At 72.2% G+C, this 111572-nt stretch carries 108 protein-coding genes and 1 pseudogene (2 of these 109 cut by a window edge); 59 read left to right on the top strand and 50 right to left on the bottom strand.

Annotated features, from left to right (window positions below):
* Positions 1–335: the final stretch of a lactonase family protein gene (locus tag ABZ915_RS15105; protein WP_361801637.1), read on the top strand. Its footprint begins 700 nt before the window's first position; only the last 335 of its 1035 coding nucleotides appear in the window; the start codon falls outside the window, past its left edge; the stop codon is at positions 333–335.
* 94 nt (positions 336–429) lie between these two features.
* Here the strand turns inward: ABZ915_RS15105 and ABZ915_RS15100 are convergent, their stop codons facing one another.
* The 4 genes from ABZ915_RS15100 to ABZ915_RS15085 all read right to left on the bottom strand — a co-directional run bounded on the left by ABZ915_RS15100 (position 430) and on the right by ABZ915_RS15085 (position 4350).
* Positions 430–1353 (bottom strand): hypothetical protein, encoded by a 924-nt coding sequence (locus tag ABZ915_RS15100; RefSeq protein WP_361801634.1) that lies wholly within the window; start codon positions 1351–1353, stop codon positions 430–432.
* A gap of 153 nt (positions 1354–1506) precedes the next feature.
* Positions 1507–2493, bottom strand: coding sequence for a BadF/BadG/BcrA/BcrD ATPase family protein (locus tag ABZ915_RS15095; protein ID WP_361801631.1), 987 nt, complete (start codon positions 2491–2493; stop codon positions 1507–1509).
* A complete protein-coding gene (locus tag ABZ915_RS15090; RefSeq protein ID WP_361801628.1) occupies positions 2490–3167 on the bottom strand; it encodes a uracil-DNA glycosylase in 678 nt (225 codons plus the stop codon). Before ABZ915_RS15090 ends, ABZ915_RS15095 begins: the two co-directional genes overlap by 4 nt.
* A gap of 97 nt (positions 3168–3264) precedes the next feature.
* The gene (locus ABZ915_RS15085; protein ID WP_361801625.1) at positions 3265–4350 is read right to left on the bottom strand and encodes an exo-alpha-sialidase; all 1086 of its coding nucleotides are present in this window, start codon (positions 4348–4350) and stop codon (positions 3265–3267) included.
* A 284-nt stretch (positions 4351–4634) separates the two neighbouring features.
* Here ABZ915_RS15085 and ABZ915_RS15080 point away from each other — a divergent pair, with 284 nt between their 5' ends.
* Positions 4635–5210, top strand: a complete 576-nt coding sequence (locus ABZ915_RS15080) for a hypothetical protein (protein WP_361801622.1) — start codon at positions 4635–4637, stop codon at positions 5208–5210.
* Between the two features lie 56 nt (positions 5211–5266).
* On the opposite strand, the gene ABZ915_RS15075 is transcribed toward ABZ915_RS15080, so the two are convergent.
* Together ABZ915_RS15075 and ABZ915_RS15070 are read right to left on the bottom strand one after the other, a co-directional pair.
* Complete coding sequence (locus ABZ915_RS15075; RefSeq protein WP_361801619.1) at positions 5267–7246, bottom strand: HEAT repeat domain-containing protein; 1980 nt, start codon at positions 7244–7246, stop codon at positions 5267–5269.
* A 230-nt stretch (positions 7247–7476) separates the two neighbouring features.
* Positions 7477–9168 carry an acyl-CoA dehydrogenase family protein gene (locus ABZ915_RS15070; protein WP_361801616.1) on the bottom strand — a complete coding sequence of 564 codons (1692 nt, stop codon included), beginning with the start codon at positions 9166–9168 and terminating at the stop codon, positions 7477–7479.
* Positions 9169–9240: 72 nt separating this feature from the next.
* Between ABZ915_RS15070 and ABZ915_RS15065 the strand changes: the two genes are divergently transcribed.
* Positions 9241–10005: a PaaX family transcriptional regulator C-terminal domain-containing protein gene (locus tag ABZ915_RS15065; RefSeq protein WP_361801613.1), complete on the top strand. Its 765-nt coding sequence runs from the start codon at positions 9241–9243 to the stop codon at positions 10003–10005.
* 72 nt (positions 10006–10077) lie between these two features.
* Here ABZ915_RS15065 and ABZ915_RS15060 read toward each other — a convergent pair whose 3' ends face one another.
* Positions 10078–10884 carry a pectate lyase gene (locus tag ABZ915_RS15060; protein WP_361801610.1) on the bottom strand — a complete coding sequence of 269 codons (807 nt, stop codon included), beginning with the start codon at positions 10882–10884 and terminating at the stop codon, positions 10078–10080.
* Positions 10885–11211: 327 nt separating this feature from the next.
* Here ABZ915_RS15060 and ABZ915_RS15055 point away from each other — a divergent pair, with 327 nt between their 5' ends.
* Both ABZ915_RS15055 and ABZ915_RS15050 read left to right on the top strand, forming a co-directional pair.
* Positions 11212–12519, top strand: a complete 1308-nt coding sequence (locus tag ABZ915_RS15055) for a PHB depolymerase family esterase (protein WP_361801607.1) — start codon at positions 11212–11214, stop codon at positions 12517–12519.
* 71 nt (positions 12520–12590) lie between these two features.
* Positions 12591–13925 carry an SGNH/GDSL hydrolase family protein gene (locus ABZ915_RS15050; protein WP_361801604.1) on the top strand — a complete coding sequence of 445 codons (1335 nt, stop codon included), beginning with the start codon at positions 12591–12593 and terminating at the stop codon, positions 13923–13925.
* Between the two features lie 37 nt (positions 13926–13962).
* On the opposite strand, the gene ABZ915_RS15045 is transcribed toward ABZ915_RS15050, so the two are convergent.
* Both ABZ915_RS15045 and ABZ915_RS15040 read right to left on the bottom strand, forming a co-directional pair.
* A complete protein-coding gene (locus ABZ915_RS15045) occupies positions 13963–15306 on the bottom strand; it encodes an FAD-dependent oxidoreductase (protein ID WP_361801601.1) in 1344 nt (447 codons plus the stop codon).
* A 99-nt stretch (positions 15307–15405) separates the two neighbouring features.
* Positions 15406–16086 carry a helix-turn-helix domain-containing protein gene (locus ABZ915_RS15040; RefSeq protein ID WP_361801598.1) on the bottom strand — a complete coding sequence of 227 codons (681 nt, stop codon included), beginning with the start codon at positions 16084–16086 and terminating at the stop codon, positions 15406–15408.
* 147 nt (positions 16087–16233) lie between these two features.
* Between ABZ915_RS15040 and ABZ915_RS15035 the strand changes: the two genes are divergently transcribed.
* Positions 16234–16482: a DUF2630 family protein gene (locus ABZ915_RS15035; RefSeq protein WP_361801595.1), complete on the top strand. Its 249-nt coding sequence runs from the start codon at positions 16234–16236 to the stop codon at positions 16480–16482.
* Positions 16483–16501: 19 nt separating this feature from the next.
* Here the strand turns inward: ABZ915_RS15035 and ABZ915_RS15030 are convergent, their stop codons facing one another.
* Positions 16502–17191, bottom strand: a complete 690-nt coding sequence (locus tag ABZ915_RS15030; protein ID WP_361801592.1) for an HAD-IA family hydrolase — start codon at positions 17189–17191, stop codon at positions 16502–16504.
* A gap of 342 nt (positions 17192–17533) precedes the next feature.
* Between ABZ915_RS15030 and ABZ915_RS15025 the strand changes: the two genes are divergently transcribed.
* The 7 genes from ABZ915_RS15025 (at position 17534) to ABZ915_RS14995 (ending at position 27714) form a co-directional block, all read left to right on the top strand.
* Positions 17534–18643, top strand: coding sequence for an NDMA-dependent alcohol dehydrogenase (locus tag ABZ915_RS15025; protein WP_361801589.1), 1110 nt, complete (start codon positions 17534–17536; stop codon positions 18641–18643).
* A 59-nt stretch (positions 18644–18702) separates the two neighbouring features.
* Complete coding sequence (locus tag ABZ915_RS15020) at positions 18703–19323, top strand: Type 1 glutamine amidotransferase-like domain-containing protein (RefSeq protein ID WP_361801586.1); 621 nt, start codon at positions 18703–18705, stop codon at positions 19321–19323.
* Positions 19324–19388: 65 nt separating this feature from the next.
* The gene (locus ABZ915_RS15015) at positions 19389–21908 is read left to right on the top strand and encodes a tetratricopeptide repeat protein (RefSeq protein ID WP_361801583.1); all 2520 of its coding nucleotides are present in this window, start codon (positions 19389–19391) and stop codon (positions 21906–21908) included.
* A 26-nt stretch (positions 21909–21934) separates the two neighbouring features.
* Positions 21935–23296: a CHAT domain-containing protein gene (locus ABZ915_RS15010; protein WP_361801580.1), complete on the top strand. Its 1362-nt coding sequence runs from the start codon at positions 21935–21937 to the stop codon at positions 23294–23296.
* Complete coding sequence (locus ABZ915_RS15005) at positions 23289–24623, top strand: aminotransferase class III-fold pyridoxal phosphate-dependent enzyme (RefSeq protein WP_361801577.1); 1335 nt, start codon at positions 23289–23291, stop codon at positions 24621–24623. Before ABZ915_RS15010 ends, ABZ915_RS15005 begins: the two co-directional genes overlap by 8 nt.
* A 42-nt stretch (positions 24624–24665) precedes the next feature.
* Positions 24666–26345, top strand: a complete 1680-nt coding sequence (locus ABZ915_RS15000) for a carbamoyltransferase C-terminal domain-containing protein (protein ID WP_361801574.1) — start codon at positions 24666–24668, stop codon at positions 26343–26345.
* Complete coding sequence (locus ABZ915_RS14995; RefSeq protein WP_361801571.1) at positions 26329–27714, top strand: hypothetical protein; 1386 nt, start codon at positions 26329–26331, stop codon at positions 27712–27714. The genes ABZ915_RS15000 and ABZ915_RS14995 overlap by 17 nt, the downstream gene beginning before the upstream one ends.
* Positions 27715–27728: 14 nt before the next feature.
* On the opposite strand, the gene ABZ915_RS14990 is transcribed toward ABZ915_RS14995, so the two are convergent.
* The 4 genes from ABZ915_RS14990 to ABZ915_RS14975 all read right to left on the bottom strand — a co-directional run bounded on the left by ABZ915_RS14990 (position 27729) and on the right by ABZ915_RS14975 (position 30798).
* Positions 27729–28376: an HAD family hydrolase gene (locus tag ABZ915_RS14990; protein WP_361801568.1), complete on the bottom strand. Its 648-nt coding sequence runs from the start codon at positions 28374–28376 to the stop codon at positions 27729–27731.
* A gap of 40 nt (positions 28377–28416) precedes the next feature.
* Complete coding sequence (locus tag ABZ915_RS14985) at positions 28417–29103, bottom strand: phosphatase PAP2 family protein (RefSeq protein WP_361801565.1); 687 nt, start codon at positions 29101–29103, stop codon at positions 28417–28419.
* Positions 29104–29201: 98 nt separating this feature from the next.
* Positions 29202–30137, bottom strand: coding sequence for a M56 family metallopeptidase (locus tag ABZ915_RS14980; RefSeq protein WP_361801562.1), 936 nt, complete (start codon positions 30135–30137; stop codon positions 29202–29204).
* Between the two features lie 115 nt (positions 30138–30252).
* Positions 30253–30798, bottom strand: coding sequence for a DUF5134 domain-containing protein (locus ABZ915_RS14975; protein ID WP_361801559.1), 546 nt, complete (start codon positions 30796–30798; stop codon positions 30253–30255).
* A gap of 166 nt (positions 30799–30964) precedes the next feature.
* Between ABZ915_RS14975 and ABZ915_RS14970 the strand changes: the two genes are divergently transcribed.
* The 3 genes from ABZ915_RS14970 (at position 30965) to ABZ915_RS14960 (ending at position 35851) form a co-directional block, all read left to right on the top strand.
* On the top strand, positions 30965–32626 hold the full coding sequence (locus ABZ915_RS14970) for an FUSC family protein (protein ID WP_361801556.1): 1662 nt from the start codon (positions 30965–30967) through the stop codon (positions 32624–32626).
* A complete protein-coding gene (locus ABZ915_RS14965) occupies positions 32623–33171 on the top strand; it encodes a MarR family transcriptional regulator (protein ID WP_361801553.1) in 549 nt (182 codons plus the stop codon). The genes ABZ915_RS14970 and ABZ915_RS14965 overlap by 4 nt, the downstream gene beginning before the upstream one ends.
* A gap of 103 nt (positions 33172–33274) precedes the next feature.
* Entirely contained in the window at positions 33275–35851 is a 2577-nt protein-coding gene (locus tag ABZ915_RS14960; RefSeq protein WP_361801550.1) for a cellulosome protein, read from the top strand.
* A 25-nt stretch (positions 35852–35876) separates the two neighbouring features.
* Here ABZ915_RS14960 and ABZ915_RS14955 read toward each other — a convergent pair whose 3' ends face one another.
* Complete coding sequence (locus ABZ915_RS14955) at positions 35877–36641, bottom strand: VOC family protein (protein ID WP_361801548.1); 765 nt, start codon at positions 36639–36641, stop codon at positions 35877–35879.
* 158 nt (positions 36642–36799) lie between these two features.
* On the opposite strand from ABZ915_RS14955, the gene ABZ915_RS14950 reads away from it, so the two are divergent.
* Positions 36800–37723 (top strand): GNAT family N-acetyltransferase, encoded by a 924-nt coding sequence (locus ABZ915_RS14950; protein ID WP_361801545.1) that lies wholly within the window; start codon positions 36800–36802, stop codon positions 37721–37723.
* Positions 37724–37731: 8 nt separating this feature from the next.
* On the opposite strand, the gene ABZ915_RS14945 is transcribed toward ABZ915_RS14950, so the two are convergent.
* Positions 37732–38124 carry a VOC family protein gene (locus ABZ915_RS14945; protein ID WP_361801542.1) on the bottom strand — a complete coding sequence of 131 codons (393 nt, stop codon included), beginning with the start codon at positions 38122–38124 and terminating at the stop codon, positions 37732–37734.
* Between the two features lie 70 nt (positions 38125–38194).
* Between ABZ915_RS14945 and ABZ915_RS14940 the strand changes: the two genes are divergently transcribed.
* Positions 38195–38734: a GNAT family N-acetyltransferase gene (locus ABZ915_RS14940; protein ID WP_361801539.1), complete on the top strand. Its 540-nt coding sequence runs from the start codon at positions 38195–38197 to the stop codon at positions 38732–38734.
* Positions 38735–38793: 59 nt separating this feature from the next.
* Here the strand turns inward: ABZ915_RS14940 and ABZ915_RS14935 are convergent, their stop codons facing one another.
* Positions 38794–39477, bottom strand: a complete 684-nt coding sequence (locus ABZ915_RS14935) for a glycerophosphodiester phosphodiesterase family protein (RefSeq protein ID WP_361801536.1) — start codon at positions 39475–39477, stop codon at positions 38794–38796.
* A gap of 368 nt (positions 39478–39845) precedes the next feature.
* On the opposite strand from ABZ915_RS14935, the gene ABZ915_RS14930 reads away from it, so the two are divergent.
* The 4 genes from ABZ915_RS14930 to ABZ915_RS14915 all read left to right on the top strand — a co-directional run bounded on the left by ABZ915_RS14930 (position 39846) and on the right by ABZ915_RS14915 (position 43774).
* A complete protein-coding gene (locus ABZ915_RS14930) occupies positions 39846–41243 on the top strand; it encodes a DUF6421 family protein (RefSeq protein WP_361801533.1) in 1398 nt (465 codons plus the stop codon).
* 35 nt (positions 41244–41278) lie between these two features.
* Positions 41279–42025, top strand: a complete 747-nt coding sequence (locus tag ABZ915_RS14925) for an SDR family oxidoreductase (protein ID WP_361802458.1) — start codon at positions 41279–41281, stop codon at positions 42023–42025.
* Entirely contained in the window at positions 42022–43092 is a 1071-nt protein-coding gene (locus ABZ915_RS14920) for a low specificity L-threonine aldolase (protein WP_361801530.1), read from the top strand. The genes ABZ915_RS14925 and ABZ915_RS14920 overlap by 4 nt, the downstream gene beginning before the upstream one ends.
* Before the next feature lie 88 nt (positions 43093–43180).
* Entirely contained in the window at positions 43181–43774 is a 594-nt protein-coding gene (locus ABZ915_RS14915; RefSeq protein ID WP_361801527.1) for a transglutaminase domain-containing protein, read from the top strand.
* Here the strand turns inward: ABZ915_RS14915 and ABZ915_RS14910 are convergent.
* Positions 43752–44480, bottom strand: a complete 729-nt coding sequence (locus ABZ915_RS14910) for a lysophospholipid acyltransferase family protein (protein ID WP_361801524.1) — start codon at positions 44478–44480, stop codon at positions 43752–43754. The two genes, ABZ915_RS14915 and ABZ915_RS14910, sit on opposite strands and share 23 nt — an antisense overlap.
* A gap of 198 nt (positions 44481–44678) precedes the next feature.
* Positions 44679–45095, bottom strand: coding sequence for a DUF4395 domain-containing protein (locus ABZ915_RS14905; RefSeq protein ID WP_361801521.1), 417 nt, complete (start codon positions 45093–45095; stop codon positions 44679–44681).
* Between the two features lie 75 nt (positions 45096–45170).
* Here ABZ915_RS14905 and ABZ915_RS14900 point away from each other — a divergent pair, with 75 nt between their 5' ends.
* From ABZ915_RS14900 to ABZ915_RS14885, 4 genes are all read left to right on the top strand, one after another.
* The gene (locus ABZ915_RS14900; protein ID WP_361802455.1) at positions 45171–45584 is read left to right on the top strand and encodes a thioredoxin family protein; all 414 of its coding nucleotides are present in this window, start codon (positions 45171–45173) and stop codon (positions 45582–45584) included.
* A gap of 208 nt (positions 45585–45792) precedes the next feature.
* Complete coding sequence (locus ABZ915_RS14895; protein ID WP_361801518.1) at positions 45793–46302, top strand: flavin reductase family protein; 510 nt, start codon at positions 45793–45795, stop codon at positions 46300–46302.
* 218 nt (positions 46303–46520) lie between these two features.
* Positions 46521–47306 (top strand): electron transfer flavoprotein subunit beta/FixA family protein, encoded by a 786-nt coding sequence (locus ABZ915_RS14890; protein WP_361801515.1) that lies wholly within the window; start codon positions 46521–46523, stop codon positions 47304–47306.
* Between the two features lie 52 nt (positions 47307–47358).
* Positions 47359–48333 carry an electron transfer flavoprotein subunit alpha/FixB family protein gene (locus ABZ915_RS14885; RefSeq protein WP_361801512.1) on the top strand — a complete coding sequence of 325 codons (975 nt, stop codon included), beginning with the start codon at positions 47359–47361 and terminating at the stop codon, positions 48331–48333.
* A 55-nt stretch (positions 48334–48388) separates the two neighbouring features.
* Here ABZ915_RS14885 and ABZ915_RS14880 read toward each other — a convergent pair whose 3' ends face one another.
* Complete coding sequence (locus ABZ915_RS14880) at positions 48389–49312, bottom strand: endonuclease/exonuclease/phosphatase family protein (protein WP_361801509.1); 924 nt, start codon at positions 49310–49312, stop codon at positions 48389–48391.
* 194 nt (positions 49313–49506) lie between these two features.
* Here ABZ915_RS14880 and ABZ915_RS14875 point away from each other — a divergent pair, with 194 nt between their 5' ends.
* Positions 49507–50811: an aldolase/citrate lyase family protein gene (locus ABZ915_RS14875; RefSeq protein ID WP_361801506.1), complete on the top strand. Its 1305-nt coding sequence runs from the start codon at positions 49507–49509 to the stop codon at positions 50809–50811.
* Between the two features lie 20 nt (positions 50812–50831).
* On the opposite strand, the gene ABZ915_RS14870 is transcribed toward ABZ915_RS14875, so the two are convergent.
* Both ABZ915_RS14870 and ABZ915_RS14865 read right to left on the bottom strand, forming a co-directional pair.
* Positions 50832–51569: a hypothetical protein gene (locus ABZ915_RS14870; RefSeq protein ID WP_361801503.1), complete on the bottom strand. Its 738-nt coding sequence runs from the start codon at positions 51567–51569 to the stop codon at positions 50832–50834.
* A 7-nt stretch (positions 51570–51576) separates the two neighbouring features.
* Entirely contained in the window at positions 51577–52683 is a 1107-nt protein-coding gene (locus ABZ915_RS14865; RefSeq protein WP_361801500.1) for a LacI family DNA-binding transcriptional regulator, read from the bottom strand.
* Between the two features lie 166 nt (positions 52684–52849).
* Between ABZ915_RS14865 and ABZ915_RS14860 the strand changes: the two genes are divergently transcribed.
* Complete coding sequence (locus tag ABZ915_RS14860) at positions 52850–53803, top strand: ROK family protein (RefSeq protein WP_361801497.1); 954 nt, start codon at positions 52850–52852, stop codon at positions 53801–53803.
* A 96-nt stretch (positions 53804–53899) separates the two neighbouring features.
* Here the strand turns inward: ABZ915_RS14860 and ABZ915_RS14855 are convergent, their stop codons facing one another.
* Complete coding sequence (locus ABZ915_RS14855; RefSeq protein WP_361801494.1) at positions 53900–54253, bottom strand: hypothetical protein; 354 nt, start codon at positions 54251–54253, stop codon at positions 53900–53902.
* A gap of 137 nt (positions 54254–54390) precedes the next feature.
* Between ABZ915_RS14855 and ABZ915_RS14850 the strand changes: the two genes are divergently transcribed.
* From ABZ915_RS14850 to ABZ915_RS14840, 3 genes and pseudogenes are all read left to right on the top strand, one after another.
* On the top strand, positions 54391–54582 hold the full coding sequence (locus ABZ915_RS14850) for a hypothetical protein (protein ID WP_361801491.1): 192 nt from the start codon (positions 54391–54393) through the stop codon (positions 54580–54582).
* Positions 54583–54723: 141 nt separating this feature from the next.
* Complete coding sequence (locus ABZ915_RS14845) at positions 54724–55767, top strand: NUDIX domain-containing protein (protein ID WP_361801488.1); 1044 nt, start codon at positions 54724–54726, stop codon at positions 55765–55767.
* A 58-nt stretch (positions 55768–55825) separates the two neighbouring features.
* Positions 55826–55945, top strand: a pseudogene (locus ABZ915_RS14840) (ABC transporter ATP-binding protein); the annotation flags it as partial.
* A gap of 111 nt (positions 55946–56056) precedes the next feature.
* Here the strand turns inward: ABZ915_RS14840 and ABZ915_RS14835 are convergent.
* The 3 genes from ABZ915_RS14835 to ABZ915_RS14825 form a co-directional block, all read right to left on the bottom strand.
* On the bottom strand, positions 56057–57118 hold the full coding sequence (locus tag ABZ915_RS14835) for a protein kinase family protein (protein ID WP_361801485.1): 1062 nt from the start codon (positions 57116–57118) through the stop codon (positions 56057–56059).
* Between the two features lie 10 nt (positions 57119–57128).
* Positions 57129–57845 (bottom strand): MBL fold metallo-hydrolase, encoded by a 717-nt coding sequence (locus tag ABZ915_RS14830; protein ID WP_361801482.1) that lies wholly within the window; start codon positions 57843–57845, stop codon positions 57129–57131.
* A gap of 254 nt (positions 57846–58099) precedes the next feature.
* The gene (locus tag ABZ915_RS14825) at positions 58100–59455 is read right to left on the bottom strand and encodes a dipeptidase (RefSeq protein ID WP_361801479.1); all 1356 of its coding nucleotides are present in this window, start codon (positions 59453–59455) and stop codon (positions 58100–58102) included.
* 132 nt (positions 59456–59587) lie between these two features.
* On the opposite strand from ABZ915_RS14825, the gene ABZ915_RS14820 reads away from it, so the two are divergent.
* On the top strand, positions 59588–60826 hold the full coding sequence (locus ABZ915_RS14820; protein ID WP_361801476.1) for a geranylgeranyl reductase family protein: 1239 nt from the start codon (positions 59588–59590) through the stop codon (positions 60824–60826).
* On the opposite strand, the gene ABZ915_RS14815 is transcribed toward ABZ915_RS14820, so the two are convergent.
* Positions 60816–61265 carry a nitroreductase family deazaflavin-dependent oxidoreductase gene (locus ABZ915_RS14815; protein WP_361801473.1) on the bottom strand — a complete coding sequence of 150 codons (450 nt, stop codon included), beginning with the start codon at positions 61263–61265 and terminating at the stop codon, positions 60816–60818. The genes ABZ915_RS14820 and ABZ915_RS14815 overlap by 11 nt on opposite strands.
* A 151-nt stretch (positions 61266–61416) precedes the next feature.
* Here ABZ915_RS14815 and ABZ915_RS14810 point away from each other — a divergent pair, with 151 nt between their 5' ends.
* Genes ABZ915_RS14810 through ABZ915_RS14800 form a run of 3 tightly spaced genes read left to right on the top strand, consistent with a single transcriptional unit; the run spans position 61417 to position 64117 of the window.
* Positions 61417–62103: a TetR/AcrR family transcriptional regulator gene (locus ABZ915_RS14810; RefSeq protein WP_361801470.1), complete on the top strand. Its 687-nt coding sequence runs from the start codon at positions 61417–61419 to the stop codon at positions 62101–62103.
* 41 nt (positions 62104–62144) lie between these two features.
* Entirely contained in the window at positions 62145–63455 is a 1311-nt protein-coding gene (locus ABZ915_RS14805; protein ID WP_361801467.1) for a sensor histidine kinase, read from the top strand.
* Positions 63452–64117 carry a response regulator transcription factor gene (locus ABZ915_RS14800; RefSeq protein WP_361801464.1) on the top strand — a complete coding sequence of 222 codons (666 nt, stop codon included), beginning with the start codon at positions 63452–63454 and terminating at the stop codon, positions 64115–64117. Before ABZ915_RS14805 ends, ABZ915_RS14800 begins: the two co-directional genes overlap by 4 nt.
* Here the strand turns inward: ABZ915_RS14800 and ABZ915_RS14795 are convergent.
* Both ABZ915_RS14795 and ABZ915_RS14790 read right to left on the bottom strand, forming a co-directional pair.
* Positions 64078–64362, bottom strand: coding sequence for a DUF6332 family protein (locus tag ABZ915_RS14795; protein ID WP_361801461.1), 285 nt, complete (start codon positions 64360–64362; stop codon positions 64078–64080). The two genes, ABZ915_RS14800 and ABZ915_RS14795, sit on opposite strands and share 40 nt — an antisense overlap.
* Positions 64363–64435: 73 nt before the next feature.
* A complete protein-coding gene (locus ABZ915_RS14790; RefSeq protein ID WP_361801458.1) occupies positions 64436–65932 on the bottom strand; it encodes an MFS transporter in 1497 nt (498 codons plus the stop codon).
* Positions 65933–66017: 85 nt separating this feature from the next.
* On the opposite strand from ABZ915_RS14790, the gene ABZ915_RS14785 reads away from it, so the two are divergent.
* A complete protein-coding gene (locus ABZ915_RS14785) occupies positions 66018–66422 on the top strand; it encodes a MarR family transcriptional regulator (protein WP_361801455.1) in 405 nt (134 codons plus the stop codon).
* Here ABZ915_RS14785 and ABZ915_RS14780 read toward each other — a convergent pair.
* A complete protein-coding gene (locus ABZ915_RS14780; RefSeq protein ID WP_361801453.1) occupies positions 66408–67145 on the bottom strand; it encodes a maleylpyruvate isomerase family mycothiol-dependent enzyme in 738 nt (245 codons plus the stop codon). The genes ABZ915_RS14785 and ABZ915_RS14780 overlap by 15 nt on opposite strands.
* A gap of 186 nt (positions 67146–67331) precedes the next feature.
* Between ABZ915_RS14780 and ABZ915_RS14775 the strand changes: the two genes are divergently transcribed.
* Entirely contained in the window at positions 67332–68276 is a 945-nt protein-coding gene (locus ABZ915_RS14775; RefSeq protein ID WP_361801450.1) for an SDR family NAD(P)-dependent oxidoreductase, read from the top strand.
* An 80-nt stretch (positions 68277–68356) separates the two neighbouring features.
* Here ABZ915_RS14775 and ABZ915_RS14770 read toward each other — a convergent pair whose 3' ends face one another.
* Complete coding sequence (locus tag ABZ915_RS14770; RefSeq protein WP_361801447.1) at positions 68357–69580, bottom strand: MFS transporter; 1224 nt, start codon at positions 69578–69580, stop codon at positions 68357–68359.
* A 251-nt stretch (positions 69581–69831) separates the two neighbouring features.
* Between ABZ915_RS14770 and ABZ915_RS14765 the strand changes: the two genes are divergently transcribed.
* Entirely contained in the window at positions 69832–70434 is a 603-nt protein-coding gene (locus tag ABZ915_RS14765) for an ALF repeat-containing protein (RefSeq protein WP_361801444.1), read from the top strand.
* A gap of 164 nt (positions 70435–70598) precedes the next feature.
* Complete coding sequence (locus tag ABZ915_RS14760) at positions 70599–71444, top strand: LLM class flavin-dependent oxidoreductase (RefSeq protein WP_361801441.1); 846 nt, start codon at positions 70599–70601, stop codon at positions 71442–71444.
* Positions 71445–71500: 56 nt separating this feature from the next.
* On the opposite strand, the gene ABZ915_RS14755 is transcribed toward ABZ915_RS14760, so the two are convergent.
* Positions 71501–72550, bottom strand: a complete 1050-nt coding sequence (locus ABZ915_RS14755; protein ID WP_361801438.1) for a LacI family DNA-binding transcriptional regulator — start codon at positions 72548–72550, stop codon at positions 71501–71503.
* Between the two features lie 197 nt (positions 72551–72747).
* Between ABZ915_RS14755 and ABZ915_RS14750 the strand changes: the two genes are divergently transcribed.
* Complete coding sequence (locus ABZ915_RS14750) at positions 72748–73803, top strand: cellulase family glycosylhydrolase (protein ID WP_361801435.1); 1056 nt, start codon at positions 72748–72750, stop codon at positions 73801–73803.
* A gap of 71 nt (positions 73804–73874) precedes the next feature.
* On the opposite strand, the gene ABZ915_RS14745 is transcribed toward ABZ915_RS14750, so the two are convergent.
* Positions 73875–74336, bottom strand: coding sequence for a hypothetical protein (locus ABZ915_RS14745; protein WP_361801432.1), 462 nt, complete (start codon positions 74334–74336; stop codon positions 73875–73877).
* Between the two features lie 306 nt (positions 74337–74642).
* On the opposite strand from ABZ915_RS14745, the gene ABZ915_RS14740 reads away from it, so the two are divergent.
* Entirely contained in the window at positions 74643–75038 is a 396-nt protein-coding gene (locus ABZ915_RS14740) for a luciferase family protein (protein ID WP_361801429.1), read from the top strand.
* Positions 75039–75075: 37 nt separating this feature from the next.
* Here the strand turns inward: ABZ915_RS14740 and ABZ915_RS14735 are convergent, their stop codons facing one another.
* Positions 75076–75855: a DeoR/GlpR family DNA-binding transcription regulator gene (locus tag ABZ915_RS14735; RefSeq protein WP_361801426.1), complete on the bottom strand. Its 780-nt coding sequence runs from the start codon at positions 75853–75855 to the stop codon at positions 75076–75078.
* A gap of 220 nt (positions 75856–76075) precedes the next feature.
* On the bottom strand, positions 76076–77212 hold the full coding sequence (locus ABZ915_RS14730) for a methyltransferase (protein ID WP_361802452.1): 1137 nt from the start codon (positions 77210–77212) through the stop codon (positions 76076–76078).
* Between the two features lie 67 nt (positions 77213–77279).
* Here ABZ915_RS14730 and ABZ915_RS14725 point away from each other — a divergent pair, with 67 nt between their 5' ends.
* The 3 genes from ABZ915_RS14725 (at position 77280) to ABZ915_RS14715 (ending at position 80087) form a co-directional block, all read left to right on the top strand.
* Positions 77280–77930, top strand: coding sequence for an alpha-ketoglutarate-dependent dioxygenase AlkB (locus ABZ915_RS14725; RefSeq protein ID WP_361801423.1), 651 nt, complete (start codon positions 77280–77282; stop codon positions 77928–77930).
* Between the two features lie 184 nt (positions 77931–78114).
* Positions 78115–79353, top strand: a complete 1239-nt coding sequence (locus ABZ915_RS14720; RefSeq protein WP_361801420.1) for an ROK family protein — start codon at positions 78115–78117, stop codon at positions 79351–79353.
* Positions 79350–80087 carry an NUDIX domain-containing protein gene (locus ABZ915_RS14715; RefSeq protein WP_361801417.1) on the top strand — a complete coding sequence of 246 codons (738 nt, stop codon included), beginning with the start codon at positions 79350–79352 and terminating at the stop codon, positions 80085–80087. The genes ABZ915_RS14720 and ABZ915_RS14715 overlap by 4 nt, the downstream gene beginning before the upstream one ends.
* An 18-nt stretch (positions 80088–80105) precedes the next feature.
* Here the strand turns inward: ABZ915_RS14715 and ABZ915_RS14710 are convergent, their stop codons facing one another.
* From ABZ915_RS14710 to ABZ915_RS14695, 4 genes are read right to left on the bottom strand one after another with little or no spacing between them, the layout of a single operon-like run.
* A complete protein-coding gene (locus ABZ915_RS14710) occupies positions 80106–81029 on the bottom strand; it encodes a phosphotriesterase (RefSeq protein WP_361801414.1) in 924 nt (307 codons plus the stop codon).
* Positions 81026–81610 (bottom strand): DUF4865 family protein, encoded by a 585-nt coding sequence (locus ABZ915_RS14705; RefSeq protein WP_361801411.1) that lies wholly within the window; start codon positions 81608–81610, stop codon positions 81026–81028. Before ABZ915_RS14705 ends, ABZ915_RS14710 begins: the two co-directional genes overlap by 4 nt.
* A gap of 14 nt (positions 81611–81624) precedes the next feature.
* The gene (locus tag ABZ915_RS14700) at positions 81625–82020 is read right to left on the bottom strand and encodes a cupin domain-containing protein (RefSeq protein WP_361801408.1); all 396 of its coding nucleotides are present in this window, start codon (positions 82018–82020) and stop codon (positions 81625–81627) included.
* Between the two features lie 11 nt (positions 82021–82031).
* Positions 82032–82604 carry a TetR/AcrR family transcriptional regulator gene (locus ABZ915_RS14695; protein ID WP_361801405.1) on the bottom strand — a complete coding sequence of 191 codons (573 nt, stop codon included), beginning with the start codon at positions 82602–82604 and terminating at the stop codon, positions 82032–82034.
* A 161-nt stretch (positions 82605–82765) separates the two neighbouring features.
* Between ABZ915_RS14695 and ABZ915_RS14690 the strand changes: the two genes are divergently transcribed.
* The 4 genes from ABZ915_RS14690 to ABZ915_RS14675 all read left to right on the top strand — a co-directional run bounded on the left by ABZ915_RS14690 (position 82766) and on the right by ABZ915_RS14675 (position 86961).
* Positions 82766–83050, top strand: a complete 285-nt coding sequence (locus ABZ915_RS14690; protein ID WP_361801402.1) for an SHOCT domain-containing protein — start codon at positions 82766–82768, stop codon at positions 83048–83050.
* Positions 83047–83796 (top strand): ABC transporter ATP-binding protein, encoded by a 750-nt coding sequence (locus ABZ915_RS14685; protein WP_361801399.1) that lies wholly within the window; start codon positions 83047–83049, stop codon positions 83794–83796. Before ABZ915_RS14690 ends, ABZ915_RS14685 begins: the two co-directional genes overlap by 4 nt.
* On the top strand, positions 83793–86354 hold the full coding sequence (locus ABZ915_RS14680) for an FtsX-like permease family protein (RefSeq protein WP_361801396.1): 2562 nt from the start codon (positions 83793–83795) through the stop codon (positions 86352–86354). Before ABZ915_RS14685 ends, ABZ915_RS14680 begins: the two co-directional genes overlap by 4 nt.
* A gap of 82 nt (positions 86355–86436) precedes the next feature.
* On the top strand, positions 86437–86961 hold the full coding sequence (locus ABZ915_RS14675; RefSeq protein ID WP_361801393.1) for a DinB family protein: 525 nt from the start codon (positions 86437–86439) through the stop codon (positions 86959–86961).
* 58 nt (positions 86962–87019) lie between these two features.
* Here ABZ915_RS14675 and ABZ915_RS14670 read toward each other — a convergent pair whose 3' ends face one another.
* Together ABZ915_RS14670 and ABZ915_RS14665 are read right to left on the bottom strand one after the other, a co-directional pair.
* Positions 87020–87589: an ATP-binding protein gene (locus tag ABZ915_RS14670; protein WP_361801390.1), complete on the bottom strand. Its 570-nt coding sequence runs from the start codon at positions 87587–87589 to the stop codon at positions 87020–87022.
* 208 nt (positions 87590–87797) lie between these two features.
* On the bottom strand, positions 87798–88121 hold the full coding sequence (locus ABZ915_RS14665; RefSeq protein ID WP_361801387.1) for a hypothetical protein: 324 nt from the start codon (positions 88119–88121) through the stop codon (positions 87798–87800).
* A gap of 354 nt (positions 88122–88475) precedes the next feature.
* Between ABZ915_RS14665 and ABZ915_RS14660 the strand changes: the two genes are divergently transcribed.
* Positions 88476–89600 carry a PLP-dependent cysteine synthase family protein gene (locus ABZ915_RS14660; RefSeq protein WP_361801384.1) on the top strand — a complete coding sequence of 375 codons (1125 nt, stop codon included), beginning with the start codon at positions 88476–88478 and terminating at the stop codon, positions 89598–89600.
* 50 nt (positions 89601–89650) lie between these two features.
* Entirely contained in the window at positions 89651–90049 is a 399-nt protein-coding gene (locus ABZ915_RS14655) for an Imm7 family immunity protein (RefSeq protein WP_361801381.1), read from the top strand.
* Here ABZ915_RS14655 and ABZ915_RS14650 read toward each other — a convergent pair.
* Together ABZ915_RS14650 and ABZ915_RS14645 are read right to left on the bottom strand one after the other, a co-directional pair.
* Positions 90046–90507: an SRPBCC family protein gene (locus tag ABZ915_RS14650; RefSeq protein WP_361801378.1), complete on the bottom strand. Its 462-nt coding sequence runs from the start codon at positions 90505–90507 to the stop codon at positions 90046–90048. The genes ABZ915_RS14655 and ABZ915_RS14650 overlap by 4 nt on opposite strands.
* Before the next feature lie 71 nt (positions 90508–90578).
* The gene (locus ABZ915_RS14645; RefSeq protein WP_361801375.1) at positions 90579–91409 is read right to left on the bottom strand and encodes a DeoR/GlpR family DNA-binding transcription regulator; all 831 of its coding nucleotides are present in this window, start codon (positions 91407–91409) and stop codon (positions 90579–90581) included.
* 288 nt (positions 91410–91697) lie between these two features.
* Here ABZ915_RS14645 and ABZ915_RS14640 point away from each other — a divergent pair, with 288 nt between their 5' ends.
* Complete coding sequence (locus ABZ915_RS14640; protein WP_361801372.1) at positions 91698–94085, top strand: hypothetical protein; 2388 nt, start codon at positions 91698–91700, stop codon at positions 94083–94085.
* Here the strand turns inward: ABZ915_RS14640 and ABZ915_RS14635 are convergent.
* The 4 genes from ABZ915_RS14635 to ABZ915_RS14620 form a co-directional block, all read right to left on the bottom strand.
* Positions 94055–96496 (bottom strand): right-handed parallel beta-helix repeat-containing protein, encoded by a 2442-nt coding sequence (locus ABZ915_RS14635; protein ID WP_361801369.1) that lies wholly within the window; start codon positions 96494–96496, stop codon positions 94055–94057. The two genes, ABZ915_RS14640 and ABZ915_RS14635, sit on opposite strands and share 31 nt — an antisense overlap.
* 154 nt (positions 96497–96650) lie before the next feature.
* Positions 96651–97253 carry a hypothetical protein gene (locus ABZ915_RS14630; RefSeq protein WP_361801366.1) on the bottom strand — a complete coding sequence of 201 codons (603 nt, stop codon included), beginning with the start codon at positions 97251–97253 and terminating at the stop codon, positions 96651–96653.
* A gap of 182 nt (positions 97254–97435) precedes the next feature.
* Complete coding sequence (locus tag ABZ915_RS14625) at positions 97436–98260, bottom strand: MOSC N-terminal beta barrel domain-containing protein (RefSeq protein ID WP_361801363.1); 825 nt, start codon at positions 98258–98260, stop codon at positions 97436–97438.
* Positions 98261–98302: 42 nt separating this feature from the next.
* Positions 98303–98737: a DUF6643 family protein gene (locus ABZ915_RS14620; protein WP_361801360.1), complete on the bottom strand. Its 435-nt coding sequence runs from the start codon at positions 98735–98737 to the stop codon at positions 98303–98305.
* 316 nt (positions 98738–99053) lie between these two features.
* Between ABZ915_RS14620 and ABZ915_RS14615 the strand changes: the two genes are divergently transcribed.
* The gene (locus ABZ915_RS14615; RefSeq protein ID WP_361802449.1) at positions 99054–100376 is read left to right on the top strand and encodes a TerD family protein; all 1323 of its coding nucleotides are present in this window, start codon (positions 99054–99056) and stop codon (positions 100374–100376) included.
* A 34-nt stretch (positions 100377–100410) separates the two neighbouring features.
* Here ABZ915_RS14615 and ABZ915_RS14610 read toward each other — a convergent pair whose 3' ends face one another.
* Entirely contained in the window at positions 100411–101586 is a 1176-nt protein-coding gene (locus ABZ915_RS14610; protein WP_361801358.1) for a glycosyltransferase, read from the bottom strand.
* A 57-nt stretch (positions 101587–101643) separates the two neighbouring features.
* On the opposite strand from ABZ915_RS14610, the gene ABZ915_RS14605 reads away from it, so the two are divergent.
* Together ABZ915_RS14605 and ABZ915_RS14600 are read left to right on the top strand one after the other, a co-directional pair.
* Positions 101644–102429, top strand: a complete 786-nt coding sequence (locus tag ABZ915_RS14605; protein ID WP_361801356.1) for an aspartate/glutamate racemase family protein — start codon at positions 101644–101646, stop codon at positions 102427–102429.
* Positions 102430–102510: 81 nt separating this feature from the next.
* Positions 102511–103056, top strand: coding sequence for a hypothetical protein (locus tag ABZ915_RS14600; protein ID WP_361801353.1), 546 nt, complete (start codon positions 102511–102513; stop codon positions 103054–103056).
* Positions 103057–103066: 10 nt separating this feature from the next.
* Here ABZ915_RS14600 and ABZ915_RS14595 read toward each other — a convergent pair whose 3' ends face one another.
* Positions 103067–104074, bottom strand: coding sequence for an O-antigen ligase family protein (locus ABZ915_RS14595; RefSeq protein ID WP_361802446.1), 1008 nt, complete (start codon positions 104072–104074; stop codon positions 103067–103069).
* A 301-nt stretch (positions 104075–104375) separates the two neighbouring features.
* Here ABZ915_RS14595 and lnt point away from each other — a divergent pair, with 301 nt between their 5' ends.
* From lnt to ABZ915_RS14575, 4 genes are all read left to right on the top strand, one after another.
* Entirely contained in the window at positions 104376–105986 is a 1611-nt protein-coding gene (gene lnt, locus ABZ915_RS14590; RefSeq protein WP_361801350.1) for an apolipoprotein N-acyltransferase, read from the top strand.
* Positions 105987–106053: 67 nt separating this feature from the next.
* Positions 106054–106548 (top strand): NUDIX domain-containing protein, encoded by a 495-nt coding sequence (locus ABZ915_RS14585; protein WP_361801347.1) that lies wholly within the window; start codon positions 106054–106056, stop codon positions 106546–106548.
* 55 nt (positions 106549–106603) lie between these two features.
* The gene (locus ABZ915_RS14580; RefSeq protein ID WP_361801344.1) at positions 106604–107404 is read left to right on the top strand and encodes a 3-hydroxybutyrate dehydrogenase; all 801 of its coding nucleotides are present in this window, start codon (positions 106604–106606) and stop codon (positions 107402–107404) included.
* Positions 107405–107480: 76 nt separating this feature from the next.
* On the top strand, positions 107481–109445 hold the full coding sequence (locus ABZ915_RS14575; RefSeq protein WP_361801341.1) for a GAF domain-containing protein: 1965 nt from the start codon (positions 107481–107483) through the stop codon (positions 109443–109445).
* A gap of 51 nt (positions 109446–109496) precedes the next feature.
* Here ABZ915_RS14575 and ABZ915_RS14570 read toward each other — a convergent pair whose 3' ends face one another.
* Positions 109497–110885, bottom strand: a complete 1389-nt coding sequence (locus ABZ915_RS14570; RefSeq protein WP_361801338.1) for an MFS transporter — start codon at positions 110883–110885, stop codon at positions 109497–109499.
* Positions 110886–111173: 288 nt separating this feature from the next.
* On the opposite strand from ABZ915_RS14570, the gene ABZ915_RS14565 reads away from it, so the two are divergent.
* Positions 111174–111572 carry the 5' end (the start) of a hypothetical protein gene (locus ABZ915_RS14565; protein ID WP_361801335.1) on the top strand. It continues 558 nt past the right edge of the window, so 399 of the gene's 957 nt are visible here — the first part of the coding sequence; the start codon lies at positions 111174–111176; its stop codon lies beyond the right edge, outside the window.

The following is a 111572-nucleotide window of genomic DNA, read 5'->3' as shown; positions in this document are numbered from 1 at the left end:
TGGCCGAGATCCCCGTCCTGCCGGGCGCCCCGGCCGGGGACGCCTACCCCTCCGGCATCGTCGTCTCGCCCGACGGCCGCCACGTGTGGATCGCCACGCGAGGCGAGGACGTACTGACCGCGTTCGCCGTCGACGGCGAGGTCCTGCGGCTGATCGGCACGGTCCCGTGCGGCGGTCACTGGCCGCGCGCGCTCGCCGAGTCCCGGGGCGTCCTCTACGCGGCCAACGAACGCTCCGGGAACGTCACCTGGTTCGCGGTCGACCCGGCGACCGGGCTGCCGCGCTACGAGGGCTCGGTCGAGGTGCCCGCGGCCTCCTGCGTGGTCCTCGACTGACGCGGCTCCGCCCGGACAAGGCCAAGGGCCCGCACCTCGGGGGAGGAGCATGCCCCTGGCCGTACCGGTGTCTGTCGTGGCGGACGCCGGCGCCTCAGCGGACCGGCGTGCCCTGCGCCTGCTGCGGGGCGATCCCGAGCGCCGTCGTGTACTTGGCCAGCGCCAGCTTGCCGATCGCGGGGTAGGGGCCGAGCGGCTCCGCGATGGCGCAGTCCGCCTCCGTGGCGGCCGCCTCCAGCAGGCCGGCGTCGATCTCGGGGCCGATCAGATACGGCGCGAGCGCCAGCTGCTGCGAGCCCGAGTTGCGCAGCTGGTCGGCGACGGACGCGATCGAGCCCTCCTGGTCCAGGGCCGCCGCCATCACCGGCACGGCGAGGCGCGCGGCGAGCAGCATGCCGGTGATCCCGGCCGCCTGCACGGCCTCGTCGCCGCCGACGGAGGCCAGGATGATGCCGTCCGCCGCGGTCGCCACGGTGAACAGCCGGGCCCGGTCGGCGCGGGCCAGGCCCGCCTCGGACAGGCGCACGTGCAGCGCCTCGGCGAGCAGCGGGTGCGGGCCGAGGACGTCGGTCAGCTCGGCGGCGATCCGGCTGTCCATGAGGGCCTGCCGGACGCGGCGCAGCAGCGCGCTGTCGGGGCCGGCCAGCAGCGGAACGACGACGGCCACCGGGCCGTCGGGCTCCTTGACGTCGATGCCCGCGGCGCGCGCCTGCTCGTAGCGGGCCGTGCGCTCCTCGGCGGTGTAGGCGAGCACGGACTTCAGCGTCGGGAACTCCGCGTCGTCCCCGTCCAGGTAGCCGATCCGGGCATCCAGGCCGGGCAGCTCGGAGCGGGCGATGCTCACGACCTCCTCGGCGAGGCCGCGCGTGGCGGCGCTGGGCGTGCCGGGCACCGCGAGGACGAGCGCGGGCGCGCCCTCGGGAGCCACCAGCGGTTCGGGGCGGCGGTGCCGTCCGGGCTGGCGGGGTCGCGGCATTCGTACTGGCAGGCCGGACGCGGGCCCAGTGGGGGAGCTCATGGCGCCGCATGTTACTGGTTTCCTGGGCTTCTCTGTTCGGGGAGGGTGCAGGTGAGCGGTATCCGTCCGGTTTTGTCTGATGAGTTACGGACACATGAGAAGTGATCCCTTCACGTTTCGGACACTCCCTGGACACTTCCTTCACCGACGGGATCAATCCCGTTTTGTGGGCACCACGTACAACATCGCCTCATCACCCGGGAGAGTGAGCCGCCCGGCCGCCAACTCGGCCGCCAGCCGCACCGCGCCGTGCAGCGGATCCCCCTCGGCCGGGACATGACGGGCGTGCGGCAGCCGCCGCGCCAACTCCTCGGCCAGCGGTACGAGAAGCGGCGCGCCCAGCTTGACCAGACCCCCGGTGACAGCCACGTGGGGCTCCCCTCCGGGCGGGCAGACCGCTGCGGCGGATTCGGCCATGTGCCGGGCCGCGGCGTGCAGGATGCCGGCCGCGACGGGATCACTCGCGGCCGAGGCGGCCACCTGGGGCGCGAAGGAGGCGAGGACGGCGGGGCGGTCCGCGCGCGGGTAGAGCGTGCCGGGCAGCCCCGAAACCGGCCCGAACCGCTCCTCGGCGCACGTCAGCAGCGGGGCGGAGCCGCCGTCGCGTCCGTCATGGGCACGCAGCGCCGCCTCGAGCCCGGCCCGCCCGATCCAGGCGCCGCTGCCGCAGTCGCCCAGCAGATGGCCCCAGCCGTCCGCCCGCCGCCAGCTCGTCAGATCGGTGCCGAGCGCGATCAGTCCCGTGCCCGCGGCGACCACGGCCCCGGTTCGTGGACCCAGCGCACCCACGTACGCGGTGACGGCGTCGGCGGCGAGTGCCACGGCCCGCACCCCGAGTTCCCGGGCCAGGGCGCCCGGCAGCTCGGCACGCAGCGCCCCGCCCAGGGACGCGAACCCGGCGGCACCGACCACGGCCGTGTCCAGCTCGCCGACCTCGGTCTCCGCCATCAACGCCCGGACCATCGGCAGGAGTTGTCCCATCAGGTGCGCGGGGTCGATCCCCCGGGCACCGGTGCGCACCGGTGCCCGTGACTGCCCCTGCGCGGACGGACCGCGCCCGGCCACCCCGACGACGACCCGCAGGCCGGAGCCTCCCGAGTCGACGGCCAGGAAGCCGGGTTCGGCCCCCGCGCCGGTCATGGCAGGCGCCAGTCCACGGGTTGTCCCCCCTGCCGGATCAGCAGGTCGTTGGCCCGGCTGAAGGGACGGGAGCCGAAGAAGCCGCGGTCGGCCGACATCGGTGACGGGTGCGCCGACTCCACCGACGGCAGATCGCCCAGCAGCGGACGCAGGTTGCGGGCGTCGCGGCCCCACAGGACGGACACCAGCGGCTTGCCGCGCGCGGCCAGCGCGCGGATCGCCTGCTCGGTGACCTCCTCCCAGCCCTTGCCGCGGTGCGCGGCGGGGCTGCGCGGGGCCGTGGTGAGCGCCCTGTTGAGCAGCAGCACGCCCTGCTGCGTCCACGGGGTGAGGTCGCCGGTCGACGGCTGGGGCAGCCCCAGGTCGGCGCCCAGCTCGCGGAAGATGTTGATCAGACTGGGCGGCAGCGGCCGTACGTCCGGCGCGACCGAGAACGACAGCCCCACCGCGTGTCCGGGGGTGGGGTACGGGTCCTGGCCGACGATCAGGACGCGGACGTCGTCGAAGGGCTGCTGGAAGGCGCGCAGGACGTTCGGCCCGGCCGGGAGGTAGGTGCGTCCCGCCGCGATCTCCGCGCGCAGGAAGTCGCCCATCGCGGCGATCTGTCCGGCCACGGGTTCCAGGGCCTTCGCCCAGCCCGGTTCGACGATTTCATGCAAGGGTCGTGGTGCCACGGGCGTCACCCTACTGCCGCACGCGGTGCCTTGATCAAGCGTTGGCCGCCGGCCGACCGAGGATGACCGAACCGTCGTGACTTCCTTTCGCGCCGCCTCAACCCACGACCGCCGCCCGCACGCACAGCACGTCCGGCAGATGGGAGGCGAGCAGCTGCCAGCTGTCGCCGTCGTCGCCCGAGGCGTACACCTCGCCGTTGCGATTGCCGAAGTAGACGCCCGCCGGGTCCGCGTCGTCCGTGCGGAGCGCGTCGCGCAGCACCGTGCCGTAGTGGTCCTCCTGGGGCAGCCCGGCGGTCAGGGACTCCCAGGTCTTGCCCGCGTCCTGGGTGCGGAAGACCCGGCAGCGACGGTCGGCGGGCACCCGGTCGGCGTCGGCGTTGATCGGGAAGACGTAGGCCGTGTCACCCCGGTGCGGGTGGGCGGCCACCGCGAAGCCGAAGGTGGACGGCAGGTCCGCGCCGATGTCCGTCCAGTGCGCGCCCGTGTCGTCGCTGCGGTACACCCCCCAGTGGTTCTGGAGGTAGAGCCGGTCCGGATTGGCCGAATCCTGCGCGATCTTGTGCACGCACTGGCCGAACTCCGGGTTCGGGTCCGGCAGGAACACCGCGGACACACCGGAGTTGGACGGCGCCCAGCTCGCGCCGCCATCCGTGGTGCGGAACACCCCGGCCGTCGAGACCGCGACGGTCACCGCCCGCGGGTCGCGGTGGTCGGTCACCACGGTGTGCAGGCCCTCACCGCCGCCGCCCGGCACCCACCGCGAGCGGGTGGGGTGCTCCCACAGCGGGCGCACCAGCTCGAAGCTCTCCCCGCGGTCCTCCGAGCGGTACAGCGCGGCCGGTTCCGTGCCCGCGTACACCACGTCCGGCTCGGCGGCGGCCGGGTGCAGCTGCCAGACCCGCTCCAGGGAGGCGCCCGTGTCCTGGGGGAACTTCACGGCCGGCCGGGCCGGTTCGGTCCAGGTGCGGCCCAGGTCGTCGGAGTGGAACACCGACGGACCCCAGTGCGTGCTGTCGCCTCCGGCCAGCAGCCGCGGGGTGCCGCCGCGGGTGTCCAGGGCGACCGAGTAGACCGCCTGGGCGTTGAAACAGGGACTCTCGTCGAACTCCCAGTCGCCACCTCGCCGCCGCCCGATGAACAGACCCTTTCGGGTGCCCACGGCGAGCAGTACCTCGGTCATGCCGATCACCTCCGGGACGTCTTTGTCACGCGAGTTTTCAGACATCGGCCAGTCTGCACCCCGGCACTGACAGTCAGCTATGGAAGTGGCGTTGTCGCAGGTCGGACGGGTTGTGTCGGCCTGTCGCGGAGATCGATGGGGCGTCTTCCCGTCAGACGCCTGCGCGAACCGGCGCTCTCGTGCGACCGTCGAGTCGGGGGCTCGCCCTGAGCAGGACGGGGACATCCCCCGTATGGGAAGGCGGTCGGGAAGGCGGCCGGTCTGTCCGTGCGCTCGTGAGGAGGATGCCTTTGAAGGCGTTCCGTGGTCCGAAGGTCTGGCTGTGGCGCTGGCGGCGCAACCCGCTCAAACGCCGTGCCGACACGATGGAGGCCTGGCTGGTGCTCGGCGTCTGGCTGCTCACCGTACTGACCGGGGTCCTGTCGGGACTCGCGGCGGCCGGCTCCGTCGAGCACGGGCTGGCCCGGGAGCGCGTCGAGTGGCGCCCGGCCGTGGCCCAGGTCACCAAGAAGGCCCCGGGGACGGAGAACTCCGGCGAGCGGGTGTGGGCCGAGGTCCGCTGGACCGTGCCGGACGGCTCCACGCACACCGGCCAGGCCCGCGTCGAGCCCGGCAGCGAGGCGGGCAGCCCGGTCACCGTGTGGACCGACCCGCAGGGCCGCCTGGTCAGCCGTCCCGCTTCGGTCTCCCAGGCCCATCTGCGCGCCGGCCTGATCGGCGCCCTCGTCGGCGTCAGCGCCGCCGCCGTCCCCCTCGTCTCCGGCCTTGCCCTGCGCGGCCGGCTGGAACGCCGCCGCATGGCGGTCTGGGACGCCGAGTGGGCCCGACTGGGCCCGCAGTGGGGGCGCATGACCGGCTGACGCGACCGGCTGCGGAGCGCGGGGCCGTCGTCACCGGGACGTGGCCGGGCGGCCCCTCACCCTCCCGAAAGTACCTTCCGGCACACCCGGAGCAGTTCCTCGTCCTTCTGTATGTCATGGCTCCCGTACCCGCCCAGCCGCGCCGTGTGGCGCCGAGGACCGGTCACCTCGGCCCGCAGGAGGTCCCTCAGCGGGTCGCCCGCCGGTCCCATGCGGGCCAGGCAGGCGGCGATCGTGCCGCGGGTGTGGGGATTCCCGGCCCAGGCCGCGCGGAACACCGGGAGGACGTCTTCCGGGTCCTGGCCGATCCACCACAGCGCGGCCGCGGCCGAGACCCGTTCCGACACCTTGCTCGCCCCGGTCATACGGCGCAGGGCGGGGAGCGCGGGGCGGGCCACGGGCCCCAGCCGGGCCAGCTCCCCGGCGGCCGGACGGCGGCGCCCGGACCGTTCGTGCGTCAACTCCCGCAGCAGTACGGGAAGTACGACGGACACGTCCTCGCCCGTCGACCACAGTGCCCCCGCGGCCGCCGCCGCGTACTCGGTGTCCAGGAGCGCCCACAGCACCGGTGCCGCCTCCCGGGCGGCGGGGCCGAAGGTGTCCAGGGCGCGGATCGCGCGCCCGACGGCGGTGTCGCGCGGCCCGGCGGCACCCGGCGCGGCACTCAACACGCGTAGGACCTCCGGCAGGGCCGCCACGTCGGACAGGGCCGTGAGCGCCGACAGCAGCGGCACGGCGCGGTCGGCGGCACCGGGCGAGTCGAGGGACATCTGCCCGAGGCGGCGCCGCAGCGCCGGGGCGAGCGGAGCCGCGGCGAACCCGAGGTGCGCGACCGCGTGCCCCAGGTCGTCCGGAGGAAGCGGGCCGGCCAGCAGCTGGGCGAGGACGGGCACCGCCCTGGCGTCCCCGCTGCGGGCGAGGGCCTTGAGCGGGCCGCCCAGCGTCGGCGCCCCGCGCTCCCAGCGGCGCACCCACAGGTCGGGCCGTACGGTCACCAGGGCGTGGACGTGCTCGACGGCGGGGGTCGCCAGGTCGAACAGCTCGGCCAGCACCGACACCGCCGCGTCCCGTAACGGATCCTGCTCCGCGCCGACTTGGAGGCCGAGCAGCGCCACGAGCTCCGCGTAGTCGGCGCGCCACTCGCGCAGCAGCCCCGCCGCCATCCACACCGCGTTGCGCCGGTCCACCGGGGCCGGGCTGGTCAACTGCCCGGTGAGCAGGGCCATCCGGTCCGTGACCCGGTCGTCCAGGGCGGTGTGCAGGGTACGCAGCAGGTACGCGCCCTCCTCGTCCGAGGGGCGCAGCCGGCGTATCCGGCCGACCAGGGTGTCCGTGCCGGTTCGGTCCGGCTCGTCCGGCCGCCCGCCGGCCCGCTGTTCCGACCTGTCCCGGAGCAGCCGGACCGCCGTCGGCACCAGATCGGCCGGGAGCCGGTCGGGGGCCCCGAGCGCGAGCTGGCCGAGGGCCGCGAGCCGCAGCCCGGGTCCGTACGGCGGCGCGCTCTGCGCGGCCAGGAGGTCCAGCGCCGCGGCTGCGTGCGCCGGGTGCCGCCGTATGAAGAGGCCCAGGCCCTCGGTGAGGGCCAACAGGACCCGGTCGTCCCGCTCGACCATGATCCGATCCCGCAACAGGCCCAGCACACGCGCCGGATCGTCGAGGAACCGCACCAGCGCCGCCGGTGCCGCGCGCCGCACCCAGGGATCCGGGTCCGCGGCCAGGGAGACGAACACCTCGGCACCCGAGCGGACCGCGTCGCCCTCGCCCTCCGTACCGATGCTCACCAGCAGCTCGACTATGCCGCCCCGGTCCGCGACCTCCGCGCGGCCCGCGAGGGCGAACAGGAACGGAACGCAGGCCAGCGTCGAGTCGTACACGTTCCCCTGGTGGTGCACCGAGCCGTACATCCCGTCCAGGGCGCCCTCCCGCTCGTCCCGGTCCGCGGAGGCCAGCCCCCGCAGCAGTCCCGGCACGTCCTCGGCGCTGCCGTACGCATGCCGCAGCGAGGCCCAGTCGACGTCGTCGATCCCCGTGAACACGTAGTCCTCCCCAGGCGATTGCCACCTGATCGCGAGTCTGCACCACGGCACTGACAACGAAGCGGAATCGCGTGGCGACTGTGTGCGATCCGTCGGCTGGGACCGGCCACGAACCGCGCCCACGGTCCGGAGGGATCAATTCCCCTCGGACAACAGGTGCATGCCATGACAACGAAACCGGTTCCCGCCGGTATGGGGGGCGGAGCGGCGCGGGGGACGGCGACCGGAGGTCAGTTCGCGGCGGGCACCGCCCGCGCCAGGATCCCGTCCATGTCCGCCGAACCCGGCAACGTGCCGAACGCGTACCCCCAGTCCCCGCCGAGCCGGGTCGCGCAGAAGGCGTCGGCGATCGCCGACGGGGCGTGCCGGACGAGAAGGGAGGCCTGTAGCACCAGAGCCATCTCCTCCACCAGGCGTCGGGCACCCGCCGGCCCGGCCTCGGGCAGGCGGTCCTTCAGCCGGCCCACGGCCGCGTCCAGCCGCGCGTCCGCACCACGGGCCAGGGCGAGTTCGGCGAACAGGGCCTCGGCCGTCTCGGGTTCCCGCCCCAGCGCCCGCAGCACATCGAGCGCGTTGACGTTCCCCGAGCCCTCCCAGATCGACAGCAGGGGCGCCTCCCGGTAGTGGCGGGGCATCCCCGACTCCTCCACGTAACCGTTGCCGCCGAGGCACTCCAGGGCCTCCGCCGTGAAGGCCGGCCCCCGCTTGGTCACCCAGTACTTGCCGACGGCGGTCGCGATCCGCCGGAAGGCCTGCTCCCCGGCGTCACCGCGCACCGCACGGTCCGCCGCCCCCGCCAGCCGCAGCGTCAGCGTCGTCGCGGCCTCCGACTCCAGCGCGAGATCGGCCAGCACGTTGCGCATCAGCGGCTGGTCGACGAGCCGCGCGCCGAACGCGCTGCGGTGCCGCGCATGGTGCCCGGCCTCGACGAGCGACTTGCGCATCAGCGCCGCCGACATCATCACGCAGTCCAGCCGGGTGCAGTTGACCATCTCGATGATCGTCTTCACGCCCCGCCCCTCCGCCCCGACCAGCCAGGCCACGGTGCCGTCGAACTCCGGCTCGGAGGAGGCGTTGGACCGGTTGCCCAGCTTGTCCTTCAGCCGCTGGATGCGGAAGGTGTTGCGGGTGCCGTCGGGCAGCACACGGGGGACGAGGAAGCAGGACAGGCCGCCTTCTCCTCCGAGAGGGGATGTCTGGGCCAGCACCAGGAACACGTCGCACATCGGCGCCGACGTGAACCACTTGTGCCCGCGCAGCGTGTACACGCCCGGTTCGGCGGTGGGCGTGGCCGCGGTCGTGTTCGTCCGGACGTCGGAGCCGCCCTGCTTCTCGGTCATGCCCATCCCGGCCAGCAGCCCGGGCTTGTCGGTGGGGACGCGCAACTCCGGGTCGTACTCCCTGCCGGTCAGCAGTGGCTCGTAGACCTTCGCCAGCTCCGGCTGGGCACGCAGCGCGGGGACGGCCGCGTACGTCATCGACGTGGGGCAGCCGTGCCCGGCCTCCGTGTGCCCCCACACCAGCCCGCCCGCACTGCGCGCGACGTGCGCGCCCGGCCGGTCGTCGGCCCAGGGCGCGCCCGCCAGCCCCTCGGCGACCGCGACCCGCATCAGATGGTGCCAGGCGGGGTGGAACTCGACCTCGTCGATCCGGTTGCCGTACCGGTCGTGCGTACGCAGCTCCGGCTCGTGCCGGTTGGCCAGTTCGGCCCACTCCTGCGCCTCCGCGCTGCCCGCCCGCGCGCCCAGCCGCCGGATGTCCTCCTCGGCCCAGCCCGCGCCCTCCCGGCGCAGCCCCTCCAGCAGGGCCACGTCCTCGGACGCGTCGTAGGGGGCCAGGGGAGGGGGCTGGTTCGTGACGTCGTGCGTGGTGTGCCGTGACGGCTGGGGGTGCGGCTGCGGGTGCGCGATGGTGTCGGCCATACCAGCAGTGTTGCATTATTTCTACGGTCGCAGCAATGATGCAATACCACCGGCCCCGTACAGTACGTCTCCATGCACGAGAACGTGGCCGGGAACGCGGCGGCCGGCCTCCCGGAGCTCGAGCTGCGCCCCCTGTCCGCCCGGTCGGTGGTCCTCAGCCTGCTGCTGGGCGCGCATCCGCCCGAGCTGCCCGTGAAGGACCTGGTACGCGCGGTCGAGCCGCTCGGCGTCGGCGGATCCACCCTGCGGGCCGCGCTCAGCCGGATGGTGGCCGCCGGTGACCTGCGGCGCACGGACGCCGTCTACCGGCTCAGCGACCGCCTGCTCAGCCGCCAGGGGCGGCAGGACGAGGCCGTGCATCCGGAGACCCTCCCCTGGGACGGCGACTGGGAGACGGTGGTCGTCATCGCGACCGGCCGCGGCCCCGCCGAACGCGCCGACCTCCGCGCCCGGCTGGCCGCCCGCAGACTCGCCGAACTCCGCGAGGGCGTCTGGCTGCGGCCCGCCAATCTGCGCCGTGCGGAACCCGACGGCCTCGGCGACGTGGTCCGGCGCTTCACCGCCCGGCCCGAGGAACCCGCCCGTGACCTGGCCGCGGGGCTGTGGCCGCTGGACGCCTGGGCGGACACCGCCAGGGCGCTGCTCGCCCACGTCGCCGCGACCGACCGCCCGGCCGACCGCTTCACCGCCCTCGCGGCCGTCGTGCGCCACCTCCTGGCCGACCCCGTCCTGCCCACCGGACTCCTGCCCGCCGGCTGGCCGGGCCCGGACCTGCGCGCCGCGTACACCGGCTACCAGCGGGAGCTGACGGACGCGATGCTCGGTCGCACCCGGTAGGCGGTGGCAGGCGGCCGTACGAAGCGCCGTCAGGTGCGCCTCGTACGACCGCCGTCGTGGGGGAGCCGTGTCCTACCTGTAGGTGATGTCGGAGGACGCGTACTTGCAGTTCGTCCCGTCAGGGCCGCTGCCGTTCTTGGGCGGCTCCGCGCCCGTGTTGTTGCCGATGTACTTCTGGCAGGGCACGATCTTCTTGCTGCTGTCCCCGACGATCGTGATCTTCTTCAGCGTCGCGCTGTCGCCGTAGTTGGTGTTGATCCCGACGAGCGCGCTGCCCTTGTAGGTCGCCTCGATGGTGTTGAGGTTGATGGTCCGCTTGTACTGCGTCCGGCAGTTGCCGCAGGAACGGACCAGCTTGCCGAAGTTCTGCACCGCGAAGTTCGAGACGTTGAGCGTGCCGGCGCCGTTGAACTGGAACACCTTGTCGCTGGCCTCCTTCGCGCCACCGCCGGAGACGGTGTACACGTTGGACGACGAGGAGCCGAGGAACGTCGCCGCGTCCTCGCCCACGTCCTCCCACCAGACGTTCTGAAGCGTGCAGCTGCCCAGGCAGTGGATGCCGTCCGCGGCGGGCGCGCCGATGATCACGTTCTTCAGAACGGTGCCGGGGGCCAGTTCGAGGATCGGGTCCTGGTCCTCGCTCTGTCCGCCGGTGCCGAGGTCTCCGCTGCCGTACAGGCGCTTCATCCCGTAGTCCTTGGTGCCGGAGACGGAGATGGTGGAGGTGACCGCCTGGCTGCCGTTGGCGGAGGGCCAGGTGGCGGCGCTCGCCGGCGTCAGGGCTCCGTCAGTCATGATCATGACAGCCGAGAGTCCGACAGCGGCCAGTGCGCCGGTCAGGGCGCGCCTGCGGGCGCGCGGTCGTGCCGAAGAAGTCATGTCCCGATTCCTTCTTCCTTGTTGGGGACGGTCAGGGGCGTAGGGCGGCGTGGCGAAGGTGCCGAGCTGCCGGACCCGACCGGTGTGGGGGGCCACGCACGAGGTCATGTGGATGAACTTCATGCGTGATGTGGAACGCCGTACGCGAACAGATGGTCAGATCGGGGGCAATATCCGCCCCCCGGGTCATGTCACTGAACGGGACCGTAGGATGCAAGCGCTTTCTAGTCAACGCTTTGCGCAGAAGGCGGCAGGGCTTGTTCCGGCCGCGGGGAAGTCGCGTGGGAGCGCTTCCATGACGGCCATGTCCATGCCACGATGCCGCACATGCCCCCCACAGTGCCTTTACGACGCATCCTGACCGCACTCCTCGCGGCGCTGCTCCCGCTGCTCGCGGCGGCGTTCCTCACCGCGCCGCCGGCCGCCGCCCGCACCGACGCCCCCGCCGCCCTGCCCACGGCCACGCTCACCGAGGTCACCGGCTTCGGCGACAACCCCAGCAACCTCCAGATGTACATGTACGTGCCGAGCGGCGTCACCGCGCACCCGGCGGTCGTGGTGGCCGTGCACTGGTGCGGCGGCTCCGCCTCCGCCATGTACTCCGGCACCGAGTGGGCCCAACTGGCCGACCAGTACGGGTTCGTCGTCGTGTACCCGTCGGTGACCCGGGCCAGCAAGTGCTTCGACGTCTCCTCCCCGCAGGCCCTGCGCCACGGCGGCGGCAGCGACCCGGTCGGCATCAGGTCGATGGTGGACTGGGCGACCCGCACCTACTCGGCCGACACCGGCAAGGTGTTCGTCACCGGCATCTCCTCCGGCGCGATGATGACGAACGTCCTGCTCGGCGACTACCCGGACGTGTTCGCCGCGGGCGCCGCGTTCTCCGGTGTGCCCTTCGGGTGCTTCGCCACCACCGACGGCTCCGAGTGGAACAGCACCTGCTCCTCGGGCGCCCTCACCCACACCCCGCAGGAATGGGGCGACCTGGTCCGTGGCGCCTACCCCGGCTACAGCGGCCCCCGGCCGCGGATGCAGCTGTGGCACGGCACCGAGGACGACGTGCTGCGCTACCCCAACTTCGGGGAGGCGATCAAGCAGTGGACCAATGTCCTCGGCGTGAGCCAGACACCCGCCGCCACCGACTCGCCCCAGTCCGGGTGGACCCGCACCCGCTACGGCTCCACCGGTGATCAGGCACCCGTCGAGGCCATCAGCCTCCAGGGCGTCGGCCACAACCTGTACACCTACGGCATGGCGGCCCGCGCGCTGCACTTCTTCGGCCTCGACAGCGGCGGCAGCGTGCCCCCGACACCGGCCGGGGCCTGCAAGGTGACGGTCACCACCAACGCCTGGAGCACCGGCCTGACCGCCTCCGTGACCATCACCAACACCGGGACGACAGCGGTCACCGGCTGGAAACTGGGCTTCACCCTGCCCTCCGGCCAGACCATCACCAATGGCTGGAACGCCACCTACAGCCCGTCCTCCGGAGCGGTGACGGCCACCAACGCCTCCTACAACGGCACCATCGCGCCGAACGCCGGCGTCAGCATCGGCTACCAGGCCACGCACACCGGCAACAGCGCCGCTCCCACCGCCTACACCCTCAACGGAACCGCCTGCACGGTCGGTTGACGAACCCGGGTGCGCGCCGCACGGGAGTTCGGGGCGCACCCGCCACCCATCCCCTTGTCAGGAAGGGCCACGTGAAGCCGCCCAGACGAATCCCGCTCGCCACCCTGATCAGCACCTGTGTCCTCGTCCTCGCACTCGTCGTGACGTCGTCGGCACTCACCGCCCTGGTCGGCGGCTCCGACGCCGCGTCACCGCAGGCCACCTCGCACCCGGCCACCGGCAGGCACTGGGTCAACACCTGGACCGCGATGCCGCAGCTCACCGAACCCGCCAACCTGCCGCCCGCGCCCTTCACCGGCACCAAATCCGTCCTGGCCGACACCACCCTGCGGCAGACCCTGCGCGTGTCCACCGGCGGCCACCGCATCCGGCTGCGTTTCTCCAACGCCTACGGCGACACCCCGCTGCCGCTCACGGCGGTGACGGTGGCGCTGCCGCAGGGCGGACAGGCGGGAGCCGCCGCGGTCGAGCCCGGCAGCACCCAGCGGGTGACCTTCTCGGGGCGCGCCTTCGCGACCGTCCCGGTCGGCGCCGAGGTGGTCTCCGATCCCCTGGACTTCGACCTGGCGACGGGATCCGCCCTGACCGTCACGGCGTACCTCGCACAGGGCCAGCCGTCGCTCGCGCTCACCTCGCACCCGGGCTCGCGCACGACCTCGTACCTGATCAGCGGAGACCACACCCAGGACCAGGACCTTCCGGGCGCGACCCCGGTCAACCACTGGTACCTGCTGAGCGACGTCGAGGTCCTGTCACCGGGGGCCACCGAGGCACTGGCGATCCTGGGCGACTCGCTGACCGACGGCCGCGGCTCCACCACCAACGGCAACGACCGCTGGCCCGACCAGCTCTTCGACCGCCTCCGGACCCGGCCGGCCACCTCCGGCATCGCCGTCCTCAACCAGGCGGCGGGCGGCAACCGCGTCCTCGATGACGGGCTCGGCCCCAACGTCCTCGCCCGCCTCGACCGCGACGTCCTCTCCCGCAGCGGCGTCTCCCGGCTGATCGTCTTCGAGGGCGTCAACGACATCGGCACCGCCGACGCCACCCCCGACGCCCAGCGCCGGCTCACCGACGACCTGATCGCCGCCTACCGGCAGATCGTCGTCCGCGCCCACGCCCAGGGCATCCGCGTCTACGGCGCCACCCTGACACCCTTCGGCGGCAGCACCCTCTACGACGACCCCGCAGGCGAACGCGAGGCCTCCCGGCAGCGCGTCAACGCCTGGATCCGCACCCCCGGCCACTTCGACGCGGTCATCGACTTCGACCGCGCGGTACGGGACCCGGACAACCCCCGCCGCCTCCGCCCGGACCTGCACGACGGGGACTGGCTGCACCTGAACCCGACGGGGTACGGGAAGCTGGCCGCGGCGGTGCCCACGGGGCTGTTCCGCAGGAACTGAACCCCCGAGGGCGGCCGGGACCAGACGGCCGCCGCCCCTAAGGGGCCGCCGTCCGCGCCGCCGCCAGCAGCGAGTCCCAGTCGGCCAGTTTGACCACGCTCCGCCCGAGCGAGGCGCCGAGTTCCGCCTCGGCACGCTCGATCGCCTGCCAGCCCGCCCACGGCACCGGATCGATCCCGATGGCCCGCAGCGCCGCGACGGGATCGTCCGGGGCGGGCCGGCGGGCGAGCACCGGGGCGTCGGCGAGCAGGGAGGTCGCCGTCTCCTTGGCGCACGGGCGGTTGGTGCCGATGACACCCGTCGGGCCGCGCTTGATCCAGCCGGCCACGTACTCGCCCGCCGACACTGCGCAGCCGCGCACCACCCGGCCGTCGACGTTCGGCACCGTGCCGCTCTCCGCGTCGAACGGCAGCCCCTCCAGCGGCACTCCGCGATAGCCGACCGAGCGCAGCACCAACTGCGCCTCGACGTCCTCGAACCGGCCGGTGCCCGTGACGCCGCCCTGCCCGTCCGGCACGGTCCGTTCGAAGCGCACCGCGCCCACGCGCCCGCCTCGGGCGAGGAGTTCGACGGGGCGCAGGAAGAAGCGCAGCCGGATGTGGTGCGACGCCTCCGGGGACGGCAGCGCCGCCCAGCCGCGCAGCACCTCCACATTGCGCCGCCGCGGCGCGGGCAGCCCGGACGGGTCGACGTACTCCGGGTCGAGCGCCAGTTCGTCCGGGTCCACGGTGACCTCGGTGCCGGGCAGTGCGCCCAGCTCGCGCAGCTCCTTGGTGGTGAAACGGGCCTGCGAGGGGCCGCGCCGGCCCACCATCCTCACCTCCCGCACCCCGCTCGCCGCCAGCGTGGTGAGCGCCGCCTGCGGCATGTCGGTGGGGCTCAGCTCCGTCGCGCCGCGGGCCAGCATCCGGGTGACGTCCACGGCGACATTGCCGACGCCGATGACCACGGCCGACCGGGCGCCGGTCAGGAAACCGGCCTCGACCGCGTCGGGATGCGCGCTGTACCAGGACACGAACTCGGTCGCCGACCAGCTGCCCGGCAGTTCCTCGCCCGGAATGCCGAGGTGGCGGTCGGTCGCGGCGCCCACGCAGTACACGACCGCGTGGTACAGCTTCTTCAGCCGCTCGACGGACACCCCGCCTGGGCCGCCGACCCGCACGCCCCCGAGGAACCGCACCCGGTCGTGCTCCAGCACCGTGCGCAGGCTGCCCTGAAGCGACTTGATCTTCTCGTGGTCCGGGGCCACGCCGTAACGCACCAGGCCGTACGGGCACGGCAGTCGGTCCAGTACGTCGACGAACACCTCGGAATCCAGCTGGACCAGGCTCTGGGCGGTGTAACACCCGCTCGGCCCGGAGCCGACGACGGCGACACGCATGGCTCCAGCATCGCACCGCGGCGGCTCCGCTGACAGGGGCCGGAGGAGTGATGCGCCGTGGAGCCGGTGACGTCACCCCACCGGCTCCAGGGACCGTCCCTAGCGGGCGCCCCGCTGGTCCCCCGGCCGCTCCTCCGTTGCGAAGAACCGCGACAGGTCCTTCTCGCACGGCTCGTCCGCCGCTTCCGTCCCGGGCGGGACGCCCAGCTCCCAGTCGAGGCCGTAACGCTGGAACAGCTCGTCCCGCAGCTTCGGGACCGGCATCGGCACGCCCGGCACCAGCGCCGCGTACACCGCCCCCATCAGCACGGCGCGCAGCAGGGGATAGTCGGCCCGGACGTCCTGCGAGCCGTACCTGGCGACCGTGTCGCCGAGCAGCTCGGACAGGCGGCGCTGCTCCGGGCACTGGACGAGGCCCTCGGCCTGGAGCAGCCCGGCCATGTGCTGGCGCATCAGCACGGGCCGGTCCCGGGCCAGGCCCAGGATCGCGTCGATGGCCCGCGCCAGCCGCTCCCGCCCGTCGTCGGTGCGCGGCTCGCGCTCCAGCGCCTCCTCCAGCGTGCGGTGCATCAGCCGGTGCACGGCGGACTGCACGAGCTGGCGTTTGCCGGGGAAGTAGTACGACACCAGACCGCGCGCCGAGCCCGCCCGGTCCGCGATGTCACCCAGGGTCGTGGCCTCGTACCCGTGCTCGCCGACCAGCTCCACCGCGGCCTGGAGGAGCCGCTCCCGGGAACGCCGCCGCAACTCTTCATTGACCGAGGCGCTGCGCGGGGACATGCTGTGACTCCTGCGTTGACTGGCTGCCAGCCAACTATAATCGACGCACCAGGCGCCGCTTCGGCCGGGGCCTGTTCAGAGCTGCCGTCCGTCTGGGACGACACGGGGGATCGTCTCAGGCGGGCGGCTCTGAGGAGCGTGGCGGACATGGAACAGGACCGGCAGATCCTGGCCCGGATCACGGAGATGGTCGAGGACGAGCACAGGCTGCGGGCCGCGCTCGCGGCCGGCGAGATCGACAGCGCCACCGAGCAACAGCGGCTCGGCAGCCTGGAACGCCGGCTCGACCAGTGCTGGGACCTGCTGCGCCGACGCCGTGCCAAGGCCGAGTTCGGGGACGACCCCGACGAGGTCCGGGTGCGCTCCGAGTCACAGGTCGAGGGACACCAGGGCTGAACCGGCCGGGCCGGCCGGTTCAGCCCACCAGGTCCAGCACCGGCAGCAGCGCGTCCGGCCGCTCGGTCACCGGCAGGTGGTCCACGAAGTGCACCCGGCACCCCAGAGCCGCCGCACCACCGTCCGCCGGCCGGCTGTCGCCGACCATCAGCGCGTCCCGCGGTTCGACGCCGAGCGCCGCGCAGGCCGTGGCGAACAGACGCGGGTCCGGCTTCTGGATGCCGTGCTCGTACGACAGCACGTACGCGTCCACGTACCCGTCGAGCCCGTGCTCGCGGAAGACCGGGCGCAGGTCCCAGCCGATGTTGCTGACCACGCCCACGCCGATCCCGCGCTCGCGCAGGGTGCCGAGCACCTCGGCGGCGTCGGGGTACGGGGACCAGGCCCGCGGGGACATGTGCCGGTCGTACAGCGCCTCGTGCAGCCCCGGATCGGGCAGCGCAACCCGGCGGGACAGACCGGTGTACGCGGCCCGGTGCAGCGCGGCGCTCTCGTCCCGGACCGCCCACACCTCCGCCAACTCCGCGGGCAGCTCGACCGGAGCCGCCCCGCCGGGCAGCGCCCCCGCGGCCTCCAACGCGCTTGCCGCCTCGGTCAGTTCACGCTCGGACAGCTCCAACGCCGACGCGGCCAGCACGGCACGCAGCCAGGACTCGGTGGACTCGACGCGGAACAGGGTCCCGGAGAAGTCGAAGAGGACGGCAGCCATGCGGTGGACTGTATTGGACCATGGCCGACGGCGGGCGGTCGTCCCGAAGGACGGATGCCTGTGACTGTCGGACTTCCGACGTCCTGGGTGCGCGGCATTACGCTATGCTTCCGGCGTGTAACTGGGGGGAATCTCTTTGAGCCCGGGTTCCGAGCCGGCATGTCAGCGGTCTCCCTGTGCCCCGGTTGCCGACGATCGGTCGCCAGACCAAGCAGGAGAGTTCGAGTCGTCGCGACGACGGTACGGGGCGCGATCCCCCTTGCTTCGACGGATCGCCGCCTGAGCAGTCCTCGTGATGTGTACCCAGCAGACCCCGAGCGGCGTATCCAACGGAGGCGGACGGTGCGGACGAGGGCAGCTGTTCTGGCGGGACCTGGTCAGGACTGGGACGTTGTCGACCTGGAGCTGGACGATCCAAGGGAAGGCGAGGTTCTCCTTCGCGTCGAGGTCGCCGGCCTCTGTCACTCGGACGAGCACCTCAAACACAGCGATGACGCACGCTTTCCCGTCGTGGGCGGCCATGAGGGCGCCGGAGTCGTCGAGATGGTGGGCCCCGGTGTGACCCAGGTGCGTCCCGGTGATCACGTGGTGTGTTCGTTCATCCCGGTGTGCGGCCGCTGCCGGTGGTGTTCCACGGGGCGCACGTTCCTCTGCGACGAATCCCCGGATCTCGTGGGTGCGATGCGGGACGGGTCCTTCCGGTTCCACCGCGGCGCACGCGACTTCGGCGCGATGGACAGCCTGGGAACGTTCTCCCGGCGTGCCGTGATCTCCGCGAACAACTGCGTCCCCATCGACAAGAGCGTGCCGTTCGGCGTCGCGTCACTGCTGAGTTGCTGTGTACCGACGGGCTGGGGGGCGGCGGTCCGGGTGGCCGAGGTGCGTCCGGGGGATGTCGTCGTCGTCTTCGGCTGCGGTGGAGTGGGCTGCAACGCAGTGCAAGGCGCGGCAACGGCGGGAGCCGGAGAACTGGTGGTCATCGACCCGGTGCAGGCCAAACGGGACTTCGCGCTGAAGATGGGAGCGACGGCCGTCCATGCCGACGCCGGCTCGGCCGCGGACGAGATCGCGCGGTCGACCCGCGGGGTCGGGGCCGACGTCGTGATCGTCACGGCGGGCGTGGTCGACGCCGAGATCATCACTTCGGCGTTCGACATCACTCGAAAAGGCGGAACCGTCGTATTGATCGGCGCGCACGACCGATCCAGCGAAGTGACGGTCAAGCTGCCCGGAACCCTGCTCACGGTCGAAAGCAAGCGCGTCGTCGGCTCCCTCTACGGCAACTGCAATCCGCGGAGTGACATACCGCTGCTGCTCCGGATGTATCAGGAGGGAAAGCTGATGCTGGATGAAATCATATCGGCCCAGTATCAGCTCGACGATGTCCGGCAAGGGTATGCCGACATGCATGCGGGGAAGAATGTCCGCGGCGTTATAGTGCATGGCGATTAGCGTTGCGTGTCCGGTGTGGAAATTAGTACAGCTATCTGTAATGGAACGGAGTGTGCCGCATGGCTTCGCGTGATCTGCTTCTTGTCTCTCTGGGGCTGGGTGCCGTCACTGAATTCGTCGGCGGAGACCCCAGGGGAAAAAGGCTGGCTTTCGTCCCCGACGCGGGCGACCCCTACGCGGACCGCTCGTTCGTCGAGCGGGACCGGTCGCTTCTGGGTCGACTGGGGTTCGACCTGCTGGAAGTGACGCTGGGAGGCAAGACGGCAGCGGAACTGCGTGCCGAGCTGGTGGGCGTGGACGTGGTCTTCGTCGCGGGCGGGAATTCGTTCTACCTGCTGGAGAAAGCTCTGGCGAGCGGCTTCGGTGAAGTGCTCGGGGAGTTGCTCGACCATGGTGTCAAGTACATCGGTGCCAGTGCCGGTGCCATTTTGCTCGGACCCGATCTCCGGCCCGTAGCCACCCTTGATGATCCCCAGGAGGCGCCGGGCCTCGAAGATCACCGCGGACTGGGTCTCGTCGACTTCGTCGTCCTGCCGCACTATGGGAACGAAAAGTATCTGCCGGAATACGAAGCCATCATTCGCCGGTACGAGGACGAACTGACGCTCGTGCCACTGCGCAACGACCAGGCGGTACGTGTCCGGGGCGACAAGTACGAAGTCATCGACTCCGCGGAGTAGCTGACCACTGTCCGCAGGCGCCTGCCGTCCGCGGACGTACGGGTCATGGTCGAAAGGGTTCGTGGGTGCCGGACGGTAGTGAAGCATTAATAGTCCCTATCCAGTCCAACCTTCCTTTGCGGCGCTACCGCAAGTTGGTGGGACGCGAAGAAATGGTCCGGCACGTCATCGATGTACTGGCCGCGGAATCGCCGGCGCAGAACGTCCTGGTCTACGGTCCGGCCGGCTCGGGCAAGACATCGGTCGTCATCGAAGCTGTCCACCGCATCGCGGCCGCGGAGACGCAAGACCGGCTCCCGCGTTACGAGGTGCTTGTCTGGCTTTCCGCCCGGCCGGCCATTCTGACCGCCGACGGGGTGCTGCGGTCGCCACTGGTCTGCGGCACACTGAGCGACTTCATCACCAATATCTCCGCAGTGCTGGAACGTCCGGATGTGATGCGGGCGCTGCCCGAAGAACAGCCCGCGTTGCTTCGTGCCGCACTGTCGCGGAAATCGACCCTGATCGTCGCCGATGACCTCGACGAGGTCGAGGACGAACGGGTGCTCTCCTTCCTGGACTCGCTTCCGGGTGCCTGCCGTGTCATCGCGACTGCCAGAAGGCAACTGGACTTCGGGCGGCCCGTGCGGCTCGGGCCGCTCTCGTTCCCTGAGGTCCGGGAGTTGCTCCAGGAGATTCAGGACGGGAAGGACATCCGGCTGTCGGACTCCGAGGCGAGACGACTGCACGATCTCTGCGGTGGCATACCCCTGGCGATCGTCTGGGCCGTGAACCTGGTGCGGTTGGGCTACGACGTCTCACACATACTCGACAATTTCGGGGAGACGACCAGCGACCTCCTCGAGTTCTGCTTCTTCAAGGCGTGGGACTCCGTCCAGGGGACACCGGTCGGCGAACTCCTGGTTTCCATCGCCCTCTTCTCGGGCGGAGCGTCGATCGACCTTGCCCGCCGGGCATCCGGTCTGTCCCAGCAGCGGCTGGACTTCGACAGAGCTCTGGTCAAACTGCGGCGACTCGGCGTGCTGGAGGCAACCGCCACGCGATTGAACCTCCTACCGATGACAAGGACGTACATCATGGGAAGCATCCTGCCCACGCCGTCCGGTTCCGACGGGGACGATGTCCGCACTCGTTGGGTGGACGCGATCGCCGACTACGTCGCGCGGAGCCTTGCCCAGCCGCGGTGGCAGGACTGCTTCGAACTGCTGGAGGCCGAGCGCGCCAACCTTGAAGGCCTGTTCGAGTGGGCGCGCACACGCCAGAACGAGACGGTGTACGCGCGGGCTTCGGTGATCTACTCGGACGTCAGCTACTTCCTCTTCTGCCGCGGGTACTGGCGTCAGCTGGAGGAGCACGGCAGCTGGGCATTACCCGCGCTTCGGGAGCAGGACCTGGGCGAGGAGTACCTGACCGTACTGCTGACATGGGTTTCCAGGGTGCACCTGTTGCACGGGGACGAGGAACGTCTACGTGGCTGCTTCGACGAGGCGACGGACTTCATCGCGGCGGCGCCACCGGAAACCCGGCCGCTGTACGAGGCGATCACCGACTACAACCGGGTGACCCACCTCAACCCGCAGGCCGGCGACCACGATGGACCCGCGGGCGTGCAGAGTCTCCGCAGAGTCGCAGGGATCTTCAGCGAACTCGGCCGGGACGAGTGGTTCGCCCGGGTCGTCAACCGACTCGGCAACATGCTCTCCGCATCCCATGACTTCGATGCCGCCACCGAGGCCTTCACCCAGGTCATCGGCGCGTCCGAGCAGCATCTCGCCACGGCGTGGGGAAAGGACATGACCGGCATCGGCAAGGGCAACCTCGGGATCCTCGCCAATCGACAGGGCAGGTACCAGGAGGCGATTCCCCTGCTGCGTGAATCGCAGGAACTCGTCGCCCAAGCCATGGACGGCTCCGTCGCGCTGATGGAGCAGGCCATCGCGCACTACCACCTGGGGCAGCAGGACGAAGCCGTCGAACTGGCCCTCCAGGCACGGTCCGCGGCCGCGGAGCTCGATCTGGCCATCAGCATCGCGGAGTCCGACCCGTCCTGGGAGAAGGAGGTACTGCCTCAGTTGTTCGCGGAGGTGACGGCCACACCCGGTCTTCCGGCACCCGCCGACACCAAGGCCGGCGATGTCGACCCGGAAGCAGTCGAACAGATCGAGCTGCTGCTTCTGCAAGCCACCGAAGGCGGTATCGCGGATCTGAGTGCCGACGGCATCGAAGAGCAACTCGGAATCCAGCTTCAGGAACTCGTGCTGGAGACCGCCGCGGCAGCGGGGCGGCCTCCAGCCTGGGCATCCGGTGACTACGGGCCACTCAGCCTGGGCAGACGCTTCATCGAATACCACAAGGAATCCATTCGGCAGCAGGTGTGCCAGCCCAACTGCCAGGGCCTCAAGCCGGAATACGCTCGGTCACTGTCGTTCGGCGGCGGCGAATCGGGCGGTCTCCTGCCGCTCGTGGTGAGTCTCCTCGCCACCTTGAACTCAGCCGAGCCGGCCATGGCGGTTCCGGCGGTGGCCGTGTGTGTCGCCCTCTGGCTGGCCCGGGTGGACCTCGACCGATTCTGCCGACAGTCCTGATCCGGCTGGGGCAGCGGTGGCCGAAGATGGCTGACTATCTCGTCGAACCCGCGCGTATCGCCACGACCACGGCGACCGAGTTGGTGCAGCGGGCACGTCTGCTGCGACTGATACCCGGAGTCGGCAACAGCCTGGGGTTCGCTCGTGCGCAGGCCCGTGAACAGCTGGCCGAGTTCGGCCGGTCGGCCTTCCGGGCGCTCTCCTGCGGCGTCCGGGAGCAACTGCCCGAGCGTGGTCGACTGGCAGCCCATCTGCTGCCGGCCGCGCTGCTTCCCCAGGACAGGCTGTGGCTTCCCGCGGATGGTCCCGCGAGCCGGATTCCCTGGGAGGCGGCCCAGGACGACGCAGGCGACTGGATCTGCGACGACCCGGCGTTGTCGCTGGTCCACCGCACCCGTTGGGGCGCGTACGAGCACACCGAGCGTGTGGTGGCGGCCCGCCCGTCGGTTCTCGTCGCGACGGCGATGCCCCGCGGCCTGCCCAGCGCCAACGTCGAACTTCAGCGGCAGCAGATCACCGCACTGGCCTCCCGGTTCGAGCATGCGCGGGGCATGTTCCAGTGGTCGGAGAACCGGGACCTCGGCGTCCTGCGACAGGAGATCGCGGAGCGCCGCTGCACCGTCCTGCATGTCGTCGCACACGGCAGACCGGGCAAGATCCTCTGGGAGGACCAGGACCACGCCGTCCGCCCGTACGAGGCCGAGGAGTTCTGCGAGCAGTTGGCGGGGCTGCGTCTGCACCTGGTGGTGCTGAGCGTGTGCGACTCGGCCAGTCCTCCGCTGCGCGGCCGGTCACTGGCAGCGGTGATCACCGACCGGATCGCCCACGCCGTCGTCGGTATGCGGGCGACGCTCGACGAGTCGGCGGCGGCGCTTTTCGCGCACACCTTCTACGAGACCCTGCTCGCGCATCCCGGTACGAGCCTCGACCATATGGTCCACCGCGGCCGTCAGGCTCTGCGACAGGCATCGGCAGAGGGAAGCATCGATGCCGTCCAGTGGGTCCTGCCCACACTCGTACTCCGTGACGCGGCACTGCGGTTCACCGGGCGGTCACAGCGGCCGCGGGCGGCGCCCACCGCCCCTGAAGCGGCCCGCGGCGGCGCCGCGGCGCTACGGCTGCCGGACGGGTCCCGGATACCGCTGGTTCGGGCACGGACGATGATCGGTCGCAGCAGCACGGCGGACGTCACGCTGTCCTCTCCGTCGGTCAGACCGTTCCATGCGGTCATCCAAGCGACTCGAACCGGGTACGAATTACGGGACCTCGGCTTCGGTTCCTCAGCGGTCAACGGCGTCGCGGCCGAACGGGCCGTGCTGTCGGACGGGGATCTGCTCGCCTTCGGCTCGCATCTCTGCCGATTCGTAAGGGAGGAGCGCGATGAGTAGTCGTGGTGGCGGCCTGCTGTACGGGGACTGGCCCGGTGCGTGGCCCGTCGTGGACAGGGGCGCGGGGGTGTACCTCTACGACCGCGACGGACGGCCGTTTCTCGACGCCGTCGGCGGCGCACATGTGGTCACCATCGGCCATGGCGTGGCTGAGATCGCGGAGGCCATGGCCGGGCAGGCGCGAAGAATCGCTTATGCCAGTTCGCGAACCTGGGCGAACGAGCCGCAGTTGGAGCTCGCCGAACTGATCGGCTCGCGCACCCCACCCGGCCTGGACTGGGTGTACTTCACCAGCAGCGGCTCGGAGGCGGCCGAGATAGCCATGCAGTTGGCCCGTCAGTATCACGTGGAGCGGGGCGAGCCGGAGCGCCACAAGATCATCGGCCGATGGCACAGCTACCACGGCGGCACCCTCGGCGCGGTGGGCATGGGCGGCCACGCCGTTCATCGGTCACGGCTCGGTCCGTACCTGCCACCTGCCCGGCATGTCGTGTCGCCGCAGTGCTCACACTGCCCGTTCGGACTGAGTCGTCCCACGTGCTCGGTCAAGTGCGCCACCGATCTGGCGGATGCGATCGAGCGGGCCGACCCGGCGACGGTGGCGGCGTTCATCGCTGAACCGATCGGCGGTACGACCAGCGGCGCCATGGAACCCCCGGCGGGCTACTACGAATTGGTTCGGTCGATCTGTGACGAGTACGGAGTCCTCTTCATCGCCGACGAGGTCGTCACCGGATTCGGGCGGACGGGAAGAGACTTCGCGATCCAGCACTGGAACGCGATACCGGACATGATCCTTTGCTCCAAGGGGCTGACGAGCGGATACGCACCCCTGGGTGCGGTCGTGGTGCACGAGCGTGTCGCCGAGGCCATCAGGGACGGCACCGGAAACGTTTCCGTGAGGATGACGTTCTCCGGCCATCCTGTGAGCTGTGCCGCCGGCCTCGCGGTCCAGCGTTACGTGGCCACGCTGGGGCTCGTCGACCGCTGTGCGACGGTGGGCGACCTTCTCAAGGAACGACTGATCGAGATGGGCAAGGAGACCGCCCACGTCTCAGAGGTCCGGGGCCGCGGCCTGCTACTGGCCGTGGAGCTGGCCGCCGAGCCGGACACGAATGCGGCGTTTCCCAGGGGCGCACGCGTGCAGGAACGTATTGTCGCCGAGGCGCTGCGCCGAGGGATGCTGCTCATGGGCGGCAACGGCACAGCCGCCTCCCCGGACGGCGACCATGTTCTGATCTCGCCGCCCTTCGTCATCACCGAAGCGGAGGCCGATCTCCTGGTGGAACTGCTTCAGCAGAGCATTACAGCGGTACTGGGCGAGTGAGGCAGCAGTCGAGCGAGTTTTCCCGTAACTGACATTGTGTTCATGCACCGAGGGGGAAGGTGTGGGATGAGTTTCACTGTGGCAGGTCTCGCAATCGGCCATGACTGTGGCTGCGCCCTCGTACGTGACGGGCAGCCAGTGGTGGCGATATCCGAAGAACGGCTCGACCGGCACCGTCATTCGGGTCTGTGGGCTTCCTCGCTCACCTACTGTCTTGAGCACGCGGGTATCCGGATCGGTGATGTCGACCTGTTCGTCTTCAGCAGCGGCGGCCCGCCCCTCCCCGCCGGCTTCGACGGCGGGCTCTCCTCACTCGGCGTCGACAAGAGCCGTGTCACGACCGTGGACCACCACCTGTCACACGCGTTCGGAGCCTTCTGTCTGTCCGGGTTCGAGGATTCCGCTGTCCTCGTTCTCGACGCCGTCGGAAACTGTGAGGACACGGAGAGCTCCTATGTCGCCTCCCGCGACGGAGTGGTCCGTATCTCCGAACGCGACCCGGCGCGCCCGCGTTACAAGGGGATCGGCTCCACCTACGAGGCATTCACCAACTTCCTCGGCTTCAACGACGAGGAGTCCGGCAAGACGATGGCGCTGGCTGCCTACGGGGACCCCGGGCGTTTCGGTGTCCCGTTGTTCGACTTCGCCCCCGACGGCGGGGTCATGGGCCGGCTGACCCAGACCCATCACTGGGGCGTCCTGGAGTTCGCCAGGAGCAACGGACTCGCATTCGGTGAGCTGTTCGACGCCGGTGAGTCACAGGAGAGCCGTGACGTGGCGGCATATGTGCAGCACGAGACGGAAGAGGCGCTCCTCAAGCTGATCGACGATCTGCTGAAACGCACCGGGGCGAGTCGTCTCTGTCTTTCCGGCGGCGTAGCGCTCAACTGTGTCGCTAACGACCGGATCCGCCGTGAGTATCCAGGCCTCGACCTCTTCGTGCTGCCGCCGGCCTCCGACACGGGCCAGCCGCTGGGGAACGCGCTGTACGGCCACTGGCGCGGGTCGGGGGAGATGCCCACCGCGCACCGGGGGTCTTCCTCGTTCGGCCGGCAATACGACGAGGGGAGCATTCGGCGTGCGCTGGCCAAGTTCGCGGACACGCTCACGTACGGCCGCCTCTACCGCTACGAGTACGAGTACTACAAGGACTCCGATCCGGCTCGCACGGCCGCTCAGCTCCTCGCGGAGGGGGCGGTGATCGGCTGGTTCCAGGGCGGCAGTGAGCTCGGGCCCCGGGCGCTCGGCCACCGCAGCATCCTGGCCGATCCGCGGGATTCCCGGGTTCGTACGTACGTCAACTCCGCCATCAAGCACCGGGAGTGGTTCCGGCCGTTCGCTCCCAGCATCCTCGCCGAGGAGAGCCACCGCTTCACAGGGGACGCGGTGAACCGTTCGTTCATGCTGGAGAGTCCGTCGATCCTCGAGTCCGCACGCACGGACATCGCCGGGGCCCTCCATGTGGACGGCACCGCACGCATTCAGTGCGTGATGCCTGAACAGCGGCCATTCCACCGGCTCATCAGCGCGTTCGCCGACAGGACCGGAGTTCCCGCGGTGCTCAACACCTCGTTCAACGTGCGGGAACCCATCGTCGAGACACCTGGCCAAGCCCTGGGGACCTTCTTGTCCAGCGAGTTGGACTATCTGGTGATAGAGGATTTCGTGGTGTCCAAGAAGGGGCAACCCAAGAAGAATCGGGGCAATGGCGATGGCGCTTGACAGGTCTCTGGCGTTATGGCGGGGACTCCCGGGTGAGTCGGCAGAGCAGATAAGGAACCAGGTCATCCGCGCGCTGGCGATGACGGCGCGGGACGGCCGGGTTCCTGGACACCGCAACGAGGTCTCTCTCCGCAAGCTCCCTTCCCACTCTGACGGCCGCGGCACCGTGCTGTATCTCCCGCCTGGTCCGGAGCGAGCCGTCACCGAGGCCGTCGCGGAGTTGCGCGCAGGGCAGAGAAACCCGTACGAGATACTCGAGGCGGCGGGAATTCTCGTCGTCGGGTCAACCGGGTCTCATGCACAAGGAGTTGTCCTGTCAGGTGGATCGCACTGCGACGTCCTCCTTCAGGCCCGCGGAGAGAGTTCGGTGATCACCAAGAGTGTTTCGAAGCGCGGGACGTCCGGCGGCGTCGACGGACTGCACCGCCATCGCAACGAGGCTGAGTGGCTCGACCTGATGGCGAGGCGGAGCGCACTCTTCCCGAGGCTGCGGCTGGTCGAGGAGAGTGCTGAGTCGTACGCGTTCGAGATGCAGTTCTTCCCCGCGTACTCGGCGGCGGAACTGGTCTTCCAGCGAAGGATCTCCGGGGCGCGGCTCGCGGAGATCCTGATCCGGGTCTACGAAGAACTCCGGTCGAGTCTCTACTGCCGGCCGCCGGTGCTGTCCAGCCGGCCGGATCCGGACGCGAGTTACGTGGCGAAGATCCGTCGCCGCCTCGAGCTGACGAATGCCACGGTGCAAGGGGCCGGCACGCCGCTGGGCGCCGTGCTCGGAGCGGGTCGCCTCCGGGTGAACGGCAGGCCGTGCCCACCGCTCCGGGATCTGCTGGCGACGGTCGAAACGGACCCCTTCTGGCAGCCGGTGATCCGGCCCAGAGGGATTCATGCCTGTCATGGCGATCTGATTCTGGAGGACATCCTCGTCGGCCCCGGCCCGGCACACGAGGTCATGCTCATCGATCCGAATCCCTACAATCAGCACGGCTTGCTGGACCTGGCGAAGACCATGCTCTCGTTATGGGTCGGATATGAGTTCGTCTACTTCGACTTCTTCGACGTCGCCGTCGAGATCGAGGGTTCCGGGGATGATGTGTCGGTCGAAGTCGTGGTCGATGCGGAAGAGTTCCAGAAGGAGTACGCGGAGGCGGCGGACAGACTCATGAGGTATGCGAGAACCGAATTGGCCGGCATTCTAGGGCTGCCTCGGGCGGCGTTCGACAGGCTGGTTCGCATGGCGGCGGCCCTGACCGCTCTGGCGATACCGGCTTTCCATCTGATCCGGCACAATCGGCCGGACCGCGCACTGGCATTTTTCGCACTCGGTATGCTGCACGCTTCCTATGCCCTGGCCGACGAGTTTCCGCAGTGACCGGACCGGCCGGCTCAATCGCCCGCCAGAATGCCTGGCAGACGGCGCATGTCATCGAAGAGGACTGCTCCGGATCCGTCCAGCCACGACGCCGGGGTGACGCCACCCACGTATGCGAATGCCTGCATTCCCGCGGAGCGCGCGGCCTGGACACCGGAAGGACTGTCTTCTACGACAGCGCAGTCCCCGGGGGCCACCCCGAGTCGCCGCGCGGCGTGCAGGAAGAGGTCGGGGGCCGGTTTCCCGCGCGGCACATCCGTGGCACTGAAGATGCGCCCCTCGAAGCGGTGATATAGACCCGAGATTCCGAGCGTGCGGCGCAGCCGTTCGTGGGTGCTGCTGGACGCGACGCAGGTGGGTGTTTCCATCAGGTCCAGGGCATCTTTCACGCCGTCCACCGCCGTCAGATGAGTTTCGAACGCCTCATCGATCGCCGCGTGGTACTCGTCCTCCCAGCCCGAAGGCAGCGGGTGGCCGAGATGGGCCTGGATCTCGCGCATCATATGAGCGTGCGACCGGCCGAGGAAGCGTTCGAGGATTTCCTTTTCGGTGAGCGGCCAACCCGCCTTGGCCAACATGATGAGATCGACTTGGATGGAAATCCCCTCACTGTCGACCAGAACGCCATCGCAGTCGAAGATCACAAGCTTGAACCCTCCCATGCGCCGAAGGGTACTCCCAGGCTGCTCGCCGCATACGTGCCTAGCGTTCTTCGGCAGGCGCCGTCGACCATGTGCAGGCCAGCACCGCGACCGCCGCCGTCAGCCCGCCGAGCAGCCACCCGCCGACCACGTCCGACAGCCAGTGCACGCCCAGCCACACCCTGGTCAGGCCGACGCCCAGCACGGTCACGACGGCCACCACCAGGGCCGTACGCCTGAGGGCGCGTCCGGCGCCGAAGCGGTGGAGCAGCCACAGCAGCAGGCCGCACACCACCGTGGCGGTCATGGCGTGCCCCGAGGGGAAGGCCGCGTAGTGGGCGGAGTCGACGGGGTCGCGCCAGACGGGGCGGGGACGGTCGACGGCGGCCTTCAGGCCCTGCTGCACCACCGAAGCCACCGCGCAGGTCACCGCCAGCCACACGGCCGTCCACCACGCCGACCGGCGCCACACCAGCCACACCGCGGCCGCCGCGCACACCAGGCGCATCGTCAGCGGGTCCCAGACCCAGTCGGTGAGGACGCGGAAGGTATGCGTCACGCCGTGCTCCTCGACCGCCCAGCGGTGGGTCGTGCGGGAGACGTCCCCGTCCACGGTGATCAGGGGGTGCCATCTGGTCGCGACCAGCGCCAGCAGCAGCGCGGAACACAGCGCGAGGAGCGCGGCCGCGACGGCTGCGGCGCGGTACTGCTTCGGGCGGGGCGGCGAGTCGACGGACGGGTGGTGCATGATGCGATCCTCGCCGAAGCGCGGGGCGGGAGGCCAGTACCGGACCCCGGGGCCCGGGGCCGGGAGCCCGTCGCCCCGGCACCACAGGTCGGACGGCCCTACCCGAGGGCCCGCAGCCCCGGCACCAGCGCCACCAGTACCGGGATCACCGGCACCACCGCCGCCGCGGCGGTCAGGCGGAGGCGGTGCATCGCCGTGAGGCGGTCAGGGGGAGTGAGCAGCCGGTGCACTCGCTGGGGGACGTGGGCGTGCGGGGCGCGGCCGGGGCCGAAGACACCGCGGTCCTCGTTGAGTTCCACCAGCGCCAGCGCGGTCGTCAGGCGGCCGAAGCGGCGGGAGGCCATGTCGTCGGCGGCCAGTTCGACCAGCCGGTGCATCTCGTCACGGAACGCGGCGAACACCGGCACCTGCGGAAAGCCCCCCGCCAGCGCGGCCGAGCAGTGCAGCAGCCAGTCGTGGCGCGCCTGCGCGTGTCCCTGCTCGTGGGCGAGGACCGCGTCCAGCTGCCGTCCCTTCAGACGGCTCAACGCTGCGGTGGTGACGACGAGTCGGGGCGTGGCTCCCGGCAGCCACCAGGCGTCCGGCCGCTCGCCCTCCAGTACGACCAGACGGCCGCCCGCGGGCTCCTCCCCGGGCAACAGCGGCGCCCGCACCAGGAGTTCGGCCCGCCGACGGCGCCGTCGCGACCGGGCGCGGGCCACTTCGCGGACGAGCATCGCCGCGCTCCACAGCCCGCCGCAGGCCAGCGTCACCGCGGTCGTCGCCGCCCAGGGTCCGGCCGTACCCAGGGCGTACGCGTCCACGACCGCCCGTGGCGCCGAGCCGAACACGTGCCCGCGCACCGCCTGCCAGGCGGCCGCCGCACTGAGCGTCATCGACAGCGCGCAGCACATCAGGACGGCCGCGACGACGCACTGCCACGCCCACAGGGCGACCACCGGTTCACGGTCCGGCCAGTCGGCTCGGGCGAGCAGCCGGGGAGCGACGACGGCGGTCAGGGCGCCGAGCAGCAGCAGTGCCGCGGGGACCATCATGGGCAGCACCCTATGAGCGGCGGCTACCGAGGGGTACGGTCCACCGCGGCAAAGTGACGCAGGCAACGCTTGCGTCCGGCGTGTCGAGGGTGCCCCGGCCGCGCCGGCCGGCTCGTCAGAGCGTCAGCAGCATGGCCACCATGCCGATCCCCATCGACAGCCGGCACGCCCGCGCCAGCTCCGGCCGGTCACCCCACCCGACGGCTCCCGTGCCGGCCGCGACGGCGGCGGGGACCAGCCGGACGCCGGAGAGCAGCACGTACCCCGTGAAGTAGAGGAGCAGCGCGCCCGTCAGCAGCGGCACTCCCGCGCCGCCGTGGACGTGGTGCGATCCGGGGGAGGCGGCCATCACGACCGCCATGTAGACCATGGCCGCGCTGCCCACCAGGTGGTGCAGGTGGTGCGGGCTGCCACGCGCGGCCCACAGGGCACGCAGTGCCGCCGCGCCGAACACGACGGCGTAGAGCGGCCAGGTCCACGGCGGTGGGCTGAACACCGTGCCGGGTACGGCCATCGCGGCCATGCCGAAGCCCATGAGCGCCTCGCCGCCCGCGGCGCGCCGCTGCTCCTCGACACTGCTGCGCATCCGCAGCAGGCAGTAGGCCCCGGTCCCGGCGCACAGCGCGACCAGCAGCCAGCCGGGCGAAGTCGGTCCGTGCACGCGCACCTCCCCGCTCCACGGTGGGTCGAGGGATGCGATGCCCGGTCCGCGCGGTGCTCACGCGAGCGCACAGGGGTGCAACGGGAGCACTCGGTGGTGCACGGCAGGTGAGAGGGTCCATGAGAGCATATTATTTACGAGTAAAACACATGCTAATTTTGTTGGTATGAGCTGTGCGACCCCCCACCGTCTTCCCCTCGCCGGAGTTCTGCGCCTCGGCCGGCCGTCCGACATCTGGTTCAAGCCCGCGCTGAGCGTGGTCGCCGCCGTCGCCCCGCCCAACCTGGCCCTGCTCGCGCTCGGCCGCCTGGACCTCGCGATGTACACGATGGCCGGATCGCTGTGCGCGCTGTACGGCCACAACCGTCCGTACGCAGCCCGGGCCCGCGCCCTGGCGTGGGTGGTGCTCGGCATGGTCGCCGGGCTCGCCGTCGCCCTGCTCACGGCCTCGCTCACCACCGACGCCGTCGTCCTGGTCACCGTCGGTGCCCTCCTGGCCGCCGTGCAGAAGGCGGTGTGCGACGCCACCCGCGTCGGCCCGCCCGGAAACGTGGTGCCGGCCTTCATCAGCTCCGCGTCCCTGTTCGTGCCGCAGACCCTCGGCCAGGTCCCCGGCCACCTGGCGCTGGCGGTGGGTGCGGGCGCCTGGGCCTGGCTGGTCGGCATGGCGCCCGGCCTGCTGCGCCCGCACGGCCCCGAGCGCCGCGCCACCGCCCAGGCCCTGAACGCCGCCGCCGCGTACGCCGCCACGCGCGGCACCGGCGACGGCGACACCCGCACCCGTGCCGCCGCGGCCGCCGCCGTGCACGCCGCCTGGCAGTCGCTGCTGTCCACCGGCACCCGCACCGACCGCACCCGACGCGCCCTCGAACGCCTGCTCGTCCGCGCCGAGGTCGCCCTCGCCGCCCCCGCCGACACCGACCCGGAGCGGCTGCGCGGCTGGGCGCGGGCCCTGCGCGGCACCGGCCGCGTCCCACGGACCGACCTCCCGGACGCCGCCGACGCCGCCGAACTCCTCGGCGTGGACGCCGAACGCGCCGCCCCGCACCCCGCCTGGTGGCGCGCCCTCGGCCCGCTCGCCCCCATCGCCGCCCGCACCGCGACCGGCTGCGTGCTCGCCGGATACGCCTCCCTCGCCCTCGGGACCGGCCGGCCCTACTGGGCCGTCGTCACCGCCGCCTCCCTCTACCAGGCCAACGTCACCCTCACCTGGAGCCGGGGCGTGCAGCGCGTCGTCGGCAACCTGGCCGGCGTCCTGCTCTTCGCCGCGCTCGTCCCGGTGGCCCACCTGCACCCCGCGGCCCTGGTGCTGTGCTGCCTGGTCCTCAACTTCGGCGCCGAGGCGCTGATGGGCCGCAACTACTGGCTCGGCAGTGTCTGCGTCACCCCGATGGCGCTGCTCATCACCGAGTTCGCCCGCACGCAGGACTCCTCCGCGCTGATCACCGAGCGGGTCGTGGACACCCTGGTCGGCGCGCTCACCGGCTTCGTCGCCGCCGTCGCCGTCACCAACCGGCGGGCCGGCGACCGCCTCGGACACGCCCTGACCGCGGCCGAGCGGGCCCGCGAGCGCGCCGCCCGCCTGCTCACCGAGCCCCGCCCGGAGCCCCACGCCCTCGAAAGGGCCCACCGCTCGCTGGCCGCCGCCCTGGTCGAACTGCGCGCCACGGCCGACGCCGCGTCCGGCGAGTGGTGGCAACGCGCCCTGCCCGAGGAGCGGGTCGTGCTCGCCGAGCAGTCCGGACACCGTACGCTCGCCGCGACGGTACGACGCCAGGGGCCGCGCCCCTCGGCCGGGACGAGGACTACGGAGGACGTACGGCCATGACGGGGACGAACGGACGACCGGCGGCCGACGACGACGCAACGAGGGGCGACACCGTCGCCGCGGTCGTCGGGCAGTGGCGGGCCGTCCACCCCGAACTGGACACCGGACCCATGGAGGTCATCGGCCGCATCAACCGCTGCGCCGCCCTCCTGCAACAGGCCGAGGACGCCCCGCTGCGCCGTGCCGGGCTCAGCCGTCCCGAGTTCGACCTGCTGGGCGCCCTGCGCCGGACCGGCCACGAGCTGACCCCGAGCGAGCTGGCCCGCGAGACCTTCTCCTCCGGCGCGGCCGTCACCAAGCGCCTCAAGCAGCTCACCGAGCGCGGCCTGGTCGAACGCCGCGGTGACACCCGTGACCGCCGGGTCGCCCACCTGCGCCTCACCGACGCGGGCCGCGCCCTCGTGGACGGCATCCTCCCCGAGCAGCTCGCCTACGAGACGGCCGTCCTGTCCGTCCTGGCCCCGGAGGGCCAGGGCGAGCTGGCCGGCCTGCTCGCCGAGCTGCTGACCCGCCTGGAGGGACGGATGGGCGCCCTGCGCGCGTGAGCGGCGCCCGTCGCCACCGTTGACGCCGACCGGAGGTGATCTCTACGGTCGGTCCTGTTCGGTTTGCCGACTGGTGTACGAAATCACGGACAAGGATGGTGTCGTGACCGCCGCAGACTCCGCCGCCCAGACACTCACCGTCGACCTGGGCACCGACACCGGCCCCGTCCACGGCGGCGCGAGCGGCACGCTGTACGGGCTGTACGGCGACGGCGTGCCCAGCCGCAACGTCGTCGAGGGCATGTACGTCCGCACGGTCTCCACCAAGGCACAGGACGGCACCCAGCACCCGGGCGCCGACGCCCTGGAGATCCTGCCCTCCTTCGTCGAGGCGGGCGGCCGGGACGTGTACGTCTACATGACCGACATCTACCGCGGCTTCCCCTACGAGTGGCCCGGCGCCACGGGCGAGGAACGGCTCGCCGGCTTCCGGGCCCGGGTCCGCCGCCAGGTCGAGCAGGTGCTCACGCTCGGCCCCCTCGCGTCACACGTCGTGTACGTGCCCTTCAACGAGCCCGAGGGCAACATGTTCGGCACGGGGGAGTGGAGTTACGACACCGTCTCCTGGCGGGACGACCCGGCCCGCTACTTCGCCGCCTGGCAGGACCTCTGCGGGCTCATCCGGGACCTGCACCCCGGCGCGCGCATCGCCGGGCCCAACACCTGCATCCTGTACGAGGAGGTCCGGGGCTTCCTGGAGTTCGCCCGCGACCACCGCGTCCTCCCCGACGTGGTCACCTGGCACGAGCTCTCGTCACCGGACGAGATCCGCCGGAACGTCGCCGAGTACCGTGCGCTGGAGCGGGAGTTGGGCATCGGTCCGCTGCCGGTCAACATCAACGAGTACGCACACAACTACCACCTGTCCGTGCCCGGCCAGATGATCCAGTGGATCGCCGCCCTGGAGGAGTGCAAGGTCGACGCCGACATGGCGTACTGGAACATCGACGGCAACCTCAACGACTCCGCCGTCGAGGCCAACAAGGGCAACGGCCAGTGGTGGCTGTTCAACGCCTACGGCCGGCTCACCGGCCACACCGTCCAGGTCACCGCGCCGCGCCCCAACGTGCAGTACACCCTCCAGGGAGTCGCCGCCCTCGACCGGGACGAGCGCCAGGCACGGGTGATCCTCGGCGGCGGTGGCGGCGGCGCCGGCCTCGTCCTCGAGGGCGTCGAACCGGAGGTGTTCGGCACCGTCGTGCACGTACGGCTGGAGGAGATCCCGTGGACGGGCCAACTGGGCTCCTCGCCCCAGCCGTTGCGACTCGCCGACCTTGAACTGCCCGTCCTGGACGGCAAGGTGACGGTCGGTCTGCCGGATCTGGAGGAGATGTCCGCCTACCAGGTGATCATGTCGCCCGGCGGCCAAGGGGCCGCTCCGGTGCCGCCCTCGGTCGGCTGGCGGCGGATGTACGAGGCCGAGGACGCGGCGCACACCGGTGACGGCCATGTCGTGCACGGGCCCGAGGGATCACCGGCCGACGTGGAGAAGTTCGCCACCTCCGGCGGCCACCACGTCGGCGGCCTGCGCACCGGTTCCGACCTGGTCCTCGCCTTCGACGTCGAGGTCCCGCGCGACGGGACGTACGACGTCGCCGTCTTCGCGAACTCCCACAACCTCGCCGAGGGCGTGCGCGAACAGGGCCCCACCAACGTGTTCCTCCGCGTCGACGGCGAACGGCCGCGGGAACTGCGGCTGCCCCTCGGCTACAAGTGGGCGGTCTGGGGCCGCACCGACACCCGGGTGGAGCTGACCGCCGGCCGCCACACACTCACCCTGGCCGCCCGCGACGCCGACCTGGGCGCCACCCGCGGCGACGCGGTCGTCGACCGGCTCGACCTCGCCCTGCGCGACGAGCACGTGAGCGCGCCCGCGCTGTACGACGCCGAGTACGCCTCGCTCGGGAACGGGGCGCGGGTGAGCTACGCGCATCGCGGTTCCTCCGGGCCCGGCGCGGTCGTCCTGCCGCGCGGGGGCACCGCCACCTTCTGGGTGCACGCGTCCGCCGACGGCGAGGCGAGCGTCACCGTCGACCTCATCGGACCGGGCGAGGGCCTGCTCACGGTCAACGGCGAGGAGCTCGGGCCCGTCGAGCGCGGTGCCGTACCGCTCTTCCTAGCCGGTGGCATCAACAAGATCACCGTCACCGGGGCGTCGGACCGGCTCGTCCTGGACCGGCTGCTGGCCGGAGCATCCCGCGGCCTGCTGCCCTCCTCCACCTACCAGGCGGAGGAGGGCGTCGTAACCGGCCGGGCACATGTCACCGGCGCCCACACCTTCGCCACCGGCGGCAAGGCGGTGGACGGCGTCGGAGCCGGACCGGAGAACTCGCTCACCCTGAGCGTCCTGGCCGAGCGCGCCGGGCGGCACGCGCTGACCGTCCGCTACTCCAGCGGCGAACAGGCGCCCGCCACCCACTACAACCCCGACCCGGTCTGCCGTCACGCCGACATCTCCGTCAACGGAGCCGACCCGCGGCGCGTGTTGTTCCCGACCACCTTCCACTTCAACAACTTCTTCGAGCTCGCCGTCCCCGTCACCCTGCGCCGGGGCGCCAACACGGTCGCCTTCACCGCCGACGAACTCCCCGACTTCGACGGCACCGGCCGCAACGCCCACGGTCAGCGCTCCGCGTACGCCCCGGTCATCGACCGGGTGACGGTGACACCGCTGAGGTGACCGGACCGGCCGGGACCGGTGGGGTTCAGCCCCCCTCGCCCGGCCGGTACACGCCGAAGACCGCTCCCTGCGGATCCCGCAGCACCGCGAGACGCCGGCCGCCGGGCATGGAGGACGGCTCCATGACGACGCCGCCGCCCGCCCGCAGCGCCACCGCCGCCGTCGCGTCCACGTCCGTCACGCAGAAGTACGGCATCCAGTGCGCGGGCAGCTCCGGCGGGAACCGGTCGCCCATCGCCGCCATCCCGCCGAAGTCCGCGCCGTCGATGCCCCATTGCGTGTACCACTCGGAGGCGTTGACGCTCCAGTCGAAGACCGTGGTGTAGAAGTCCCGGGCCCGTTCGGTGTCTCGGGTCGCCAGCTCCACCCAGCCCAGTGAGCCCGGCGCGTTGAACAGCCCGGCGCCCGGGAAGGTGCGCGCCTGCCACAGCTGGAAGGCCGCCCCGGCCGGGTCGAGGGCGACGGCGAAGCGGCCGGCGTCGAAGACGTCCATCGGGCCGAGGATCACCGTCCCGCCCGCCTCCTCCACGCGCCGGGCCGCCGCGTCGGCGTCCGGCACCGCGAACGACACGTTCCAGGCGACCGGTTGGGACTCCTGGTACAGCGGGGTGAGCGCGGCCACCGCCGCGTCCCCCATGTGTGCGACCGTGTAGCCGCCCGCCTCCTGCCGCGGGTCCGTCTCGGGACGCCAGCCGAACAGTTCGGCGTAGAACCGCTTGGCCCCCTCCAGGTCGCTGGTCCCCAGCTCCGTCCAGCAGGGTCCACCGGTCACCGGTCCGTCGAGCTTCATGCCAGCACGCTAGCCCCGCCGCCGTTTCGCGGCCATTCGGAACCCTCGTGCGAACGCCGCCGAAATCCTCTCGCGGACGCCGTCGGCACCGGCGTACGCTCGTGCCGTACCGCATCGCACGGCGGCCTTCCGATCAAGCTCCCGACCGGAGGTCACGCATGTCCCAGGTACGCCCCTTCCACCGCGACGACCGCGACCAGCTGACCGAGCTGGTCAACGCCCATGTCGCCGCCGTCGTCCCCGGTGTCTCCGTCTCCGTGAACACCGTGCTCAGCAGCCTGGAACGGCAGCCCGACGAGTTCGTCACCGACCCGTGGGTGGCGGAGCGGGTCACGCTCGTCGCCGAGCTGCGGCGGCACATCGTGGCCGCGGCCCATCTCCTGCGCTACCGGGCCGACGCCGAGGTCGGCGCCGACTACCGGGACGCCGGCGAGATCACCTGGTTCCTGTGGCACCCGCCGGCCTCGTTCCGGCCGGACACCGACAAGGCCGCCGACCTGCTCATGGCCGCCTGCCTCGCCCAGCTCGCCCGCTGGCAGGTCCGCGTCCGGCTCGCCTCGGGCGATCTGCCCGCCCCCGTCGTCTACGGCCTGCCCCGCAACTGGCCGCACGTGCGGTCCGTCTACGAGCGCGCCGGTTTCCGGCACACCGGGCGCACCGAGGTGATCCTCCTCGCCCAGGTGTCCGAGCTGCCCCGCCCCGAACCCCGGCCCGAATCCCGTCCCGGCGTCACCGTCGAGCGCACGCTCGGACAGTGCGGCACCCGCCTCACCGCGTACGAGGGCGGACAGTCCGTCGGCTTCGTCGAGGTCGGCACCGTCCTGGCCCGCCCCGAGCGTCACACCCGCCCCGCCGGGCTCGCCGACATCGGCAACCTGCACATCGACCCCGCACGGCGGGGGGCCGGCTGGGAGCACCGGCTCCTGGCCCACGCCGCCGACTGGCTCGGCCTGTCCGGCGTCGACCGCCTCCTCGCCTACGAACTCGCCGACGACCAGGGCGCACTCGACACGCTGCGTACCGCGGGCTTCCGCGAACTGACCCGCACGGACCGCGGCTGGGAGCACCGGCCGGGCACCTGAGGGTGCCGTCAGACACCCGGCCGGTACCGCATCGGATGATCGGCCGGTACCTCCACCAGCACGATCGGCACCCCGTCCGGATCCGCGACCCACATCTCCAGCAGCCCCCAGGGCTCCTTCACCGGCGGCCGGACGATCTCGACGTCCCGGGCGAGCAGCTCCTCGTGGGCCGCGGCGAGGTCCGGGACCTGGAGCCACAGCCGCAGCGCCGGGGACGGCGGGGTCTCGGACCGTCCGGAGACCTCGAGGAAGCCGCCGCCGAGGAAGTAGACGGTGCCCCGGTCAGGACCCGTGCCGAACTCGCGGTAGACGGCGAGTCCGAGCCGCTCGCCGTAGAAGGAGCGGGAGCGTTCCGGGTCGGTCGGGCGCAGGAGTGTCCGGCTGCTGAGTACGTGCACCATGCACCCGGAGGGTAGTGGCAGGGTTAGTCTCGTCGTGCCCTGCCGCGCCAGAGATCGGAGACGATTCCCCATGGACACCGCCGCTGCCGCACCGACCTTCCGTGATGCCACCGACGCCGATGTGGACGCCCTGGTCGCGCTGATCGAGTCGGCCTACCGGGGCGACGACAGCCGGGCCGGATGGACCACCGAGGCGGACATCCTGGAGGGCCGGCGGACGGACCCGGAGGGCGTGCTGGAGGTCGTGAAGTCGCCGGACAGCCGGCTGCTGACGGTCGAGCGGGACGGCCGGATCGTCGCCTGCTGCCAGCTCGAACACCGCGGCGACCACGCCTACTTCGGCATGTTCGCGGTCAGTCCCGCACTCCAGGGCGCGGGCCTCGGCAAGGTCATCATCGCGGAGGCGGAGCGGCGGGCCCGCGAGAGCTGGGGTGTCACGGAGATGCACATGACGGTGATCTCCGTACGCGAGGACCTGATCGCCTGGTACGAACGCCGCGGCTACCGCCGTACGGGACGGATGACGCCCTTCCCGTACGGCGACGAGCGCTTCGGCATCCCGCAGCGCGACGACCTCCAGTTCGAGCTGCTGGTGAAGCCGCTCGCATGACTGTCACGGCATGACTGTCACGGCATGACTGTCACGGCATGACTGTCACGGCGTGACCGTCACGCCGTGAAGCGGCCGGTGCGTTTGATCTCGGGGTAGTCGGTGGTCGCCCCGTCCAGGCCGAGGGCCCGCACGAGCCGCAGGTGGTCCTGGGTGTTGACCACCCAGCCGATGATCCTCAGGTCGGCCTTGCGGGCGTGCTCGACGATCTCCAGGGTGAGCCGTCGGATGTTGAGGCAGACGGTCGCGGCACCGGCCGCCACGGCCCGGTCCACCACGTCGGTGCCGTAGCGGCTCGCGATGAGCGCCGTGCGGACACCGGGGAGCAGGCGGGCGGTCTCGGCGATCGCCTCGTCATGGAAGGAGGACACCTCCACGCGGGAGACCAGGTCCCGCCGGCGCATCACCTCGGCCAGCGCCCGGGCCGCGGCGACATCCTTGATCTCGGCCTGGAGCGGTGCCTTCACGGCGTCCAGGACCTCGTCGAACACCGGCACCCGTTCGCCCCGGCCCGCGTCCAGGGCGCGCAGCTCGGCGAGGGTCTTCTCGGCGATCGGGCCGTTGCCGTCGGTCGTGCGGTCCACGTCCGCGTCGTGCATGACGACCAGGGCGCCGTCCTTGCTCAGGTGCAGATCGAGTTCGATCAGGTCGAGGCCGGCCTGCTGGGCGGCGACGAAGGAACGGAGGGTGTTCTCGGGCTCCACACCCATGATCCCGCGGTGACCGATGGTAAGGAAGTTCAAGGTTCAACTCGCTTCCGTCGACGGCGGCTCGGCACGCGCGCGGACCGGAGGGACGTCGCTGTCCACGCGGCAGGCTCGCAGCCTAATGGCCGGGTCACGGGTTGAACCCGCACGTACACGCGCGTTTGGGGTGACGGCCGGTCCTGACCATTGACCGGCTGGATCCGCACGGGTGTTCCTCTTACCCTCGTCCGCCTCTCCCATGCCTTCGCCCAAAGCGGAAGTGTGCGTCTATGCGATGCCGGGCAGGAAAAAGCGCGGTGACCATGAGGTCACGCAGGATAATTTTCGGAGACCCCCCTTGCTGGGAGAAACGCCGTATGTCTACGGTGTGCGCCTACGCGAGGTTCTGCTGCGAAGGATGGGACATGACGGAAATTCTTGTGCGGGTGGGTTCGGAGGGGCAGGTTCCTCCTGTGGCCAGGGTGGTCGAGCACCCTGCGTGGCCTGCCCTCAAGGATGCCGTGGAGCAGATCCGGCCATGGCAGTCCAAGGACGGATCGATCGACTTCGGTGCCGACGGCGCCCCGGACCCGGCCGAGGCCGAGCTCGCCGTCCGCCGTGTGGTCGACGCCGTGGTGGAGCTGTCCCCCCTGCTGCCGCACGACGCCGCCTACCACGAGGCCCTCGTGACCGACCTGCGCCGCTGGGCCGGCGCCGGCTTCGAGGTGCCGGACTTCCTGGACTCGCTGCTCGCCTTCCAGCCCGCCGCGCACCGCGCCGACGGCCTGGAGCACCTGGTCGTCTTCCCGATGTACACGCAGAACGGCAACCCCGACCGCAACCTCGAGGCGGTCGTGCTGCGCATGGTCTGGCCGGACTGGCTGGCCGAGCTGGAGCGCACCCGCTACGACAACCCGCTGTTCTGCGGCATCACCTTCGAGGACTTCACGGCCGGGTACGACACCAACTCGGCCGTCCTGTTCCCTGAGACGATCGCCGTGCGTGAGGCGCCGGAACGTTTCTCCTGGGGTGGCATCTTCTGCGACCGCGAGGCCGCCCGCTTCCGCCGGGTCACCGACGCCGCCGTTGGCATCCTGGGCCTCGAGCTGCCCGAGGACATCGCCGCGATGGTCCACGACCAGAAGCGCTGCGAAGAGGCCTTCGTACTGTGGGACATGGTCCACGACCGCACCCACAGCCACGGCGACCTGCCCTTCGACCCGTTCATGATCAAGCAGCGCCAGCCGTTCTGGATGTACGGCCTGGAGGAGCTGCGCTGCGACCTCACCGCCTTCAAGGAGGCCGTGAAGCTCCAGGCGGACGGCATACCGCAGGCCCGTGACGTGCAGTACGCGGTGCTGTTCGACCGGATGTTCCGCTTCCCGGTCACCGGTGAGCGCGTCCGCAACTACGACGGCCTCGGCGGCCAGCTGCTCTTCGCCTACCTGCACAAGCACGACGTCGTGCGCTGGACCGACAACAGGCTCGCCATCGACTGGGAGCGTGCCCCGCAGGTCACCAACCAGCTGTGCGCCGAGATCGAGAAGCTCTACCGGGACGGCATCGACCGCCCGAAGCTCGTGCACTGGTTCGCCGGGTACGAGCTGGTCTCCACCTACCTCTCCCCGCACCCGGGCTCCAAGTGGGCCAAGGGCCCCGACGCCCTGGACCTCAGGCAGCCGCCGCGCAAGCTGGTGGATGACGTGCTTCCGGACGAGTTTCCGCTCAGCATGTTCTATGAGGCACTGTCGAAGAAGCTGAAGAACGTGATCGCCTCCACCCGGGGCATCACGGCGGACGGCGCCGAGAAGGTCGCCGCGTGAGCGACCGTAAGAACACCGCTCAGCAGGAGGCGAAAATGGGGAACGGGGCTCTCGACGGTGCGGTGATCGCGGTCGCCGGCGCGGGCGGACCCGCCGGCCGGGCGGCGCTGCGCAGACTGGCCGAGGCGGGCGCGACCGTCGTCGGGGCGGACAACGACCCGCAGCGGCTGTCGGAGGCCGTGGACGCGGCCCGCTACGCCGCCGGCGGCGCGACCGTCACCGGGGACACGGTGGACCTGCTCGACCTCCAGTCCACCCGCGACTGGGCCACGCACATCGAGAAGGACTTCGGCCGTGTCGACGGCCTCGTCCACCTCGTCGGCGGCTGGCGCGGCAGTGAGACCTTCACCAAGACCGTCCTCGACGACTGGGACTTCCTGGAGCTGCTGCTCGTCAAGACCGTGCAGCACACCTCCCTGGCCTTCCACGAGGCGCTCCAGCGCAGCGAGCGCGGCCGGTACGTGCTGATCAGCGCCGCGGGCGCCAGCAAGCCCACCGCCGGCAACGCCGCCTACGCCTCGGCCAAGGCCGCCGCCGAGGCCTGGACGCTGGCCCTTGCCGACTACTTCCGCAAGGCCGGGGGCACCGAGGGGCCGACCTCGGCGGCTGCCATCCTGGTGGTGAAGGCGCTGGTGCACGACGCGATGCGCGCCGAACGCCCCAACGCGAAGTTCGCGGGCTTCACCGACGTCAAGGACCTGGCGGAGGCCGTCACCGAGGTCTGGAGCAAGCCCGCCGCCGAAGTGAACGGACACCGCCTGTGGCTGACCGAGAAGCCGTGAACCCCCCGAAGACCGACGCCCGTCGCCATCACGACCCGCAGGTCCGCGGTTTCGCCAGTGACAACTACGCGGGTGTGCACCCCGAGGTGCTCTCCGCCATAGCCCTGGCCAACGGCGGCCACCAGGTCGCGTACGGCGAGGACGACTACACCGAGCACCTCCAGCAGATCATCCGCAGCCACTTCGGCGCCACGGCGGAGGCGTTCCCGGTCTTCAACGGCACCGGTGCGAACGTCGTCGCGCTCCAGGCGGTCACCGACCGCTGGGGCGCGGTGATCTGCGCCGAGAGCGCGCACATCCAGGTCGACGAGGGCGGCGCCCCCGAGCGCATGGCCGGCCTCAAGCTGCTCACCGTGCCCACCCCGGACGGCAAGCTCACCCCCGAGCTGATCGACCGGCAGGCGTACGGCTGGGAGGACGAGCACCGGGCCATGCCGCAGGCGGTGTCGATCACCCAGAGCACGGAGCTGGGCACCGTGTACACGCCGGACGAGATCCGCGCGATCTGCGAGCACGCCCACGCGCACGGGATGAAGGTGCATCTGGACGGCTCCCGGCTGGCCAACGCGGCCGCCTCCCTGGACGTTCCGATGCGGACGTTCACCAACGCGGTCGGTGTCGACATCCTCTCGCTGGGCGGGACGAAGAACGGCGCGCTGTTCGGCGAGGCGGTCGTGGTCATCAACCAGGACGCCGTCCGCCGGATGAAGCACATCCGCAAGATGTCCATGCAGCTCGCCTCGAAGATGCGCTTCGTGTCGGTGCAGTTCGAGGCCCTGCTCGCCAGGGATCTGTGGCTGCGCAACGCCCGCCACGCCAACGAGATGGCCGAGCGGCTGGCGGAGGGCGTGCGGGCGGTGCACGGGGTGGAGCTCCTCTACCCCGTCCAGGCCAACGGGGTCTTCGCCCGGCTTCCGCACGACGTGAGCGAGCGCCTTCAGAAGCGGTTCCGGTTCTACTTCTGGGACGAGGCCGCGGGTGTCGTCCGGTGGATGTGCTCCTTCGACACCACCGAGGAGGACGTGGACGCGTTCGTGGCGGCGGTCAAGGAGGAGATGGCGCGCTGAGTGCCCGGCCCCTTCGAGCATGCATAGATATGCGGTCACCTGAAAAGTCATTGACTGTCGGGTGATCGCGTTTCTATGCTCTGCGGGCATGGAGCTGATCCAGGAGACACCCGACCTGTCCGCTTATCTGGCTGCCGACGAGGTCATCGACCACCATCACCCGGTGGTCCGGAAGACGGCCGCGCGTCTCGCGGAGGACGCCGATGACTCGTATTCCTATGCGCGCCTGGCATTCGAGTTCGTGCGCGACACCATCCCGCACTCCCAGGACTCCGGCGACATGCGCGTCACCTGGCGCGCCTCGGACGTACTGGAGCGGGGCACCGGCATCTGCTACGCCAAGGCGCACGCGCTGGCCGCGCTGCTACGGGCCGAGGACATTCCGACCGCGCTCTGCTACCAGAAGTTCGACGTGGTGCACGGCCTGGTCGCCGTGCGCTTCAACGGCGCCTGGCACCGGCAGGACCCGCGCGGCAACAAGCCGGGCGTGGACGCGCGGTTCTCCCTGGACGGAGAGCGGCTGGCCTTTGAACCCGACCCCGCTTCCGGTGAACTGGACTACCCGGTCCTGTACGCCACCGCGCACCCGACCGTCCTGCATGCCCTCAGAGCGGCCTCCGACCGCCCCCAGCTGTGGCGGACCCTGCCCGCGGCACTCGTCAGCGGGCCTCCGCGGCCTTGAGCTGCTCCGGCGTCGGGGCCGTGCCGCCCAGGTGGGCGGGGAGCCACCAGGAGTCCTCCGGGCCCTTGGGGCGGCCCGGGTAGGCGCGCTGCGCCGTGTCCAGGAGGTCCTGGACGCGTTCGCGCAGCCGGCGGGTGATGGCGCCCGCGTACTGCTCGCGGGAGGCTTCGAGCGCCTCGCCGACGCGGATGGTGACCGGGGTGTGGCTGCGCTTGAAGTTGCGCGGATGCCCCTTGGTCCACAGCCGCTGCGTGCCCCACACCGCCATCGGGACCAGCGGCACGCCCGCTTCCTGGGCCAGGCGCGCGGCGCCGGACTTGAAGCTCTTCAGCGTGAAGGACTGCGAGATGGTCGCCTCCGGGAAGACCCCGATGATCTCACCGGACTTCAGCGAGTCCAGCGCGTGCGCGTACGCCGACTCGCCCTGGTTGCGGTCCACCGGGATGTGCTTCATGCCGCGCATCAGCGGACCGGAGATCTTGTGGCGGAAGACGGACTCCTTCGCCATGAAGCGCACCAGCCGCTTCTGCGGAAGCGCCGCCCAGCCGTTGAAGATGAAGTCCAGGTAACTGATGTGATTGCTCACCAGGACCGCGCCGCCCGAGCGGGGGATGTTCTCCGAACCCTTGCAGTCGATCTTCAGGTCCCAGGCCTTGAACATCGTCAGGGCGAGACCGATGACGGGACGGTAGACCAGCTCTGCCATGGTCGGGGTGGACCCTTTCTGCTCAGCCTGGGAAAGGGGCTCCCGGCGGGAAAGTTACGCAGCCGTAGGTTTACGGCGTCTCGCAGATCGTGCCCGAAGAACGGACGGGTAGCCAGTCCTGGTGCCCCGCCACGGCGAGATCCTCGTCACGTCGGCCTATTGTCCATCTCGGTCTTTTAAGTCTGCTTTAGTGCGCATTTACTGCGTACGTACCGTCATTCTCCTGACGAGCAGGAACAACTCGCAGCCCAGGCAGTATCCGAACGCCGCGTTCAGGAAGGCGGCGGCGAGCGCCGCCCCCGTCGCCGCGAGCCCCAGCCACTCGGGTCCGAGCGTGTACCCGACCAGCCCGAGCCCGGCGAAGAGAAGCCCCACCGCCTGTGCGAACCGCGGTGGTTCGGGCGCCTCGAACTCGGCCGGCGGGCCGAGCCGCGGGCGCACCGCCCTGCGGAACAGCAGGCCGTACGGTGACCGGCCCACGCCCCCGGCCGCGCCCAGCGCGAACGCCAGGGTCTGCCAGGCGAGCAGCCACGCGCTCCCGGTGGCCAGTACCGCCGCCAGTACGACCGTCGTCACGGCCGCCCCGAAGCGCGGCCCCCTCACGTCGATGTCCATGAATCAAGCATTCCGGATAGGACACCCCCCGGGGAGGCGGGAATCTTTGCGGTCGTGTGAATGCTTGTGCCGATGATGACCGGAGTGGTGGTGTGTGTGGCGGTGCTCGCCGTGGCGAGCGCCTACGGAGTGCTGCATCGGCGGCGGAGCGGGAGAGTACGGGTGCGCGGGCGGGACGAGGGCAAGCGGCTCGGGGCGGCCGAGCTGGGCGGCGAACTCGGCGAGCGGGCCACGCTGGTGCAGTTCTCCAGTGCCTTCTGCGCCCCCTGCCGGGCGACCCGGCGAGTGCTCGGCGAGGTCGCCGGGATGGTCCCCGGCGTCACCCACGTCGAGATCGACGCCGAGGACCACCTCGACCTCGTACGCGAACTCGGGATCCTCAAGACCCCGACCGTGCTGGTCCTCGACGCTCAGGGGCGGGTCGTGCGGCGCGCCACCGGCCAGCCGCGCAAGGCCGATGTCATCGCGGCACTCGGCGAGGCCGTGTGACGGACGTGCCCGTGACGGTGAGGCAGCTCCCAGATCGCGGAACGTACTTGACTGGGCGCACCACCTATCGTCAGCCTGACCGTATGCCTTCGGAACTCCTTCTCTTCGGGCGGGTCCACGTCGACCTGGCCCGCACCGCGAGCGCGCGCTGTCCCGGCTCTTGAGCAGCGACGGACACCCACGCCACCTCCCGGAGAAGGACAACTCCATGACGGCCACGCCCGGTCTCGGCACCTTTCAGCTCGCCTCCCCCGACCTCCTGCGCTCCGCCTTCCGCCGGCACGCCGCGGGCGTCGCGGTGATCACCGCACGCGGTGACGCAGGCCCGGTCGGCTTCACGGCCACCTCCCTCACCTCCGTCTCCGCCGAGCCCCCGCTGCTCTCCTTCGGCATCAGCACCGGCGCTTCGAGCTGGCCCGCGATAGCGGAGTCCGACCATGTCGGCGTCCACATACTCGGCGAACACCAGCGGGAGCTGGCCGCCACCTTCGCCCGCAGCGGCGCCGACCGCTTCGGCCCGCCCACGGCCTGGCGCGACGGCCCGGAAGGCGTTCCGGTGCTGGACGAGGTGCTGGCCTGGCTGGTCTGCCGGGTCGTCGGGCGGGTCCCCGCCGGGGATCACCGCATCGTGCTCGGCGAAGTCGTCCTCGGCGATCCCACCGGCACCGGGCGCCCCCTGCTCTACCACCAGGGTCGCTTCGGCGGCCTGCGGGATTGATCACGCGCCGCCTCTCCTGCGGGGCGGTCTGATTCCGGTTACGCTGCGTTGCGAAGGTCACAGTTCAAAGCGCTTGCTTAGCGGGCAGGAACTGGGTGTACTGACGAGTAATATTTCGTTCGGAGCGCGCGGTCGCCCCGACCGGGATCGGCCGCTTGAGGCGCCTATGCTGCCTGCAAGAGGCAGACCGGAAATGACGATGCAGTAGGAGAGCCGGCGTGAGCTTGAGGATCGTTGTCACTGTGAAGTACGTGCCCGACGCCACTGGCGACCGGCACTTCGCCGATGACCTGACCGTCGACCGGGACGACGTGGACGGTCTGCTCTCCGAGCTGGACGAGTACGCGGTCGAGCAGGCCCTCCAGATCGCCGACGACGCCGACGACGCCGAGGTCACCGTGCTGACCATCGGCCCGGAGGACGCCAAGGACGCGCTGCGCAAGGCGCTGTCCATGGGTGCCGACAAGGCGATCCACGTCGAGGACGACGACCTGCACGGCACCGACGCCATCGGCACCTCCCTGGTGCTGGCCAAGGCCATCGAGAAGGCCGGCTACGACCTGGTGATCTCCGGCATGGCCTCCACCGACGGCACCATGGGCGTCGTCCCCGCGCTGGTGGCCGAGCGCCTCGGTGTCCCGCAGGTCACCCTGCTCTCCGAGGTCTCCGTCGAGGACGGCACGGTCAAGGGCCGCCGCGACGGCGACGCCGCCAGCGAGCAGCTCGAGGCGCAGCTCCCGGCCGTCGTGTCCGTCACCGACCAGTCGGGCGAGGCGCGCTACCCGTCCTTCAAGGGCATCATGGCCGCAAAGAAGAAGCCGGTTCAGTCCTGGGACCTGTCCGACCTGGACATCGAGGCCGAGGAGGTCGGTCTCGACGGCGCGTTCACCAAGGTCGAGGCCGCGAACGAGCGTCCGGCCCGTACGGCCGGCACCATCGTCAAGGACGAGGGCGAGGGCGGCAAGCAGCTCGCTGAGTTCCTCGCGGGCCAGAAGTTCATCTAGGCCCCGCAGTCGCTGACCGCCCCTCAACTTCGTTTCGCAGGAGAGCAATCCCATGGCTGAAGTCCTCGTCTACGTCGACCACGTGGACGGTGCCGTCCGCAAGCCGACCCTGGAGCTGCTGACGCTGGCCCGCCGCATCGGCGAGCCCGTCGCCGTCGCGCTGGGCAACGGCGCCGCCGACACCACCGCCACCCTCGCCGAGCACGGCGCGGTGAAGGTCCTCACCCACGACGCGTCCGAGTACGCCGACTACCTGGTCGTCCCGAAGGTGGACGCCCTCCAGGCCGCCCACGAGGTGGTGTCCGCCGGGGGCTCCCTGGCCGCCGTGCTGGTCCCGTCCTCCGCCGAGGGCAAGGAGATCGCCGCCCGTCTGGCGCTGCGCATCGGCTCGGGCATCATCACCGACGCCGTCGACCTGGAGGCCGGGGACGAGGGCCCGGTGGCCACCCAGGCGGTGTTCGCCGCGTCCTTCACCACCAAGTCCCGGGTCATCAAGGGCACCCCGGTCATCACGGTCAAGCCGAACTCGGCCGCCGTGGAGGCCGCCCCGGCCGCCGGTGCGGTCGAGGCCCTGTCCGTGTCCTTCTCCGAGAAGGCGACCGGCACGAAGGTCACCGGCCGTACGGCGCGTGAGTCGACGGGCCGTCCGGAGCTGACCGAGGCCGCGATCGTGGTCTCCGGCGGCCGTGGCGTCAACGGCGCGGAGAACTTCTCGATCATCGAGGCCCTCGCCGACTCCCTCGGTGCCGCTGTCGGTGCCTCGCGTGCCGCGGTGGACGCCGGCTGGTACCCGCACACCAACCAGGTCGGCCAGACCGGCAAGTCGGTCTCGCCGCAGCTGTACATCGCCAACGGCATCTCCGGCGCCATCCAGCACCGCGCCGGCATGCAGACCTCGAAGACGATCGTGGCCGTCAACAAGGACGCCGAGGCCCCGATCTTCGACCTGGTCGACTACGGCGTCGTCGGCGACCTGTTCGACGTCGTCCCGCAGCTCACCGAGGAGATCAAGGCCCGCAAGGGCTGATCGCCGCCGGGCTGACCGAGGCCCCCGTGACCGCGCCGGTCACGGGGGCCTCGTTTCATCCCAGGGTCACGGAGGCCTGCACGGGCAGGTGGTCGCTCGGGAACTGGCCGTCCCGCGCGTAGGTGTTGATGGTGGCCCGATGCGTCGTGACGCCCGGGCCGGCCAGGATCCAGTCGATGCGGTCGCCGTCCGGAACCAGCGGCTGGTAGCCGTGGAAGGTCGCGTACAGCTTGCTCCGCTCGGCCGCCGCGTCCCAGGTGTCGACGAGTCCGGCGGCCAGCAGGATGTCGTAGGCCCGGTTCTCGTGGGCCGCCGAGTTGAAGTCGCCGGTCACGAGGAACGGCGAAGTGAGGCCGAGTTCCGCGATCCGCCGAGCGATGAGCGTCGCGGCGCGCTCGCGGGCGTACTGGACGCGATGGTCGAGGTGGGTGTTGAGGAGGTGGAACTCGCGCCCGTCGTCGTGCAGATCGCGGAACCGGACCCAGGTGGCGATGCGCGGGAGCGCGGCGCCCCAGGTGTTCGAACCGATCGCCTTGGGCGTGTCGGAGAGCCAGAAGGTGTCGTGCTCGACCGGAGCCAGGCGCCGGGTGTTGTAGAAGACCGCGACGGCCTCGTCGTGGCTGCCGCCCTCGCGGCCGGTGCCGATCCAGTCGTAGTGCGGTCCGAGGTCGGTGTGGATGTCGCGCAGTTGCTGGTAGAGGCCCTCCTGGGTGCCGAGGACGTCGGGTGCCTCGTGGCGTAACAGCGCCCGCATGATCGGGCGGCGCACGGCCCAGCTGTTCGGCTCGGTGGTGCTCGCGAAGCGCAGATTGAACGTCATGACGTCCAGGCGGCGGCCGGCCGGGCCGGTGGCGGTGGCCGGCTCGGCGGAGGCCGGTTCGGCGGCGGAGGCCGTCACCGTGAGCAGTGGCACGGCGATCGCGGTGGACAGCGCCGTTCTCAGGCCCGTGCGGCGGGTCATTCTGGTGGTGTCCGGCATGTGATTCCCTCCCGACGGATCAGGATGAAGGGGCGAACCGTTGTGCGAAAGAGGGCCCAGAGGTTCTTGGCATGGAGAGTGAACACGGCGGCTCGGGCTGTGGGCGGGGTGTTGACCAGTGGGAAGCCGCACAGCTAACTTCACTCTACGGATTGTTGATTCCATAAAGCGGAAAACCCGGGGAAGGTGTGGCAATGGGCCAGGGCCGGCAGGAGAAGGTGTCGACGAGCCTCGCGGGCGCCGTCAGCGAGGAGATCAGCGCCTCCCTCGCCCCGGTCGACGCGGAACTGGAGCGCCGCTACCCCGGAGACCCCGGCACCCGCCAGCCGGTGCACACCGTGTACGTCCCCGGCGACGTCTTCGCCGCCGGCACCATCCGCTCCTGGGGCGACCGGGCCCTCGCCGCCCTGGACGAACACGCCCCGGACGCCGCCTCCTTCGCCGCCGTCCTCGGTCTGAGCGACGAACTCGCCGCCCCGGTGTACGACCGGGTCCGCGCCAAGCTGGAGCGCGAGCCGGTCGAAGACCTGCGCGTCGACTTCGAGGACGGCTACGGCAGCCGCCCCGACGCGGAGGAGGACGAGGCGGCGGCCCGCGCGGCCCGCCTGATCGCCGAGGCGTACGAGAAGGGGACCGCGGCCCCGTACATGGGCATCCGCATGAAGTGCATGGAGGCGCCGGTGCGCGACCGGGGCATCCGCACCCTCGACATCTTCCTGACCGGCCTGATGGAGGCCGGCGGACTGCCCGACGGGCTCGTGCTGACGCTGCCCAAGGTGACGTACGCCGAGCAGGTCACCGCCATGGTCCGCCTCCTCGGGGCCTTCGAGAAGGCGCGCGGCCTGGAGCCCGGCAGGATCGGCTTCGAGATCCAGATCGAGACCAGCCAGGCCGTCCTCGCCACCGACGGCACCGCCACCGTCGCCCGTATGATCCAGGCCGCCGAGGGCCGTGCCACCGGACTGCACTACGGCACCTTCGACTACAGCGCCTGTCTCGGGGTCTCCGCCGCCCATCAGGCCGGCGACCACCCCGCCGCCGACCACGCCAAGGCGATCATGCAGGTGGCTGCGGCCGGCACCGGCGTGCGCGTCTCGGACGGCTCGACGAACGTCCTCCCGGTCGGCCCCACGGAGAAGGTCCACGACGCCTGGCGGCTGCACTACGGCCTCACCCGCCGCGCCCTGGCCCGCGCCTACTACCAGGGCTGGGACATGCACCCCGGCCATCTCCCCACCCGCTACGCGGCCGTCTTCGCCTTCTACCGGGAGGGCTTCGAACAGGCGGCGGCCCGGCTCGCCCGGTACGCCGGCCGGACGGGCGGCGACGTCATGGACGAACCCGCCACCGCCAAGGCCCTCAGCGGCTATCTGCTGCGCGGCCTGGACTGCGGCGCCCTCGACCTCGCGGAGGTGAGCCGGCTGACCGGACTGACCCGGGCCGGCCTGGAGGGCTTCGCGGCGCCACGACGCGGTGACCTGACGGTCGCCGAGCGGTAAGCGGTCTTCCCCGAGACCGCTCAGCGGCGCCCGTCCCCGGGGACGTACCGCTCCAGCCCGGACGCCGTCACCCACTTCCGATCGGCGAACAGCCGGGTGCCCCGCGCGCACAGTTCGGCGTCGGCGCGCGCCCGCGCGCAGAACTGCTCGGGCGTCACGCCGAACAGCTCCCGCAACTCGGCCGACCCCGTGAGCAGTTCGCCGATCAGGGCCCGCTGCCCGGGGTGCGCGCGGGGCGCCCCGTCGCCGTTGTGCAGGACCCCGTGCCGGTTGACGTACGCGTACGCGCCGGGGAGCGTCGAGCCGTCGGCCAGCTCGATCCGTACGTCCGGCGCGGGCAGCCAGGCACGGTCGAAGTTGAGCTCACTGGCGTCGATCACGGCCAGCTGGCGCGCGTCCGGCCAGATGACGAACAGCTCCCGCGACGCCTCGGGCGCCCCCACGGGAGAGGCGGACACATAGCCCATGCGGCTGACGTGCGCGGAGACACCCACGTCGAGCCCCCGCACCCGCGCCCGCACCATCGGCAGCGCCGAGGTGATCCCGGACTCGGCGAGCTTGTGGCGGAGTTGGCCGGGGCAGGCGTTGGAGCCGACCGCCACGACCGGTGTCCGGTCCGCGTGCACCAGACGGTCCAGCGGCAGCATCCGGTCCCCGAGCAGCAGCCCGGAATCGGCGGGCCGGGCGCCCGGATAGCTCAGCGGGTTCTCCCGCGGCACCTCGGCGAGCCCGAGTTCCTCCAGCGTGCGGCCTCTCATGGGCGGCTCAGTCCGCCGGTGGCAGCTCGCCCGAGCCGCGGGTGATCAGCCGGGTCGGCAGCTCGATGCGCTCCGGGGCGACGAGGCTGCCGTCCAGCTGGCGGAAGAGGCGTTCGGCGGCGTTGCGACCGAGGGCGGCGGCGTCCTGGGCGACGACCGTGACGCCCGGCTGGAGCAGGTCGGCGAGCTCGAAGTCGTCGAAGCCGACGAGGGCCACGCGGCGGCGGTGATCGGCGAGGACGCGGATCACGGTCACCGTCACCCGGTTGTTGCCCGCGAGGACGGCCGTGACGGGGGAGGGCCCGGAGAGCATCTTCTCGGCCGCCCGGCGCACCCGCTGCGGATCGGTGACGCCCAGGGACATCCAGGACTCCGCCACGGGTATCCCCGCGTCCTCCATGGCCGCCCGGTAGCCGCGCAGCCGCTCGGCCGCGGTGTGGATGCGGGGCATGTCGCCGATGAACCCGATCCGGCGGTGGCCGTGGGCGATGAGATGGGCGACGCCGGAGCGGGCGCCGCCGAAGTTGTCGGACAGCACCACATCGGCGTCGATCCTCCCGGCCGGACGGTCCACGAACACGGTCGCGACGCCCGCCTTGATCTCCGGCTCCAGATACCGGTGGTCGTCCCCGGCCGGGATGATCACCAGCCCGTCCACGCGCCGCGCGCACAACGCCAGCGCCAGCTCCTGTTCCCGATCCGGGTCCTCCGCGCTGGAGCCGTTGATCAGCAGGGCGCCGTGGGCGCGGGCCACCTCCTCCACCGCGCGGCTGAGGGGACCGTAGAACGGGTCGGCGAGGTCCTCCAGGACCAGGCCGATGCTCGCGGTGCGGCCCTTGCGCAGCACCCGGGCGCTGTCGTTGCGGCGGAAGCCCAGCGCGTCGATGGCCTCCTGGACCCGGCGTTCCGTGTCCGGGGTGACGCCCGGCTCGCCGTTGACCACGCGGGAGACCGTCTTCAGGCCGACGCCGGCCCGCGCGGCCACGTCCTTCATGGTCGGACGGTTTCCGTAGCGGCTCCCGGAGAGGCGGTCTGCTCGGCGGATGGTCTCGGGCACGGTGCGCTGTCCTGTCCTGTCGGCCTTGTTGTCCACGGGGTGATGCGTCTTGTCCACAGGGTGATGCGTCGGTCATCGGTTTGTATGAGGATGTGGCGTCGAGCATAGAGCCTGGACAACGTTGTCATGCCCGCGAGAGACTGTCCATCGCAATCTCCGGCCCGCGCCCCCACCGCGACCGGCCACCCCTTTTTGACCTGGTTGACGGGGAGATATCACACTGATGCAGACCGACCTCGTGGCCGCGCTCGACATCGGCGGCACCAAGATCGCCGGAGCGCTGGTGGACGCCCACGGCTCAATCCTGGTGCGAGCGCAGCGCGCGACGCCCGCGCAGGAGGACGGCGACACCATCATGCGGGCCGTGGCGGAGGTGCTCGGCGATCTGACCGGGTCGCCCCTGTGGGCACGCGCGGGCGCCGTCGGCATCGGCAGCGCCGGCCCGGTGAACGCCGCCACCGGCACGGTGAGCCCGGTGAACGTGCCGGGCTGGCGTGACTTCCCGCTGGTCGAACGGGTGCGCGCGGTCACCGGAGGGCTGCCGGTGGAACTGATCGGCGACGGTGTGGCGATAGCCGCCGCCGAGCACTGGCAGGGCGCCGCCCGGGGCCATGACAACGCCCTGTGCATGGTCGTCTCGACCGGGGTCGGCGGCGGCCTGATCCTGAACGGGCGGCTGCACCCCGGCCCGACCGGCAACGCGGGTCACATCGGCCACATCAGCGTGGACCTCGACGGCGACCTGTGCCCCTGCGGCTCGCGCGGCTGCGTGGAGCGCATCGCGAGCGGCCCGAACATCGCCCGGCGCGCGCTGGTGAACGGCTGGCGGCCGGGCCCGGACGGCGACGCCTCCGCCGCCGCGGTGGCCGCCGCCGCCCGCGCCGGCGACCCGGTCGCCGTGGCGTCCTTCGAACGGGCCGCGCAGGCCCTGGCCGCCGGGATCGCGGCCACCGCCACCCTGGTCGAGATCGACGTCGCGGTGATCGGCGGGGGCGTGGGCAAGGCCGGCGACATCCTCTTCGAGCCGCTGCGCAAGGCCCTCGCCGACTACGCCACGCTCTCCTTCGTCCAGGGGCTCACCGTGACGCCCGCGCAGATGGGCACGGACGCCGGCCTGGTGGGCGCCGCCGCGGCCGCGCTGGCCCTGAGGCCGGACGCGACCGCGGCCGGGGTGTGACAGGGGCAGAGCAGGAACGTTCAAGTCCTTGAGGGGAACCGGTCGGCGGCTCGGCGACCGAGCCGCGCGTCCGCCATGCCGGTCGAGGAGCCGACCTCAGGGGAACTCGTGGACCACCTGGATCGTGCCGACGATGTGGGCGTTGAACTCGTCCAGTTCCTCGGCGGGCACCCAGAGCTCCAGGATCGTCTCGCCGCCCGCCTGCCGGACCGGATAACGGGCCAGGAAGCCGGAGTCGACCTCGAAGCGGGTCACGAAGCCGGCGCCGTCGTGCTTGACGTTCCAGTCACGGGCGATCCTGATCGCGTAGTCCTCGTCGAGGACCGGGTAGAAGATCGGCTGCTCGGGCAGCCGGGGCGGCCAGGCCCGCCAGTCCAGCTCGCGGACCAGTTCCAGCTCCTTGGGGCCGGTGGGGCGCCAGAGGGTCGTCGTCGGTCGCGGGCCGGTCATGGCAGTCGCCTTCGGGGTCGGGGCCGCCTCGGTTCCGGCAGGCCGTGACCTCGGACGATAGCGGTGAACCGATCACCCGGCCACGGGATTCGGCGACAGCCGCGTGACCCCGGCCCGCTTGCGCAGTTGATCCGGGCATGAAGAAGCGCAGCATGCTCGCCATCGCCTCCCTCGCCACCGGCTTCGTCGTGGCCGCCATCACCCCGTCGCACGCGACGCATCACGAGGTCGTCGGGGACCCGCACGTCTCCGGCACCCTCGACTCCGCCGACGGCGTCATCGGTGAGGACGGCCTCGCCTCCGACGACGACACGCCGGCCCAGCGGTAGGACGCCGGCCCGTCGAACGCGGTGCCGGTGTCCCCGTCACAGGGGCGGCGGCACCGCCGGGGCGCGCCCTCTCCTGGGGATGGTTTCCGTGGCAGTGTGGAGCGGGCAAGCCACAGGGGGCCAACAGAAGAGGGGGAGTCCGTGACCGTCGTCTGGATCAACGGCGCTTTCGGTGCGGGGAAGACCGCGACCGCACGGGAACTGATCGAGCTGATCCCGAACAGCACGCTCTTCGACCCCGAGGTCATCGGCGGAGCGCTCTCGTACCTGCTGCCGCCCAAGCGCCTCGCCGAGGTCGGCGACTTCCAGGACCTGCCGATCTGGCGACGGCTCGTGACCGACACGGCGGCCGCGATGCTCGCCGAGCTCGGCGGGACCCTCGTGGTTCCCATGACCCTGCTGCGTCAGGAGTACCGGGACGAGATCTTCGGCGGCCTCGCCGCCCGCCGCATCGCTGTACGGCACGTCCTCCTCGCTCCGGCCGAAACGATCCTGCGTGAGCGAATAGCCGGGCGGGACGTGCCGCCGGACCTCCCCGACGGCGAGATGCGGGTGCGGCAGTGGTCGTACGACCACATCGAGCCCTATCGCACCGCCCTGGCCACGTGGCTCATGGCGGACGCCCATCCGGTCGACACCAGCGACCTCACCCCGTACGAGACGGCCGCCCGGCTCGCCGAGGCCGTCGGCAGCGGGGAGGTGCCGGTCTGCGACATCGTGCAGACCCCGGAGCCCACCGCCGAGACCCTCGCCGCCGGCGTCCTGCTCTTCGACGAGCGGGACCGGGTGCTGCTGGTCGACCCCACCTACAAGGCCGGGTGGGAGTTCCCCGGCGGGGTCGTGGAACCCGGCGAGGCGCCCGCCCGGGCCGGTGTGCGCGAGGTCGCCGAGGAGACGGGGATACTGCTGGACGACGTACCACGGCTGCTCGTCGTGGACTGGGAGCGGCCCGTGCCGCCCGGTTACGGCGGGCTGCGGTTCCTGTTCGACGGCGGGCGGCTGGACTCCGCCGAGACCGGCCGGCTGCTGCTGCCGGGGCCCGAGCTGCGCGACTGGCGCTTCGTCACCGAGCAGGAGGCCGCCGACATGCTGCCGCCGGTCCGCTACGAGCGGCTGCGGTGGGCGCTGCGGGCGCGGGAGCGGGGCGCGGCCCTGTACCTGGAGGCCGGTGTCCCGGTCGGCTGACGTCACGTCATGGACGTGATTCGGCCATACTGGCTGGTGCCGTTACGGGGTCGAGAACGAGGACGGCGTCGTACGGGCCGTACGGGGCGCCGGCTACCGGCTGGAGCGGGGGGACTCGCTCGGCATCGTCGGTGGGTCCGGCTCGGGCAAGTCCGTCACCGCGCTCGCGGTCATGGGGCAGCTGTTCGCCCGATCCGCGCAAGGAACGCAGCCGGCAACGCATCATCGCGCAGGGAGACGTGCCGAGCCCGGTCCGCCCGCCGAGCGGCGGCCGTCCGGTCGCCTGCCACTACGCGGAGAGCCTGCAACTGCTGTAGAGGCGGTCCAGCTCGGCATGGGGGTAGGGCGTGTGACTGCTCTCCCGCTCCAGCAGCCCGCGGGAGAACTCGTCCATGGCCTCGGCGAGCGGCGCGTGGCGTTCGATCAACACGGCCGCGGCCCGGGGGATCCCCTCGGGCCGCGCCCCGTCGGCGCAGCCGCGCAGGAACACCTCGCGTTCCTCGCGGCCGTATCCGTACAGGGCGGTGACCAGCCAGATCACCAGGTGGTACGTGGTGTAGACACGGTCGTACGCGCGGTGCCGGTCCAAGAAGGCGCGCTCGTCCCCGGCGAGCCGGAACCGTGAGCTGAGGGAGAGTCCGAAGTCGGTGAGGTAGAGCTGCCGGCCGTCGGTGAGGATGTTCCGGAAGTGGGCGTCCAGGTGCAGCAGCCCGCGCTCGTGGAGGAAGTCCGTGAGCGCCGCCAGGCCCGCCGCCGCCATGGCGCACGCGGCGTCGGCCGATTCGGTACGCAGCCGGGCGTCGAGCCAGTCGTGCAGGGTGTACGGGATGTGCTCCAGGAACAGGGTCAGGCTCGCGGAGGCGGTGCGCAGGCCGTCGATGCGCTCACGTAGGCCCGCACCGCCACCCCAGTAGGCGACCGCACGGTCCACGTCGGCCAGTTCGTCCGGCAGCGGCGGGGTGTCGGGCAGCACCCGCCAGTGGTGCAGCAGCGGGAAGCCCGGGAAGTGCCCGGCCAGCACCCAGTTCGTCGTCATCGTGTGCAGGGCGAGCTCCCGCCAGGCGCCGAAGCCGGGGCTGCCGATGGCGCCGATGCCGTAGTGGAGTCGCGGTGGCAGGGCGAAGAGGTTCGCCGTGGACCGTACGTGGTCCGGCCGCCGCTCCAGGTCGGTCAGCGGCACCCGCTTCACGAAGACCTCTCTGCCCTCGACCGTGATCCGTACGGCTCTTCCGCCGATTCCGGTGCCGAGCGGTGTTCCCGCCGCCACCCGCCCGGCCAGTTCCCGGTCGCTGAGGAGGTCCAGGGACGTGGCGATGCCGGCGTGGGCGGCCAGGCGTGCGGGGAGGGTCATGCCGCCATGGTCAGCCCGGGACGCCGTATCCGTCCGCCGCTTTCCGAAGGACCGCCGAAGCCTGCCCGAGGACCGGATCACCGTGGCCGAAACAGGCCAGGTCCGCGTCGAGTTCCGCCAGCCGGTGGAAGGACGCCACGGTCCGGGCCCGGTCGAGGTTGAGGACACCCAGGATCACCGTCCCGGTTCCGGGCGCCGCGGCCACCGCGTCGCCGGTGAACAGCACGCGGTGCTCGGGGAGATGGACGGCGATGCTGCCGTGGGTGTGACCGGGGGCGTGGACGATGCGGGCGCCGCCGCCGAAGTCGAGGACGTCACCGTCGTCCAGTTCGGTGACCTGCTCCGGCGGGACGGGCTCGACCGGCGGCAGCTTCCGCAGGGCCTCCGCGTGGATCGGCCGCTCCCAGTCCTCCAACACCGGTGGCGGGCCGGGGACCTCGCCCCGGACGACCGGCGCGTCCAGGCGGTGCGCCAGCACCTCGGCGCCGCTCAGCGCGGCGAACTCGGCCGCCCCGCCCACGTGGTCCTCGTGGAAGTGCGTCAGCACGATCCGCCGCACGGCCGACGGGCCCCGCCCGAGGGCCGTCACGGCGTCCGCGATCGCCCCGCCGGAGCCCACCGCCCCGGCGTCGATCAGCGTCAACTCGTCGCCGTCGCGCCAGAGATAGGCCTGGCCGACCGGGAAGCGCAGCAGGTGGAGGTGAGGGAGCAGCTCGATGACGTCCATGCGCCGACCGTAGGCAGGGCCCCCGCCCGCGGGCGAGGGCCCTCTGCTGTCGGCAGAGCGGTTCAGCCCACCGCGTACAGCCGCGGGACGTGCGCCTCGGCGACCGCCGGGGGCTGTAGGCGTGGGTCGGCTGCTCTGCCGTACGGCCGGCCGGTCCTGGCCGGGGTCGGTGGCCGCTCCGGTGACTGCCTCGCCGGAGCCGGCCGTTGCGGCGTCGATCGGCGGTGACTTGTCGCCGTCTTGGGCAGGGTGGTTCAGCCCGCTGCGTACAGCGTGAGGAAGTGGGCCTCCGCCACCGCCAGGCGCTCCAGTTCGTCCGGGGAGACGCTCTCGTTGACGGCGTGGATCTGGGCCTCCGGCTCGCTCAGGCCGATGAGCAGGATCTCGGCCTGCGGGTAGAGGGCGGCGAGGGTGTTGCACAGCGGGATGGAGCCGCCCTGTCCGGCGTACTGCATCTCCTGGCCCGGGTAGGCGACCGCCATCGCGTCGGCCATCGCCTGGTACGCCGGGCTGGTGGTGTCGGCGCGGAAGGCCTGGCCCTGACCGACCTGCTCGACCCGCACCCGCGCACCCCACGGCGTGTGCGCCTCCACGTGGGCCTGGAGCAGCTTGCCCGCCTCGGCCGCGTCCACGCCCGGCGGCACCCGCAGGCTGATCAGGGCGCGGGCACTGGCCTGCACGGACGGGGTGGCGCCGACGACCGGCGGGCAGTCGATGCCGAGCACGGTCACGGCCGGGCGGGCCCAGATGCGGTCGGCGACCGTACCGTCGCCGATCAGGCCGACCCCGTCCAGCACCTTGGCGTCGGCACGGAACTGCTCCTCGTCGTACTGAAGCCCCTCCCAGCGGGTCTCGGGCTCGAGCCCGTCGACGGTGGTCGTGCCGTCCTCGGCGCGCAGCGAGTCCAGGACGCGGATCAGCGCGGCCAGCGCGTCGGGGGCGGCGCCGCCGAACTGGCCCGAGTGGAGGTTGCCCCCGAGGGTGTCGATCTGCACGCGGATCAGGGTCATGCCGCGCAGGGTGGTGGTGACGGTCGGCAGGCCGACGCGGAAGTTGCCCGCGTCGCCGATCACGATCGTGTCCGCCGCCAGCAGCTCGGGGTGCTGCTCGGCGTACCGCTCCAGGCCGCCCGTGCCCTGCTCCTCCGAGCCCTCGGCGATCACCTTGACGTGCACCGGGACGCCGCCGTTCGCCTTCAGCGCGCGCAGCGCGAGCAGGTGCATGATCAGCCCGCCCTTGCAGTCGGCGGCACCGCGGCCGTACCAACGGCCGTCGCGCTCGGTCAGCTCGAAGGGCGGGGTGGTCCAGGCGGCCTCGTCCAGCGGCGGCTGCACATCGTAGTGGGCGTAGAGCAGAACCGTTTTCGCACCGTCCGGGCCCGGCAGGTACCCGTACACCGACTGTGTGCCGTCCGGGGTGTCGAGCAGTGCCACGTCCTCGAAGCCCTCGGCGCGCAGCGCGTCGGCGACCCAGTTCGCGGCGCCCTCGCTCTCGCTCCGGGGGAACTGGCCGAAGTCGGCGACCGACTTGAAGGCCACCAGCTCGGTGAGCTCCGCCTTGGCCCTGGGCATCAGGGCGGCGACGGTCTCGGCGAGCGGATTCGACGACATGGGCACGCTCCTTGTGGGTGCGACGTTGTACCGGTGAGTGCACCGATCCTCCCACAGCGGTCCGCGGCGACGTCCGCCGTAGGATGCGGGGGACAGGTGCGGCAGACGGCTTGATCGGAGCAGCGGACCATCGTGAGCGGCGAGAACTCTTCGGCGGACGACGTGCAGCGGGTGTGGGACGTCGTCGTGGTGGGCGCGGGACCCGCGGGGGCCTCGGCGGCCTACGCGGCGGCGGTCGCGGGGCGGCGCGTGCTGTTGTTGGAGAAGGCGGAGCTGCCGCGCTACAAGACGTGCGGAGGCGGCATCATCGGCCCCTCGCGCGACGCCCTGCCGCCCGGCTTCGAGCTGCCCTTCCGGGACCGGGTGCACGCGGTCACCTTCTCCCACAACGGACGCTTCACGCGCACCCGCCGCTCCAGGCAGATGCTGTTCGGGCTGATCAACCGGCCCGAGTTCGACCAGCAGCTGGTCGAGCACGCGCAGAAGGCCGGCGCCGAGCTGCGCACCGGCGTCACCGTGACGCGGGTCGAGCAGCACGGCTCGTTGGTGCCGGACCGCCGTACGGTCGCCGTCGTCCTCCAGGGCGGCGAGACGCTGCTGGCGCGCGCGGTGGTGGGCGCCGACGGCAGCGCCAGCCGCATAGGGGCACACGTCGGCGTGAAGCTGGAACAGGTCGACCTCGGCCTGGAGGCGGAGATCCCGGTGCCGGAGACGGTCGCCGAGGACTGGCAGGGCCGGGTCCTGATCGACTGGGGACCGATGCCCGGCAGTTACGGCTGGGTCTTCCCCAAGGGCGACACGCTGACGGTCGGCGTGATCTCGGCCCGCGGCGAAGGCGCCGCCACCAAGCGGTACTTGGAGGACTTCATCGCCCGCCTCGGGCTGGCCGGCTTCGAGCCGGGCATCTCCTCCGGGCACCTGACGCGCTGCCGCGCCGACGACTCCCCGCTTTCCCGCGGCCGGGTCCTGGTCTGCGGGGACGCGGCCGGTCTGCTGGAGCCGTGGACCCGGGAGGGCATCTCCTTCGCCCTGCGGTCGGGGCGGCTCGCGGGGGAGTGGGCGGTGCGGATCGCCGAGGCGCACGACGCGGTGGACGCCCGTCGGCAGGCGCTGAACTACGCGTTCGCGATCAAGGCGGGGCTCGGCGTCGAGATGAGCGTCGGCAAGCGGATGCTGACCGCCTTCGAGCGCCGGCCCGGCCTGTTCCACGCGGCCCTCACCGGCTTCCGGCCCGCCTGGCGGGCCTTCAAGGAGATCACCCAGGGCTCCACGTCGCTGGGCGAGCTCGTCCGTACGCATCCGATGGCCCAGCGCGCCCTGACCGCGATGGACCGGCGGACCTCCGCGGCCGGGGACACCGTCAGTTCTTGACGGTGATCCTGAAGACCGGGTGGTCGGGGGCGATGCGGCGCATCTCGTCGTCGGGGGAGTCGGGACCGACTCCGTCGAAGAAGATGCCGACCTCGGCCTTCCAGCGCTTGAGGTAGGCGCGCAGCAGCGGGACCTTCTCCTCGTCGGTGACCTCGACCGCGGTGAACACGTCCACGTTCTGGCCCAGACGCAGTTCGCCGCCGCCGGCCGCGCGCATGTTGTGCGTCCACTGGACGTGGCCGCGCGGGGCGAGCAGATACTGCTGCCCGCCCACGGTGAGCAGGTTCACGGGGGTGGTCCGCCACTCGCCGCTCTTTCGGCCGCGGACCGCCAGCACCCGGGAGCCCCACACGCTGACGCCGCGACGGGTCAGCCAGGCGACGAAGCGGTTGAAGACGTTGACGGTGAACCAACCCGGCTTCTTGACGTGCGTGGACATGAGACCCCCTGTGTATGGGAGAGCGGGTGCTCTCGCTGTCGGGAGAGCGGTGCTCTCGCTTCGAGAAGAGTGTGCACGAGATCGGCACCCCAAGCAAGAGCGGTGCTCTCTTTTGTGTGCGGTGCTCTCGTTCCATGGCACACTGAAGAGCATGAGCACCGCACAGGGCGCCCGCGCGCGGGCCAGAATCGAAGTCACCGCGGCCATCAAGGACGAGGCACGCAGACAGCTCGCCGCCGAGGGCGCGGCCAAGCTCTCGCTGCGCGCGGTGGCCCGCGAACTCGGCATGGTCTCCTCCGCGCTCTACCGCTACTTCCCCAGCCGCGACGACCTGCTGACCGCGCTCATCATCGACGCCTACGACTCCCTCGGCGAGGCCGCCGAGAAAGCCCATGACACCGCCTGCGACGAGGCTCCCGTGGCCCGCTGGACGGCCGTGTGCGAGGCGGTGCGCGGCTGGGCGCTGGCCCACCCGCACGAGTACGCCCTGATCTACGGCTCGCCCGTGCCCGGCTACTCCGCGCCCGAGACCACCGTCCGGGCCGCCTCCCGCGTCGGCCTCCTCCTCATCGGCATCGTCGGGGACACCCACCAGGGCCCCGGCCTCGCCGGCCTCCCGCTCCCCGCCGAACTGCGCCCCGAGGCCGAGCGCATGGTCGCCGACTTCGCCCCCGCCCTGCCTCCCGAGGCCGCTGCCGCGCTGGTGGCGGCCTGGGCCCAGCTGTTCGGGCTGGTCGGGTTCGAGCTGTTCGGGCAGTTCCACCGGGTGGTGGAGGACCGGGAGGCGTTCTTCCGGCACGCGGTGACCGGGCTGGCGCACGGAGTGGGGCTGAGGTAGGTGCCCGTACGGTGGGGCGCCGTACTTCCCCGGGAGTACGTGTGATCACCCCGCCCGGCGGACGCCGGTGCGGCCCGCCCGCGTCTAGCGTGGCCGTCATGGAAGAGCAGTACGGACGCCGGGTCCGGTCGCGGCGGGGGTGCCGGCCGGCCCGGGGGTACCGGCCGCGAGGGTGGCACGGGCACAGGTGGTACGGGCCCGACGACACCGAGGCGCGGGGTCCGCACCTGCCGTGGCGTTCCACCGTGCTGATCACCGTCTTCGTGGTGATCGGCTCCCACTTCGCCGGACACCAGCAGCCGGACCGCGAGCCGCTGGACGTCGCCGGTCGCGTGCTGCTGCTCGTCGCCTCGGGGCTGCTGCTGTGGCGGCAGCGGCATCCGGTGTTCGTCGCGTTCGGCACCGCGACGGCCGCCCTGGTCTACCTGGCCGCCGGTTATCCGTACGGGCCGGTCTTCCTGGCCGTCGCCGTGAGCTGCTTCAGCGCGGTCGTCACCGGCCACCGCCGGGCCGCCTGGGCGTCGCTGGGGCTGCTGTGGGCCGGGCACGTCCTGGTCGCGCTCTGGCTGTACCGCTGGCTGCCGCCGCCGCACGACAAGGGGGCGGGCGTCGGTCAGGAGATCGTCGTCGTCACCTGGGTGCTGGCCGTCGTCGCGCTGGCGGAGCTGGGCCGGGTCCGGCGCGAGCAGTGGGCCCGGGAGCGTGCCGACCGCGCCCAGGCGGCCCGGCGGCGCGCCGACGAGGAGCGGCTGCGCATCGCCCGCGAACTGCACGACGTCCTCGCGCACAGCATCTCCGTCATCAACGTCCAGGCGGGCGTCGGCCTCGCCCTCCTGGACAGCGACCCGGAGCAGGCGCGGGCGGCGCTCACCACCATCAAGGACGCCAGCAAGGAGGCGCTCGGCGAGGTGCGCCAGGTCCTCGACACCCTGCGCACCCCCGGAGACGCGCCGCGCGCCCCCGCGCCCGGCCTCGGCCGGCTGCCGGAACTGGTGGACCAGGCGGCGAGTGCGGGCCTCGCCGTCGAGGTCGAGGGAGCGCCGCCGCGGCTGCCGCCGGGCGCCGACCTGGCCGCCTTCCGTATCGTCCAGGAGGCCCTCACCAACGTCGTACGGCACTCCGGTTCCCGGCACGCGCGCGTGCGCCTCGTACACGAGGGCGGCGCGCTGCGGCTCGTGATCGACGACGACGGGCCCGCGACGGGCGCGGAGGCGGGCGGCAGCGGGAACGGCCTGGCCGGAATGCGGGAGCGGGCCGCCGCGCTGGGTGGCACGATCGAGGCCGGCCCGCGCCCCGACGGCGGTTTCCGGGTGCTCGCCGTACTGCCTTTGCACTCCAGGGAGGATCAGTGATCCGGGTACTGCTCGCCGACGACCAGTCGCTGGTGCGGGCCGGTTTCAGGGCGCTGCTCGACGCGCAGCCGGACATCGAGGTGGCCGGGGAGGCCGCGGACGGTGCGGAGGCCGTCGGCAAGGTGCGCGAACTGCGCCCGGACGTCGTCCTGATGGACATCCGCATGCCGCTCCTTGACGGCCTGGCCGCGACCCGCCGCATCACCGGCGACGCGGGCCTGAAGGACGTCAAGGTGGTCATGCTCACCACCTTCGAGCTCGACGAGTACGTCTTCGAGGCGATCCGCTCGGGCGCCTCCGGCTTCCTGGTCAAGGACACCGAGCCGGACGAACTCCTGCGTGCGGTACGGGCCGTGGTCGACGGCGACGCGCTGCTGTCGCCCGGCGTGACCCGCCGGCTGATCGCCGAGTTCGCGGCCCGCTCGAAGGAGCCCGCGGCCGCCGACGCCCTCACCGCGCTCACCGAGCGGGAACGGGAGGTGATGGCGCTGGTCGGCATCGGCCTGTCCAACGAGGAGATCGCCCGCCGCCTGGTGGTCAGCCCGCTCACCGCGAAGACCCATGTGAGCCGCACGATGGTTAAGCTGGGCGCCCGGGACCGGGCCCAACTGGTCGTACTGGCCTACGAGTCGGGGTTGGTGCGGCCGGGCTGGCTGGGCTGAGGCGCCCGCCGGAAGCGCACCAGCACGCCCACCACCCGGGCCACGAAGACGACGGCGGCGAGCGTACCGCCCACGCGCAGCAGCGCCGCCGCGAGCAGCGGCGGCAGCTCGAAGAGCAGCGCCGGCCCGCCGACGGCCCCGAACGTCAGCGCGGCCGCGAACACCGCGCTGACCAGCGCGTACCCGATCTCGACGGTCATGGCGTCCTGCTCGGCCTTGGTCCGCCGTCCCCCGTACCCGTCCATCCACCCAGTCTCACAGGCGTGCGCCCGGCGGAGCAACCAACTCCGGCCGGGCGCACACCTGGAGGCGTTCCCCCTAGTCGCGGACCGCCACGCGCTCCGCGTCCGCCTCCTTCTCCACGGTGGACCTGGCGACCACGACGGTCTGCTGCGCGGTACGGCGGCCGCGCAGCCCCGTGAGGGTGATGAGGAGCCCGGCGAGGGCGATGCCCGTCACCACGAGCAGCCCCGGACGGTAGCTGTCGAGCACGGCCTGCGGGGTCGCGTGGGCAGGGGCGTGGGCGGTGACCACCGCCGTGACGACGGCCAGGAAGATCGCGCCGCCCACCTGGACCGAGGTGTTGAGCAGACCGGAGACCATGCCCTGCTCGTGGTCCTCGACCCCGTTGGTGGCCTGGATGTTGAGCGAGGGGAAGACCAGCGCGCAGGCCGCGCCGATCAGCAGCATCGACGGCAGGATGGCCGCCGCGTACACCGGGTGGAGGTCGACGCGCAGGAACAGCGCGTACCCGGCGACCATCAGCGCGAAGCCCGCCGCGATCAGCCGTGCGGTGCCGAACCGGTCCACGATCGAGCCGACCTTGGTCGAGGACACCGCCACCAGCGCACCGGCGGGCAGGAAGGCGAGCGCCGTGTGCAGCGCCGACCAGCCGAGCAGGGACTGCATGTACAGCGTCACCAGGAACTGGAAGCCCACGTACGAGCCGAAGAACGCCATCGCGCCGAGCTGCGCCCGTACTTGGTGACCCGAGCGCAGCACGCCGAGCCGGATCAGCGGGCCGGGCGAGCGCCGCTCGACGGCGGTGAACACGGTCAGCAGCACGGCGACGGCCAGGAAGGACAGCAGGGTACGGGCCGAGGCCCAGCCGGCCTGCGGCGCCTGTACGACGGTGAAGACCAGCAGCAGCATCGAGGCGGTGCCGAGGACGGCGCCGGGAATGTCGTACCCGTCGTGGTCCTTCTCGCGCGTGCTGCGCGGCAGCAGCTTCAGCCCCGCGAGCAGTGCCACCAGCGCGATGGGCGCGGGCAGCAGCATGGTCAGCCGCCAACTGGCCTCGGTGAGCAGGCCGGAGAGCACCAGACCCATCGAGAAGCCGGTGGCCGCGCAGGTGGTGTAGATCGACAGGGCGCGGTTGCGCAGCGGGCCCTCGGCGAAGGTCGTGGTGATGATGGACAGGCCCGCGGGCGCGGTGAACGCGGCGCTCAGGCCCTTGATGAAGCGGCTGGCGATCAGCAGCGGCCCCGAGTCGACCAGTCCGCCGAGCAGCGAGGCGAGGGCGAACACGCCGAGGGCCACCAGGAACACCTGGCGCCGGCCGAGCAGGTCGGCGGTCCGGCCGCCGAGGAGGAGCAGCCCGCCGTACCCCAGGATGTAGCCGCTGACGATCCATTGCAGCGTCGACGTGGACAGGTGGAGGTCGGAGCCGATGGAGGGCAGGGCCACGCCGACCATCGACACGTCGAGCGCGTCCAGGAACATCGCGGCGCACAGCACCAGCAGGGTGCCCCACAGTCGGGGGGTCCAGCGGACCGCCGGGGACGGGGCCGCGGGGGTGGTGAGCGGAGAGGTCATGCGCAAGACAGTACATGCGCATGCATGAGATGCAAGCGCATTTAATTACGATGCAACAATTGGATTTCTCTGCTACGGTGCGCTCATGGCGGCGAAGAAGGCCGAGCAGGAGCTCGTGAACCAGTGGCGGGACATCCTGGCGCTGCACGCCCGCACCCAGTGCGAACTCGACCGCGCCCTGCACGGACACGGCCTGTGCGCCAGTGACTTCGAGGTTCTCGACCTGCTCTCCGAGGACTCCGCCGCGGACGGCGGCTGCGCCTACCGCGTACAGGAGATCGCCGACCGCATCCACCTCAGCCAGAGCGCCCTGTCCCGTCTGATCGCCCGCCTGGAGAAGGACGGACTCCTCCAGCGGGCCATGTGTCCCGAGGACCGTCGAGGCGTCCGCGTGGGACTCACGGAGAAGGGGCGCGCGCTGCACGGCGAGGTCCGGCCGGTGCAGCGCGCGGTACTGACCCGGATGCTGGCCGACTCAGCCGATCGCTGAGGTCTCGCGCCACAGGGCGGCGAGCGCGGCGTCTCCGGTCACCCTGGGTACGGGCAGCCGGTTCCACAGCGCGAGGTACAACTGATCGGCCGGACCGGCCAGTTCGGCCTCCGCGTCCCCGGACTCGTCCCTGCTGGTGACGGGCGGCCGGTCGGACAGCCGTACGGTCCACACCGCGTCCGCGTCCAGGGTCCGCACCCGCAGGACGCGCGCCGCCTCGGTCCGGACCCGGCTCCTCGGGCGGGCGTGGAAGCCGCGCAGCAGCTCGTCGATGCCGTCCACGGCGAAGTCGGTGGCGATCCGGGACGCCGCGCCGCCGGCCGCCGACTCCGCGTCGTACCGGTGCACGGCCGTCTCGTGCGCCTGCCGCCGGGTCCAGAAGGCCAACGGCGAGGCGCAGGGCGCCGGATGGAAGGTCCAGCACGCCACGTCGGCCGGCGCGGCGGCCAGGGTCTCGACGAGCCGCCGGTGACTGTCCCGGTACCAGTCCACCAGCTCGTCCCCGTCGAGATCGGGCTCCTCGCCCAGCGGTCGCGGCTCGCCGTGCCCGTCGGCGACGAGCCCCGCCGCCCAGCGGTGCACCGCGCCCGTGTGCCGCAGCAGGTCCCGCACCCGCCACTCCGGGCAGGTCGGCACCTCGGCGGCGGTCCCCGCCTCGGCGGCGGCCGCGGCGAGCAGGCGGCCTTCGCGGTCCAGGGTTTGCAGGTAGTCGGCTGTGTCCATGGGGTGAGTCTGCCCGACGGGCCGGGGTGGGGCGGCGCCGGATCGGCGGATGTGCCGGCCGTCCGTCGGGGCTGTCGGTGATCCGTAGGCGAAGTGTCGGTGGCCCCTGGGAGCTTGGTCGGCGAGCCCCTCCCACGGGAGCGTCCTCGCGCCTCTCCTCCTCCGACAGCAAGGGAGCCTGCCGCCATGCCCTCCGAATCCTCCGCCGCGCTCTGGGACGTACGGCGCCTGCCCCGTGCCGACGGCAGGGTCTTCCTGATCACCGGGGGCAACGCCGGCATCGGCTACTTCACCGCCGAGCAGCTCTCGGCGACCGGGGCCGGCGTGGTGCTGGGCAGCCGCGATCCCGCGAGGGCCGAAGCCGCCCTGGCCGCGATCCGCGCGCGTGTGCCCGGTGCACGGGTGCGTGCCGTACGGCTGGACCTCGCCGACCTGTCGACGCTCGCAGGGGCGGTGGAGTCCCTGGGTACGGACCGCCTGGACGCGGTGGTCCACAATGCCGGGGTGGCGCTCGACGCCCCGCCGCGCCGGGAGACCGCCGACGGCCACGAGCTGATGTTCGGCACGAACCACCTGGGGCACTTCGCGCTCACTCACCACCTGGTGCCGCTGCTCTCGGCCGCCCCGGCCGCCCGCGTCGTGACCGTGGGCAGCTTCGCGGCGAAGTCCGAGCGGCTCGACCTCGACGACCTCCAGTCCCGGCGGGACTACCGGCCCAAGCGCACCTACGGGCGTTCCAAGCTGGCGCAGATGTACTTCGGACTCGAACTCGACCGCCGCCTGCGGGGCGTCGGCAGCACGCTGACGAGTGTCGTGGCCCACCCCGGCGGGGCCCTGGACCCCCTCACCCCGTCACGGCCCGGGGTGCATGCGCGGACCACCGGCGAGGGTCTGCGCGCGGCACCCGCCGCCCTCCTCGTCCAGGGCAAGGACGCCGGCGCGTGGCCGGTGGTGCGGGCGGTGCTGGATCCGGCCGTACGCGGAGGGCAGGTATGGGGACCGCGGGTGTTCGGCCTGCGCGGCAAGCCCCACCGCGAACCGGTGTGGAGTCATCTCGCCGACAACTCGGTCGCGTCGCGGCTGTGGGACGTCAGTTGTCAGTTGACCGGCATCGATCTCGACGCCCTCTGAGGACGGCCGTCTCGACGCCCTCTGAGGACGGCCGTGCCGGCCGGCGGGCGTCGGCCGAGGCGCACGTCGGCCGAAGGGGGTCAACCCGCGGCCGTCCGCCGCGTCACGAAGCCGATCAGCGCCGCCACGGCCGCCAGCACGGCCACACTCGTGAGCGCGGCGGGCAGCGAGAACCAGTCGGCCATGAATCCGATCGCGGGCGGCCCGAGGAGCATGCCGCCGTAGCCGAGGGTGGAGGCGGCGGCCACGCCGGAGGGACCGGCCAGGCGGCCCGCGCGCTCGACGGCGACCGGGAAGAGGTTGGCGAGCCCGAGCCCGGTGACGGCGAAGCCGATCAGCGCCGCCCAGACGGCGGGGGCGAGTGAGCCGAGCAGCATCCCGGCTGCCGCGGTGGCGCCCCCGGCGATCACGGTCCGGGTCCGGCCGAGACGTTCCAGCAGGGCCGTACCGGTCAGCCGGCCGAGGGTCATGGCGAGCGCGAAGCACGAGTAGCCGACCGCCGCCACCCCGGCCGAGGCGTCCAGGTCCTGCTGGAGATGGAGCGCGCCCCAGTCCGCCATGGCTCCCTCGCCGTACGCGGTGCACAGCGCGATCAGGCCGAAGACGGCGACGAGACCACGGGTGCGGGGGTCGGGGCGGTCGGGGCGGTGGGGGTGCTGCGGGGTGTCGTCGTCGGACGCCGGGCGATCCTGTGACCCTTGTGACTCCTGTGACCCCTGTGGCACCTGTCGTACCGGAGGCTCGAGTCGCAGCAGCGTGCGTCCCGCGACGGCCGTGACCAGCAGACCGATCACGGTCAGCCCGAGCAGGTGGCGGGTGGGGGAGAGGTACCCCGCGACCAGTCCGCCGAGACCGGCCCCGAGCATGCCGCCCAGGCTGAACGCGGCGTGGAAACTCGGCATCACCGGTCGCCGCAGCACGGCCACGAGATCGACGGCGGCGCTGTTGAAGGCGACGTTGATCCCGCCGTACGCCGCTCCGAACACCACCAGTACGGCCCCCAGCGCGGCAGCCGAGTGGGCCAGCGGCGGCAGCGAGACGCTGAGGGAGAGCAGGACGGCGCAGACCACGGTGACGGGATGGCTGCCGTAACGGCGGCACAGACGCCCGATCAGCATCATCGTGACGACCGCCCCCGCGGACACCCCGAGCAGAGCGAGGCCCAGTGCGCTGGCCGAGGCGTGGGTCTGGTGCTTGATGGCGGGGATGCGGACGACCCATCCGGCGAAGATGAAGCCGTCCAGGGCGAAGAAGACGGTCAGCGCGATTCGGAGCCGCGTGAGCGGGTTGCCATGGCCCGGCACGGCGCTGTGCGTTCGGGTTTTGTTTATTTGCGGCACAAATGCAGGGTAGGGGGGTGGGTGATGCGGAGCAAGGGGTCCCGGTACCGGCCCGGTATCAGCGGCGGGCACGTGCCCCCGGCACGATCACCACCCGGCAACGAAACGACGGTGAAGTCTGCCGGTCGCGGGCAGTACATCGCGGAGCGGGCCCCTGGAACGATCTCCTCGCCCGCGAGGGACAACCAGCCACTCTTCGACCCATGGGGGACCACATGAGACTGACCCGTGCCGCGCTCGCCGTGGCCGCAGGGGCCTTGGCGCCGGCCCTGCTGCTCTCCACGCCGTCCTTCGCCGTCGGCGCGGCCGCCTCGCCCGTCACCGCGTCGGCGGCGACCGCTGCGGGGACGGACGCGGACTCCCCGTACGACTCGATGTCGGAGGAGGATCTCCGGATCGCGATCTTCCGCATCCTGGCCGACCCGGCCACGGGCACGGCCGTGCAGCGGGAAGCCCAGAAGGCCCTCGACGGCACCGCCGAGGACATGCGCTACTTCCTCGAGACGGGCCGCTGGATCGCGCAGGACGAGGACAATTCCGTCGCCATCTTCAAGATCCTCGCCGATCCGGCGACCGGCAAGGCCGTGCGCCAGGAGGCTCAGAAGGCCCTGGCCGGCACAGCCGAGGACAGGAGTTACTTCCTGGCGACGGGCCGGCGGCTCGCCCAGGCCGAGGACGACCGTGTCGCCGTCTTCAAGATCCTGGCCCGCCCCGGAATCAGCGACGCCCTGCGGGCGGCGGCCGAGAAGGCGGTGGACGGCACCCCGGAAGAACTGCGCTACTTCGTGGAGGTCGGGCAGTACGAGGTGGACGGCTAGGACGGCGCGGCCCGCGACTCCGGCCCGCACACCCGGAAAGGACGTGCGGCGGGCCGGGCCGCTCACCTCTGGGGCAGGGGACGGCCGAAGCCGCCTTGTCCCACCAGGCCGACTCTCCCTGGGGCGAGATCACTCGACGCCCCTTCCCTTCGGAGGTTTCCTTCATGAACGTCGGTATCGGCCTGCCGATCGGCGACCCCGTCACCTTGCTCACCTGGGCCCGGCGTGCCGACGCCGGGCCCTTCAGCACGCTCGGTCTGCTCGACCGGCTCGTCTACGACAACCCCGAACCCCTGGTGGCGCTCGCGGTCCTCGCGGGCGCCACCTCCCGGATCCGCGTCCAGACCGAGGTACTGCTCGCCCCGCTGCGCGACACCGCCCTCCTCGCCAAGCAGGCCGCCACCCTGGACCGGATGACCGGTGGCCGCCTGGTCCTCGGCCTGGGCGTCGGCGGCCGGGACGACGACCACCAGGCGACGGGCACCGACATACGCACCCGGGGCCGGCGCCTCGACGAGCAGATGGCGGTGATGCGCCGCCTGTGGTCCGGCGAGCCGTACGGCGACGGCATCGGCCCGATCGGTCCCGCGCCCGCCCGGCCCGGCGGCCCCGAGGTGCTCTTCGGCGGCTTCAAGCCCGCCGCGATCGAACGCGTCGCGCGCTGGGGTGACGGCTTCCTGGCCGCCGCGGCGCCCTCGTGGGCGGGCGGCCTGTTCGACACCGCCCGCAGGTTCTGGAAGGAGTACGGCCGTGACGGCGAACCGCGCATCGTCGCCCAGGTCAACGTCGCGCTCGGCCCCGAGGACGTGGTCCACGACGCCCGGACCCGTATGCACGCGTACTACACCTTCACCGGCATGGCCGACCGGATGGTCGACGGGATGCTCACCACGCCGGCCGAGATCCGCGCCGCGATCGCCGGCTTCGACGACCTCGGCGCCGACGAGGTCATGCTCTACTGCTACGGCCTCGACCCGGACCAGGTGGACCGCCTCGCCGACGTCCTGTGACGATGGCACGTGAGTGACCGACAGGTCGCGGGGGCGCGCACCGGACCGCCTTCCGGTCACCTCGGCGGTGGCGCCCCCGTGCTCCGCCGCACCACCAGACTCGTCGGCACGAGGTCCGTCCCGGCCCGCGGCCCCCCGCCGGTGCGGATCTGCTCCAGCGCCTTGCGGACGCAGCGGCGGCCCACCTCCGCGAAGTCCTGGTGGACGGTGGTCAGTGGCGGCACGAAGAACGCGGCGTCGGGGATGTCGTCGAAGCCGACGACGCTGATGTCCCCGGGCACCGAGCGGCCGAGTTCGTGGAAGGCGCGCAGCAGACCGAGGGCCATCTGGTCGTTGGAGGCGAACACGGCGGTGCAGTCCGGTTCCTGGGCGAGCGCGAGGCCGGCCGCGTAGCCCGACTCGGCCGACCAGTCGCCGTGCAGGGGCGGTGGCACCGGCCGCCCGGACTGCTCCAGGACCGCACGCCAGGCCTGGGTGCGGCGCTGGGAGGCGAAGGACGTCCGGGGACCCGTCAGGTGCCACACGGTCCGGTGGCCCAGGTCGAGCAGATGCCGGACGGCCTTCCGGGCGCCGTCCGCCTGGTCGGTGTCGACCACGCTGTAGCGGTCGCCGGCGTCGGAGTCCACCACGACGACGTGCACGCCGGGCGGCAGTTGCACCGTGCCGGCGTCCAGGAGGTGGATCTCCATGATGACGATGACGGCGTCGACGGCCAGCTCTCCCATCCGGGTGAAGGCCCCCAGGACGTTGTCCTGGGTCGGGACGTCGATGGGGATCAGCGTGATCGCGTACCCCTCGGCCGCCGCGTGCGTGGCGATCGCCTCCACCGTGCGGCTGTTGCCCGTCGAGGACAGGCTGAAGAGGATCACGCCGATGGTGTTGAACTGGCCGTACCTGAGGGCACGCGCCGCGCTGTTGGGCCGGTAGCCCAGTTCCCGCATCGCCGCGAGCACCTGCTCCCGGGTCGAACTGATCACCCCGGGATGGCCGTTGGAGACCCGGGAGACCGTCTGGGACGAGACACCCGCGAGCTTGGCGACGTCCGCCATGGAGACCCGCTGCTTGCGACGTCCGCCGGGCACGCCCGAGCCGCCCCGCTCCACCACTCGTGCCTCCCTCGACCCGGCCCCCGGGCCCGTTGCGCGACCCACCGGATGTTACGCGTGAGGAACCTTGACGCCCGCCGGGGCGGATGCCACGATTCCGGCGCCGCCGAGTTTACGTAAACATCGCTCACTGCGACAGGGCATGTTTACGTAAACATGCGACGCGCTGAACCGCCATCTCCGGAAAGGGCACGTCGATGCGCAAGACCCCCGCCAGCAACCGCCTCACCCCCCGACTGCGTGCCGCCTGCGTGGCGGTCGCGATCGCCGCGGTCGGCGGTGCGACCCTGGCCGGCAGCCCCGCCGCCTCCGCCGCGCAGACCGGAACGAGCCAGTTCAGGGGCGTCAACTGGGCGGATCCGCGCGACAACTTCGCCGACGACTACCTCCAGCTGTCCGGCCTGTCGACCTCCGACGACTACGCCCGGACCTACGCCAAGGCGAGCCGGATCATCTCGGCGTTCCGCGCCAATCTCGGCGCCAACACCGTCCGGCTGCCCATCAATCCGTACACCGTCAACGGCTCCTACTGGAAGTCGTACCGCGCGGTCATCGACGCGGCGTCCGCCAAGGGCTTCAAGGTGATCGTCTCGTACTGGGAGGGCACGGGAGCCCAGAAGGACGGCTTCATCGACGACGAGACCACGTTCTGGCCCATGTGGGACACCGTGGTGAAGGCCTACAAGAACGACAAGCACGTCTACTTCGAGCCGATGAACGAGCCCCACGGCTACACCGACACCGCGTGGGCCGACATAGCCGCGAAGTGGCTGGACACCTACTCCTCCGTGCCCCGCGACCGGGTGTTCGTCAGCGGCGCCGGCTACAACGACCACGTCACCTCGGTCTGCGCCGACCCGCGGCTGAAGGGCACCTACCTGTCGCTGCACCACTACGGGTTCTGGAAGGACTACGCCACCTACGACCAGTGGGCGGCCGACCTCAAGGAGCGCCTCGGCGACTGCGCGAACCGGACCGTCGCCGACGAGTTCGGCGCCCCGATGACCACGGGCCTCGACTACGACAAGCCGGCCCCCGACAACAACTACATCAACTTCATCCAGGCCGACACCGACACCTTCCGCAAGCTCGGGATGGGGTCCGTGTACTGGCCCGGCCTGCGCACCGACGACATCTACTCGATGCAGAAGCTCGTCGGCGACGCCTCCCGGCCCTGGCTGGAGACCACCAACCAGACCGGCGCCGACCGGCTCGCCTGGAGCTGGGGACGCGGGAAGCCCGTCAAGCCCTGACCCTGCCGGAGGTCTGGCTGTTTCGCCCCGTCGACCGTGTGGTCGGCGGGGCGGACCTCACGGATGTCCCGTCATCCCTCCCAGTCGCCGTCGAAGCCGGAGTTCAACTGGGCGGAGCAGATGTTGTAGCCCCCGGAGGCGTGCGCGGTCTTCGTCGTCCCCCCGATGGTGACGGAGCAGTGGATGTCCCCGGAGCCCGCCAGCTGCGCCGTCAGGCTGTAGTACAGGGCCCCCTTGTGCACCGGCAGCGTCGCGGTGAACCCGTCCTGTTTCCAGTGCCCTTGCCGGTTGTCGCTGTCCGAGCCGTAGGTGATGTCGAGCGGGCCGGCCGCGCCGCTCGGTGCGGTTCCCCACACCTTGAGGACGACGGTGTCCGTCGCCTTGTCCGCCTGGGAGCCGCCGGACTTGGCGTGACTGCCGCTGTCTTTCTGCGACGTGGCGGTCGCGCCGCTGCCGCTCTTGCCGGATCCCCCGGCGGCGGCGATGGCGATGATGACGAACAGGGCGACCACGCCGAGGCAGCCGAAGCCCACGATCTTGCCCGCACGGCCCTTCTTCTTCGGCTGCGGTGGGCCCCTCCGTCCCGGTCGAACGGGTTGCGCACCGGGGCGGCCGTGGCTCAGGGGGAGGGCGAACGGGTTGGGTTCGGCCTCGGTGAACGTGACGTACCTCCGGGAACGTGTGTGTGCGCGGACGACCGATGACCGCCGACTTGATCGGCTTTGTCGTCGGATTATTCCGGGGGCAGAAGGTGCGAGTGCGGACAAGTCGCCGATACGGATCGGTTAATACTCGCTCACGCGCTGGTTGCGGGAGGGTGAGCGCGCCATGATGGGCCCATGACGTTGGCCTCGCGCGCGCTCGCGCAACTGGCGACCTGGCCGGACCTGAGACAGGCGGCGCCGAGCTGCGGCCTGGGGCAGGCGGTGAGTTCGGCCGGGGGCGAGATCGCCCACTTCCACTCGGACCGGGATGTCGACCTGCGGCTGACGGCCCGCGCCATCCGGCACTTCGCCAAGAACCTCCAGGGCTCGGGGGCGATCCGCATCGTCCCGGGTTCGCAGTGGGTGACCATCCGTCTCGATGCCGCGAGCGATGTGGACCTGCTGCTGACGCTGGTGAGCGTCGCCCTTCAGGCCCAGCAGACCTGGCCGGACCCGGGCGACCGGCCGGTGCTCGGCTGCAACGACCAGCGCGGCGCGGGGTTCGTGCGGTCGGCCCCCGGCGGGATCTGACGGCGGGACGGGACAACCCCACGTCCGGGATCCGGGGTCACACCGCGACGACCCGGACCCCCGCCTCCTCGAACCGGCGTACGGTGTCCTGGCCCACCGCCGTGTCCGTGACCAGGGTGTTCACCGACTCGGTCGCGCAGATCCGGGCGAAGGCCCGCTGACCCAGCTTGCTGGAGTCGGCGGCGACGACCACCCGCTCGGCGCGCTCGCACAGCAGCCGGTTGATCGCGGCCTCCGCCTCGTCGTGTGCCGCCGCGCCGTGCGCGACGTCGAAGGCGACCACCCCGAGCACCGCCACGTCGAGGGTGATCTGGCCGAGCACGCCGTCGGCGAGCGGGCCGACGAGTTCGTACGACTGCGGGCGGGCGACCCCGCCGGTCACCACGATCTTGAACTGGGGCCGCACCGCCAGCTCGTTGGCGATGTTCAGCGCGTTGGTGACGACGGTCAGCGCGGGTGAGCCCGAGGTGAGGTCACCGCGCACGGCGAGGGCGCGGGCCACCTCGGTGGTGGTCGTGCCACCGGTCAGGCCCACCGCCTCGCCCGGCGCGACGAGATGCGCGACCGCCTCGGCGATGCGCTGCTTCTCCGTGGCGTGGCGGGCCGTCTTGTAGCGCAGCGGCAGTTCGTACGACACCCCGTGCACCACCGCGCCGCCCCGTGTGCGCACCAGCATCTGCTGCTCGGCGAGCCGGTCGAAGTCCCGGCGGATCGTCGCGGGCGACACCTCCAGCTCGGTCGCCGCCTCCTCGACCTCCAGACGACCGCGTTCGACGAGCAGCTCCAGCAGCGCCTTCCAGCGGGCGTCGCGCGACATCAGCGGCCTCCGTTTCCCGATATGCCGCGACCTTAGCGCACCCTGTCCGAAACCGAATGCTTGATTCTGCTCGAAAGTTTTCCCAACCTTGCAAGAACAATCAAACGAGTCTGGGAGGGGCGGGGAGGCGGCGCGGCAAGGCCTGTGGATCGAGGCCGAGTTGCCGGATTGGACGCGCCGGCCGTCGCCGTCGGTGTGCTCGCGCCGCGGGCCGGCGGGGTCAGCCCCGTTTCACGGCCTTGAGCACCACGAACTTCGGGTCGCTCGCGATCAGCCGGCTGTTGCCGAACAGGCGGCGCAGCTGCACGTGGTAGCCCAGGTGCCGGTTGCCGATCACCCACAGTTCGCCGCCCGGCCGCAGCGCGCGCAACGCCCCGGTGAACATGCGCCGGGCGGTCGCGTCCGTCGTCGCCTGGTGGGAGTGGAACGGCGGGTTGTTCAGGACGACGTCCACGCTGCCGGGAGCCACCCCGGCCAGCCCGTCCCCGACGCGGAACTCGGCTTGCCCGGGTACCCCGTTGGCCTTGTACGTGGCCTCCGCCGACGCCACCGCCTGGTACGACTCGTCGACGAACAGCACCTCGGTGGCCGGGTCGGCCAGCGCCACCGCCGTACCGACGACGCCGTTGCCGCAGCCGAGGTCCACCACCCGGCGCGGCCCGTCGGCGCCCGGCAGGTGCTGGAGGAAGAACCGGGTGCCGATGTCGAGCCGGTCCGCGCAGAACACGCCCGCGTGATTGACGACCGTGCGCCCGGAGGCCGCGCCGATGCCGTCGGGCAGGTCGTAGCTGTACGGCCACGGGTTCGCCGGGCGCTCCAGCGCCGGGTCCGGGGTGCAGAAGATCAGCCGGGCCTTCTGCCGCGCCGGCGAGGTCCTGGTCGGACCGAGGATCCGCTCGAACAGCCGCAGGGTCGAGGTGTGGATCTCCTTCACCATGCCGGTGCCGACGACGACCGTGCCCTCGTGCACGGCGGGCGCCAGCCGCAGCAGCTGGTCCTCCAGGAGCGCCAGGCTCTTCGGCACCCGGACCAGCAGGACGTCGATGCGCCCGGGCGGCGGATCCTGGGTGGTCAGCAGGCGCACCGCGCCGGCCTCCACCCCGGCCCGGACGAGGTTCGCGCGGGTCGCCTCCTGGCTGAGGTACGAGTCGGTGATCTGTGCCGGCCGGTGCGCCGCGAGTGCCGTGACCAGGGCGCCCCAGCGGTCCCCGACGACCACGACCGTGCCGGGCAGGGGGATCCGCTCCTCGGCCAGATGCTGGAGCAGGTACGCGTCGGAGGCGTCCCAGGCCCGCAGCCTGTCGCGCGGATCCTCGGGGAAGCGGGACAGTTCGAGCTCGCCCCACGGAGTCGTCATACGGTCGTTCATCGTGCGTCCAGGCTAGCCGAGCCGCAGTTCAGGGCCCGTCGGGCAGGATGGGGGTATGGAGGCGGAGCTGTTTCCCAGGGGGCGCACCCACGTCCTGCCGGGCGCCGTGCACGTCCCGGACTGGCTGGACACCGGCGCACAGCGTGAGCTGCTGGCCGCCTGCCGGGAATGGGCCCGGCCACCGGCCGGTCTGCGTACCGTCCGCACACCCGGCGGCGGCACGATGACCGCCCGGCAGGTCTGTCTGGGCTGGCACTGGTACCCGTACGCCTACGCCCGCACGGTCGCCGACGGCGACGGCACCCCCGTGAAGCCGTTCCCCGCCTGGCTGGGCGAGCTGGGCCGCCGCGCGGTCGCCGACGCGCTCGGCCCGGAGGCGGCGACGGGGGCGGCGTACGACATCGCCCTGATCAACTTCTACGACGGCGACGCCCGCATGGGCATGCACCGCGACAGCGACGAGAAGTCCGGCGCGCCGGTGGTCTCGCTCAGCCTCGGCGACACATGCGTGTTCCGCTTCGGCAACACCGAGACCCGGACCAGGCCCTACACCGACGTCGAACTGCGCAGCGGTGACCTGTTCGTCTTCGGCGGCCCGTCCCGGCTCGCCTACCACGGCGTCCCCCGGGTGCACGCCGGCACGGCGCCGTCCGCGCTCGGGCTGACCGGGCGGCTCAACGTCACTCTGCGGGTGAGCGGTTTCTAGTGCCGCGGCAGGCAACGTCTGCCCGTCAAGGAGCGGCGTCCGGTGCGGCGAGTGGGGGCACCTCCCACGCCCTTGAGGCAGTGGGGGAGCGTGCCGGGCGTCGCGACGGGGCGAACGTTGTCTGTCGCGGCACTAGGTCGCGGCGCCGACCGCGCGGTCAACGGATCATGGGAGACTCGCCCTCATGAGCGGCAAGGCGGACCCCCGGACAGCGGGGGATGGGACCACCTCGAGGACGCGGCTGGACCGGGGGCGCGGCGCGCTCGGGCCCGCGTTGGAGCTCGTGCACACCGGGCGGGCGCCGACCCGGGCCGTCCTCACCTCCGAACTGGGCGTCACCCGGGCGACGGCCGGTGCGGTCGCCGCCGAGCTGGAGGCGCTCGGCCTGATCCGGGTCGACGCCCGGCCCGGCGCGGCAGCCGGTTCCCAGGGACGCCCCTCGCACCGGCTGGAGGTCGCTGAGGACGGGCCCGTCGCGCTGGCCGCGCAGGTGCACGCCGACGGGTTCCGTGCGGCGCTGGTCGGGCTCGGCGGCCGGATCGTGGCGACCTCGCCCGGCTGCGAGACCGTCGACGCCGACCCGGCGAAGGTGCTCGGCTCCGTCGTGCAGGCGGGCGCCGAACTGCTCCGCCGCACCGGGCGGCGCTGTGTCGGCGCCGGGCTCGCCGTGCCGTCGGCGGTGGCCGAACCGGACGGCCTGGCCCTCAACCCGCTGCACCTGGCCTGGCCCGTGGGTGCGCCGGTGCGCCGGATCTTCGACGAGTGCGTGCGCGCGGCCGGGATCACCGGGCCCGCCTTCGCCGGCAACGACGTCAATCTCGCCGCGCTCGCCGAGCACCGGCACGGCGCGGGCCGGGGCGCCCGGGACCTGCTGTGCGTGGCCACCGGGCACCGGGGCGTCGGCGGCGCCCTGGTGCTGGACGGCCGCCTGCACACGGGCAGTTCGGGTCTCGCCCTGGAAGTCGGCCACCTCACCGTCAACCCCGAGGGACGCCCCTGCCACTGCGGCAGCCGCGGCTGCCTCGACGTCGAGGCGGACCCGCTGGCCCTGCTCATCGAGGCGGGCCGCGACCCGGGCCCCGAGGTGTCCCTGCTCCAGCAGGCGATCGACCTGCTCCGCCACCACTACGCCGACCCCACGGTCCGCACCGCCGCCGAGGCGCTGATCGACCGCCTCGGCCTGGGCCTGGCGGGCCTGGTGAACATCCTCAACCCCGACCGGATCATCCTCGGCGGCCTGCACCGCACGCTGCTCGACGCCGACCCCGAGCGGCTCCGCGCGGTCGTCGCCGACCGCAGCCTGTGGGGCCAGAGCGGCGGTGTCCCCATCCTGCCCTGCACCCTCGACCACAACAGCCTGGTCGGCGCGGCCGAGCTGGCCTGGCAGCCGGTGCTGGACGATCCACTGGGAGCGCTGCGGTGACCGAGCCGCCCGCCGTCGAACTCCTGCGGGCGCGGGACGTCCGGCTGATCGAGACGCCGCCGCCCGAGCTGTCCGCCGGGGAACGCTCGGCGATGGACCGCGTGTGGGAGGAGGCGGTCCGGGCCAACCCGGACCTGTTCGACGGTCCCTTGGCCGCCCTCACGGGTCTGGCCTGGGAAGAAGGGCACGCGCTGGTCCTGTCCTGGACCCGCGCCACATACCGGTCGCGCGCCCTGCGCCGGGTCCCGGGAGCCACTGCCCGGCTGCCGTCCCTGTTCGTGTCCGTCGCGCAGCCGGCCGACGACGGGAGCCTGCTGGTGGGCCGGATGGCACCGTGGACCGCCGCCCCGGGCCGCTGGCAGCTGCCGGGCGGCAACGTCGAACCACCGGGCCCGGGTGAGGACTTGGACCTGGCCGCCCTGCGCCGGCACGCGGCCCGTGAACTGGCCGAGGAGATCGGGTCGGACACCGCGCCGGACGCGTTGACCCTGCGGCTCGCCACCCGTGGCCGAGGCGGGTCCGTCGGTGTCCTGTTCCTCGCCCCACCGTGCCCCGCCGCGCTGCTGCACGAGCGGTACGCGGCCCTGGCTGCCGCGGAGAAGGCCGAGGGCCACGATCCCGAGTTCGACCGGATCACTCTGCTCCGCTCACCGGACGAACTGACCGCCCTGGACGGTCCGCACGTCGACTACCTGGAGCCGGTCGTCCGGCACTTGGCGGAGACGAGCGCCTGATCGTCGGGGCGAGGCGACTCACCGCCAGTCGACGGCGAACGCCCGCCCCGGGTTGTCGGTGAGGATCGCCCGCACCGGCTCCGTGCCGAGCACGGCCTCCAGCCGCGTCCGTACCCGGCGCAGCAGATACGGCATCCCCGGCCCGCCGTCGACCGACCGCGCCCCGGCGACGACCGTGTCCCCGCCGAGCAGCAGCCGATGCCCGAACCCGGCCTCGGCCAGGGCCTGTACGGCGTCCGGCATCCGCCAGTCGGTGGCGTGATGGGCGCGCGACGGGCCGTCGAACGCCAGCCAGCAGCCGGTGTCCGCGGCCTGCCGCTGCACCACGGGGTCGGGGGAGCGGTTGAGGTGCCCGAGGATCACCCGGTGCGGCGGAACGCCCAACTCGCCGCACAGCAGGTCCAGTACGTCGAGCGCGCCGGTGCCCAGCTCCAGGTGCACGGCGATCGGCGCGCCCGTCGCGTGGTGCGCCTCGGCCGCGGCGGTCATCGTCCAGCGGGTGTGCGCGTCGAGGGCGTGGAAGCCGCCCGCCACCTTGATCAGGCCGGCGCGGACCCCGGACGTGCCGATGCCCTCGGTCAGTTCGGCCACGAAGACGGCGGCGAGCCGGCCGCGCAGCTCGTCGAGCGACTCCGGGGTGTAGTGCGCCGCCTGGTGCAGTCCCGTCGCGCACACCAGATGCACCCCGGCGGCCCGGGACAGCGGCGGCAGGTCCGCGGCCCGGCGGCCCATCCCGTACGGCGTCCACTGCACCACGCTCGCCCCGCCCGCCGCGCGGAACGCGTCCAGTTCGGCGCGCGCGGCGGCGGCGTCGTTCAGTTCCTGCCCGGGCAACCGGGGGCTGCTCAGGAAGAGATGGTCGTGCGCGTCGCACACGCCCAGGTCCTCGGGGCGTACGTCGCCGAGCACCGTACGGACGGCGGCGCTCCCTACCGCCGTCACCACTGCCGTCCGCGCGGCAGCCGTTCCCTCCCGGGTGCCGACAGGTGCAGCACCTGGAAGACGTCCCCGGGCGCCTTGGGCGTGTCGTGCTCCCAGAGCGAGAAGTGGACCAGCTCCCAGTGGTGCGTGTCCACGGCGACCGCGGCCAGCACGGCGCCGTCCTCGGCGGCCAGCCGCCCGGTCTCCCGCACCGCCTCCGCCATCGCACCGGACAACTCGACCCCGTCCGGCACCGGTTCGCGCCGGCGCACGGCGACGGTGGCCCGGGAGCCCGCGGCGGCACCCTCCTCGTACGCCAGCCCCGACCACCGCCGTGCCACCGGCCGCCCGAAATCGTCGACGAGCCCCTGGAAGGCGCCGCCCCACAGGAAGCGGTTCATGCCCTCCACGGTGTTCCACAGGTAGAACGGCGCGTACTGGTTGACCGGCGATCCGTGCGCGCCGCGCTCACGCAGCAGATACGCCTTGAGGCCGAGGCCCTCCCAGCCGTCGAGCCGGTGCCCGATGCGGGCCACCCGGGCGCGGATGATCTCCATGTCGTAGTCGGCGGGGAACGTCAGCTCGTACTGGAGCGCGTGCATGCCGGGGTCCCTTCTCAGGCCGGGTAGTCGTCGGGGGCGACGTGCGCGTCCCACTCGGTGGTGGTGCCGTCCTCGGCGGCTTCGACGACCGCGAGGTGCGTCATGAAGGTGCGGGGCGCCGCGCCGTGCCAGTGCCACTCGCCGGGCTCGATCCACACCGTGTCACCGGCCCGGATCCCCTCGACGGCGCCGCCCCTGCTCCGGACCAGTCCCTCACCCTGAAGGACGTGCAGGACCTGGCCGTGCGGGTGCCGGTGCCAGGCGGTGTGCGCGCCGGGTGCGAAGTGCACGTTGAACATCCGCAGCCGGGAGGGGGATCCGGGCGCGGCCACCTCGTCGATCCACACCGCGCCGGTGAAGTTCTCGGGTGGGCCCTGCTGTGTGTCGGGGCGTTTCCTCGTGATGTGCATGTCGTGCGCTCCTATCGCGGGGCGAGCAGGGACAGCAGACCTCGGACACCGGTGTCGAAGGCGGCGGGGGAACCGGAGGCGCGGGCGAGGACGTAACCGCCCTGCACGGTGGCCAGGACCGTCGCCGCGATCTCCTCGCCGTCCAGCGAAGGCGAGAACTGGCCCTGCTCCTTGCCCTCCTCGACGATCCCGGCGATCAACTCGCGGATCGCGTCGAGCGTCTCGTCGACCGGAGCTCGCAACTCCTCGCTCGCGATGACGTCCGGATCCATCGTCAGCCGCCCGACCGGGCAGCCGCGCAGCACGTCGCGCTCGCGCAGCAGATACGCCTCGATGCGCTCGTACGGCGTCCCCGGCCCGGCGAGTACTCCCTCGGCGGTGGCTCGCAACTCCTCGGCCGTCCGCCGGATCGCGGCCAGGGCCAGGTCCGGCTTGCCCTTGAAGTGGTGGTACATGCTGCCCTGGCCGGCGCCCGCGCGCTCCAGGATCGCCTTGGGGCTGGTGCCCACGTAACCGCGCTCCCACAACAGCTCACGGGTGGACTCGATGAGTCGGTCCGAAGTGCTCATGCACCTACTGTACATACTAGTAGTTACAGAGTCGAGGTCTGTGCGGAGCAGCGCGAGAGGGCGCTCGTACTCCCCAGGACGTACGCGCACTGCCGCTGGCCGTACGACGACCCGGACCCCTCCCCGGAGCGAGTCTCGAGGCACCACCACCGGACCCACTCAGGAGATGACCCGAGATGCAGACCCTCGCAGACTGGAACGGCGGCCCCGGCCCCTGGATCCTCTTCTTCCCGCTGATCTGGGCGGCCGTCGTGATCGGCGTCGTCTCCGTCCTGCGCCGCACGGCGTGGCGCGGCCGCCGCGGACCGTGGCGCATGACGGACGGCCCCCGCCCGACCGGCGACGCGCCTCTCGCCGTCCTCGGCCGCCGCTTCGCCTCCGGGGAGATCGACGAGGACGAGTACTGGCGCCGGCTGTCGGTCCTGGAGGAGCAGTTCGGCCGCAAGGGCGGTGCGGCATGACCACGGCGACCACCGTGCGAACGGCCGCCCGGGTCGTCGACGCCGTCAAGGTGTACGGCCGCGGCGACACACAGGTGAGGGCCCTGGACGAGGTGACCGTCGACTTCCCCGCCGGCCGCTTCACCGCGATCATGGGGCCCTCGGGCTCCGGCAAGTCCACGCTGATGCACTGCGCGGCCGGCCTCGACACACTCACCTCGGGAGCCGCGTACGTCGGCGACACCGACCTCGGCGGGCTGGACGACCGCCGCCTCACCCTCCTGCGCCGCGACCGCATCGGCTTCGTCTTCCAGGCCTTCAACCTGGTGCCGACGCTCACCGTCGCCGAGAACATCACGCTGCCGCTGGACCTGGCGGGCGGCAAGGGCGACCGGGAGTGGATCGACGCGCTGGTCGACGTCGTCGGCCTCCGCGACCGCCTCCACCACCGGCCCTCCGAACTCTCCGGCGGTCAGCAACAACGCGTCGCCGTGGCCAGGGCCTTCGCCGGGCAGCCGGACGTCGTCTTCGCCGACGAGCCCACCGGCAACCTCGACTCCCGCTCCGGCGCGGAGGTGCTCGGGCTGCTCGGCCGCGCCGTACGGCACATGGAGCGCACGGTCGTCATGGTCACCCACGACCCGGTCGCCGCCGCCCACGCCGACGAGGTCGTCTTCCTGGCCGACGGCCGCCTGGTCGACCGGATTCAGGCACCGACCGCCGACCGGGTGCTGGACCGGCTGAAAGCCTTCGAGGTGCGGTCATGAACGCCTCGCTGCGCCTGAGCCTCGCCTCGCTGCGCGCCCACAGAAGGCGCTTCGCCGGTACGTTCCTCGCGGTGTTCCTCGGGGTCGCCTTCCTCGCCGGCACCCTGGTCATGGGCGACACGCTGCGGGCCGGCTTCGGCACCATGTTCGGCGACGCCACCGCCGGTACCGACGCCGTCGTCCGGGGCGCCGACGCCATCACCGCCCCGGGAGCGGGTCAGGGCGTGCGGCGGCCGGTCGACACCTCGCTGGTGAAGACCGTCGAGCGGGTCCCCGGCGTGGCGGCCGCCGCCCCCGACATCCAGGGCGCGGGTCAACTCGTCGGCAGGAACGGCAAGCCCGTCGGCGGCCAGGGCCCGCCCACGATCGCCGGCAACTGGATCACCGACCCCGAACTCAACCCGTACCGGCTCGCCGAGGGCCGCGTCCCGGCGCGGTCCGGCGAGGTCGTCGTCAACCGCGGCGCCGCGAAGAAGGGCGGCCTGCGCATCGGCGACACGACGACGCTGCGCACCCCGGACCCGGTGAAGGTGACCGTCGTCGGCCTCGCGACCTTCGGCGGCCAGGACGGCATGGCACAGGTGACGTTCACCGGCATGACGCAGGCCGACGCCGAGAAGTACCTCACCGCCCGGCCCGGTCGGGCGGCGAGCATCCAGGTGCGGGCCGGTCCCGGCGTCGGCCAGCGGGAACTGGTCGACCGGCTGACTCCCGTACTGCCCAAGGGGGTCGAGGCCATCACGGGCCAGGAGTCGGCGCGGGAGAACACCGACATGGTCTCCAGCCAGTTCCTCACCCTCTTCACCAGCCTCCTGCTGGTCTTCTCCGGGGTCGCCCTGCTGGTCGCGACCTTCTCCATCCACAACACCTTCGCCATCGTCGTGGCCCAACGCACCCGTGAGAACGCCCTGTTGCGTGCCCTGGGCGCCTCCCGCCGCCAGGTCACCGCGTCGACCCTCACCGAGGCGACCGCGGTCGCCGTGACCGCGTCGGCCGCCGGACTCGCCGGCGGCATCGGGATCGCCGCCGGGCTCCAGGCCCTGTTCCCCGCCATCGGATTCCCCTTCCCCGACGGGCACCTGGTGGTCAAGACCCTGTCGATGGCGCTGCCGCTCGCCGTCGGCGTCGTGGTCTGCCTGGCCTCCGCGCTGCTGCCCGCCGTACGGGCCGGTCGCACGGCCCCGCTGGCCGCGCTGCGGGAGACCGCCGTCGACGTCTCGGGCGTCTCCCGGGTCCGCGCGGTCACCGGAGCGGGCCTGGCCGTACTGGCGCTCGCGGTGACCCTCACCGGCGTCCTGGTGTCACCGTCCCTGTGGCCGGCGGGACTCGGCGCGGTGCTCGCCCTGGCCGCGTTCCTGGTCCTCGGCCCGGTCGCCGCGACCACGGCGGTACGGCTCCTCGGCAGCCCCCTCCACCGGCTGCGCGGTGTCACCGGAGGCCTCGCCCGGCGCAACGCCCTGCGCAGCCCCAGGCGGACGGCGGCCACCGCGAGCGCGCTGATGATCGGGGTGGCCGTGGTGTCGCTGTTCACCGTGTTCGGCGCCTCGCTCAAGGCGACCATGGACCGGACGGTGTCCCGGTCCTTCGCGGGCGACGTCGCCGTCAGCACCCCGTCCTTCGGCGCGGGCGGCAGCGGACTCAGCCCCCGGCTCGCCCCCGCCCTGCAACGGCTGCCCGAGGTGGACACCGCCGTCGGACTCGGCCGGGGAGTCGCCGAAGTCGACGGCCACGGACGAGCGTTGACGGTCACCGACCCGGCCGCCCTGGCCCGCACCTTCGACCTGGGCACGGTCCAGGGCTCCCTGCGCGACCTCGGCGCGAACGGCATCGCGATCACCCGGCAGGAGGCCGACCGCCGGCACCTGAGGCCGGGCGACACCACCCGCCTCACCTTCACGGACGGTACGACCCTGCCCTTCACGGTCCGCGCGGTGTACGGCCGTTCCGAACTCGCCGGCGACTACGTCGTCACCCGCGCGGCCTGGGCCCCGCACCGCACCCAGGACACCGACACGCTCGTCGCCGTGTCCTTCAGGCCCGGGGTGAGCCCGGACGCGGGCAAGGCGGCGGTCCGTGCGGTGACCGCGCGGTTCGGCAACCCCGAGGTGCAGACCCGGGAGGAGTACGCGCGGTCCTCGGCCGGCGGGATCGACATGATGCTGACACTGGTCTACGCGCTGCTCGCCCTGGCCGTCCTCATCGCCCTGCTGGGCATCGCCAACACCCTCACCCTGGCGATCCACGAACGCACCCGTGAACTGGGCCTGCTGCGGGCCGTCGGCCAGACCCGGTCCCAGCTGCGGGCCATGGTCCGCTGGGAGTCGGTCCTGGTCGCCGCCTTCGGCACCGCCGGCGGCCTCGGTCTCGGCACGTTCCTCGGCTGGGTCCTGGTCGAGGTCTCGGACGGCGCGAGCGACAGCACCTTCGCCTTCGCCCTTCCCCCGGCACGCCTCGTCGCGGTCGCCCTCGTCGGCCTGACGGCGGGCGCCCTCGCCGGCCTGCGCCCGGCCCGCCGGGCGGCTCGTCTCGACGTGCTCCGCGCGATCGCCACGGAGTGAGTCCGGCGGAGGCACTTCGACCGGGGCCGATCGAGACCGATCGAGGTCATGTACTGACCTACATGCGTCCTACGGTCGGTCCATGACCTCTTCCCCGGACAGCGCCTCGCCCCTTCCCGCCGAGCACGCCGAACTGCTGGGCGCCCTCGCCGAGCAGCGGGAGCTCCTGCTGATCACCGTGCGCGGCATCACCGACGCGCAGGCCATGCGGCGCACCACCGTCAGTGAGCTCACCCTGGGCGGCATCGTCAAGCACATGGCCCAGGGCCAGCGGGTGTGGTCGCAGATCCTCGCCGAGGGGGACGGAGAGCTCCCGGACGGCATGCTCGACACGGATCAGTACCGCATGACCGACGGCGAAACGCTCGCGGGACTGCTGGATCTGTACGCGGTCACCGCGCGGACGCTGGAAGAAGCCGTGGCGGCGGTGCCGGACCTGGGCACGACCGTGCCTCTCCCCAGGACGCCCTGGTCCCCGCCGGAGACCGTCCACTGGTCGGCGCGCCGGCTCCTGCTGCACCTGATCAGGGAGACGGCCCAGCACGCCGGCCACGCGGACATCATCCGGGAGGCACTGGACGGGGCGAGCACCACGGCTCGACGCTGAGGGCGCGAACCGTCCCGCCGTCCCCCGGCCCGAGCCGCCCGCCCGGTCTCCCGCCCGGTCAACCTGCGACGGTCGACGGGGCGGGAGCGTGAACCGGGGCGTGTACCGGGGCGTGGACCGGAGCGGGGGCGCAGGCCGCCGGTTCCACCGCGACCGGCTCAAAACGGCGCGCGGCTGCCTCGGTGGCCGCGCGCCGCGGAGGACGGGCCGGCTGCCGGTCGGTCGCCGAGGGCGCGGGCAGCGTGAACCACACGACCTTGCCCTTCTCGCCGTCCGGCCGCGCGCCCCAGCTCTCGCTCACCGCGGCCACCATCGCGAGCCCACGCCCGCAGGTGGCCAGCGGCCCGAGGTCCGCGATGTCCCCGGCCACGGGCAGGCGCGGATCGTGGTCGCGCACCGACACCATGAGCCGGTCGAGGACCAGCTCCATCTCCACGGTGCACAACTTGTCCGGCTGGGCGTGCCGGTGAACATTGCTCAGCAGTTCGGTCACACCGAGCGAGGCTCGGTCTATCAACGCGTCCAGATGCCAGTAGCGCAACTGCGCAGATACGATTCTGCGGACCTGGCCGATCCGCGACGGCAGGGCTTGGAGCTCCACCGTGCAGTGCTTTGGATGACTGATCACGGCTGCGACTCCCCGATGTGAGGTCCGGTCGAACCCGGAGGAACACGGAGAACGAAGAACACGGAGAACAGATCCAGCAGGGTGCTTGCGTCCAAACGCCCGCCTGCTGTCGTGGCCGGCGGGCTGGTTCGCAGCGTTATCGCCGGTAAACCCAGAGTGACGTGGAACCAGAGTGACGCAAGGGGTGCGGTCCCGCAACTCGCCGCGCTCAGCCGCCGTGTCCCGCGGCCCGGCGCACGGCCTCGATGAACCGGCGTGCCGCCGGCGGCCCCGGCTCGCCCGGAGCGGGGTCGTGCTGGCCCAGGGTCAGCAGGTACCGATTGCCGTTGATGTCGGCCAGGGCCCGGTCCTCCGGGGCGAACCAGGGCTTGGAGGCGCGCACCGCCTGCACCGGCGCGCTGTCGATCTCGCTGCCGTAACTGGTCAGCAACTCCAGCCTGCCGTCACTGATCCGGACCTGTCCGGCCCGGGTGAGCGAACGCAGCCGCTTTCCGATCCGCACGCCCGTGGCCGTGAACTCCGGCTCCGCCATCCCTCGCCGCCCCCTTGCGCGTCGCTCGCCGGACCCGAGCCCCTCCGGGTCGTGATCCAGCCCTGCCCTTCGTGCATCCGTGTGATCCAGTGTGCGGCCCCCGTCCCGTCGGTGCAGTCTGCCCGCGTGTGCCGCCGAGCACCAGTCCGCACGGGGTGCGCGCGACCGGCGCCCGGAGCACTCGCGCGAATGCGCCCCCCGCGGTTCGCGAATGGTCCGCACCAACGTCCCCCAGGAGTGTCTTTGGGACGCCCAAAGATGCGTTTATGCAGGTGGGAAGCGCTGCGGGAGGTGCTTATGATCGGTCTGTCGGCCGCGCGAGGCGGCGTCGGAGCGAAGCGTAAGGAGCCCGCCGTGAGTACCACCCCACAGACCCGGACCGGCGCCACTCTCGACGTCGACCGCAGTGACACCGGCTACCGCGACTGGCTGAAAGAGGCCGTCCGTAAAGTGCAGGCCGACGCCAACCGCTCGGCCGACACGCACCTGCTGCGCTTCCCGCTGCCCGAGCAGTGGGGCATCGACCTTTACCTGAAGGACGAGTCGACCCATCCGACCGGCAGCCTCAAGCACCGCCTGGCCCGCTCCCTGTTCCTCTACGGCCTGTGCAATGGCTGGATCCGGCCGGGCCGCCCGGTGATCGAGGCGTCCAGCGGCTCGACGGCCGTCTCCGAGGCGTACTTCGCCAAGCTGATCGGCGTGCCCTTCATCGCGGTGATGCCCCGCACGACGAGCGCCGAGAAGTGCCGCCTCATCGAGTTCCACGGCGGCCGGTGCCACTTCGTGGACGACTCGCGGAAGATGTACGAGGAGTCCGCCCGCCTCGCGGTGGAGACCGGCGGCCACTACATGGACCAGTTCACCTACGCCGAACGGGCCACGGACTGGCGCGGCAACAACAACATCGCCGAATCCATCTTCCGGCAGCTGCGGTTGGAGCGGTTTCCGGAGCCGGCGTGGATCGTCGCCACGGCGGGCACCGGCGGCACCTCCGCGACCCTCGCGCGCTACGTCCACTACATGCAATATGACACCCGCATTTGTGTCGCCGATCCGGAGAACTCGTGTTTCTTCGAGGGCTGGACCACCGGCGATCCGGACGTCACCTGCGACTGCGGTTCGCGCATCGAGGGCATCGGCCGTCCCCGCATGGAGCCCAGCTTCGTGCCCGGCGCCGTCGACCGCATGATGAAGGTCCCGGACGCCGCCAGCATCGCCGCGGTACGCGCCCTGGAGCGGTCCATCGGCCGCAAGGCGGGCGGTTCCACCGGTACCGGCCTGTGGAGCGCCCTGAAGATCGTCTCCGAGATGGCGGCCGAGGGACGCACGGGCAGCGTGGTCACCCTGCTGTGCGACCCCGGCGACCGCTACCTCGACAAGTACTACTCCGACGCATGGCTGGCGGAGCAGAGCCTGGACATCACCCCGTACACCACGGCGATCGAGTCGCTGCTGCTGACGGGCGTGTGGCCGGCCTGACCCACCCGCCGTCCCGGCAGCCGAGGGGATGACCCTTCTAGGATCGGCGCGTGTTCGAATACCACGGCTGGATCACCGTCCGGGAGAGCGTCGGCGATGACGACGAGGTCCGGCTGAGGCGGATCGTCGACGGGCTCCGGGTTCATGTGGCCGAGATCGCCGGCCCGTACCTCCTCGACCTGCGGTGGATGAACGGAGAGGCATTCATTCACCTGGGCGGCCACCAGAACCACCGCTCCGCCGAGGTTGCCGGCCTCCTGGCCCATGTCGGGTCCGTGGCCCCCGGGTCCTACGGGCTCGTCCACATCCGCGACGACGAGGACCCCGGCCACGAGAACGAGATCCGCGTCCTCAGGCTCGTCCGGGGCACGGTGAGCGAGCACACCGAGACGATGCTGTCGCCGTGCGTCCCGACACTGGAGGACCCCTTCGGCATCGAAGGGTCCTAGGCCAGGCGCCGGTCCAGTGCCGTCACCGCCCTGCGGAAGGCGTGGCCCACGCCCGGGCGGGCCGGAGGCCACATCAGGCGGAAGGGGGTCGTGCCGTCGAGTGCGAAGGTCATCCGCACCCGGGTCCCGGCGCCGGCCGGGGCGAGCCGCCACTCCTCGACCCAGGCCCGGGCGCCCGGAACGTTCGTCGCGTCGACGCGGTAGGCGTACACCTCCGGCGCCTTCGCGAGCAGGACCGACTCCTCGAAGCGGATGCCGCCCCGCAGTCCGATCTCCCGTCCGCCCTCGGTCGGCCGGGCGGACGCCACCGCCGAGAACCACTGCTGCCAGCCGGGCACGTCCTCGGCGAGCGCGCGGAAGACCGCCTCCGGCGCCGCGGCCATCTCCCGTGCGAACACCAGCCGGACGGGGGCGGTCTCGGTGAAGTCGATCCCCACCGGGCGCAGACGGTGAGTCATGGGCGACGGACCCCCTCGTGGGATCTCGGTGGGCGGCGGACGCTCGGCCGGTCACCCTAGCTGACGAGGTGTCAGATGTCTGCACCCTCGTCGGGCTCGCCCGCCACCACCAGCCGCCGCAGGTGCTCGGCGATCTCCGTCCGCGCCTCGGCGGGCAGACCCGCGTCCGTCACCAGCGTGTCGACCTGCTCCAGCGCGGCGAAGGAGCTCAGTCCCACGGTCCCCCACTTGGTGTGGTCGGCGACCACCACGACGCGCCGTGCGGACTGCACCAGCCGGCGGTTCGTCTCCGCCTCCGCCAGGTTCGGTGTCGACAGTCCGGCCTCCACCGATATCCCGTGCACTCCCAGGAACAGCATGTCGAAGTGGAGGGCCGCGATCGCCTGGTCGGCGACCGGCCCCACCAGGGAGTCGGACGGGGTACGCACCCCGCCGGTCAGCACCACCGTGGCCGCGCCCTGCCGCTGACCCGAGGAGCGCTGCGCCGCGTGGAAGACGTCCGCGACCCGCACCGAGTTCGTCACCACGGTCAGGTCGGGCACCTCGACCAGGTGGTGGGCCAGCGCATAGGTCGTCGTACCGCCCGACAGCGCGATCGCCGTGCCGGGCGTGACCAGTTCCGCGGCGGCCCGCGCGATGTCCTCCTTGGCGGTCAGCTCCAGGCCCGACTTGGCCTCGAAGCCGGGTTCGTGCGTGCTCGCCTCGACCACCGGCACCGCACCGCCGTGCACCTTCTCCAGCACCCCCTGGCGGGCCAGGGCGTCCAGATCGCGGCGCACGGTCATGTCCGACACGCCGAGCTTGCGCGTCAGTTCGTTGACCCGCACGCCGCCGCGGCGCCGGACCTCATCGAGGATCAGGGCGCGCCGCTGCTCCGCGAGGAGGTTCTGATTCTCGCTCACGTACGCTCCGGTCCTTTCGCCTCAGCCGTCCGCCTGGCCTTCGCACCTGCTCCGACCAGGACGTTCCGCCCGTCCCTGGTGCGCGGGCGTCCCATCTTGTCACGGGAGGGCCCCGGTGGCGCCACTGCCGCATCGACGCGCACATGTCATTCGGACATCACATGTACCGCCGCTCTTCATACAGATCGGGGAGATTCCGTGATGAGTGGTGTACGTCACAGTGCAACGGGTGATCCTGGTGCATGCACGGACACAAGCCATCAGCGCGTCACGGGGGAAGTGCGAACAGTGGAACGTGCACAGCAACGTGCCGCCGTGGGCGGGGCGAACGGCCTCGCCACGCGGCCCGAGGACACCGGCACCGCCCTGGAACTCCTGGTCCACGGAGTCGGGGGCACCACACCGGAGAAGATGCTCGGCGATCCGCGCACGGTACGGATCACCGGCGACGACACGGCGGCCGTGTTCCGGCGCGCCGAGGACGTCGATGCCGAGGAGGCCGAGGACGACGGCGTCGGGAAGAGACCCGGCGACCACCGGGCCGGACCCGTGCCGGAGGCGTACGTCTGGTGCAACCTGACCTCCGGCAACGGCGCCCGCGCCCTGTGGCTGTTGCTGCTGCCGTTCATGGTGGTCAACCTCGCCCACTGGATGCGCCCCGCCGCACCCGGCCGGCCCCGCGCGGTGCGGCTGTACGGACTGCTGGTGCGGCTGGCCGGGCTCACCCTGACCGTGCTGCTGGTCGCGGCGGCCTGCGAGGTCGCCCTCGACCTGGCGGCCTGGCAGTGCGCGGGCACCGGCCCCTGCGCCCGCCGGCACTCCTGGCTTGGCTTCCTCTCGCCCGCAGGGCCCGGCGCCGGCTGGTGGAGCCGGCCCGGCCGGCGGCTCGCCGTGGCCGCCCTGGTGCCGGCCACCCTCACCGCCCTGCTCTGGTACCTCTCGCACCGCACCTGGAGCGCGTACGAGTCCCAGAAACCGCTCGACCGCGCGCCCGAGCCGGACGAGGAGACCGGCCCCACCTCGCTGGGCCGCCCCGGCTTCTGGTACGGCCGCCGCCTGGTGGCCCGGCTGCGCGCCGCCCACACCGCCGCGGGCCTGCTCACGGTCGCCGCGGCGGTGCTGATCCCGGCGGCCGGCTTCGACCGCCGTCCCGGCGGGCCCGCCGCCCTGGACACGCTGGGCCGGCTGCTGGCGGTGGCGCTGCTCGCCTGGGCGGCCGTCACGGTGGCCGTGGTCTGCCGCCGGGGCCGCAGCGAGAACCGCCTCGACCAGGGGCTCGACGAGCACCTCGTACGACGGCTGCCACTCGGTGCCCTCCTCCTGCTGGGCCTGGCGATGCTGTACGCCGGCTGGTCCCGGCCGGGCTGGCACTCCTCCGGTCGCCTGCCCGGTGACGCGGCCTTCGCGGGCCTCGCCCTCGTCCAGGGCCTGCTGGCCGTAGGGCTCGGCGTGGTGGCGCACCTGCTGCACCGCTCGGCCCCCGATCCGCGCGCGGCGATGCGCGGACTCGGCGGACCGGCGGTCGTGCTCCTCGCCTGCGCGCTCGGCGGTGTGATGTCGGGCGGTGTCGCGCAGCGCGTGGCCGACTGGCTGGACGGTACCGGCGCCGCCATCGACGGCCCGCCGGTACTGCTGACCTGGCAGTCGTCGGTGATCCCGTCCCTGCTTCTGGTGCTTCTGGCGCTGGCCGCCCGGCTGGCCCGGCGCACCCACCGGCTCGCCCGCGCCGAGCGGAGCCGGGTCGAGCGCGATCACCCGGGCGAACCCGAGGACCCGGCACGCACCCGCCGTATCGCCCGTGCCCGCGCCATGGCCGCCCTCACCGACCGCGGGCCCCTGGTCGTCGGCGTCCTCTCCGCCGCCACCCTGTTACTGGGCGCCGGGGCCCTGGCCGGCGCCCGGCTGACCGACCGGACCCCCGGCGAGGCCGCCCGGCGGACCTACGACGTCGTCCGGGGTGCCGCCGAGGCCTCGCAGGCACTCGGTTCCTGGCTGGTCGGCCTCGGCTTCGTCCTGTTCGTCACCTGGGGCCGGCGCGCCTACAAGGACGCCTCGGCCCGGCGCACCATCGGCATCCTGTGGGACGTCGGCACCTTCTGGCCGCGCGCCGCGCACCCCTTCGCGCCGCCCTGCTACGCCGAGCGTGCCGTACCGGACCTCACCTGGCGGATGGACACCTGGACGCGGCGCACCGGCGGACGCCTGGTGCTGTCCGGGCACTCCCAGGGCAGCGTGCTCGCGGCCGCCGCGGCCTGGCAGCTCACGCCCGCCGTGCGCGGGCGGGTCGCCCTGCTGACATACGGCTCCCCGCTCGAACGCCTGTACGGCCGCTGGTTCCCGGCCCACTTCGGCCCGGCCGCGCTCGCCTCGCTGCACCGGGACGTCGCCTGCTGGCGCAACCTCTACCGGCTCACCGACCCCATCGGCGGCCCGATCCGCCTGCCCGGCGACTGCGGCCCCGCGGTGGACCACACCCCGCTCGAGGACCCGCTGGCGTACGGCCGCACCGCCGAGCACCCGCTGCCCGCGCCCCTGCTCGGCCACTCCGACTACCAGGCCGACCCGGTGTTCGCCGAGGAGCGGGCACGTCTGCTGGCCCGGCTGCGCCCCGGACTGCCGGGCCCGCGGCATGTGCACACCGAACCTCAGGGCAGCTCGGGCAGGTCCTCGGCGTAGAGCAGGGTCAGGTCGTCGGTGTTCGGTTCGGCGAGGTGTGCGACCCGGCTCGCGTGCCGCTCGACCATGGCCTCGAAGGTCTGGCGCGCCGTACGGCCGTTGCCGAACGCGGGGCCCTTGGGGATGGCCGTGAAGTACTTCAGCAGGGCCTCCGACGCGCCCGCGGCCAGCCGGTACTCGTGCTCGTCCGCCTGCTGCCGCACGATCCGCAGCAGTTCCTCGGGGCCGTAGTCGCCGAAGGTGATGGTCCGGGAGAAGCGGGAGGCCACACCGGGGTTGACGGAAAGGAACCGCTCCATCTCCGCCGTGTAGCCCGCGACGATCACCACCACCGCGTCCCGCTGGTCCTCCATCAGCTTCACCAGGGTGTCGATGGCCTCCTTGCCGAAGTCACGGCCGGCGTCCTCCGGCGACAGCGCGTACGCCTCGTCGATGAACAGCACACCGCCGTGCGCCCGTTGGAAGGCCTCCTGGGTGCGGATCGCGGTGGATCCGATGTGTTCGCCGACCAGGTCGACCCGGGACACCTCGACGAGATGTCCCTTGTCCAGCACCCCGAGGGAGGCGAGGATCTCGCCGTAGAGGCGGGCGACCGTGGTCTTGCCGGTGCCGGGGGAGCCGGTGAAGACCAGGTGTCGCTTGACGGAGGCGGCCTTCAGGCCCGCCCGCTGGCGGCGCCGGCCGACCTCGATCATGTCGGTGAGGGCGCGGACCTCCCGCTTGACGCTCTCCAGGCCGACCAGCGCGTCCAGTTCACCGAGCACGGCCTTGGACGTCCGGGACGGCTGCTCCGGCGCGGCGGGGGCGGCGGCCGGGGTCTGCGGGTCGTCGGCCCGCTGGTCGGGGATGGGTCCCAGCAGGCCGGGGGACCGGCTCGTGCTCTGCACGGCCGTCTCGCGCGCCGCCGACAGCCGCGGACCGCCGCTCTCGTCGCTCGTGCAGTCCTCCACGACCGGACCGCTGCCGGGCGCGGCGTCCGGCCCGCCGTCCGCGAACTCGTAGCCACCGCGCGCACACCGCTCCGTGCGGCACTTCCGCAAGGTCGTACGGCAGCCGTCGATGACGTGGAAGCCGTACCCGCCGCTGCCCGTCACCCGGCAGCCGAGGAAGCTGCCCCGGCCTCCCGCCGACACGTAGAAACCCGCCTCCGCGGGGGAGTCGACCGTGCACCGCTCGATGACGGGGTCGGCGCCCTTGGTGACGATCACGCCCGTCTGGGTGCCGTCCACAGTGCAGTTGCTGAGCGTGCCGCCGCTGCCGTGGTCGCGGAACCAGGCGCCGGTCGCCGCCTCCCGGATCCGGCAGTCGTCGAGCTGGGCGGTCGCCCCGTCGCTCACCGACACGGCCGTGTTACGCACCTGGGTGAGATCGCTGTCGACGACGTCCGCGCGCGAGCCGCGGTCCAGCACGAACAGCGCGTCCGGGACGTCGTGCACCCGGCAGGAGTCGAGCACCGCGGTGGCGCCGTCGCTCACCCAGACCGCCGGATAGTCGCCCGTGCTGTCGAAGATCTCGCACTGGTTGGCGTCCACGCGGGTGCCCGGGTCCCACACCGACAGGCCGTTGCGCCCGAACTGACGCACCGTCGTCCGGGTCAGGGTCAGCACCGAGCGGGAGCGCAGGTCGACCGCGTTCTCCGGGATGTCGTGGATACGGCAGTCGGCGAGCGTGAGCACGGCGTCCGTGTCGAGGGTGACACCGTCCGCGGTGGTGCGGTGCACATCGCAGTCGGTCAGGTGCGCGGTGGCCCGCGCGGTGACCTGCACCCCGGACCCCCGGACCTCGTAGACCTCGCAGCCCACCGCCTCCAGCGCGGAGTTCTCGCCGGTCACGGTCAGACCCGAGCCCGACGCGTGGTGCACCCGGCAGCGCTCCAGCCGGGGGTGCCCCCCGCCGTTGACCGCCACACCGGACTGACCGGCCGCGACCACCTCGCACTCCTCGAACACCCCGCCCCCGCCGTCCAGTACGGCGATGCCGACGCCGGCCGGATTGTCGACGGTGCAGCGGCGCACGGTCGGCCGGGCGCCGCCGCGGACCTCGATGCCCGCGGCGGACCGCGTGACGACCCGCACGTCCATGAGTTCCGGTGTGCCCTCCTCGACGAGCAGGGCGGGAGAGGCCGCGTCCTGGCCCTCGACGTGCAGGTCCCGCACCACCGCCGAGGCGCGCACGGTCAACGGCACCCCGTCCGGGGGCGCGATGCGCACGGAGCCGGGCGAGCCCTCGGGGCCGCGCAGCGTCACCGCCCGCTGCACGACGAGGTTCTCCCGGTACGTGCCCGGGGCGACGGTGAGGACGTCACCCTCGGCCGCGGCCTCCAGAGCGGCGGCGAGCGAAGCGTACTCACCCGTGCGGCGCCGCCACCGCGATGTGCCGGTGTGCGTCACCTGGACCGTGCCCTGTGCCATGGCGTTGCTGTGCCCCCACCTCGTCGTATTGCCGGCTTGTTCGCCTGCGGGGCGCGCCCCTGCGGCTCGCTCGCGAGCGGGTTGATGCCGAAGGGTTCGGCCGGACCACCGTAGCGTGCGTGCGGGCGGTGGGTTGACCAGAGCCGTAAGGCCGTCAGCTGCCGGTGCCGGCCTTTCCCCAGTCCGGGCCCGCCCGGTCCCAGGCCTGGTCCCAACGCGCATACCGGCGGCGGACCATACGCCAGACGAGCAGGCGTCTGCCGCCCTCGACCGCGCTGGCGGCCAGCATCGCCGCGCCGAACCCGGCGAGCACGGCGTGGGTGGTGGCCGTCGCCGAGTCCAGTGGGCGGGCGGCCATGTGTCCTTGCAGGTCGGTCCAGAGCCGGAAGTGGTCACCGGGGTGCGGGGACTTGAGGGGTATCAGCACCGTGTCGTGCTGCCGGGTGCCGTCGGGGGCCGTCCAGGCGGCCCGGACCCGGGTGCGGGTGTCGTGCACGGAGGTGTCGGGTTCGGGATCCAGCGGGGCGCGGTCCAGCTTGCGCGTCACCGTGGCCGTCACCAGCTGACGGGAGTCGTGCTGGGCTCGGACCGACCGCTGGAGGGAGTCCTGGGCCACGGCGCCGACGAGTGAGCCGATCACGGGGGCGGCCACCACGATCAGCAGCAGGGTCACGAGGGCCAGCCATGCCTCGACCAGATCGGTCGTGCGGCACAGCGGATTGTTCCGCCAGCGCCAGAGTCCGCCGATTGCCCGCACCGTCCCGCACCCCCCTTCCCGCTCCGTGATAACCCCCGCCGGAGCCGTTCACCCACGGGTCCGGTCGAAGAGAGAGCGAAATCACCTCTGACCGCGACCGGGTCCTCTCACGAACGTCTCACGCCCTGCCAACGACCGGCCCCGGCCCCCCGGTTCCCGTCCGGCCGCGCGACCTCGGAGCGCTACTCGAGGATCCGCACCGGGTCCCCCACCCGGACGGTGCCGGGGGACTGGGGCACCAGGTTCTGCCCGAAGACCAGCCGGCTGCCGAAACGGCGGTGGCGGGCCAGGGTGCGCAGGGGTTCCCGGCCGCGTTCTGCGGTCTCCTGGTCGGTCGTGGTCACGACGCACCGCCCGCAGACCTTGGCGACCCGGAAGACCACCTCGCCGACGGAGATGCGCGACCAGCCGTCCTCGGCCCAGGCCTCCGTACCCGCCACGACCAGATTCGGCCGGAAGCGGTTCATGGGCAGCGGCCCTTCGTGGGCGCGGTCGCCCTGCGCGACGAGGGAGTTCAGGGCGTCGAGGGAGCCCGTGGTGGTGACCAGCAGCGGAAAGCCGTCGGCGAAGCTCACCGTCTCGCCGGGAAGCGCGTAGTCCGGATCCACCGGACGGCGGACGGCCGGGTCGTCCATGTGGACGAGGCGGACGGAGGTGCCCAGGTGGTCGGCGCACCAGGCGGTCGCGGTCTCCTCCGCCGGGACGGCCTCCACCTTGGTGCCGAAGATCTCCATCGTGACCGTGCCCGCCGGCCGTGGCACGGGGACCGTGAGCGGTGCCCGGCCGGGTGCGGACAGCCGAATGCCGCCGCCGGGCACGAGTTCGGCAGCGGCCAGCGCGAGGCGCGGGTGTTCGCGCTGGGTGACGACCTTTCCCCCGTCGTCGATCAGTGCCCAGCGCCGGTCTCCGGCCAGCCCCCAGGGCTCCACCACGGCTTCCCGGGGCGAGAAGCCCCGGAGCGCCTTGACCGGATGGACGTGGATCGACTGAAGTTCGGCATTCCCCATGACGTCATCGTGCCAGGTGGCGGCGACAACCGGGGAAGCCGCTCAGTAGCCGCGGTACTGCTGGTTGTTGTACGGCTCCTGGTAGGGAGCGGCGGGCCGCGGGGCCGCGGGGCGCATCGCCTCGTAGCCGGTGCCCTGCGCCATGGGCCGGGGCTGTTGCGGCTGCGGGCCGGGGTAGCCGCGCGGCGCGGTGGCCTGCTGCGGGATGTACGCCGTGGGCGCCTGCTGCAACGGGGCCGGCTGCTGCGCCTGCGGATAACCGTAGGCGGCGGGGGCCTGCGCGGAGGGGCCCGACGGGAGCGCGGGCAGTGCCGACGGCAGCGCGGGCAGGTGGCTGCCCGAGTCGTACGCGGCGGGGACCCGGATCGGGGCGATCTGCGGGGTACCCCGCTCGGCCACGAGCGAGTCGTAGATCGGGGTGTCCGGGAAGGAGGCGGAGTAGTAGCCGCCACCATAAGTGGAGCGGGGGGAGGTCATGGCACATAAGTTAAGCCCACAGTGTGCTGGTTGGGGAGACCGATAAGAGGGTTGTTTTCCGTGTCGGTGGTGACCGGGGATCCCCAATCCGAGCGAACTTGGCAAAAATGGACGTCACTCAAGGCCTCGATCTTGTAAAGGCCGAGTTCCCGGCAGGTTACCGAGGGTTGGCCGCGCTCTTCCGGTGTCCTTCATGGGCGTCCGCCGGCCCCGCGAATAGGTTGTCCGGGTAGGGATGAGCCAGGGATGAGTCAGGGATGACGAGGACGGACCGGGTGCGACCCGGCGGTGACCTGTGATGGGGGCGGACATGACAATGTCGAAAGGATCAAATACGCCGGTGCCCACGACGGCCCTGCGTGTCGAATTGGGCTGGCGCCCCGGACCCGGCGTCCCCGACGCGGACGCCTCGGCGCTGCTGCTGGCGTCCGGAAAGGTCCGCTCCGACGGGGACTTCGTCTTCTACAACCAGCCCGCGCATTCCTCCGGCGCGGTCCGGCACGAGGGCAAGCGGAACGCCGGAGAGCGGGTGACGGACACGGTTTTCGTGGACCTCGCGCGCGTGGAGGGCGCGATCGAGCGGGTGGTCCTCGCCGCCTCCGCGGACGGTGGCGCGTTCGGGCAGGTGCCCGGTCTGTACATCGAGGTCAGGGACGCCGCCCAGGACACCGTGCTCGCCCGCTTCGACAGCGAGGGCGCGACCGTCGAGACGGCCTTCGTCCTCGGGGAGCTCTACCGACGCCAGGGCACCTGGAAGTTCCGTGCCGTGGGCCAGGGCTACAGCACCGGGCTGGAGGGCCTGGCCACCGACTTCGGCATCACGGTGGACGAGCCGCAGCACACGGCGCCGGCCGCGACCGCACGTCCCCCGGCGCCGGCCGCGCCTGCGGCCCCGCCCGCCGCCCCCGCCCCGCCTCGCCCCATGACGCCTCCCCCCGCCCCGCCGATGCCCGCCGGCCCGCCCGTCACCGCGCCGGTCACCGCGCCACCGCCTCCGGTCCCCGCCGCCGCGCCCGTGCGCCTGACCAAGGTGACGCTCACCAAGGCCGCCCCCACCGTGTCCCTGGCCAAGCAGGGCGGCACGTCCGGCGCCATGCGGGTCAACCTCAACTGGCAGACGCGCAAACAGTCCTCCGGCTGGGGCAAACAGCGCGGCGGGGCGGACCTCGACCTCGACCTGTGCGCCCTGTACGAACTCGCCGACGGCCGCAAGGGAGTCGTACAGTCCCTCGGCAACGCCTTCGGCTCGCTGCACCGGCCGCCGTACATCCACCTCGACGGCGACGACCGCACCGGCGCCGTCGCGAGCGGCGAGAACCTCACCGTCAACCTCGACCACCAGCGCGACTTCCGGCGCATCCTCGTCTTCGTCACCGTCTACGAGGGCGCCGACTCCTTCGCCGACCTGCACGCCACGGTCACCCTCCAGCCCCAGCACGGCGCCGCGATCGACTTCTCGCTCGACGAGTGCACGGTCCCGTCGACCGTGTGCGCGCTCGCCCTGATCACCAACACCGGCGGCGACCTGATCGTCCGGCGCGAGGCGCGCTACCTCGTCCCGGAGTACGGGGTGAGCCCGCAGCGGACGGTCGACCGCGCCTACGGGTGGGGCATGAACTGGACCCCCGGCCGGAAGTAGCGCCCCCGGCCGGCAGCGGCGCCCCCGGCCGGAGTCAGCCCTCGTCCGGCACGGCGTCCGGCCGGGCGTACGTGCGGCCCTTCCAGGCCGCCCCGCGCCCCCGGTAGTGCTGCACCGCGGAATCGACCGTCATGAGGAGGTACAGGAAGGCGGTGAACGGGAGCAGCGGGGCGAGCCACGGCGGCTGCCGGTAGTAGCGGAGCATCGGGACGTACGTCAGTGTCATCACCAGCCACGCCGCCGTACCGGTGACCACGGCCGCCGCACTGCCCGCCGCCGCGCCCGCCGGTACGGCCAAGGGCGGCACCAGATAGACCAGGACGAGCCCGGCGACCGTACCGAGCAGCAGCAGCGGGTTGTGCCGCAGCTGCGCGTAGGCGCTGCGCGAGACCATCCGCCACAGGTCGTGCAGCCGCGGACAGGGGCGCACGCTGTCCACCCGGTCGGCCAGGCCCAGCCAGATGCGACCGCCGCCCCCCTTCACCGCGCGCGCGAGTGCCACGTCGTCGATGACCGCGTGCCGGATGGCGTCCGGGATCCGTGCCCGCTCGGCCGTCTCCGCGCGCAGCAGGACACAGCCGCCCGCCGCTGCCGCCGTGCGCGCCCCGCGCACACCGACCCGGCGGAACGGATACAGCTGCGCGAAGAAGTAGACGAAGGCCGGTACCACCAGCCGCTCCCACAGGCTCTCCACCCGCAGCCGGGCCATCTGGGAGACGAGGTCGAAGCCGCCCGTGCGCGCCGCCGCGACCAGTTCCCGCAGACTGTCCGGCGCGTGCGCGATGTCCGCGTCCGTCAGCAGCAGGTATTCGGGGTCACGCGCGCGTGCCAGGGCGATGCCGTGGCGGACGGCCCAGAGCTTGCCCGTCCAGCCCGCGGGCGGCTCACCGGGGGAGTCCACGGTGAGCGGCAGTCCGCCGTGGCGCCGGGACAGCTCACGGGCCAGCCCACCGGTGCCGTCCGTACTGCCGTCGTCGACGAGGAAGACCTCCGCCCGCCCCGGATAGTCCTGCGCCAGCAGCGACGGCAGGCTCGCGGACAGGACGGCGGCCTCGTCCCGGGCCGGAACGACGACACAGACCGAGGGCCACGTCTCCGGGTCACGGCGAGGCGGCAACCGGACGTCCGTGCGCCAGAAGAAGCCCTGGCACAGCAGCAGCCACAGCCATGCGGCGAGGGATACGGAGGCGGTCCACGCGATGGCGCTCACGCGCGCAGTCTGCCCCACCGGGGCGGCCCTCGAGGGCCCATCGTCTATCGTGGCCGGGTGAAGATCGCGCTCATGGACTCAGGAATCGGACTGCTTCCCGCCGCGGCCGCGGCACGCCGTCTGCGGCCGGACGCCGATCTCGTCCTCTCCTGGGACCCGGACGGCATGCCCTGGGGGCCGCGCACCCCGGAGGACATCACCGAACGCGCCCTGGCCGTCGCCACGGCCGCCGCCGCGCACCGCCCCGACGTCCTGATCGTCGCCTGCAACACCGCGTCCGTGCACTCCCTGCCCCAGCTGCGGGCCCGTCTGGAGCCCGGCATTCCCGTCATCGGCACGGTCCCGGCGATCAAGCCCGCCGCGGCGGGCGGTGGGCCCGTCGCGATCTGGGCGACGCCCGCCACCACCGGCAGCCCCTACCAGCGCGGGCTGATCGAGGAGTTCGCGGCGGGCGTGGAGGTCGCCGAGGTGCCCTGCCCAGGGCTCGCCGACGCCGTGCACCATGCCGACGAGGCGGCGATCGACGCCGCGGTCGCCGCGGCCGCCGCACGCACCCCCGACGACATCACGACCCTGGTCCTGGGCTGCACCAACTACGAACTCGTCGCCGCCCGCATCCGTGCGGCCGTGCAGAAGCCGGGCCGCGCCCCGCTCATCCTGCACGGCACCGCCGGAGCGGTCGTGGCGCAGGGACTGCGCCGGATAGGTGAGCAGCCCGCTCCCGACGCACCCGCCAGTGGCTCTCTCACGGTGCTGCTCAGCGGCCGGGAGGCCGAGCTGCCCGACACCGCGCTGAGCTACGAGGAAGGCCGGCTGCTCGCGGCCGCCACTCCGGCCCGCTGAGCCGGGGCGGGCCGCGCGCCCGTCCCTGTCACCCTCCGCGACGCGGTACCCGCGCAGGGAAACCTGAGTAGTCTCATAGATATGAGGCACCACACCCACGACGAGAGCGCGCCCCACGCCGACGTGTGGACGGGACGGGCCACGAACCGCGTCCAGTGGTTGCTGGCGCTGGCCGGTGCGGCCTGTGTGGCGCTCGGCATCGAGCTGGCCGTCGACTCCGCCTGGACGTCCGGCATCGCCCCGCTGGTGATGTCCGTCGTCGGGTGCATCGCGGCGGGGCTGCTGGTCCTCTTCGGCACCCTCGCGTTCGTGCACGTCGCCCTGAAGGTCGACCAGGAGTGCCTCGAAGTGCGCTGCGGCCACGTCGGCGTGCCGCGCCGCCGCATCCCCCTCTCCCATGTGGCGGGCGCCGATTTCGATCCGCACGTCACCCCGCGCCACTGGGGCGGCTGGGGTTATCGCTGGCGGCCCGAGAAGGGCACCGCGGTCGTCGTGCGCCGGGGCGAGGGCATCGTGCTGCGGCTGTGGGACGGCCATACGTTCACGATCACGGTGGACAACGCGGAGTCGGCGGTGCGCGTCATCCGCGAACGGCTGCGCACGGTCGCACCGGGCACGGCGCGCTGAGGAGGCCGCCTCAGCGTACGGGGGTGTCCCGTACGGGAGTGTCCCCGTCGCCCTCCGGACCGTCGGGGGTGAGCGGCCGGGCCGTGGCCAGCCCGGCCAGCAGTCCGGCGCCCGCCGACACCGTGGTGAAGCTCAGTGCGTCGCCCACCGCGGCGATCGCGGCGAGCCCGGTCAGGGCCGCGCCCGCGGTGAGCGCGACCGGCGTGGAGCGGGGCGAGCGCCACAGGGCGTACAGGATCCAGCAGAACGCCATGGCCAGGAGCAGTACGCCGACGAGCCCCTGTTCCGCGGCCTGCTGCAACGGCGCCGAGTGCGGCTTGCCGTCGGGCCACAGTGCCTGGGAGGCGGTGGAGCTCAGCTCGCCGAACCGGCCGGGGCCCACGCCCAGAGCCGGCTCCCGGTGGGCCAGGTGCAGCGCGTCGTGCCACAGGTGGATGCGGCGCGGAGTGAGCCGGCCCTCGAGGGACGTGGTGAGCCCGGCCGTCAGGATGTTCCCGGCCACCGCCCAGACCGTCCCGGTCACCAGCGCCGCCGCCAGGGCCAGGCCCGCGACGCCGAGGCCGCGCGGGCGCATCCGGCCGGCGGCGAGCGAGCACAGCAGGACGGCGCCGCCGATGGCGCACCCGGCCGACGAGCCCATGACGGCCGCGGTCACCGCGATCCCCGTGGCCAGGAGCCGCAGGGCGAGCCGCAGCGCCGGAGCGGACGTGGCCCAGGCCGCGCAACAGGCGGCTCCGGCGGCGAGGGCGAACAGTGCGGCACAGGCGCCGGCGTGCCCGAGCGGAGCGGTGACCTGGGGCCCCGCGTCGAGGTGCGGCAGGGCCACCGCCAGCCCGAGCCCGGCCAGTGCGCCCGCGCAGGGCGCGGCGACCGGGAGCAGCGAGCCGGAGATCCGGCCCGAGGCGTATCCGGCGGCCACCGCGAGCACCGCGAGGAGGACTCCTTCCGGGCGGCCGTCCTGCGTCGCCGCGCTGATCAGGGACCAGACGGCGCAGGCCCCCAGCACGATGACGCCCATCACGTCAGAAACGTTTCGTCTGTCGCTGTCCGGCTCCGCGCGCACCGCGGACGCCGTCCGTGTGGATCCCACCCCGCCGCCCCCCGTACCCGGTCCCCCGACCTGTGGCAGACCCCGCCGCCCGGGCCCTGACCGGCCGCGCGACAGAGGCTGGGGCACACCGTAACGGTTGATGACCGTTTTGTGGACGAGTTGCACAGGAAGGATGCGGTTCCTGACCGTAGGAGTGCCGCATGTCGTCCTCCTGTCGGCCTCCGGACCGTAATGTCAAGGCTGACGCCGGCCGCCGTACACTCCCGGAGTGACCGTCACCGCAACTTCCGTGGACCAGTCCGACCAGCTGCACCCGCGGACCCCGCCCACCGGGCTCGGCAACCGGCTGGCCCGTCTGATCCCGGCCGCCACCGCCGCGCTCTGCGGAGTAGTGCTCTACCTCAGCTTCCCGCCGCGCACGGTGTGGTGGCTGGCGCTGCCCGCCTTCGCCGGATTCGCCTGGGTCCTGCGCGACCGCAGCTGGAAGGCCGCGCTCGGCCTGGGCTACCTCTTCGGACTGGGCTTCCTGCTGCCGCTGCTGGTGTGGACCGGCGTGGAGGTCGGCCCCGGGCCCTGGCTCGCGCTGGTCGCCATCGAGGCGGTCTTCGTCGCGCTGGTCGGCGTCGGCGTGGCAGCCGTCTCCAAGCTGCCCGCCTGGCCGGTCTGGGCGGCCGCCGTATGGATAGCGGGCGAGGCCGTACGCGCGCGCGTGCCCTTCCGCGGCTTCCCCTGGGGCAAGATCGCGTTCGGGCAGGCGGACGGTGTCTTCCTGCCGCTCGCCGCCGTGGGCGGCACCCCGGTGCTCGGTTTCGCGGTCGTGCTGTGCGGCTTCGGGCTGTTCGAGGCCGGGCGCCTGGTCTTCGAGGGGCGCCGCACCCGGGCCGTGCGGCGCGGGGCCGCGGCCGCCGCCCTGCTGACCGTGGCCGTTCCCGTCGCGGGAGCGGTCGCCGCCCGGCCGCTGGTGAGCGACAAGGCGGAGAAGGGCACCGCGACCGTCGCGGTCATCCAGGGCAACGTGCCGAGCTCCGGTCTGGAGTTCAACTCGCGGCGACGCGCCGTGCTCGACTACCACGCGCGCGAGACCAAGAAGCTGGCCGCCGACATCAAGGCCGGCAAGGTGGCCAAGCCGGACTTCGTCCTGTGGCCCGAGAACTCCTCCGACATCGACCCCTTCGCCAACGCCGACGCGGCCATCGTCATCGACGAGGCGGCCAGGGCCGTCGGGGTGCCCATCTCGGTCGGCGCCGTCGTCGAGAGGGACGGCAAGTGGTTCAACGAGCAGATCCTGTGGGACCCGGCCAAGGGACCCACCCAGACGTACGACAAGCGGCAGATCCAGCCGTTCGGCGAGTACCTCCCGCTGCGGTCCCTGGTCGGCGCGATCAACAAGAACTGGACCGCCATGGCCCACGAGGACTTCAGCCGGGGCACCAAGCCCGGCGTGTTCGACCTCGACGGTGCCAAGGTCGGCCTCGTCACCTGCTACGAGGCGGCCTTCGACTGGGCCGTGCGGTCCGAGGTCACCGACGGCGCGCAGATGATCTCCGTGCCGAGCAACAACGCGACCTTCGACCGCAGCGAGATGACCTACCAGCAGCTCGCGATGTCCCGCATCCGCGCCGTCGAACACAGCCGGACCGTGACCGTGCCGGTCACCAGCGGCGTCAGCGCGATCATCATGCCCGACGGGAAGATCACCCAGAAGACCGGCATGTTCGTGCCCGCCTACCTGGTCCAGAAGGTGCCGCTGCGCACCTCCGAGACGCCCGCCACCCGGCTGGGCATCCTGCCCGAGATCGCCCTGGTGCTCGTCGCCGCGGGCGGGCTCGGCTGGGCGATCGGGTCCGGCCTGCGCGGTCGGCGCGCTGCCGACGCGTAGCCGTACGCCGGTCGTGCGCCCTGCCGAGTTCACCGGAGTGACCGAACCGGCCCGTTAGGGTCGGTCCATGGCAACTCCCGAGTTCATCCGTACGCTCCGCGCTTCCGCGGGACAACAGTTGCTGTGGCTCCCCGGAGTCACCGCCATCGTCTTCGACGACGAGGGCCGAGTGCTGCTGGGCCGCCGGTCCGACACCCGCAGATGGTCGGTGATCGGCGGCATCCCGGAGCCCGGTGAGCAGCCGGCGGCCTGCGCCGTACGGGAGGTCCACGAGGAGACCGCGGTGCACTGCGTCGTCGAGCGCGTGGTCCTCGTGCAGGCGCTGGATCCCGTCACCTACGACAACGGCGACGTCTGCCAGTACATGGACATCACCTTCCGCTGCCGGGCCGTCGGCGGCCAGGCACGGGTGAACGACGACGAGTCCCTCGAGGTGGGCTGGTTCGAGGTGGACGCCCTGCCGGAGCTGAGCGAGTTCGGGCTGTTCCGGATCAAGCAGGCCCTGTCCGACGCACCCACCTGGTTCGACTCCATGGGATCCGGCACCACCCCTCCCCGCTGAAGTATGTGTCCGGCCCATATGCGGCGGGGGCTGGACGCTGCCTAGGGTGGTCAGCATGACCTCGCCCAGCGTCCCGCCCGGCCCCCACGCCCTCTCCCTCGACCTCGGCGGCCGCACCGTCCTCGTCACCGGCGCCGCCGGCGGCATCGGCCGCGCCTGCGCGCTGCGGCTGGCGGCGGCCGGGGCCAAGGTGAGAGCCGTCGACCTGGACGCGGCGGGCCTGGACGCGCTGGCCGAGCGGGCCCGGGACCTGGCGGGCACCGTCGAGGCGCAGGTACTGGACCTCACCGATCTGGACGCCGCCGAACACGCCGCCGCCGGCACCGACGTCCTGGTCAACAACGCCGGGCTGCAACTGGTACGGCCCATCGAGGACTTCCCGCCCGATGTCTTCCACACCGTCCTGACCGTGATGCTGGAGGCGCCGTTCCGCCTCATCCGTGGCGCCCTGCCGCACATGTACGGGCAAGGGTGGGGCCGGATCGTCAACGTGTCCTCCGTCCACGGACTGCGGGCCTCCGCCTACAAGTCCGCGTATGTGGCCGCCAAACACGGCCTGGAAGGACTCTCCAAGACGGCCGCCCTGGAAGGCGCGCCCCACGGCGTCACCTCGAACTGTGTGAACCCCGCCTACGTGCGCACCCCGCTGGTCGAGAAGCAGCTCGCCGACCAGGCGCAGGCGCACGGCATCCCCGAGGAGCGCGTGCTGTCCGAGGTGCTCCTCCAGGACAGCGCCGTCAAGCGGCTCATCGAACCGGACGAGGTCGCCGAGGCCGTGGCCTACCTGTGCAGCCCGCTGGCTTCCTTCGTCACCGGCACCTCACTGGTGCTCGACGGCGGCTGGACGGCCCACTGAACGGCCCGGCGTTCCCCGGCCGGGAAGTTTTCCACAGGCCCGACGGGACGGCCGGACGATACGGAATCCTGTGAGCATGTCCCGCGATCACGTGCAGTCCGCCGAGCGCCCCGACGCCGCCGGGGCGCCGACCGGTGCCGCCGCCCCGCCCGACGGCGGCACGGAAGCGCCCTTCCTCGAACTGCTGGCCCGCGGTGCCTCGGCGGACGCCTACGAGCAGCCCGCGTTGCTCGCCCGCGCCGAGGGTCGTCCGGCCGACCGGATCGCCGAGCTGGACAAGGCCAAGGTCCTCGCGCTGCGGGTCCGGGCGGAACTGGAAGGACGACGCAGGCGCGAGGCGGAGCTGTCGGCGCTCTTCGAGACCGCGCACGACCTGGCGGGCCTGAGGGACCTGGACGCCGTCCTCCGGGCGATCGTGCAGCGCGCCCGCTCACTGCTCGGCACGGACATCGCCTACCTGAGCCTCAACGACCCGGCCAGGGGCGACACCTACATGCGCGTGACCGAGGGCTCGGTCGCCGCCCGCTTCCAGCAGTTGCGGCTGGGCATGGGAGAGGGCCTCGGCGGACTTGTCGCCCAGACCGCCCGGCCGTACGTCACCGAGGACTACTTCCACGACGAGCGCTTCCAGCACACGCACACCATCGACGCGGGCGTACGCGACGAGGGCCTGGTCGCGATCCTCGGGGTGCCGCTGATGCTCGGCCCGCACGTCATCGGCGTGCTGTTCGCCGCGGACCGGCGGGCGCGGGTCTTCGAGCGCGAGCAGATCGCCCTGCTCGGCTCCTTCGCCGCCCTCGCCGCCGCGGCGATCGACACCGCCAACCTGCTCACCGAGACCCGCGCGGCCCTCGCCGGGCTGGAACGGGCCAACGAGATCATCCGGGACCGGAGCGCGGTCATCGAACGTGCCTCGGACGTCCACGACCGGCTCGCCGAGCTCGTGCTGCGCGGCGGCGGGGTCCACGACGTGGCCGCCGCGGTCTCCCAGGTCCTGGACGGCAGGGTCGAGTTCGCCGAGGCCCTGGCGGCACCGCCGCAGGCACTGGAGGCCTCCCGCGCCGAAGGGCACGCCGTCCGGCACGGCGACGACTGGATCGCCGCGGTCGCCGCCGGGGACGAACTCCTCGGCGCGCTCGTCCTGTACGGCCACCCCGGCCTCGACCCCGTCGACCAGCGCACCCTGGAACGCGCCGCGATGGTCACCTCGCTGCTGCTGCTCGCCCGCCGATCCGCCGCCGAGGCCGAACAGCGCGTCCGCGGTGAACTCCTCGACGACCTCCTCGACGCCCGCGACCGCGACCCCCGCCTGCTGCGCGACCGCGCGGCCCGGCTGCACGCCGACCTCGACGCCACCCACGTCGTCCTGGCCGCCCGCCTCGACGGTCCGGCCGCCGACGCCGACCAGGAGGCCGACGCCCGCCGCCGCCTGTGGGCCGCCGCGTCCCACCTCGCCGCGACCCGGCAGGGCCTCGCCGCGGCCCGCGACGGCGGTACCGTCCTGCTGCTGCCCCTCGCCCCCGGCGACACCGCCACGGACCTGGCCCGCCGCACCGCCCACCAGCTCGGCACGGCCGTCCACGAAGCGGTCACCGCCGGTGCCTCCGCCCCCGTCGCCGACCTCGCCGCGCGCCCCGACCAGGTGAGCGCCGCGTACGCCGAGAGCCGGCGCTGCCTCGACGCACTGCGCCTCCTCGGCCGCTCGGGAGACGGCGCCGCCGCCGAGGACTTCGGCTTCCTCGGCCTGCTCCTCGCCGGCGAGCGGGACATCACCGGCTTCGTCGAACGCACCATCGGCCCGGTGGTGGCCTACGACGAGCGGCGAGGTACGGAGCTGCTGCGCACCCTCGACGCGTACTTCGCCTGCGGCATGAGCCCGGCGCGCACCAAGGACGAACTGCACGTCCACGTGAACACGGTCGCCCAGCGGCTGGAGCGGGTGGGCCGCCTCCTCGGCGACGACTGGCAGGACCCCGCCCGTGCCCTGGAGATACAACTGGCCCTGCGTCTGCACCGGTTCGCGGCACCGGCACGGCACTGACCCCCGTACGGAGGACCGTACGAGGGCCGGCCGGGGCGTGCCGGAAGCTGATCAGACGGTACGCGCGCCTGCCGCCCGGCTCGTGACGGTCTCGGTGCCGACCGTGTCCCCCACCTCGGTGAGATCGCGGTGCCGGGTCTCCCTGGCCGCGCCCACGGCGACCAGCGTCACCAGCGCCGCCGCGATCACGTACAGCGCGATCGGGGTCGAACTGTCGTAGTCCGACAGCAGGGCCGTGGCGATGAGCGGCGCGGGCGCGCCGGCGGCGACGGAGGCGAACTGGGCTCCGATGGAGGCGCCGGAGTAGCGCATCCGGGTCGCGAACATCTCGGCGAAGAACGCGGCCTGCGGCGCGTACATCGCGCCGTGCAGCACCAGCCCGACGGTCACGGCGAGGACGAGGTTGCCGAACGTACCGGTGTCCACCAGCGAGAAGAACGGGAACATCCACAGGCCGACCCCGGCCGCGCCCAGCAGATAGACGGGCCGGCGACCGACGCGGTCGGACAGCGCGCCCCAGGCCGGAATGACGGCGAAGTGCACCGCGGAGCCGATGAGCACGGCGTTCAGCGCCGACTGCTTGGAGACGCCGGCCGACGTGGTGGCGTAGACGAGGATGAACGCCGTGATGACGTAGTAGCTGATGTTCTCCGCCATGCGCGCGCCCATCGCCACGAGGATGTCGCGCCAGTGGTTCCGCAGCACGGACACCAGCGGCGGCTTCTCGGCATCCTCCCCGCCGGCGGCCCTGCGCGCCTCGGCCCGCTCCAGCGCCTCCCGGAAGACGGGCGATTCGTCGACGGACAGCCGGATCCACAACCCGACCACGACCAGCACCCCGGACAGCAGGAACGGAATCCGCCAGCCCCAGCTGCCGAAGGCGTCGTCCGACAGGACGGCGGTGAGCAGCGACAGCACACCGGTCGCCAGCAACTGCCCGGCCGGCGCCCCGGTCTGCGGCCACGACGCCCAGAACCCGCGCCGCCGCGCGTCCCCGTGCTCGGACACCAGTAGCACGGCCCCGCCCCACTCACCACCGAGCGCGAAGCCCTGCACCAGCCGCAGCGCGGTCAGCAGCACCGGCGCGGCGGCCCCGACACTCGCGTGCGTCGGCAGCAACCCGATCGCGAACGTCGCCCCGCCCATCATCAGCAGGCTCAGCACCAGCAGCCTCTTACGCCCCAGCCGGTCACCGTAGTGCCCGAACACCAGGGCCCCCAGCGGCCGGGCCGCGAACCCCACCGCGTACGTCAGGAACGACAGCAGCGTCCCGACGAGCGGATCGGAGTCCGGAAAGAACAGCTTGTTGAACACCAGCGCGGCGGCCGAGCCGTACAGGAAGAAGTCGTACCACTCGATGGTCGTGCCGATGAGGCTCGCGGCGACGATACGGGGGAGGCTGGGGGGAGGCGGGGGAGCGGTGGTGGTTCCGGAGGCCATGTGCGCCACTTCCTCGTGTGCGGTGGGGACGGGTACGTGTCGGCACACCGTAGGAAGGCGGACGCCAGGGGCACATGTGGCGGGACTACATAGTTCGGGGCGTGGCTATCCGTGCAGCAGCCATGCCCGGTCGCGGAGCGGTGCTTCGGGGGATCCATACGTGATCCATGCGTGATCCATGGGCGTCCGTATCGCCATACGAGCAAGTAACCCCAGGTGAGGCGCGTAATTCAATAACGATGTCGGCTCGGGCCTTGTGTGATTTCCCGTCCCCTTTAGCTTCCCGTCATGGCCATTCTTTCAAGTCGCCGCAGACGGACCCGCCTTGTCCCGGAACTCGACGACCAGGACCTGGGCAAGCTGTTGAAGTCCCTGCGGGCGACCACGAGGTCGGGAACGATCGCGACGACGGATCTGTGCGTGGCGCAGATCTCCCGTCTGCTGGAGCGGGACCCGGGCGACTGGGACCGTCGGGCGCATCGCATGGGCGTCCTGGCGGATTTCCTGGCCGGATCGCATCTGCCGCGCTCCTGGGCCAGGCGCGAGCCGCGCAACGCGAACGCACTCGTGCTGTACGCATGGAGCGAGGTGGCCCGCGCCCGTTCCCAGGGGAGCCTGGAGGACGCGGCCGGTGTGATCGACAGCTGCTTCCGGGCCGCCGAGCTCGCCCCTGAGGACCCCATCCCC

The organism is Streptomyces sp. NPDC046915, from assembly GCF_040644935.1.
In the GTDB taxonomy this organism is placed as follows: Bacteria; Actinomycetota; Actinomycetes; order Streptomycetales; family Streptomycetaceae; genus Streptomyces.
Note: the sequence above shows the minus strand (reverse complement) of the source record. Positions and strands in the feature narration are given on the sequence as shown.

Excerpts from the sequence above, each read along its gene's own strand:
- ABZ915_RS15100 (WP_361801634.1), bottom strand. The coding sequence starts at position 1,353 with ATGAGCTCCCCCACTGGGCCCGCGTCCGGCCTGCCAGTACGAATGCCG.
- ABZ915_RS15095 (WP_361801631.1), bottom strand. The coding sequence starts at position 2,493 with ATGACCGGCGCGGGGGCCGAACCCGGCTTCCTGGCCGTCGACTCGGGA.
- ABZ915_RS15085 (WP_361801625.1), bottom strand. The coding sequence starts at position 4,350 with ATGACCGAGGTACTGCTCGCCGTGGGCACCCGAAAGGGTCTGTTCATC.
- ABZ915_RS15080 (WP_361801622.1), top strand. The coding sequence starts at position 4,635 with ATGCCTTTGAAGGCGTTCCGTGGTCCGAAGGTCTGGCTGTGGCGCTGG.
- ABZ915_RS15070 (WP_361801616.1), bottom strand. The coding sequence starts at position 9,168 with ATGGCCGACACCATCGCGCACCCGCAGCCGCACCCCCAGCCGTCACGG.
- ABZ915_RS15065 (WP_361801613.1), top strand. The coding sequence starts at position 9,241 with ATGCACGAGAACGTGGCCGGGAACGCGGCGGCCGGCCTCCCGGAGCTC.
- ABZ915_RS15060 (WP_361801610.1), bottom strand. The coding sequence starts at position 10,884 with ATGACTTCTTCGGCACGACCGCGCGCCCGCAGGCGCGCCCTGACCGGC.
- ABZ915_RS15055 (WP_361801607.1), top strand. The coding sequence starts at position 11,212 with ATGCCCCCCACAGTGCCTTTACGACGCATCCTGACCGCACTCCTCGCG.
- ABZ915_RS15045 (WP_361801601.1), bottom strand. The coding sequence starts at position 15,306 with ATGCGTGTCGCCGTCGTCGGCTCCGGGCCGAGCGGGTGTTACACCGCC.
- ABZ915_RS15040 (WP_361801598.1), bottom strand. The coding sequence starts at position 16,086 with ATGTCCCCGCGCAGCGCCTCGGTCAATGAAGAGTTGCGGCGGCGTTCC.
- ABZ915_RS15035 (WP_361801595.1), top strand. The coding sequence starts at position 16,234 with ATGGAACAGGACCGGCAGATCCTGGCCCGGATCACGGAGATGGTCGAG.
- ABZ915_RS15030 (WP_361801592.1), bottom strand. The coding sequence starts at position 17,191 with ATGGCTGCCGTCCTCTTCGACTTCTCCGGGACCCTGTTCCGCGTCGAG.
- ABZ915_RS15020 (WP_361801586.1), top strand. The coding sequence starts at position 18,703 with ATGGCTTCGCGTGATCTGCTTCTTGTCTCTCTGGGGCTGGGTGCCGTC.
- ABZ915_RS15010 (WP_361801580.1), top strand. The coding sequence starts at position 21,935 with ATGGCTGACTATCTCGTCGAACCCGCGCGTATCGCCACGACCACGGCG.
- ABZ915_RS15005 (WP_361801577.1), top strand. The coding sequence starts at position 23,289 with ATGAGTAGTCGTGGTGGCGGCCTGCTGTACGGGGACTGGCCCGGTGCG.
- ABZ915_RS15000 (WP_361801574.1), top strand. The coding sequence starts at position 24,666 with ATGCACCGAGGGGGAAGGTGTGGGATGAGTTTCACTGTGGCAGGTCTC.
- ABZ915_RS14995 (WP_361801571.1), top strand. The coding sequence starts at position 26,329 with ATGGCGATGGCGCTTGACAGGTCTCTGGCGTTATGGCGGGGACTCCCG.
- ABZ915_RS14990 (WP_361801568.1), bottom strand. The coding sequence starts at position 28,376 with ATGGGAGGGTTCAAGCTTGTGATCTTCGACTGCGATGGCGTTCTGGTC.
- ABZ915_RS14985 (WP_361801565.1), bottom strand. The coding sequence starts at position 29,103 with ATGCACCACCCGTCCGTCGACTCGCCGCCCCGCCCGAAGCAGTACCGC.
- ABZ915_RS14980 (WP_361801562.1), bottom strand. The coding sequence starts at position 30,137 with ATGATGGTCCCCGCGGCACTGCTGCTGCTCGGCGCCCTGACCGCCGTC.
- ABZ915_RS14970 (WP_361801556.1), top strand. The coding sequence starts at position 30,965 with ATGAGCTGTGCGACCCCCCACCGTCTTCCCCTCGCCGGAGTTCTGCGC.
- ABZ915_RS14965 (WP_361801553.1), top strand. The coding sequence starts at position 32,623 with ATGACGGGGACGAACGGACGACCGGCGGCCGACGACGACGCAACGAGG.
- ABZ915_RS14955 (WP_361801548.1), bottom strand. The coding sequence starts at position 36,641 with ATGAAGCTCGACGGACCGGTGACCGGTGGACCCTGCTGGACGGAGCTG.
- ABZ915_RS14950 (WP_361801545.1), top strand. The coding sequence starts at position 36,800 with ATGTCCCAGGTACGCCCCTTCCACCGCGACGACCGCGACCAGCTGACC.
- ABZ915_RS14945 (WP_361801542.1), bottom strand. The coding sequence starts at position 38,124 with ATGGTGCACGTACTCAGCAGCCGGACACTCCTGCGCCCGACCGACCCG.
- ABZ915_RS14940 (WP_361801539.1), top strand. The coding sequence starts at position 38,195 with ATGGACACCGCCGCTGCCGCACCGACCTTCCGTGATGCCACCGACGCC.
- ABZ915_RS14930 (WP_361801533.1), top strand. The coding sequence starts at position 39,846 with ATGACGGAAATTCTTGTGCGGGTGGGTTCGGAGGGGCAGGTTCCTCCT.
- ABZ915_RS14925 (WP_361802458.1), top strand. The coding sequence starts at position 41,279 with ATGGGGAACGGGGCTCTCGACGGTGCGGTGATCGCGGTCGCCGGCGCG.
- ABZ915_RS14915 (WP_361801527.1), top strand. The coding sequence starts at position 43,181 with ATGGAGCTGATCCAGGAGACACCCGACCTGTCCGCTTATCTGGCTGCC.
- ABZ915_RS14910 (WP_361801524.1), bottom strand. The coding sequence starts at position 44,480 with ATGGCAGAGCTGGTCTACCGTCCCGTCATCGGTCTCGCCCTGACGATG.
- ABZ915_RS14905 (WP_361801521.1), bottom strand. The coding sequence starts at position 45,095 with ATGGACATCGACGTGAGGGGGCCGCGCTTCGGGGCGGCCGTGACGACG.
- ABZ915_RS14900 (WP_361802455.1), top strand. The coding sequence starts at position 45,171 with ATGACCGGAGTGGTGGTGTGTGTGGCGGTGCTCGCCGTGGCGAGCGCC.
- ABZ915_RS14895 (WP_361801518.1), top strand. The coding sequence starts at position 45,793 with ATGACGGCCACGCCCGGTCTCGGCACCTTTCAGCTCGCCTCCCCCGAC.
- ABZ915_RS14885 (WP_361801512.1), top strand. The coding sequence starts at position 47,359 with ATGGCTGAAGTCCTCGTCTACGTCGACCACGTGGACGGTGCCGTCCGC.
- ABZ915_RS14880 (WP_361801509.1), bottom strand. The coding sequence starts at position 49,312 with ATGCCGGACACCACCAGAATGACCCGCCGCACGGGCCTGAGAACGGCG.
- ABZ915_RS14875 (WP_361801506.1), top strand. The coding sequence starts at position 49,507 with ATGGGCCAGGGCCGGCAGGAGAAGGTGTCGACGAGCCTCGCGGGCGCC.
- ABZ915_RS14870 (WP_361801503.1), bottom strand. The coding sequence starts at position 51,569 with ATGAGAGGCCGCACGCTGGAGGAACTCGGGCTCGCCGAGGTGCCGCGG.
- ABZ915_RS14860 (WP_361801497.1), top strand. The coding sequence starts at position 52,850 with ATGCAGACCGACCTCGTGGCCGCGCTCGACATCGGCGGCACCAAGATC.
- ABZ915_RS14855 (WP_361801494.1), bottom strand. The coding sequence starts at position 54,253 with ATGACCGGCCCGCGACCGACGACGACCCTCTGGCGCCCCACCGGCCCC.
- ABZ915_RS14850 (WP_361801491.1), top strand. The coding sequence starts at position 54,391 with ATGAAGAAGCGCAGCATGCTCGCCATCGCCTCCCTCGCCACCGGCTTC.
- ABZ915_RS14835 (WP_361801485.1), bottom strand. The coding sequence starts at position 57,118 with ATGACCCTCCCCGCACGCCTGGCCGCCCACGCCGGCATCGCCACGTCC.
- ABZ915_RS14830 (WP_361801482.1), bottom strand. The coding sequence starts at position 57,845 with ATGGACGTCATCGAGCTGCTCCCTCACCTCCACCTGCTGCGCTTCCCG.
- ABZ915_RS14825 (WP_361801479.1), bottom strand. The coding sequence starts at position 59,455 with ATGTCGTCGAATCCGCTCGCCGAGACCGTCGCCGCCCTGATGCCCAGG.
- ABZ915_RS14815 (WP_361801473.1), bottom strand. The coding sequence starts at position 61,265 with ATGTCCACGCACGTCAAGAAGCCGGGTTGGTTCACCGTCAACGTCTTC.
- ABZ915_RS14810 (WP_361801470.1), top strand. The coding sequence starts at position 61,417 with ATGAGCACCGCACAGGGCGCCCGCGCGCGGGCCAGAATCGAAGTCACC.
- ABZ915_RS14795 (WP_361801461.1), bottom strand. The coding sequence starts at position 64,362 with ATGGACGGGTACGGGGGACGGCGGACCAAGGCCGAGCAGGACGCCATG.
- ABZ915_RS14790 (WP_361801458.1), bottom strand. The coding sequence starts at position 65,932 with ATGACCTCTCCGCTCACCACCCCCGCGGCCCCGTCCCCGGCGGTCCGC.
- ABZ915_RS14785 (WP_361801455.1), top strand. The coding sequence starts at position 66,018 with ATGGCGGCGAAGAAGGCCGAGCAGGAGCTCGTGAACCAGTGGCGGGAC.
- ABZ915_RS14780 (WP_361801453.1), bottom strand. The coding sequence starts at position 67,145 with ATGGACACAGCCGACTACCTGCAAACCCTGGACCGCGAAGGCCGCCTG.
- ABZ915_RS14775 (WP_361801450.1), top strand. The coding sequence starts at position 67,332 with ATGCCCTCCGAATCCTCCGCCGCGCTCTGGGACGTACGGCGCCTGCCC.
- ABZ915_RS14765 (WP_361801444.1), top strand. The coding sequence starts at position 69,832 with ATGAGACTGACCCGTGCCGCGCTCGCCGTGGCCGCAGGGGCCTTGGCG.
- ABZ915_RS14760 (WP_361801441.1), top strand. The coding sequence starts at position 70,599 with ATGAACGTCGGTATCGGCCTGCCGATCGGCGACCCCGTCACCTTGCTC.
- ABZ915_RS14750 (WP_361801435.1), top strand. The coding sequence starts at position 72,748 with ATGCGCAAGACCCCCGCCAGCAACCGCCTCACCCCCCGACTGCGTGCC.
- ABZ915_RS14740 (WP_361801429.1), top strand. The coding sequence starts at position 74,643 with ATGACGTTGGCCTCGCGCGCGCTCGCGCAACTGGCGACCTGGCCGGAC.
- ABZ915_RS14735 (WP_361801426.1), bottom strand. The coding sequence starts at position 75,855 with ATGTCGCGCGACGCCCGCTGGAAGGCGCTGCTGGAGCTGCTCGTCGAA.
- ABZ915_RS14730 (WP_361802452.1), bottom strand. The coding sequence starts at position 77,212 with ATGACGACTCCGTGGGGCGAGCTCGAACTGTCCCGCTTCCCCGAGGAT.
- ABZ915_RS14725 (WP_361801423.1), top strand. The coding sequence starts at position 77,280 with ATGGAGGCGGAGCTGTTTCCCAGGGGGCGCACCCACGTCCTGCCGGGC.
- ABZ915_RS14720 (WP_361801420.1), top strand. The coding sequence starts at position 78,115 with ATGAGCGGCAAGGCGGACCCCCGGACAGCGGGGGATGGGACCACCTCG.
- ABZ915_RS14705 (WP_361801411.1), bottom strand. The coding sequence starts at position 81,610 with ATGCACGCGCTCCAGTACGAGCTGACGTTCCCCGCCGACTACGACATG.
- ABZ915_RS14700 (WP_361801408.1), bottom strand. The coding sequence starts at position 82,020 with ATGCACATCACGAGGAAACGCCCCGACACACAGCAGGGCCCACCCGAG.
- ABZ915_RS14695 (WP_361801405.1), bottom strand. The coding sequence starts at position 82,604 with ATGTACAGTAGGTGCATGAGCACTTCGGACCGACTCATCGAGTCCACC.
- ABZ915_RS14690 (WP_361801402.1), top strand. The coding sequence starts at position 82,766 with ATGCAGACCCTCGCAGACTGGAACGGCGGCCCCGGCCCCTGGATCCTC.
- ABZ915_RS14685 (WP_361801399.1), top strand. The coding sequence starts at position 83,047 with ATGACCACGGCGACCACCGTGCGAACGGCCGCCCGGGTCGTCGACGCC.
- ABZ915_RS14680 (WP_361801396.1), top strand. The coding sequence starts at position 83,793 with ATGAACGCCTCGCTGCGCCTGAGCCTCGCCTCGCTGCGCGCCCACAGA.
- ABZ915_RS14675 (WP_361801393.1), top strand. The coding sequence starts at position 86,437 with ATGACCTCTTCCCCGGACAGCGCCTCGCCCCTTCCCGCCGAGCACGCC.
- ABZ915_RS14665 (WP_361801387.1), bottom strand. The coding sequence starts at position 88,121 with ATGGCGGAGCCGGAGTTCACGGCCACGGGCGTGCGGATCGGAAAGCGG.
- ABZ915_RS14650 (WP_361801378.1), bottom strand. The coding sequence starts at position 90,507 with ATGACTCACCGTCTGCGCCCGGTGGGGATCGACTTCACCGAGACCGCC.
- ABZ915_RS14635 (WP_361801369.1), bottom strand. The coding sequence starts at position 96,496 with ATGGCACAGGGCACGGTCCAGGTGACGCACACCGGCACATCGCGGTGG.
- ABZ915_RS14625 (WP_361801363.1), bottom strand. The coding sequence starts at position 98,260 with ATGGGGAATGCCGAACTTCAGTCGATCCACGTCCATCCGGTCAAGGCG.
- ABZ915_RS14620 (WP_361801360.1), bottom strand. The coding sequence starts at position 98,737 with ATGACCTCCCCCCGCTCCACTTATGGTGGCGGCTACTACTCCGCCTCC.
- ABZ915_RS14615 (WP_361802449.1), top strand. The coding sequence starts at position 99,054 with ATGTCGAAAGGATCAAATACGCCGGTGCCCACGACGGCCCTGCGTGTC.
- ABZ915_RS14600 (WP_361801353.1), top strand. The coding sequence starts at position 102,511 with ATGAGGCACCACACCCACGACGAGAGCGCGCCCCACGCCGACGTGTGG.
- ABZ915_RS14595 (WP_361802446.1), bottom strand. The coding sequence starts at position 104,074 with ATGGGCGTCATCGTGCTGGGGGCCTGCGCCGTCTGGTCCCTGATCAGC.
- ABZ915_RS14585 (WP_361801347.1), top strand. The coding sequence starts at position 106,054 with ATGGCAACTCCCGAGTTCATCCGTACGCTCCGCGCTTCCGCGGGACAA.
- ABZ915_RS14580 (WP_361801344.1), top strand. The coding sequence starts at position 106,604 with ATGACCTCGCCCAGCGTCCCGCCCGGCCCCCACGCCCTCTCCCTCGAC.
- ABZ915_RS14575 (WP_361801341.1), top strand. The coding sequence starts at position 107,481 with ATGTCCCGCGATCACGTGCAGTCCGCCGAGCGCCCCGACGCCGCCGGG.
- ABZ915_RS14570 (WP_361801338.1), bottom strand. The coding sequence starts at position 110,885 with ATGGCCTCCGGAACCACCACCGCTCCCCCGCCTCCCCCCAGCCTCCCC.